74 protein-coding genes, 1 other RNA gene and 2 pseudogenes (1 of these 77 running past the window's edge) are annotated in these 115,343 nt (G+C 47.4%); 38 read left to right on the top strand and 39 right to left on the bottom strand.

Features of this window, described 5'->3' with window-relative positions:
• Together H6H02_RS15375 and H6H02_RS15370 are read right to left on the bottom strand one after the other, a co-directional pair.
• A protein-coding gene (locus H6H02_RS15375; RefSeq protein ID WP_190819215.1) for a tetratricopeptide repeat protein crosses the window boundary here: on the bottom strand, window positions 1–142 show its beginning. Its footprint begins 917 nt before the window's first position; 142 of the gene's 1,059 nt are visible here — the first part of the coding sequence; its start codon is at window positions 140–142; its stop codon lies off the left edge, out of view.
• A gap of 265 nt (window positions 143–407) precedes the next feature.
• Window positions 408–1,286, bottom strand: a complete 879-nt coding sequence (locus H6H02_RS15370) for a 6-carboxytetrahydropterin synthase (protein WP_190819213.1) — start codon at window positions 1,284–1,286, stop codon at window positions 408–410.
• A 175-nt stretch (window positions 1,287–1,461) separates the two neighbouring features.
• Between H6H02_RS15370 and rnpB the strand changes: the two genes are divergently transcribed.
• From rnpB to H6H02_RS15350, 4 genes are all read left to right on the top strand, one after another.
• Window positions 1,462–1,870, top strand: an RNA gene (rnpB, locus tag H6H02_RS15365) — RNase P RNA component class A.
• 437 nt (window positions 1,871–2,307) lie between these two features.
• Window positions 2,308–3,717, top strand: coding sequence for a DICT sensory domain-containing protein (locus H6H02_RS15360; RefSeq protein WP_190819211.1), 1,410 nt, complete (start codon window positions 2,308–2,310; stop codon window positions 3,715–3,717).
• A complete protein-coding gene (gene rnc / locus H6H02_RS15355; protein ID WP_190819268.1) occupies window positions 3,653–4,282 on the top strand; it encodes a ribonuclease III in 630 nt (209 codons plus the stop codon). The genes H6H02_RS15360 and rnc overlap by 65 nt, the downstream gene beginning before the upstream one ends.
• 89 nt (window positions 4,283–4,371) lie before the next feature.
• The gene (locus tag H6H02_RS15350) at window positions 4,372–5,451 is read left to right on the top strand and encodes a Gfo/Idh/MocA family oxidoreductase (RefSeq protein ID WP_190819209.1); all 1,080 of its coding nucleotides are present in this window, start codon (window positions 4,372–4,374) and stop codon (window positions 5,449–5,451) included.
• Between the two features lie 149 nt (window positions 5,452–5,600).
• On the opposite strand, the gene H6H02_RS15345 is transcribed toward H6H02_RS15350, so the two are convergent.
• Window positions 5,601–7,772, bottom strand: a complete 2,172-nt coding sequence (locus H6H02_RS15345; RefSeq protein WP_190819206.1) for an ATP-binding protein — start codon at window positions 7,770–7,772, stop codon at window positions 5,601–5,603.
• 266 nt (window positions 7,773–8,038) lie between these two features.
• On the opposite strand from H6H02_RS15345, the gene H6H02_RS15340 reads away from it, so the two are divergent.
• The 3 genes from H6H02_RS15340 to H6H02_RS15330 all read left to right on the top strand — a co-directional run bounded on the left by H6H02_RS15340 (window position 8,039) and on the right by H6H02_RS15330 (window position 14,446).
• Window positions 8,039–8,731 (top strand): RibD family protein, encoded by a 693-nt coding sequence (locus tag H6H02_RS15340; protein ID WP_190819204.1) that lies wholly within the window; start codon window positions 8,039–8,041, stop codon window positions 8,729–8,731.
• Between the two features lie 537 nt (window positions 8,732–9,268).
• Window positions 9,269–11,437, top strand: coding sequence for an iron uptake porin (locus tag H6H02_RS15335; protein WP_347342616.1), 2,169 nt, complete (start codon window positions 9,269–9,271; stop codon window positions 11,435–11,437).
• A gap of 468 nt (window positions 11,438–11,905) precedes the next feature.
• On the top strand, window positions 11,906–14,446 hold the full coding sequence (locus H6H02_RS15330) for a hypothetical protein (RefSeq protein WP_190819202.1): 2,541 nt from the start codon (window positions 11,906–11,908) through the stop codon (window positions 14,444–14,446).
• A 224-nt stretch (window positions 14,447–14,670) separates the two neighbouring features.
• On the opposite strand, the gene pgeF is transcribed toward H6H02_RS15330, so the two are convergent.
• Entirely contained in the window at window positions 14,671–15,522 is an 852-nt protein-coding gene (gene pgeF, locus H6H02_RS15325; protein WP_347342615.1) for a peptidoglycan editing factor PgeF, read from the bottom strand.
• Window positions 15,523–15,560: 38 nt separating this feature from the next.
• On the opposite strand from pgeF, the gene H6H02_RS15320 reads away from it, so the two are divergent.
• Both H6H02_RS15320 and H6H02_RS15315 read left to right on the top strand, forming a co-directional pair.
• Window positions 15,561–16,388, top strand: coding sequence for a biotin--[acetyl-CoA-carboxylase] ligase (locus tag H6H02_RS15320; protein ID WP_190819200.1), 828 nt, complete (start codon window positions 15,561–15,563; stop codon window positions 16,386–16,388).
• A 119-nt stretch (window positions 16,389–16,507) separates the two neighbouring features.
• Window positions 16,508–18,172, top strand: a complete 1,665-nt coding sequence (locus tag H6H02_RS15315; RefSeq protein ID WP_242040727.1) for a M23 family metallopeptidase — start codon at window positions 16,508–16,510, stop codon at window positions 18,170–18,172.
• A gap of 41 nt (window positions 18,173–18,213) precedes the next feature.
• On the opposite strand, the gene H6H02_RS15310 is transcribed toward H6H02_RS15315, so the two are convergent.
• Complete coding sequence (locus H6H02_RS15310) at window positions 18,214–18,921, bottom strand: riboflavin synthase (RefSeq protein ID WP_190819198.1); 708 nt, start codon at window positions 18,919–18,921, stop codon at window positions 18,214–18,216.
• 392 nt (window positions 18,922–19,313) lie between these two features.
• Here H6H02_RS15310 and H6H02_RS15305 point away from each other — a divergent pair, with 392 nt between their 5' ends.
• From H6H02_RS15305 to H6H02_RS15285, 5 genes are all read left to right on the top strand, one after another.
• Window positions 19,314–19,814 (top strand): bifunctional nuclease family protein, encoded by a 501-nt coding sequence (locus H6H02_RS15305; RefSeq protein WP_190819195.1) that lies wholly within the window; start codon window positions 19,314–19,316, stop codon window positions 19,812–19,814.
• Between the two features lie 100 nt (window positions 19,815–19,914).
• Window positions 19,915–21,042 carry an aldo/keto reductase gene (locus H6H02_RS15300; RefSeq protein ID WP_190819193.1) on the top strand — a complete coding sequence of 376 codons (1,128 nt, stop codon included), beginning with the start codon at window positions 19,915–19,917 and terminating at the stop codon, window positions 21,040–21,042.
• Between the two features lie 300 nt (window positions 21,043–21,342).
• Window positions 21,343–25,575 (top strand): PAS domain S-box protein, encoded by a 4,233-nt coding sequence (locus tag H6H02_RS27195; protein WP_190819191.1) that lies wholly within the window; start codon window positions 21,343–21,345, stop codon window positions 25,573–25,575.
• A 519-nt stretch (window positions 25,576–26,094) separates the two neighbouring features.
• Window positions 26,095–27,894, top strand: coding sequence for a GGDEF domain-containing response regulator (locus H6H02_RS15290; RefSeq protein ID WP_190819189.1), 1,800 nt, complete (start codon window positions 26,095–26,097; stop codon window positions 27,892–27,894).
• 99 nt (window positions 27,895–27,993) lie between these two features.
• Window positions 27,994–28,668: a hypothetical protein gene (locus H6H02_RS15285; RefSeq protein ID WP_242040726.1), complete on the top strand. Its 675-nt coding sequence runs from the start codon at window positions 27,994–27,996 to the stop codon at window positions 28,666–28,668.
• Here H6H02_RS15285 and H6H02_RS15280 read toward each other — a convergent pair.
• Window positions 28,616–29,770: an extracellular solute-binding protein gene (locus tag H6H02_RS15280; protein ID WP_190819187.1), complete on the bottom strand. Its 1,155-nt coding sequence runs from the start codon at window positions 29,768–29,770 to the stop codon at window positions 28,616–28,618. The genes H6H02_RS15285 and H6H02_RS15280 overlap by 53 nt on opposite strands.
• 42 nt (window positions 29,771–29,812) lie before the next feature.
• Window positions 29,813–30,448 carry a phycobiliprotein lyase gene (locus tag H6H02_RS15275; protein ID WP_190819184.1) on the bottom strand — a complete coding sequence of 212 codons (636 nt, stop codon included), beginning with the start codon at window positions 30,446–30,448 and terminating at the stop codon, window positions 29,813–29,815.
• A gap of 475 nt (window positions 30,449–30,923) precedes the next feature.
• Here H6H02_RS15275 and H6H02_RS15270 point away from each other — a divergent pair, with 475 nt between their 5' ends.
• Window positions 30,924–31,301 carry a hypothetical protein gene (locus H6H02_RS15270; protein WP_190819258.1) on the top strand — a complete coding sequence of 126 codons (378 nt, stop codon included), beginning with the start codon at window positions 30,924–30,926 and terminating at the stop codon, window positions 31,299–31,301.
• 106 nt (window positions 31,302–31,407) lie between these two features.
• On the opposite strand, the gene cobT is transcribed toward H6H02_RS15270, so the two are convergent.
• The 5 genes from cobT to H6H02_RS15245 form a co-directional block, all read right to left on the bottom strand.
• On the bottom strand, window positions 31,408–32,520 hold the full coding sequence (gene cobT / locus H6H02_RS15265) for a nicotinate mononucleotide-dependent phosphoribosyltransferase CobT (protein ID WP_190819182.1): 1,113 nt from the start codon (window positions 32,518–32,520) through the stop codon (window positions 31,408–31,410).
• Between the two features lie 88 nt (window positions 32,521–32,608).
• Window positions 32,609–33,364, bottom strand: a complete 756-nt coding sequence (locus tag H6H02_RS15260) for a DUF2232 domain-containing protein (RefSeq protein ID WP_190819180.1) — start codon at window positions 33,362–33,364, stop codon at window positions 32,609–32,611.
• A 114-nt stretch (window positions 33,365–33,478) separates the two neighbouring features.
• Window positions 33,479–34,009, bottom strand: a complete 531-nt coding sequence (locus tag H6H02_RS15255) for a universal stress protein (protein ID WP_242040724.1) — start codon at window positions 34,007–34,009, stop codon at window positions 33,479–33,481.
• 55 nt (window positions 34,010–34,064) lie between these two features.
• Window positions 34,065–34,772 carry a Crp/Fnr family transcriptional regulator gene (locus H6H02_RS15250; protein ID WP_190819178.1) on the bottom strand — a complete coding sequence of 236 codons (708 nt, stop codon included), beginning with the start codon at window positions 34,770–34,772 and terminating at the stop codon, window positions 34,065–34,067.
• Between the two features lie 112 nt (window positions 34,773–34,884).
• A complete protein-coding gene (locus H6H02_RS15245) occupies window positions 34,885–35,052 on the bottom strand; it encodes a hypothetical protein (protein WP_190819176.1) in 168 nt (55 codons plus the stop codon).
• Window positions 35,053–35,305: 253 nt separating this feature from the next.
• Here H6H02_RS15245 and H6H02_RS15240 point away from each other — a divergent pair, with 253 nt between their 5' ends.
• The 4 genes from H6H02_RS15240 (at window position 35,306) to pgsA (ending at window position 42,590) form a co-directional block, all read left to right on the top strand.
• Complete coding sequence (locus H6H02_RS15240; RefSeq protein ID WP_190819174.1) at window positions 35,306–38,995, top strand: hypothetical protein; 3,690 nt, start codon at window positions 35,306–35,308, stop codon at window positions 38,993–38,995.
• A gap of 74 nt (window positions 38,996–39,069) precedes the next feature.
• Window positions 39,070–40,986, top strand: a complete 1,917-nt coding sequence (locus tag H6H02_RS15235; RefSeq protein WP_190819172.1) for a hypothetical protein — start codon at window positions 39,070–39,072, stop codon at window positions 40,984–40,986.
• 310 nt (window positions 40,987–41,296) lie between these two features.
• Complete coding sequence (locus H6H02_RS15230) at window positions 41,297–41,947, top strand: sugar transferase (RefSeq protein ID WP_347342617.1); 651 nt, start codon at window positions 41,297–41,299, stop codon at window positions 41,945–41,947.
• Window positions 41,948–42,059: 112 nt separating this feature from the next.
• The gene (gene pgsA, locus H6H02_RS15225; RefSeq protein WP_190819252.1) at window positions 42,060–42,590 is read left to right on the top strand and encodes a CDP-diacylglycerol--glycerol-3-phosphate 3-phosphatidyltransferase; all 531 of its coding nucleotides are present in this window, start codon (window positions 42,060–42,062) and stop codon (window positions 42,588–42,590) included.
• Between the two features lie 190 nt (window positions 42,591–42,780).
• Here the strand turns inward: pgsA and H6H02_RS15220 are convergent, their stop codons facing one another.
• Genes H6H02_RS15220 through surE form a run of 4 tightly spaced genes read right to left on the bottom strand, consistent with a single transcriptional unit; the run spans window position 42,781 to window position 44,928 of the window.
• Window positions 42,781–43,716: an NAD-dependent epimerase/dehydratase family protein gene (locus tag H6H02_RS15220; RefSeq protein WP_190819170.1), complete on the bottom strand. Its 936-nt coding sequence runs from the start codon at window positions 43,714–43,716 to the stop codon at window positions 42,781–42,783.
• Window positions 43,717–43,749: 33 nt separating this feature from the next.
• Window positions 43,750–44,037 carry a hypothetical protein gene (locus H6H02_RS15215; RefSeq protein WP_190819168.1) on the bottom strand — a complete coding sequence of 96 codons (288 nt, stop codon included), beginning with the start codon at window positions 44,035–44,037 and terminating at the stop codon, window positions 43,750–43,752.
• Window positions 44,034–44,219, bottom strand: a complete 186-nt coding sequence (locus H6H02_RS15210) for a hypothetical protein (RefSeq protein WP_190819166.1) — start codon at window positions 44,217–44,219, stop codon at window positions 44,034–44,036. The genes H6H02_RS15215 and H6H02_RS15210 overlap by 4 nt, the downstream gene beginning before the upstream one ends.
• Window positions 44,220–44,250: 31 nt before the next feature.
• Window positions 44,251–44,928, bottom strand: a complete 678-nt coding sequence (gene surE / locus H6H02_RS15205) for a 5'/3'-nucleotidase SurE (protein ID WP_190819164.1) — start codon at window positions 44,926–44,928, stop codon at window positions 44,251–44,253.
• A 77-nt stretch (window positions 44,929–45,005) separates the two neighbouring features.
• On the opposite strand from surE, the gene H6H02_RS15200 reads away from it, so the two are divergent.
• Window positions 45,006–47,159: a HEAT repeat domain-containing protein gene (locus H6H02_RS15200; protein ID WP_190819162.1), complete on the top strand. Its 2,154-nt coding sequence runs from the start codon at window positions 45,006–45,008 to the stop codon at window positions 47,157–47,159.
• A gap of 37 nt (window positions 47,160–47,196) precedes the next feature.
• On the opposite strand, the gene H6H02_RS15195 is transcribed toward H6H02_RS15200, so the two are convergent.
• Window positions 47,197–47,601 carry an NIL domain-containing protein gene (locus tag H6H02_RS15195; protein ID WP_190819160.1) on the bottom strand — a complete coding sequence of 135 codons (405 nt, stop codon included), beginning with the start codon at window positions 47,599–47,601 and terminating at the stop codon, window positions 47,197–47,199.
• A 72-nt stretch (window positions 47,602–47,673) separates the two neighbouring features.
• Between H6H02_RS15195 and H6H02_RS15190 the strand changes: the two genes are divergently transcribed.
• Window positions 47,674–48,279 (top strand): thioredoxin family protein, encoded by a 606-nt coding sequence (locus tag H6H02_RS15190; RefSeq protein ID WP_190819250.1) that lies wholly within the window; start codon window positions 47,674–47,676, stop codon window positions 48,277–48,279.
• Window positions 48,280–48,489: 210 nt separating this feature from the next.
• On the opposite strand, the gene H6H02_RS15185 is transcribed toward H6H02_RS15190, so the two are convergent.
• The 5 genes from H6H02_RS15185 to topA form a co-directional block, all read right to left on the bottom strand.
• Window positions 48,490–50,145: a PfaD family polyunsaturated fatty acid/polyketide biosynthesis protein gene (locus H6H02_RS15185; protein ID WP_190819158.1), complete on the bottom strand. Its 1,656-nt coding sequence runs from the start codon at window positions 50,143–50,145 to the stop codon at window positions 48,490–48,492.
• Between the two features lie 167 nt (window positions 50,146–50,312).
• Complete coding sequence (locus tag H6H02_RS15180; protein ID WP_190819156.1) at window positions 50,313–57,239, bottom strand: PfaB family protein; 6,927 nt, start codon at window positions 57,237–57,239, stop codon at window positions 50,313–50,315.
• 113 nt (window positions 57,240–57,352) lie between these two features.
• Entirely contained in the window at window positions 57,353–59,764 is a 2,412-nt protein-coding gene (locus H6H02_RS15175; protein ID WP_190819154.1) for an SDR family NAD(P)-dependent oxidoreductase, read from the bottom strand.
• Window positions 59,765–59,859: 95 nt separating this feature from the next.
• Complete coding sequence (locus H6H02_RS15170) at window positions 59,860–64,077, bottom strand: type I polyketide synthase (protein ID WP_190819148.1); 4,218 nt, start codon at window positions 64,075–64,077, stop codon at window positions 59,860–59,862.
• A 1,002-nt stretch (window positions 64,078–65,079) separates the two neighbouring features.
• Window positions 65,080–67,290 (bottom strand): type I DNA topoisomerase, encoded by a 2,211-nt coding sequence (gene topA, locus H6H02_RS15165; RefSeq protein ID WP_190819146.1) that lies wholly within the window; start codon window positions 67,288–67,290, stop codon window positions 65,080–65,082.
• A gap of 96 nt (window positions 67,291–67,386) precedes the next feature.
• Here topA and H6H02_RS15160 point away from each other — a divergent pair, with 96 nt between their 5' ends.
• On the top strand, window positions 67,387–68,433 hold the full coding sequence (locus H6H02_RS15160; protein WP_190819144.1) for an S-layer homology domain-containing protein: 1,047 nt from the start codon (window positions 67,387–67,389) through the stop codon (window positions 68,431–68,433).
• Between the two features lie 58 nt (window positions 68,434–68,491).
• Here the strand turns inward: H6H02_RS15160 and H6H02_RS15155 are convergent, their stop codons facing one another.
• Together H6H02_RS15155 and H6H02_RS15150 are read right to left on the bottom strand one after the other, a co-directional pair.
• Window positions 68,492–68,941: a hypothetical protein gene (locus H6H02_RS15155; protein ID WP_206757287.1), complete on the bottom strand. Its 450-nt coding sequence runs from the start codon at window positions 68,939–68,941 to the stop codon at window positions 68,492–68,494.
• A gap of 173 nt (window positions 68,942–69,114) precedes the next feature.
• Complete coding sequence (locus H6H02_RS15150) at window positions 69,115–70,188, bottom strand: peptidoglycan-binding protein (protein ID WP_190819140.1); 1,074 nt, start codon at window positions 70,186–70,188, stop codon at window positions 69,115–69,117.
• A gap of 569 nt (window positions 70,189–70,757) precedes the next feature.
• On the opposite strand from H6H02_RS15150, the gene H6H02_RS15145 reads away from it, so the two are divergent.
• The 3 genes from H6H02_RS15145 (at window position 70,758) to H6H02_RS15135 (ending at window position 77,380) form a co-directional block, all read left to right on the top strand.
• On the top strand, window positions 70,758–72,392 hold the full coding sequence (locus H6H02_RS15145; RefSeq protein WP_190819138.1) for a hypothetical protein: 1,635 nt from the start codon (window positions 70,758–70,760) through the stop codon (window positions 72,390–72,392).
• An 89-nt stretch (window positions 72,393–72,481) separates the two neighbouring features.
• Window positions 72,482–76,300: a magnesium chelatase subunit H gene (gene bchH / locus H6H02_RS15140; RefSeq protein WP_190819135.1), complete on the top strand. Its 3,819-nt coding sequence runs from the start codon at window positions 72,482–72,484 to the stop codon at window positions 76,298–76,300.
• A 207-nt stretch (window positions 76,301–76,507) separates the two neighbouring features.
• Entirely contained in the window at window positions 76,508–77,380 is an 873-nt protein-coding gene (locus tag H6H02_RS15135; protein ID WP_190819133.1) for a short-chain dehydrogenase, read from the top strand.
• A 191-nt stretch (window positions 77,381–77,571) separates the two neighbouring features.
• Here the strand turns inward: H6H02_RS15135 and H6H02_RS15130 are convergent, their stop codons facing one another.
• Window positions 77,572–78,060 carry a hypothetical protein gene (locus tag H6H02_RS15130; protein ID WP_190819131.1) on the bottom strand — a complete coding sequence of 163 codons (489 nt, stop codon included), beginning with the start codon at window positions 78,058–78,060 and terminating at the stop codon, window positions 77,572–77,574.
• Window positions 78,061–78,413: 353 nt separating this feature from the next.
• On the opposite strand from H6H02_RS15130, the gene H6H02_RS15125 reads away from it, so the two are divergent.
• Window positions 78,414–78,674, top strand: coding sequence for a hypothetical protein (locus tag H6H02_RS15125; RefSeq protein ID WP_190819129.1), 261 nt, complete (start codon window positions 78,414–78,416; stop codon window positions 78,672–78,674).
• 159 nt (window positions 78,675–78,833) lie between these two features.
• Here the strand turns inward: H6H02_RS15125 and H6H02_RS15120 are convergent, their stop codons facing one another.
• Both H6H02_RS15120 and H6H02_RS15115 read right to left on the bottom strand, forming a co-directional pair.
• Window positions 78,834–79,427 carry a hypothetical protein gene (locus tag H6H02_RS15120; RefSeq protein ID WP_190819127.1) on the bottom strand — a complete coding sequence of 198 codons (594 nt, stop codon included), beginning with the start codon at window positions 79,425–79,427 and terminating at the stop codon, window positions 78,834–78,836.
• 63 nt (window positions 79,428–79,490) lie between these two features.
• On the bottom strand, window positions 79,491–80,528 hold the full coding sequence (locus H6H02_RS15115; RefSeq protein WP_190819125.1) for an alcohol dehydrogenase catalytic domain-containing protein: 1,038 nt from the start codon (window positions 80,526–80,528) through the stop codon (window positions 79,491–79,493).
• 192 nt (window positions 80,529–80,720) lie between these two features.
• Here H6H02_RS15115 and H6H02_RS15110 point away from each other — a divergent pair, with 192 nt between their 5' ends.
• A complete protein-coding gene (locus H6H02_RS15110) occupies window positions 80,721–80,906 on the top strand; it encodes a hypothetical protein (protein WP_190819123.1) in 186 nt (61 codons plus the stop codon).
• An 801-nt stretch (window positions 80,907–81,707) separates the two neighbouring features.
• On the opposite strand, the gene H6H02_RS15105 is transcribed toward H6H02_RS15110, so the two are convergent.
• Window positions 81,708–85,847 carry an ATP-binding protein gene (locus H6H02_RS15105; RefSeq protein WP_190819248.1) on the bottom strand — a complete coding sequence of 1,380 codons (4,140 nt, stop codon included), beginning with the start codon at window positions 85,845–85,847 and terminating at the stop codon, window positions 81,708–81,710.
• A gap of 1,252 nt (window positions 85,848–87,099) precedes the next feature.
• On the opposite strand from H6H02_RS15105, the gene H6H02_RS15100 reads away from it, so the two are divergent.
• Entirely contained in the window at window positions 87,100–89,472 is a 2,373-nt protein-coding gene (locus tag H6H02_RS15100; protein WP_242040723.1) for a cache domain-containing protein, read from the top strand.
• A gap of 143 nt (window positions 89,473–89,615) precedes the next feature.
• Here the strand turns inward: H6H02_RS15100 and H6H02_RS15095 are convergent, their stop codons facing one another.
• From H6H02_RS15095 to H6H02_RS15050, 10 genes are all read right to left on the bottom strand, one after another.
• A complete protein-coding gene (locus tag H6H02_RS15095) occupies window positions 89,616–90,185 on the bottom strand; it encodes a general stress protein (RefSeq protein ID WP_190819121.1) in 570 nt (189 codons plus the stop codon).
• 299 nt (window positions 90,186–90,484) lie between these two features.
• The gene (sir, locus tag H6H02_RS15090; RefSeq protein ID WP_190819119.1) at window positions 90,485–92,467 is read right to left on the bottom strand and encodes a sulfite reductase, ferredoxin dependent; all 1,983 of its coding nucleotides are present in this window, start codon (window positions 92,465–92,467) and stop codon (window positions 90,485–90,487) included.
• Between the two features lie 467 nt (window positions 92,468–92,934).
• Window positions 92,935–93,465, bottom strand: coding sequence for an outer membrane beta-barrel protein (locus H6H02_RS15085; RefSeq protein WP_190819117.1), 531 nt, complete (start codon window positions 93,463–93,465; stop codon window positions 92,935–92,937).
• A gap of 574 nt (window positions 93,466–94,039) precedes the next feature.
• Complete coding sequence (locus tag H6H02_RS15080; protein ID WP_190819115.1) at window positions 94,040–95,878, bottom strand: diguanylate cyclase; 1,839 nt, start codon at window positions 95,876–95,878, stop codon at window positions 94,040–94,042.
• On the bottom strand, window positions 95,875–96,225 hold the full coding sequence (locus tag H6H02_RS15075; RefSeq protein WP_190819107.1) for a hypothetical protein: 351 nt from the start codon (window positions 96,223–96,225) through the stop codon (window positions 95,875–95,877). The genes H6H02_RS15080 and H6H02_RS15075 overlap by 4 nt, the downstream gene beginning before the upstream one ends.
• A gap of 251 nt (window positions 96,226–96,476) precedes the next feature.
• Entirely contained in the window at window positions 96,477–97,310 is an 834-nt protein-coding gene (locus tag H6H02_RS15070; RefSeq protein ID WP_190819106.1) for a FecR family protein, read from the bottom strand.
• A gap of 172 nt (window positions 97,311–97,482) precedes the next feature.
• The gene (locus H6H02_RS15065; RefSeq protein ID WP_190819104.1) at window positions 97,483–98,415 is read right to left on the bottom strand and encodes a PleD family two-component system response regulator; all 933 of its coding nucleotides are present in this window, start codon (window positions 98,413–98,415) and stop codon (window positions 97,483–97,485) included.
• Between the two features lie 64 nt (window positions 98,416–98,479).
• Window positions 98,480–103,189: a response regulator gene (locus H6H02_RS15060; protein ID WP_190819102.1), complete on the bottom strand. Its 4,710-nt coding sequence runs from the start codon at window positions 103,187–103,189 to the stop codon at window positions 98,480–98,482.
• Between the two features lie 243 nt (window positions 103,190–103,432).
• Window positions 103,433–104,428: a YegS/Rv2252/BmrU family lipid kinase gene (locus H6H02_RS15055; protein ID WP_190819100.1), complete on the bottom strand. Its 996-nt coding sequence runs from the start codon at window positions 104,426–104,428 to the stop codon at window positions 103,433–103,435.
• 100 nt (window positions 104,429–104,528) lie between these two features.
• A complete protein-coding gene (locus H6H02_RS15050; RefSeq protein ID WP_190819092.1) occupies window positions 104,529–106,838 on the bottom strand; it encodes a bifunctional (p)ppGpp synthetase/guanosine-3',5'-bis(diphosphate) 3'-pyrophosphohydrolase in 2,310 nt (769 codons plus the stop codon).
• 374 nt (window positions 106,839–107,212) lie between these two features.
• On the opposite strand from H6H02_RS15050, the gene patD reads away from it, so the two are divergent.
• The 9 genes and pseudogenes from patD to H6H02_RS15005 all read left to right on the top strand — a co-directional run bounded on the left by patD (window position 107,213) and on the right by H6H02_RS15005 (window position 114,739).
• On the top strand, window positions 107,213–107,602 hold the full coding sequence (patD, locus tag H6H02_RS15045; RefSeq protein WP_206757286.1) for a heterocyst frequency control protein PatD: 390 nt from the start codon (window positions 107,213–107,215) through the stop codon (window positions 107,600–107,602).
• Window positions 107,603–107,780: 178 nt separating this feature from the next.
• Window positions 107,781–108,350 carry a zf-TFIIB domain-containing protein gene (locus H6H02_RS15040; RefSeq protein ID WP_190819088.1) on the top strand — a complete coding sequence of 190 codons (570 nt, stop codon included), beginning with the start codon at window positions 107,781–107,783 and terminating at the stop codon, window positions 108,348–108,350.
• A gap of 64 nt (window positions 108,351–108,414) precedes the next feature.
• Window positions 108,415–110,073 carry an ABC transporter ATP-binding protein gene (locus H6H02_RS15035; protein WP_190819086.1) on the top strand — a complete coding sequence of 553 codons (1,659 nt, stop codon included), beginning with the start codon at window positions 108,415–108,417 and terminating at the stop codon, window positions 110,071–110,073.
• Window positions 110,074–110,269: 196 nt separating this feature from the next.
• Window positions 110,270–110,614 carry an RNA-binding protein gene (locus H6H02_RS15030; RefSeq protein WP_190819084.1) on the top strand — a complete coding sequence of 115 codons (345 nt, stop codon included), beginning with the start codon at window positions 110,270–110,272 and terminating at the stop codon, window positions 110,612–110,614.
• A gap of 33 nt (window positions 110,615–110,647) precedes the next feature.
• A complete protein-coding gene (gene rpsU / locus H6H02_RS15025) occupies window positions 110,648–110,830 on the top strand; it encodes a 30S ribosomal protein S21 (RefSeq protein ID WP_190412664.1) in 183 nt (60 codons plus the stop codon).
• Between the two features lie 228 nt (window positions 110,831–111,058).
• Window positions 111,059–111,640 carry a hypothetical protein gene (locus H6H02_RS15020; RefSeq protein WP_199329205.1) on the top strand — a complete coding sequence of 194 codons (582 nt, stop codon included), beginning with the start codon at window positions 111,059–111,061 and terminating at the stop codon, window positions 111,638–111,640.
• 251 nt (window positions 111,641–111,891) lie between these two features.
• Window positions 111,892–112,347 carry a hypothetical protein gene (locus H6H02_RS15015; RefSeq protein ID WP_190819082.1) on the top strand — a complete coding sequence of 152 codons (456 nt, stop codon included), beginning with the start codon at window positions 111,892–111,894 and terminating at the stop codon, window positions 112,345–112,347.
• Between the two features lie 274 nt (window positions 112,348–112,621).
• Window positions 112,622–114,156, top strand: a pseudogene (locus tag H6H02_RS15010) (serine/threonine-protein kinase).
• Window positions 114,157–114,565: 409 nt separating this feature from the next.
• The gene (locus H6H02_RS15005; protein ID WP_190819080.1) at window positions 114,566–114,739 is read left to right on the top strand and encodes a hypothetical protein; all 174 of its coding nucleotides are present in this window, start codon (window positions 114,566–114,568) and stop codon (window positions 114,737–114,739) included.
• Window positions 114,740–114,784: 45 nt separating this feature from the next.
• Here H6H02_RS15005 and H6H02_RS15000 read toward each other — a convergent pair whose 3' ends face one another.
• Window positions 114,785–114,979 carry an NblA/ycf18 family protein gene (locus H6H02_RS15000; RefSeq protein WP_190412666.1) on the bottom strand — a complete coding sequence of 65 codons (195 nt, stop codon included), beginning with the start codon at window positions 114,977–114,979 and terminating at the stop codon, window positions 114,785–114,787.
• Window positions 114,980–115,256: 277 nt separating this feature from the next.
• Here H6H02_RS15000 and H6H02_RS14995 point away from each other — a divergent pair.
• Window positions 115,257–115,343, top strand: a pseudogene (locus H6H02_RS14995) (IS630 family transposase); the annotation flags it as partial.

Genomic DNA, 115,343 nt, shown 5'->3' with positions numbered 1-115,343 from the left:
CTTCTCCCTTCGTATAATTATCGATTGTTGGCACATATTGGCGATGAGCGCTAATCTCTGTAGGAGGAACCACGGTGATGCGTTCCTCCTCAGGTAGGTCGCCCTCATGCTGGCTGTTGTGATGGTTAACGCGGCGATCCATATATTTTTCTTAACACCTTGATTCGCTTAGCACCGACTTTCGGTATAAAGCTAGGTCATCTCTTTTTAGTGTTCCCGGATCAGCTTGTTAACCTTCTATGCTTTGAATAAATTTTTCAAAAAATTTTACAAGTTATCGAGCCAAGTGTTGGAATGCCACCCCTGCTTGCCACTGGACGAATGCTGCTTAGGACTTCAGTAGACGCAAATTGCTAGCGGGTTTGTTCCCAGCATTCCCTAACAATTTGCGTCTCCCAACTAAAACTTCAAGGAGATACAGGCATTAGAGTGCGATCGCTCTCTTGAATTCCCACTGAGTCTTGAACGGTTTCGGTACAGTACACTTCACACGAATTATTTGGACTTTCAACCAGTTTGACCTTATGCAACTTTGCTCCCAGTTCCCGGATAGGCTCTTGCAAAAGATTTCGGATATGAATGGCAATATTCTCAGCCGTAGGAACAACTTGGGCAAAATAGGCGATATCCTTGTTCAGGAAAGTATGGTCAAACGGCTCAAGTACATAATCTTCCACGACCTTATTTAAGGCTCCTAAATCCACAACCATGCCCGTGCGCGGATCAATTTCGCCTTGAACTGTTACTTCCAAATGGTAGTTGTGCCCGTGACCGTTGGGACGAGCGCATTTGCCATAAATCTCGCAGTTTTCTTCGTAGCTCAGGTTCGGATGAGCCAGTCTGTGAGCGGCGCTAAAGTGGGTACCAATTGTCAGATACGCTTCCATTCCGTTTCCTTGATAGTCAGCCCAGAGTTCGGGATGTTCAAATAATTGAATATTTACCAGCGGTAAGTGGGGTGCCAGACGTTGCCAAATCACCCGCGCGATGTTTTCTGTAGTGGGCAGGGTTTGTTGAAATTCTGACCAAACATCGTTGAGATAACAGAAGTCTAGCTGGCTGGTGACTTCCTGTTTAATCACCCGTTTGACTTCCGACAAGTTTTGCACCATGCCATACTCATCCAGATCCCCGGCAAGAGAGACAAACAAAACGTAGTTGTGTCCGTGTCCGGGCGATTGAGTGCAGCGACCAAACGCTTGTGTATTCTCCGCTTGACTCAGTTCTGGCAGCCAATAACGGTGGCTCGCCGAAAACTGAGCGCGGCGGTTGATGATGCATCTCATAAGTCCAGTAACCAGCAGAATTATTAAGTTACGTAAATCATTCCCTTTATTCAGGATAATCGAAATTTAGGCGGGGGTCTTCAATTTTTCCTGGAAACTCCATCGGCAAAGTGAGAATTCAAACGCGAGAATTCGCTCTCTAAGGCTCTTGAATATGCCACACTGAAGAACGGGAGAGAGTAGGCGCAGGTGGTTGCAGATTTGCCGTTCGTGTGAGTCTGAGGAAAGTCCGGGCTCCCGAAAGACCAGACTTGCTGGGTAACGCCCAGTGCGGGCGACCGTGAGGATAGTGCCACAGAAAGATACCGCCGGGAAAATTAAAAATTAAAAATGCAAAATGAATAATTTTTAATTGTCTCGGTAAGGGTGCAAAGGTGCGGTAAGAGCGCACCAGCAGCGTCGAGAGGCGCTGGCTCGGTAAACCCCGGTTGGGAGCAAGGTAGGGAATCACGGTTGGTCTTTTTCCGATTCCGTTTTAAAACCGCTTGAGGCGTCTGGTAACAGGCGTCCCAGATAGATAACCACCCTTCCAGCAGCAGTGCTGCTGTGGAGAACAGAACCCGGCTTATGACCGACTCTCTCCCTTAATCGCTTAACGGTTATTCACAAGAGCTAGAGAGCCGAGGGTGAGTCTAGGTTGAGAGACTCTCTAGGTCAACTGGCGTCTGAAAGAATCTGAAAGAATTAGGTAAACTGAGCGATCGCCAATCGAGTCTACCCAGCAAATCGATTTCACTACAGTCTCAGCGAAGCGTTGTTGTCAGCGCGATCGCCATCGTCTTGCAGAGAATGGCAGAATGATCGGCTCAAAAAGTAATCACTTTCGCAGGATAAATCAATCTAAATTTATATATTCAGTGACGCAAGTTCATCTAAAAATGAACTCGTTTTTCTCTTGATGCAGGTACAAAAGTCAAGACTTCAAGAAATTTCGCATAGCCACCCGTAACATTTAGCGGTAATCTGTCTGCCAGAAGCGATATTTACACGATTTTGAACTCTTGTTAGTCAGGGTGGCTTAGTGGACATATCATTGTTCCGCTCGATTGCGAACCAATACCAAGAATTGCGGGGTATTCACACGATCGCAACGATGAACGTTATCGGCGATCTGCTTGAAGATCAGTTACTCAACCACAAACTTCCGGTTGATTTGTTTGCTGGCTTCCAGCGTTTCTCTCACTTCCTCGAACATCTCCGTCGATATAGTTACCTAGGTGAGGTATGTCGGCGGGTATTTATCTTTGGTGTTCCCGACGTTCATCCCCCCGAAATTCCGGGAATCGAATTTATTGGGCTTGAGCCTAACTCAGCCTTGTCCAGGGAACGGTTTTGGCTGGTTGATACCCCCGATTTCTGGACAGCGGTATTGACTCAAGCAGTGGAAGGATCAGAACGCAACACTAGTAATCAAAGCTTTGATGGGCTGTGGTCTTACGATGAAGAGGTAGTGGGGCGGGTTTCATTGCTGATGTCCCAAGTCATGGGGACGTTTTACCAGCCGATCCGAAAGCGAAACTACGTTCAGCAAAGTGCCCACATTGCCGAAATTAATGGACGCCTGCTGGGACGGCTCAAAGAATCCGAACTCACGAGTCACCGCCGTTGGGTGCAGCTTTCTACCTTGCATAAATTTGCCACCGCGCTGTCGCAGTATCAACCTTTGCCTTGTATATTGCGAGATGCGGTGCAGATATTATTTACCAATTTTGGTGCCGCCGATGCCGTCATCGCCCTCAACTTGAACAATGACAACTTTATGGTGGTTTCCGCAGCAGGAAACATCAGCACCAATAAACCAATTGTCGGCATTAGCGATGGAGCTAGCGGCAAAGCAATCAGTGAGGGTAGATTGATTTATGTTGAGGATGTGCGCCAGAATGGTTTGATGGAACCCCTGATGCCTACAGCTCAAACGCTAATGGCAGCACCACTGCAAGGCCGTCGTCGCGTTTACGGTGTCGTGACTGTTGGTGGTAGAGAGCCGAAGCAATGGACTGAGGAAGACGGTCAGACTGTGATGGCGATCGCTAAAATGCTGGCGGTACTTATCGAACAGAAGACCCAGCTCAGCGGTGATATCGTGTTACAACTCAGACGTGCCAAACACTTAGAGCAGACAATCTCCAAGTTGCGTCAACCCATCGCTCGCCTGCGTGATTTGCAGCAAAAACTCCGGGAAGAAGTTCACCTCTTACCGATTCAACGAGAACTGATGGCTCAGGTCGAGGCACTGTTTAGTGATGTGGCAACAATGATTGGGGTTCCCCTAAGTCCAACGCATTCTAATGAATCTCAGCTATCCTCCTCGTCAAAAGCAGCTGCAAAGTCTGATCCAAAAGTTAGGGCTTCCACAGCAGGTACCAGTGCAGTGGTCACTCCTCGACTTAGCGCTCACCCACCCCACAATTTCGACAACAGCGAACTATGAGCAATTGGAGTTCCTAGGGGATGCGGTAGTGCGGATGGCGGCGTCTGAATTTTTATGGGAAGTGTATCCTGATTGTTCTGTGGGTGAATTTTCGGCAATTCGGAAAGTGCTGGTGAGCGATCGCACCTTAGCTGGGATTGCAGATAGTTACGGACTGGATCGCTACTTGTTAATTTCTGAAAGTGCAGCAGGTGACAAAGCAGGTCTTACCTCGCGGTTAGCAGACGCCTTTGAAGCGGTGTTGGGTGCCCTTTACCTAAGTACGCATACCTTAGAACTGGTGCGTCCTTGGCTAGATTCTCACTTTAAAAAACTGGCATCCGAAATTCGGACTGACCCAGCCTACCAAAATTACAAAGACGCCCTCCAAGAATGGACGCAAGGTCATCACCAAATGCTGCCAGAATATCGCGTCACGGAAACCAGACGATTTCACGGCGATCCTGAGCGTTTTACCGCCGAGGTTTGGCTGCAAGGGCGTCGATTGGGTCAAGGCAAGGGACATTCTAAAAAAGCTGCTGAACAAGCTGCGGCAAGGGAAGCTTTTTTAGCCATTAGCAATTAGCCTAGTTCATGGCTAATTGAAGACTGGTTAATGGCGAATGACAAAGAACAATTAGCCAGTCTTCAATGAACAACGAACAATAAACGACGATGAAAACTGGAATTGCTGTGTTGGGGGCTGGGCGCTGGGGTGTACATCTAGTGCGGAATTTTCTAGAGCATCCTCAATCCCGCCTGGTCGCGGTCTTGGACCCGAACCTGGAGCGCCTGGAGGCACTTCGAGAGCGGTTTAAGCTAGATGATAGCGTGCTGTTAACAACCGAATGGTCTCAGGTGCAGCAGATGTCGGAAGTCGAGGCAGTTGCGATCGCGACCCCAGCCACGACGCACTACACCTTGATCGCCGATGCTCTCCGGCAAGGCTATCATGTCTTATCAGAAAAACCTCTCACCCTCGATCCGGCTGAATCCTTGGAGCTGTGCCGATTAGCAGAACAACAACACCGGCAACTCTTCGTAGACCACACCTATTTGTTTCACCCAGCAGTTGAACGCGGCAAAACCGCAATCCAATCTGGAATTCTCGGAGATTTGCGCTATGGCTACGCCACCCGTACCCACTTAAGCCCTGTGCGCCAGGATGTTGACGCACTCTGGGACTTAGCCATCCACGACATTAATATTTTCAACAATTGGCTTCAGGCAACGCCAACTCAGGTGCAAGCTAGCGGCACCGTCTTTTTGCACCAAGAAGCCAGAATGAAAGATGAAGTCAATTCTCACACTCCTCCCTCACCCCAGATTCTTCATCCTTTAAGAGACCTTGTTTGGGCGACACTCACCTACCCCAGTGGCTTTCAAGCCTTCATTCATCTGTGCTGGTTGAATCCTGATAAACAGCGTCGCCTGTGCGTCGTCGGGAGTGAGGGAACCTTGATTTTTGATGAGTTACAAGCAGCACCGCTAACCATTCAGCATGGACGCTTTGAAAATACCAGTGCTGGCCCTTATACTCCCGTCAATCAAAGCCAGGAAGTATTGAACATAGAACCAGGCGAACCTTTAGGGCGAGTTTGCGATCGCTTTTTGAGCTGTATCCACCAAAACCAATCTTCAGAGATTTCTTCGGGATGGGTGGGTGCCCAGCTGGTACAGATTCTTAGATGTCTGAGCGAATCTTTACAACAGGGAGGGCTTACGATTACAGTTCCCCAGTCAATAAAAAATTAAAGATTCTTCAATTTTTCCTCTTTCAAGGCGAGGGCGAACTTTTACTTCTCCCGGTCAACGACGCATCGATCCCACATTCCGTAGGTTTTGGGATAGATGCATCGTTGACGGGGAAGGGGTTCTATTTCGTAGTGAACAGAAGCCTAATTTTAATTTTTTGACGCATTAGAAGACTCAAGAGTTGGCAACACCGAACTATCAATCATCGGCACAGCAATCTCCACGGTCGTGCCCAGACCAGCTCCCGCACTCGATAGCGTAATGCTACCTCCCATCAGTCCCATTAAATTCCGAGAAATCGCTAGCCCCAGACCTGTACCGCCAAATTTTCGGGTCGTCGTGCCATCAATCATCACAAAGGGGCGAAAGAGTTTGTGCTGTTGATGCGGGTCAATGCCAATCCCCGTATCGTGAACGGTTACTACAACACGAGCAGAAGGCACGAGACGCTCTTTGAGAGAGTTCCCAGTTCCTGCCAGAAGAGTTTGAGAAAGGTTAGAAGCTCCATTCGAGACGCTAGAGGCAGATTCTTCTCTGACTTCTTGCCCATTGCCCATAGATGCCGCAGCCTGGATTTTTGTTTTTTCTTCATTACTCACTGTCGCGGCTTGAGTGACCCCATTCGATGCATGGGAGCTAGGCGGGATAGAACTACCCACTGCCTGTTCTTTGCCATGACTGGTCTCTATGCGAGTGGTAATCGTGATACTGCCTTTTTCAGTAAATTTAGCCGCGTTGCCAACCACATTTAGCAGCACCTGCTTGAGTTTTGCAGGGTCAGTACGGACACAAATTGATTCTGGCAAATTTGGGGTATTAAACTGCAAACCTTTTTGCTGAATCGAAACAGCCTGTAAATCAATGACTTCCTTAAGCAACTTTCGCAGATCGACTGGCTCTAGGACGACGGAAAGCTTACCGGCTTCAATTTTGGCAATATCCAGAACGTCATTAATGATTCCTAGGAGGTGAATTGCTGCATCATCCGCTCGCTGCAAGAAATCCATCTCTTCTTCGCGGTCATCGCAGCAGTCATCTCGTACTAGGCGAATGCAACCAATGATTGCATTTAAGGGAGTTCTTAATTCGTGGGAAGTATTTGCTAGAAACTCATTTTTCAACTGATTTGCTGCTTGTGCTTCTTTCCAGGCTGTTTCGATTTCTTCTGCCCACGCTTTCAGTCGCTCCACCATATTATCGAGTGCTTCCGATAATTGATTGAATTCCCGAATTTTGAAGTTGTGAGGAACCGGATCTGTAGAGTGAAAGTGTCCTTTTGACCCAGCGTAGTCTCTCAATTTCTCCAATGGCAGCGCCAGTTCGCGAGAGATATACAGCGTTGCCAGTAGGCTAGCGGCGATTAATCCAAATGTCAGATTCACTAGCACCTGTCGAATTTCTTTTAGACCTGATAGGGCACTATCTAAGCGAGTAACCGCGAAAATAACCCATTGGCGATTCGGCTGGTTGCTAATCGGGCTGGGAATCGGGGTATACCCTGCGAGTAATTCCACACCGTTTTTCTCGAAAGAAAATAAGTGCAGAAAATCATTTCTACCCGCGATCGCGTTTTTCATTACCGTTTCGAGTCGTTCTCCATCTGCTTCCTGCTTAATATTTCTTCCAACTCGCTGGGTAATGGGATGCGCCAAAATGGTTCCATCCTGGTCAATCACCACTGGATAGCCAGTTAGAGATCCTGGTTTGGCACGCTCTTGTTTCAAGAGAGCTGATTGGACACTCAGGGCATAACGCAGAGAGCCTGTGCTGTCATAAACAGGCGCACTGAAAATTAATTTGAGTTGGCTTTTCGGGCTGGGTTGATTCTCTTTTACGGGTGAATTGGACGGGGAAGTTCCTGGCAGCAGCGAATTCACCTGCACATTGGAAGTGTCTAACAGGAATTTGTTTTGCTGCTGAGGCCACTGGTTTGCATCTAGCGTACTAATGGGTTCCTCTCCACACGTACTCGCAGCAATCGTTCCCGACTCCACATTGATGAGTTGAATGCATTGGACTTGCGTCGGTAATTGTTGGGCGAGTTGGTTTAAAAATTTTTGATGAGCTTCGGGCGATCCCGATTGCAGCACGACAGCTTCACTTGCGGTCACTAAGTTGCTAGAGAGGGCTTTAATTGACTCGTTCATGCTCTCTCCTTTTCTCACTGCACTTTCGGTGAGATTTTGGCGAGCGGTCTCCAGTATGCTAGATCGTGCTTTTCTGTAGGTTACATACACCCCCATCAGCAGTACCGGGACGCTCAAAAGCAAGATGCGTGACAGCAGGATGCGACGGAAGGAGGATTGACCCGGCTTAGCCATAGGACTTCTCTAATTTGAGGTGTAAAACCCAATAGCAAGAATTATCAATGAATCACCCCATTACGGTGGGGGTATTGATTAGCCTACTTTTTTCTGGGTTAATCGTGCTTGGTAGACCGATACTGTTTGACAGATCCATTCCATCCTAGAACGGTTCCAGATCCTCGTATACTCAGGAAAGGTTGACTTTGTGCAATCTCTACACTATTTCCTGTAATATAAGCAATTCTTAAACTTTAATTAAATGTTTTGAGCGACCAGCAGCAATGACGGGATTTGTCTGGAGACGACCTTCTACAACCGTTGTTTTGGCGATGAGTGCCGATGGCAAGATTGCCGATACTCGTCGCGATCGCGCTCGATTCTCGTCTCCAGGGGATCTGGCGCACCTAGAGAAACAAATTGCCCAAGCGGATGGAGTTTTATTTGGTGCGGGGACTCTCCGCGCCTACGGTACGACGCTGAGCGTCACGAATCCCGATTTACTGCGCTGGCGACAACAGGCAGGGCGATCGCTCCAACCCGTCCATATTGTTTGCTCTCAATCCGCCAATCTCGATCTGCAATGGCGCTTTTTTCGTCAACCTGTACCTCGATGGTTACTGACAGGAGAGGCGGGTGACAAGCGCTGGCAAGGATGCTCAGAATTTGAGCGGGTTCTAAAAGTGGAGGCGACGACACAGGGAATTAGCTGGATTGCTGCGTTTCAACAATTCTATGAGCTAGGTTTAGAACATCTAGCTGTCTTGGGGGGCGGAGAACTCGTAGGTGCTTTGATGGCGGCTGATTTGATCGATGAATTCTGGCTCACGGTTTGTCCGCTAATTTTAGGAGGAGCGACCGCACCAACGCCAGTAGAAGGGTCTGGATTTTTGGCAGATTTTGCACCTCGGCTGGAACTGTTGTCAGTTGAGTCGATTGAGCAAGAAGTTTTTTTACACTACCGGCGGCAACGTTAGTTGAATGTGGCAATTGTAGATGGAAGTTAAGAATTATTTGCACTATCTTCTGTTGCCCTTCCAAAACAACAATGACGTTGGAAACCGACCGGATACTAATTGTTAGGATTTATAAACTAAGTTGAAGCAACAAGAAGCGATTGCTCCGGTTTTGGCTCTGCTCAAGCGTGCGATCGCTTATCTCAGATGACCTTGAGTAATTAGACTCACAGTATCCAGCCTCTGTGTAGGTCTGACACAGAAATCTCCTGGAATCGACCCATTTAAGGGGATTTCAAGGGATCTAGGCTTCAATCTTTCAGTGCATAAGTCCTCTGTGGAGAAAAATCGCTTCTCGGTTAATATCTGGGAGCGTTTTTTTAGTCAGTGATTCTAAACAAGAAAGAAACTTAGCCGGGAACTTTCCTTCTGGGTAAACGTCCTCTGGCAACCTCAATCCCTAGCGAATGAAAAGCGATCTAAAGCATTAGTAGCGACTGGCACAATATTGTTGTAGAATTTCAGCAAATATGGTGTGTTTTGAGGAGTTTTAGACCCGTGAAATCCCAGTGGAGAATAGAGAAAACAGCATCCTCAGCGCTAGTGTTTACAGCCTTTGGCTTGCTAGCAGTTAGCCTCTCCCCGGCGATGGCAGCCACCGATATCGACCCGACCACAGCTGCTGAGGCAGTCCAGTCTTCAACCCAGGGATTCTCGACATCTACAGATTTAGCAACGGGAACGGATGTAACCGAGGCAAAACCAACAGCAAATTCGCTGGCGGTAGCTGCATCCGAGGGAACACTCGCATCGGCGAATGTGTTGCCAGAAATAAAAGCATCGCTTTCCGAACCAGCAGCAAGTTCGCCCACCGTAGCGGCAACTCAAGAATCTGCCACTGCGGCAAATTTAACGCCCCTAACTGAAACAAGCCAGTTGCAACCGGCAGCTAGCTTACCAAAATTTTCGACATCTACTTCGACATCCACAAAGTCTCCCATTTTATCTGCTAGCCGTCGCAGCTTGGATGCCTCTTCCGCTGCATCTGCGGAAACAAAAGAGGTTCGCACTCTTGTAGACGCAGCAACTGTTAGCAATCCCAACACCCTGCAAGCTCAAGCGCTGCCCTCTGAAGAGTCTAGCGAACAAGTGCTACCAGCGGGCGATCCTTTGGAAATGGGAAATCCAGAGGACATGGAAGCCAACCCATTGGATCAAGTCACCAATGTTTCCCAGCTCAGCGATGTGGAACCGAGCGATTGGGCTTATGAAGCATTGCGAAGTCTTGTAGAGCGTTACGGCTGTATCGCAGGGTATCCCGATGGTACTTTTCGCGGCAACCGGGCACTCAGCCGCTATGAATTTGCCGCAGGCGTGAATGCCTGTCTCCAGCAAATTGAGAAATTAATTGCCGCTAGTTCGGCTGATGCCGCTACCGAAGCAGATTTAGAAACCCTGCGACGACTCGTTGATGAGTTTGGTCCGGAACTGGCGACTCTGCGGACGCGGGTAGATAACCTGGAAGGTCGGACTGCCTTCTTGGAAAGCCATCAGTTCTCCACTACGACGAAGCTATTCGGGCAGGCAGTCGTCGGCGTTCAGGGACGCAATGAGAATGAATTTGAGTTATTCCTGAACCGAAAATCAACTGGGAACCGATTGGAAGACCCGAATACAAATCCCAATGTCATTAGCAACGTCCAGTTGAGTTTGTTCACCCAGTTCAGTCCTCGCAGCCTGCTGCTGACTGGATTGCAAGCGGGTTCTGGAAATACGGGACCTCGTTTGCTCAACAACGACATGGTCTTCTTGGGATATGAAGGAGACACTGGGAACGACATTGTACTGAGCGACCTAACTTATCGTCAGTTAATCGGTAATAACTTTGCCTTCATCATCGGACCGGAAGGGGTTAACCCAGTGAACGTTTTCCGGGGAGCAAACCGCGTAGAAAGTGCTGGTCAAGGGCCGCTTTCCCGCTTTGCTCAACGCAACCCGATTATTAACACCGGGGGGCGCGGAGGCTTAGGCTTTGACTGGCAAGTCAATCCACGCATTAGCTTACAAGGCGTCTATTCTGCCAGCAGACCCGCAGATGCTTTTCGTGGAGGTATCGGCGGTGGACAAGATGGAGAAACCGCCGCTGGTTTGCAGTTAGTCGTATCGCCCCTAGATACGCTTGATATTGGTCTGCAATATGTCAACTCCTACTCTCCGTTTGGAAGATTGGGGACTGGCGTTGGCGATGATTTGGTTCTCCTCCCGACTCCGGCAGGCAGAGGGCCAATTAATACGAATGCTTTTGGTGCCAGTTTAGAATTCCGAGCAACGCCCAACATTACAATTGGCGGTTGGGGCGGCTACACAACTTCTGACGCGCAAGGAATATCAGGCAATGTAGAGACATTCAACTGGATGGCTTACCTCAATTTCCCCGATCTGCTTGGTGAAGGCAACCTCGGCGGTATTTATGTCGGTCAGCCGCCCAAAATTACCAGTAGTGACCTGCCAATTGGAAGGAACTACCCTAACTTTATTAGTGAGGGTGGCTTTGGAGAAGAAGGCGGTCAGCCAGGAAGTACAACTCACGTAGAAGCTTTCTACCGCTTCCGGGTTTCTGACAATATTACGGTCACACCAGGGGTGATGGTATTGTTTAATCCGCTTCACAACCAGGACAACGACACAATCACAATTGGTGCTATCCGAACCACTTTTACTTTCTAAAAGTGGGCTGAAAAATAGCGATCGCTTTATCAGGGAGATTCCTTCGGGGATCTCCCTGACTACTTTATAAAAACATTACAAATAACTTCGTAAGTAATTTCAACGCAAACCTCGCAGCAGCCGAAAATAAAACGATTTTTTAAGTGTATTTACGTATATAAAACTAGTAAATAAGTTTACAAAAACTTTGCAAAACCCTGGGAACTTGCTAAGAAACCAGACAGTCATTTAGACAAACAAGGGCACAAGCAAAGCCAAGCAAGTATGACCCAGTTCTACTTAATGCTGGTCACACTTGCCCTAATGCTTATTCAATCAGGATGCTGTTATTACTCTCTTCTAATACTTCTAGTTCTGAGCATGCTCAGGATGAATGCTGAAGAAACTTATGATCCCCTGTTGACTATCGAATTGAGCTAGATTCTGTTACTTACCCTGTCCTCTTTTACTCACTGATGGAGTCCTAACATGATTGCGAAATCAACCAAGTATGCTGTTTGTTTCGGTATCGCTGGAGGCTTAGCGATCGCTCTGGCTCCCACAGCTCACGCCCAGACGACGACTGCTGCTCCTACGACTTCCACTACAAGCACTCAATCTCAGTCGATCTCGATCACAGGCGGTATGTTAGGAGGGCAAGCTGCCTTCTTTTCACCTTTACAGTCACAGACCACTACCGGAACTACTGGTGGTACAAGTAGCCCGGTTTTGTTTGACGCTGCCGTTACCACACTGCAACTGCAAACGACTTCCGGAAACACCAGCGCAGCTCGCTTCGTACCGCAGGCAGCAGACTTCAAAGATGTCGGTACTGGAAATGTTGGTCGTCCTGGAAAAGATGACAAAGGTACCTTCATCGGTACCCTATCAGGTCTAGCCTTCACTTCTCAAGGCGCGGCTGTTCCCTTCTCGAACATCCCCACGAAACTAGAATTTACTCTGAATTCCTTTGCAAGCAGCGCCTTTTTAGGCGGTTCGCTGATTGCTCCTAAGGATACGGGTTCGGCTCCGCTACTTTTCCTGCCGGTTGCAAACGTCAAACTATCTACTCAGTCTGAAGCTAACTACACCGCCAAATCTGGGGTTTTAGAAGTTGGTAATTTTGAGGGCAAACTCACTGCGGGCAATATTGGTTTGCCGACATCCCTGAAGTTCAATGGAGGCGGCGCTGTTACTCTTCCTCCGTCTACTAGCTTGGGGCAAAAGACAAAATTTGAGCTGGAAGGGGCAGGATTCGGAACCTTAAGCAGCACTTTTTCCGATCAACCCACAACTCAAAGCTCCACAACTGGCGGCACCGGCACAACCGGCGGCACCGGCACAACCGGCGGCACCGGCACATCTGGCGGCACCGGCACAACCGGCGGAACTACTACAAACGCAACCGCTCCCACTTCAACGGGTGACACTACAACCACAACTGCAACCGGCGGCACGACGGGTGACACCACAACCACAACTGCAACCGGCGGCACGACGGGTGACACCACAACCACAACTGCAACCGGCGGCACGACGGGTGACACCACAACCACAACCGATAGCGACGACTCAACAAGCAGCCAAATTACAAGCGCTAGTGGCACTGCCGACGCACAAACCTTTAGCAGCACTAACAAAGTAGCCTTCAGCAGCAATAATGCTCAAACCAAATTCAAGATTGAAGGTGATAGCAGCCAGGGCGGTCAAAAATTCAAGATTGAGGGTACCGGGGTTGGCACAGATATTAAACTCGGTGGTACCACTAAGCTTGAGCTGACAAATCCTAGCTCTTTTAGTAATTCTGCAATCAAGTTCAAAGTTAAAGGCGAAGGGAACGGCATCACCACGATAAATGGCAACACCACGGTTGGCTATTTGAGCGATAACAGCAAAACCCAGTTTGAATTTGGGCAAGAAGGATCGAATGCTTTCAAACTCAAAGGTGAAAGTCAAGGTCGTACCCAATTCACTGTTGGTGCAGTTGCCAGCCAATTAGGTGGAACGAGTGGAGGTGGATACGATGTTTCCAGTAACGCTGGCTCCTACTACAGCAGCAGCACCTACTACTCGAGTGGCGCAGGCGCAAATGCTAGCCAAAACACAGGCTTTGGTTCTAAAACAAGCTTGAGCTACAACGCCACCTTCCAAAATGGTAGTAACTTCGACAGCGTTATCAACAACTCTAGCGGCAGCTTCAGCGGTGGCAGCGGCGGCACCAGCGGCGGCACTAGCGGCGGAGGTAGCTTCGGCGGTAGCACAGGTGGCAGCACAGGTGGCAGCACAGGTGGCAGCACAGGTGGCAGCACAGGTGGCAGCACAGGTGGCAGCACAGGTGGCAGCACAGGTGGTAGCGCTAACACAACCGTCACCATTTACAGCAACACAACCTTCAACCTAATCTCCCTGTCTAATTCCTTCATCCAGAGTTCTAATACGGTCTACAACGTTGCTTCCACGTCTAGTGGCCCTGTTGGCGTCTTTGTGGAGAAAGGTCGTAGCAAGGAAAGATTGCTGGTTGTGCGCCAAAATAGCCGAGGTCTAGCTCGCGGTACCTACAAACAGAAGAAAGGTCGGGCAGTCGCAGCCTATAAGCAAGTAGGACCAGAAAGCCGTTTGTTTGGCGGTATGATGGGTCTCCGTCAGATTTCGACCGAGCAGGTTTCTAATGTCGAAGGTGACGCTGGCGCTGAAGAAACTTCTACCACAACGGAAACTCAAGGCACGACTCAGACTGCTCCCTCAACTGTTGCACCGGGTGAGCCAGCTCCTACAAACACCTCTGAGGATGACGACACCAACACATCGACTCCTGAAGCCGATGATGATGGTGATGATGATGGTGATGATGATGGTGATGATGATGCCGAAACATCAGCTCCTGAAGCCGATGACGATGGCGATGATGAAGGCGATGACGATGGCGATGATGATGACGCCAGCACATCGACTACTTCTCCAACCACAGGTGGTACAGAGGGCTTAAATGGTATCCCATCCGATACAACAGCCCCTGCTACTCAACAATAGTTACAGCTCAAACAGATGGCGATCGCTATCTGTTTGAAGACAAACGTTTAACTCACTCCTGAAAACAGGGAAATAGACCAACACAAGGATCTCTAGTTTGAGTTAAACAAATCGTTTAGCGATCGCCTCCAATTCATGACTTGGAGGCGATTTTTTTGTAGATATCCACAAACAACAAAGAGGCGCACGTTGAAAGTGCGCCCCTCCTGAAGTGATAAAGCAGCTTATCTACTCACAATCCCTGACCACTGGACTTTTTTCAGTTTGTCCCGCCGGTAAGAGAAGAAATAGTCTGGTTCTTGGTAGGTGCAGTGAGGCGCGATCGCTATCTGTTCGTTAGAAATTCCTAGTTGTTCGAGTTGCAACTGATTGACTCGCCGCACATCCAGTCGTACCCGTCCTGGTTGCGAATCTTCTAATAACGGTGAATGTGGTAACTGTTGCAAGGCATCAATAATGGATTCTGTATCTTGCTGTGGATCTTTATCTGGTACGATGCTAGCCCCAACTTCAGATGCCACATTCACAGACACCTGATAGACATCACCCGCGATCGCGGGACCCATCGCAATCAGTAGATTTTGGATTTGACTCCCAGAAGCGAGGAAACGAGCGATCGCTTGGGGAACAATCCGGGTAGCCGTGCCGCGCCAACCCGCATGAATCGCTGCCACCTGTCCCGTCTGCTGGTCGGCAATTAAAACTGGAGTGCAATCCGCACTGCACACCCACACTGCCTGCTGAGCCTGCTGGCTCACAATCCCATCAGCAGGGGGTAGGGAATCGCCCGCCTCTGGTACCTCGTTGATTGCCGCTTCTATTTCTGATGGCGTTATTACAGTATTGCCATGCACCTGTTTCACGCGATACACCTTAGCATCCGGGTGTAAAACACTGACTAATTCTGCCGGAGAACGGGGCGAAGATTGTTGGGTGAAAAATCCGTGAGACCAGCGTTCGAGCAAACTACAAGTTAGATAGGGCAATCCTTCCCAAGTCCGCCAGTGCCAGGTATTTATCGAAGTTTGTGATTCTCCTGCGCCCAGGTTCAAATTGGTGCGGGAAAGCATCGCCATTCGGAACTCCTGAAATATCGGTGACATTATGCTAACTTATGCTACGAATTAATTTGTTAGCAACCGTGGCATTCGATCGGCATTGTCTGGAAGCCTTCTTAGGGGATGTTTCTCTACCGCTTTCTTTCCATATCTTTGAGACTTTACCTTCCACCAATCAAACCCTTTGGGAACTGCTCGACCAAGGAGCAACACCGGGAACTGTTGTCATTGCCCTTCAACAAACTGCTGGGCGGGGTCAGTGGGGACGCCAGTGGCAATCCAGCACAGGTGGACTTTACCTATCTATCGCCCTAGCTCCCGATTTAGTCGCAACTAATAGCGCCCATTTGACTCTATGCAGCGCCTGGGGAATTACTACCGCATTGCGGAGTTACGGCATTCCAGCGTTGATTAAATGGCCGAATGACCTAATCTTGTGCAAACGCAAATTAGGAGGCATTCTCACCGAAACGAGAGTGCAACAAGGACGGATTACCAAAGCAGTCGTAGGTGTGGGAATCAATTGGGCGAATCTAGTCCCGGAAACTGGCATCAATCTGGAATCCTTTTTGGAGCAGCAGCCAATCGAAGCGAATGCCCTAGGCACAGCGATCGCTAACGCCTTGGAAAGATTAGCGGCAATAACGTTGCAGGGCATTTTATCCGGATATCGACACGTTTCCCTAGAAGGAATAGACGCCCTACTTCCCGCTTACGTGGAGCTTCTCAGTTGCAGAGGGCGTTCTGTCATCGTAGATGGACGTTCTGGAGTTATTGTGGGTGTCGCATCCACCGGCGAACTTCAAGTCCGCTTGAACTCTTTAGGAGCTGCCGAGGAAATCTGCCTCCAGCCCGGTACAATCAGTCTTGGCTACGATCAGTAATTTTACATAAGCTCTGGAAGTGAAAATGGATGGGGTAAACGACAATAAGCATGTCTTTACACCAAAAACACTAGCCAGAATGACTTTATAGAGTGAGTGAGATGAGGAGTGATTCGGAAATGAGCCAGCGAAACCACCCTAGTTGTACTCCGTTTGGTCTGTTTTGCCGCCGTCCCCTGGTGCAGGGACTCAGTTGGATTGGAGGTCTCGGTGTCCTCAGCAGCGGCTTAGTTTGGGCACAAAGCGATCCAAGCATAGACACAGTAGGCGGTGCCACTCAAGAGGCACCGCCTACTGTAAAAATGGAGACGAACTCCCGAAAAGGAATTGAGCCGACGGTTGTTCGTCGCCGTTCAGCTTCAGCACCAGAACCAGAGAAAAATGTTGTACCCCGTCGCTCGACTCCAGCAGCAGAGAACGCTTCATCGGGTGTCCGTCGCCGCCGCTTGGCGCGTCAGCGTGCGTTAGAGGCAACATCTGTCCGCCGCCGTTCACGTTCAGCTCCAGAACCCGCTGTTGTCCGTCGTCGCTCGCTTCCAGTATCAGCACCAGAAACCTCGGTCGCCGTTCCCAGAAAAGCAAAACTTGCTGCTCCCAGGTTGGTGGAGCCAAACACAATTTCTTATGTGAAGCCTCCCAAGCTTAGACCGAGCAAAGCTGAAAAGAGTGGGATGAATTCCCGCGACTACAACAATAGCTATATCGATCCGACTGACTATAATCTTGGTGCCACGGGTAGAGCCAAGGAACCGATTCGTGATTACGATGAACGACCTGCCGTTGTCCTGTCGGAACGGTCAACAGGATGTCAAAGAGTCTTGCAGAGCGGACAGGGTTTGTCTGGCGGAGGCTGTGGTGTTGCACGGATACCCTCTAGGAACACCAACCGTCTGAGGGAAACGGCTAGATTAACCTACCCGACTAGAGGTAGTAGGGAGTACGCAAGTGACACAGACGTACCAGAAGTATTCCGGACTTCTGGGGACGCGAATCGTAGACTCAGCCGCGCTCGTTTGGGGGTAAACCAGCCAGAACGGGAGATCCGTCAGCAAATCTTGATTGCCTCTGCTAATCCTGTGGCAATTGGCTCAAGAAGAGATCGCTCTCAGGGCATTCGCTCAGTTAACCGTCGTCGAGCCAGGTCTTTGGGTTCCTCTACCGCTACTCACTCGACTGCGATCGCTTCTAATAACGTCGGAACCAGCCAAAGCTCTATTCCGTTCAATGTGCCCGAATACAAAGCTCCGATTCCGACCATTTTCCGGGGCTTGGCTAACGGCAATACCAGCTTAATTTTCCCACTGGCGATTCCTGCGCCAATTACCTCGCTTTTCGGTTGGCGGACGCATCCGATTTCTGGTACTCGCCGGTTCCATGCGGGTACTGACTTGGGGGCACCTCTGGGTACACCTGTTTTGGCAGCTTTTGCAGGGAAGGTTGCGATCGCTGACTGGATGGGCGGCTATGGTCAAGCCGTTGTCCTCAAACACAACGGAACCGAAGAAACTCTCTATGCTCACCTGTCGGAAATTTTGGTTCAACCTGGTCAACAGATCGAACAAGGAACCGTGATTGGGCGGGTTGGGAGTACCGGCAATTCCACAGGTCCCCACCTGCACTTTGAAATCCGCCAGCTAACGCAAGAAGGCTGGATAGCAATAGACTCAGATGCCTACTTGGAATATGGTCTGGCGCAAATGATCAAAGCCTTGCAAACAGCCCATTCCGCTCCCGCAGCTCCGTCAACATCATCAGCTCCGTTAGCTCCTCAACCAGGTAGCTAAGAATTAAAAATTAAAAAAGATGAATTTTTAATTTTTGATTGTTAAAGATACCCGTGTTCTACCAAGAAAGCGGGTGTAATTCCATCCATCCCGATCGTAGCGGGTGCATCCTGCCCAGCAGTTCGTGCTGGATAACGCAGAAATTTTTCTACGTACTTGCCCAGAATATCTCCTTCCAAATTCACCAAGCTGCCAGTCTGTAAATAAGGTAGGTTTGTCTCCGCATAAGTATGAGGAATTACCGCCACCTTAAACCAACTGCCATCAGGGTCGCACTCTGCCACCGTTAGACTCACGCCATTGACGGCAATACTGCCTTTGGGGATGATGTACCGAGCAATCTGGCGCTGCCCCGCATCCTCTGCTGCCGGTACCTCAAACCGCATTTCCCAGGAAGTCGCGGTTTGTACCGACTCTTGCAGACAGCCGATTCCGTCTATGTGACCTGTCACGAAATGCCCCCCTAGCTTGCTGCCAACCCGGAGAGAGGTTTCTAAATTCACGTAGGCGGCGGCTTGTTCTCGTTGTCCTAAGGTGGTGCGACTGAGAGTTTCCGGAGAAGCGGTTGCCACAAAGCCTTGAGGCGAAATTTCCTCTACCGTCAGACAAACGCCATCTACCGCCACACTATCGCCGATGGCTAAATCTGCCAGCATCCGCTGACAAGTATCCCCCAGGCAGGAAAGCCCAAAACGGTCTTCTCCGAGAGAATTAATAGTTCCTAGAGCTTGAATTAATCCGGTAAACACTGTTTTTAAGTGAAATTAACTAAATAACGGTCATTGGCAAACACTCATCGGTCATGATTTCAGTGGAAAAACGGAAAAACAACTCGATTTTCGATGTAATTAACCCAATTTCGACCCACTGATAACTGATAGCGAACAACAAGCTGAGGGATGAAGGCAATCGGTCTATATTTTTTAGTAAAATCTCCAGCGAATCGTTCTAAGACTGAGGCATACTGGGAGATACAGCTTTGTTGATCCCAACTTAACCGAGTCTTCATAGCTGGTTGTACCGTCGCTTGGTAAGGTGATTAGAACCGCAAGCGTGTTTGTTAGAACCCACTACCTCCAGTACCAGTTTATAGCTTTGCTTTATCCCCCCCGACGCCTACCGTGTTCTAGAGGCCAAGCTGATGATTGAAATGAAAGTCGCTGGAATTGCATTAGATGCTGTGACGCGCAGTCCGATAGTGTTGCTCAAAGATGCCTCGGAGCGACGAGCCTTGCCAATTTATATTGGACAAGATCAGGCAAAGGCAATTATCAGCGCTTTGGAAAAACAAACCCCTCCCCGTCCCCTAACTCATGACCTCCTGGTTAATATCCTGGACGTTTGGAATATGACCTTAGAGCGGATCATCATTCACTCGCTTCAGGACAATACCTTTTATGCGATCCTGAGTGTCCGGCAGGGTGAGGTAAAAAAGGAGATTGATGCTCGGCCTAGTGATGCGATCGCGATCGCCATCCGCACTGGCAGCCCGATTTGGGTGATGGAAGAAGTCATTGCCGATGCTTCTATCCCCGTTGACCGGGATGCCGATGAGGCAGAACGCCGAGCTTTCCGTGATTTTGTCTCGAGGCTGCGACCGGAAGATTTGATCCAGCGAGGAGGCTCCAGCACGGAATCGTAGCACACCTAAGGTAAAAGTAAAAGGCAAAAGCCAAAAGCAAGAAAATGGACTTTTTACTTGGGCGAGCGCAGCTTTCTCTTGCTCTTTCTTTTTACTTTTTATGCGTTATCGGCGGTTTGGAAAAACGAATTTACCGCTTTCAGTGTTTTCCTGCGGGACGATGCGCTGTCTGGCTTCCTTTGAAGATGCCTACCAGACGGTGCATCAAGCCGTTGCTTTGGGAATTAATCACTTAGAAACTGCGAGGGGTTACGGCAAAAGCGAAGAGTATCTCGGTGCCGCTTTAGCCGCGGGATTGCCCCAGTCGCGAGAACAGCTTTACATCACTACCAAACTTCCCCCAAGCAGTGACGCTGATACGATGCGTCGGTGGATTGATGAGTCGCTATTGAACCTACGGACTGACTTTGTGGATTGTCTGGCGATTCATGGTCTCAACACCTGGGAACATTTAAACTGGGTGCAAGCGGATGGAGGCTGTATGCAGGCGGTACAGGAATCCGTGGCAGATGGCAGAGTTCGACACGTTGGCTTCTCCACCCACGGGTCGCTGGAGGTGATTCTAGCGGCGATTAAAACAGATTTGTTTGAATTCATCAACCTGCATTATTATTACTTCTTCCAGCGCCATGCTCCGGCGGTTGAGTTAGCCAACCAAAAGGATATGGGAATTTTTATTATTTCGCCAGCGGATAAGGGGGGGTTACTCTACACGCCACCGGAAACGCTTCAACATCTGTGCCATCCTTTCTCCCCTCTAGAACTAACTTATCGGTTTCTGTTGAGCGATCGCCGCATTACTACCCTCAGCCTTGGTCCTGCGAACCCCAAGGAGTTAAAGGAATGTTTGGCGGTCGCTGAGTGCGATAAACCCCTGACACCGCAGGAAATTACCGTTTTTGACCGCTTACAAGCTCATTTAGGCGGAATCTCCCCAGATTTATGTAGTCAATGCTACGCTTGTTTGCCTTGCCCAGAAAACATCAATATTCCAGAAATATTGCGTCTGCGTAATTTAGCGGTTGCCTATGACATGACGGACTATGGTCAATACCGCTACCGAATGTTTGAAAATGCCGGTCACTGGTTTCCGGGGATGAAAGGCGATCGCTGCACTGACTGTGGTGACTGTCTACCTCGATGCCCTGAACAGTTGGACATTCCAGCACTTTTGCGAGATTCTCACCAGCGTCTGAATGGGCAACCTAGGCGTCGGCTTTGGGAATAAGCGTCAAGAGATTTTTAGGAAAATCAGAAATTTTTAGTTTAGGGGCAGAGCATTTTCTCTGCCCTTGTCTGATGTTGCTGTCATCGCGCTGACGATGAACAATAGCTATAATTTGTTGAGTTAATTTTTACATCTATCTAAAGATGTGTAGCTGTTAAGATGTTTCGTGATCTAGATTACCGACAAGTTAATTTCGTTAAAATAGCTTGAAAAAAGAATTTTGCCAACGCAGTCGTTAAGGTTAGGTTAAGGCTTGAATTTTGGAAGGTGATGAATATTACATAGAGATATCTGGTAGTCATGAAAAGTCAGCTTGCCTCAACAGAAAATCCAGTTTATAAACTTGTATTTATCTATACTTTACTTAGCAGCATTTCTATTATTTTTGCTGATATAATTTTCAATCTTTTTACAAATAAATTAGCTTTTTCCATCCAGGTAGAGATACTAAAAGATTGGGGGTTTATTCTATCTACTAGCGGTTTGCTGTATGTTCTAATTCGCACTAGCTTACAATTGCAACAATCCGAGCAGAATTACCACCGGCTCTTTGAGAACGCCGCTGAGGGGATTTATCAAGTTACAAACGATGGACGCTATATCAGTGCAAATCCAGCACTGGCACGCATTTATGGTTACAACTCACCGAGTGACCTAATTAGCAATTTTCATTGGCACGCTAGCAACTTGGAGTTGTACCAGTTACTTCAAAAATCTGATGTCGTAACGGGATTTGAATCTCAAGTCAATCGTCCTGACAGCAGTTGCATTTGGACTTCTTCTAATGTCCGTGCTGTGCGCGATCGCAATGGCAAGCTACTTTACTACGAAGGCACCGTTGAAGACATTACCAGTCGTAGGCGAACAGAGCAAGCACTGTTCGACAGTAAGGAACAATATCGCGTTATCTCAGAACTGACCTCTGATGCTTATTGCATCAGAGTTGCCCCTGACGGTCAAATAATAACCGAATGGGTATCAGAAGCCTTTTTGCAAGTTAGCGGTTACACTTTCGCCGAAATTAGCACTCCTGAAGGCTGGCGGCAGCTCATTCATCCGGATGATTGGTTAAAAGTCCAGCAAAACTTGCTTAACCTGGTTTCTGGTCACTCTGGGATTACCGAATACCGGATCGTGACCCGAAGTGGTGAGATTCGATGGTTGCGAGATTCTGCGCGATCGCAGTGGGATGAACCACAACAAAGAGTTATTCGGATTTTGGGAACATTGGAAGATATTACAGAGCGCAAAGCCGCTGAAGCGTTAATCCAGCGAAGTAGTGGCGAGATTAATCAAATCTTCAATATGCTGCCCAGTTTTGTCTGGAAGTTTTGCCCTGCCACCACCCAGTTTATCCATGCCAGTGAGATCCTGACCGAACTTAGTGGCATTTCTACAGAGGCATTTTTTGAGAATTATCAAGTTTGGGATGATCGAGTCGATTTGGGACATGAATCCCAAGAAGCAATTCGGATAGCTTGGGAAGCGATTACTAAAGGCGAACCCTATCAGGTTGTTTATCTTTTTCACACTCTTCATAGAGGCGATCGCTGGTTTGAAATTACAGCTCGACCTGTTATAGAAGACGGTATCCTCTATTACTACGGCAGCACCGCAGATATCAGCGAAAGGCAGCAGCAGACGATGTTATGCAAGCAGGCAGAAACAGCCTTAAGACAAGCAAATGAAGCGTTAGAAATCCGAGTTCAAGAGCGTACTGCTGAGTTAGAAGAAGTTGTCCAAGCACTCCAAGGGGAGATTGCCGAACGCAAGCTTGCCCAAGAAACCCTAAAGCATTATCAATTGCTGTCGGAACACGCTCGTGACATTGTTTTGTTTATTGGTCATCAAGGGCAAATTATCGAAGCGAATCAAGCAGCAATTCAGGCATACGGTTACGAACGCGAAGAGATTTTAACCTTAAACATTCAGGACTTACGAGATCCTCCAACGCAAATAGCGATCGCCCAAGCACTGGAGCAAGCAGAAGATCGGGGCATCTTATTTACCACCACTCACCGCCGCAAAGATGGCAGCACTTTTCCAGTAGAAGTTAGTTGCCAAAGCTGGGTAATTGATAATCAAAGAGTTTTATTAAGTATTATTCGGGATATCAGCGAAAGCCTCCGGCACGCCACGCTACGCAAACTGGCAGAGGAGGCATTGCAAAAAAGCGAGGAACGGTTCCGCAATTTGCTGGAAACCACCAGTGATTGGGTGTGGGAACTGGATGAAAACGCTATTTACACTTACTCAAGTCCCAAAGTGCGCGACATCTTAGGTTACGAACCTGAAGAAGTGTTGGGAAAAACTCCCTTTGACTTCATGCCGCCGGAAGAGGCCTTTCGGATTGCGAACACTTTTGGGCCAATTGCTGCCCAAGCAATTCCATTCTCTTGCCTAGAAAATATCAACATCCCTAAAAACGGTCATCGAGTTGTTCTCGAAACCAGTGGCGTCCCAATTTTTGATGCCTCTGGAAAGTTTCGTGGCTATCGCGGTATCGATCGGGACATTACCGAACGTAAACAAGCTGAAGAGGCGCTGAGGGAAAGCGAAGAGCGATTCCGAACAATTTTTGAAAGAGAAGCGATGGGTGTTGTCCTGACCACCTTAGAGGGGCGGCTGTTGGCGAGTAATCCTAAGTTTCAGGAAATTTTAGGTTACAGCGAACAAGAACTACAAGGGATGCTTTTCACTGAGTTGACGCATCCAGATGATGTGATGACAGACTGGGAACTTTACCAAGCGTTAATTGCTGGAAACCGGGATTCTTACCAATTGGAAAAGCGCTATATCTGCAAAGATGGTCATGTGGCTTGGGGCTATTTGACCGTTTCTTTGATTCGCACTGCCAATGGTGCCCCGCAATTTAGTACTGCTACCATTCAAGACATTACCGAACGCAAGCAGATAGAAGCAGCGCTACGGGAATCGGAAGAGCGCTTCCGCCAACTAGCGGAAAATATTCCGCAAGTTTTCTGGATGACGACTCCCGATGAGAAACAGATGCTCTATATCAGTCCCGCTTACGAGCAAGTATGGGGACAAACTTGCGAAAGCCTTTATCAGCAGCCTGAATCTTGGCTGGATTCGATTTATCCAGAAGATCGGCAGTCGGTGATAGATGGGTTTGAAAAACGCCAGCAAGAAGTGGACGACTACGAATATCGGATTATCCGCCCGGATGGGACGATTCGATGGATACGCGATCGCTCCTTTCCAGTTCGAGACGAGGTAGGGCAAGTCTATCGAATTGCTGGGATTGCAGAAGATATCACCGAGCGCAAGCGAACGGAGGAGGAGGTTCGTTTCCTGCAAACCATGACCCACGCTATTTTTGAGTCTCAAGACTTTCACTCTGCGCTATTCATAGCACTCCAGAAAGTCTGTGAAGCAACTGGCTGGGATTTTGGGGAAGCCTGGATTCCACGTTCCGATGGCAGTGTTCTCGAATGCAGTCCCGCTTGGTATAGCCGTGCCGATAGTCTAGAGGAATTCCGAAAATCTAGCCAAGTGTATACATTTCCCCCAGGTACTGGGTTGCCTGGGCGCGTCTGGGTCTCGAAACAACCAGAGTGGCGACGAGATGTTTCAATTGAGTCCAATCAAGTTTATCTGCGTGGTCAGCAGGCGATGAAAGCTGGACTGAAAGCCGCGCTAGGAATTCCAATTGTGAATCATGATAGTGTCCTAACCGTCCTCGTCTTTTATATGTTTGAATCTCGTGAGGAGGACGAACGACTCATCGAGCTAATTTCCGCTTCAACTGAATTGGGATTATTCATGCAACGCAAGCGGGCAGAAGAAGAAATTCATAGCGCACTGGAAAAAGAAAAGGAACTCCACGAACTCAAATCCCGTTTTGTTTCTATGACTTCCCACGAATTTCGCACCCCATTAGCAACGATTTTATTTTCTGCTGGATTGCTTGAAAATTACGGCTTTAAATGGACAGAAGACAAGAAAAAGATTCATCTGCATCGGATTCAGACTGCTGTTCAACGGATGAACGGGATGCTAGATGAAGTGCTGCTGATTGGCAAAACCGAAGCTGGCAAGACAGAGTTTAATCCTGCCCCGATAGAGCTAGAAACATTCTGCCAAGACCTTGTAGCAGAAATGCAACTGACAGCGGGCGATCGCCATTCCCTGATTTTTACAAGTAAGGGAGCCTGTCCCGCCGCTTCGATCGATGAGAAACTGCTGCGCCACATCCTCAGTAATTTACTTTCAAATGGTATTAAATATACCCCTGGGGGGGGCATTATAAAATGCGAGCTTACCTGCCACAATGGGGAAGCTACCTTCCAGATTAAAGATCAAGGTATTGGCATTCCTCCACAAGATCGCCAACGATTATTTGAAACCTTCCATAGAGCTTCTAATGTTGGCAATATTCCGGGTACGGGCTTAGGATTAGCGATTATTAAAAAGTTCGTAGACTTACACAAAGGTCAAATTACCGTAGAAAGTGAAGTCGGAGTAGGTACAACCTTTACGATTAAGTTACCGTTGAATGAGGATTGTTAAGCTTCAGGGGTTGGTTTTTACCCGTTATTGCAGGGATCTTAATAACGGTATCTTTATATACCAGGCTGGGAAAGAATCTCCCTCTACATTGTTTTCCTGTCTTCGCTGATTTTTTCATTCTAGGTGGCTTGACAGCTACCTAGGTTTAATTAATAAGGTTAGTTATCATAGGCAGGCAAGAACTTCTTATATTTAATTTTGATAAGTATTAGATATAAAATTTTTAAATCTAATAATTTTAATTTTTTGAGAGTAAAATTATAATAAATTAACGTGTAATGCTTATAAAACTTTTCATAAATTATACTGGTAAATTTTGCTTTAAAGGAACAGATAAATAGATTTTTATTTAGTGAAGGGGTACATATTCTAAATCAAAACAGATATTATTACAGATTAACAAAATTCAAATACAAGAAGCAGAATTAACTTTGTAAATTAAACAATTTGCATAATGATGAGGGAAATAAACCGCTTGTTTTTGTAAGATAAACAATAAATTAAAGGAAAATGCGAGAAATGGTAAAAATTCTAGTTATTGAAGATGAAGAAGCAATCCGCGAAAACTTATTAGAACTCTTGGAGGCAGAAGAGTTCGAGGCGGCAGGGGCAGGAAATGGTCTCGCTGGGGTGCAGATGGCAAGGACGATTGGCCCAGATTTAATTATTTGCGATGTCATGATGCCCGATTTGAACGGTTTTGGTGTTTTGACGGCACTGCGTCAAGATCCTGTCACCGCAACAATTCCCTTTATTTTTCTGACTGCCAAAGCTGAAAAAGCTGATTTGCGTCAAGCAATGGAATTAGGGGCAGACGACTTTTTAACCAAGCCTTGTACGCCCGGTGAAATACTCAAAGCGATCGCAGCCCGGCTCGAAAGACAAAGAGCGATTACTCAACCCTATACCTTAGCGCTGAGACAAGCAGCAGAAAGACTCAATCACTTAGTTCATTACGATAGCGTGACAAACCTTCCCAATCGCCTGCTATTGCGAGAACGGTTTAATCAAGTTATCAGCAAGCGGCAAGATGAACACAAAAGCGATGCCAAAAGCCAGGCGAATGAATCGCCCCTCGCCTCTGCCCAGAAGCCATTCAGCGCTCAACCTGTCCCACTGCTGTTTCTGGGAATCGACCGATTTCAACGGATTAGTGACAGTTTGGGAAATCCAGGGAGTGACAGGTTAATCCAACAAATTGTCGAACGAATCACCTCCTGTCTCAGCCGACAGGACACGATTGCGCGATTGAATTTAGATCAATTTGCAATTATTCTGGCAACCTTAAGTCAAAGACAAACGGTTGCCAGTGTCGCCCAAGCTATTTTGTCATCGTTGAATGAACCCTTCTCCCTAGAAGGCGGTCAAATTTTCCTCACTGCCAGCATTGGCATTACCTTCTATCCCAACGACGGGCAAGATTTAGACATCCTGATGAAGATGACAGCGGCGGCGATGTCCTACACCCAAAAGCTGGGAGGAAATCACTATCAGTTTTATGCGACGGATATTAAGACTGATTACGGCGAAGCACTGGTATTAGAGGCGAGTTTGCGTCGTGCCTTAGAACAAAGTGAATTTCAAGTGTACTATCAGCCCCAAGTAAATCTTCAAACCGGAGAAATTAGCGGTGCAGAAGCCTTGGTGCGTTGGCAGCACCCGACGCGGGGACTGGTTTCACCCGCTGAATTTATTCCTCTGGCAGAAGAAACGGGTTTAATTGTCCCGTTGGGTGAATGGGTGTTGCAAACTGCCAGTGCCCAAACGCAAAAATGGCGAGAAGCTGGATTTACATCGTTTCGGGTGTCAGTGAATCTGTCGGGGCGTCAATTTAGCCAAGCTGATTTAAGCCAGCGAATTGTCCAAGTATTGGAAACTACAGGTTTGAACCCAGATGCTTTGGAATTAGAGCTGACTGAAAGTATCCTCGTGCAAAATGCTTCGATGGCGATCGCTACTTTAAATGAATTGAAACAGTTGGGGATTCATATTGCAATTGATGATTTTGGCACTGGCTATGCTTCCTTAAGCTATCTCAAACAATTTCCCTTTGACACTTTGAAAATTGACCGATGCTTTGTTCAGGATGTTACGAGCGATACCCAAAACCGAGCGATTATGACCGCCGTGATTCAACTCGCTCACAATCTCAATCTGAAAGTTACGGCTGAGGGGGTAGAAACTCGCGCTGAATTGGCTTTCTTAAGCCAGCAGCATTGCGATGCCATGCAAGGCTATCTGTTTAGCCGTCCCGTACCCGCAGCAGAATTGGAAACATTGTTGATTGCAGGTAAACGGTTGCCAATGCAAGTTGTATGAAGTAATCTACGTTTATTCATAAACCATTGACTGAATCAATTGCCGGAACCATTAGCAATTCTTACCAGACAATAACTGCATGAATTAGCGTGAGTAAAAATGGAACCTCTACAGGAACCAAGCAAATCTGGAGCGAAACTTAAACAATTTAGGCAGATGTATCTGGCAGATAACAAAGCTGCTAAATGTCAGATCCACCAAACAGGGAAAAAGATTGCTTCTTCCTTCCTGCTATCCGCTTTGACAATTCTTGCATCGGGTCTTGTCCCTTTGTTAACGCAGGCACAAACACCACCCACACTGCTGCCTTCTGCCGAACCCTTAGACTTAAAACTACTTGATCCAGAGTCTCGCCCACCGAGAAGTCAAGTCATTAGAGCCGATAGTATGTCTCAAGCTAAACCGACGGTTCCCAGCCTTTGGTGGGCTGAGGAACAGTTTGGCGGCAAATTATTAGAAAACTGGCTAGCGTACCCGGATCGCCAGCGGGTGGATTTGGTGGTAAACCGACAACTCTGGAGCCTTCTGAACTATATAGGACGCTATAGCTTTGTCAACAGCTTTGGGACGGTTGCGAGAGATTATGGCTATAACACCAGGGTGTTTATTGCCAATCAACCACAAGAACCGCTAGCAACCTACACTTGTAATTTCACTACCAGTCCATCTGTCTGCGATCTGGATATTGTCTCCTCTGGTCAAGATAGTCTGCGAGTTCGTTCTAAACCGTTGGGCGGATCTGCTGCCACAGGGAACGATACGCAAGCGCCGTAGATTCGGGAAGCGGAAACAGAAATTCGCTCTTATCCAGTACCTGAGCATCTGGTAGCAAGACGGAGTTTGTTTTTAAAAATTCAGGTAACTCTGCTGGCTTCATGTCAACAACAATCGGTGAGGCGGCACGGCTGAACAGAGAAATTTCTGTAGCCGGTTTGGATTCCCAACAAAAATTAATCCAATCTTGCAACAGAGGATTCGCAGCAGCACCAGCAGGTTGCACCCATAAGTCTGACCACAAGGCGGTTCCAGACGAAGGAACCACCGCCGCAATGTTGCGATCGCGCTTAATCACCGACAATACATCCGTTGACCAACCCACCGCCAGCCAAGTGTCCCCTATCAATAGTGGTTGCAGATAGGTATCGGAACTGTAAAATTTCGCCTGCTGGTGCAACTTTTGCAGGGTATTTTCCAACTCTGGAACTCTATCGATCCGTTCCGTGTTGTAAGAATAACCCAACCGTTTTAAGGTTAGACCAATCACTTCTCGCGGTTGATCTAAAAGAGAAATGCGATCGCGCAGTTCTTCTCGCCACAAATCTTGCCAATCCGTCGGTGTCCATCCCAAGGATTTGAATTTGTCGCGGCGATAGATAATTACCGTGCTTCCCCAGCGATAGGGCGCACCCCAAATTTGTCCAGCAGGGTCAAATTGACCTTGAGTATTGCGTTTCACCAGTTCTTGCCATCGGCTCGGCAACTGATTCCACCCTCCCTCCTGTGTAAGTTTGAGGGGTTGAATGAGTTTCTGCTCAATTGCCTGTGCTAACCAGAAATCCCCCAAAGTCACCAGATCGGCAATGACGGGTTTTTTGGGTGTAATCAGGGGTAAGTTGCGACCCCACCCCTGGTTCGCTTTACCGGGATTCTGCCAAGTTTCTAGACTCGCAAATAAATCTTTTAACTGTGTTGCTGGCGTAAAATCTAGAGTCGCCGATTGCTTGAGGCTCCGGCGAAATGTAGTTAATAGCTGAGCGGGAATGGAATTTTTTAGAAGTCTAACTCTTAGTGTGGGGTTTTGGGAACTTCCACACCCTGCAAGCATCTGACTCAAGGTCAGCGTTCCAGCACCCAGCAGAAAAGACCGTCTCTTCATAGTTGTAGCAACTAGCAATCCTTCTGATTAGCAATTCGCTATTCATAGCGCTTGTCGGCGCTCGACACCAAAGCCGACCAAATCGATTACCGTTGGTTGTTCTCCGGGTTCGGGTCGTTGGTAAGTAATAATCGTTCTGAGTCGGGTATCGGGCGCTACAATCCTCATTTGATCGACTGCAACAGAACGTCGATAGTAGGTGATCATTTCCAGGGTTTGGCGAGTCGGCTGATAGGTAAAGCGTCCTGCGATCGCTCCCGCTTCTGAGTATCCCTCATCCCGCAGATAAAAACCTTTAATCGCTTCCCCATCTACAACTTCCGCCACGGTGGGTGGAGGGGGGATTTCGGCGGGCGATTCCCCCGGCACCACGTAGGCATCCGGCACAAATAAAGCCTTCAAACTCATCGATACTCGTTCGCCCGTTTCCGAGACGGTATCAAAGGCGATCGCAAACCCAGGACAGGCATTTTCTTCTTCCATTGCTTGGGCAAGATTTACCTTTATGCCATTTAATGAAGAAGATGACAAAATTTGCTGCTTTTGTTCCAGTGTCAGGGCTTTTACCGAATATTCCGTATGAGACCGTTCAATCTGACCGCTGAGGACAGAATGATACATTCTTTCTGTTGTCCATACCCCTGTGCAAGCGGTAAAAAACTCTCTGATGCTGAGCATTTTTTTCAAAAAAGCAAAATTTAACGCAAGTGAAAGGTAATTGGCTTGCTTGATTAACTTAACATACGCCCGTGTTCTTGGGTACTGATAAAGGTTCTAGCCATTGCTACCGTTTTTTAACTGCGATCGCCGTTGCCATCTTCTTTTTCTACTGAGTAAGTAGATTTTCCGTTCCTCCTTTTGACAGAGGAACTTCTCATTGATGAAAATCAAAATAGGCTGAATATAGGGCTAGATCGCGGAAATTCTCAATAAATCTTCAGAATCCATAATTTAAAATTCCTACATCACAAATCCTGCCAGAAAAACTGCTATTCGTGTCTATGCAGCCCTGACATAAAAAGACTTTATCGATCCCAACTCCAGCTTCATAAATTCAGTTTGCTCAATCGTTAAATAATTTGTAAATAAACCCGAATTTTAAAGGTTTTTTTATAATATGAAGGAAACCAAGTTAACGCCTAGTGGGAATTGCATGGATTCACTTCAAAAGCAAGTCATCACTTTAAATCATAAAGTTGATGTCCTTTACGAAATGATTGACCAGTTGAGTGAAAAAGTCTCTGAAGCTTTATCTAAAAGCAAAGCAGCGCCTATCCAAGGAGGTACTCCCCCGCCCTTAGGGATGAGTAATAGCCGCTATGCCTATAAAAGTTACAGTAATCAATCTCCAGTAATGGAGCACAAAGATGTCTTAGTTGATACAAACTGTGTAGATAGTAACTCTCATAGCAGTGAGAAAGATTTGTCTCCGACAATTCAAATCCAACGGCTAACGGCACAGCTCACCGCCGCCTATAATCGCATTGCTGCTTTAGAAGAACAGTTACTCTCTCAGAGAATCCACTCTTAAACATTCGGCAGGCGGGATAAAGCTAGAAAGAATGAAGGCTTGCAGATAGAGAGAAAGAATAAAGACGGACTTGATACTTTATACTTCACACTTCATATTTCAGACTTCAACAACGCTCGATTAACATTTCAATGGCCTGGAGTAATTGCTCCTGCTGCCAACCCTGAGTTAAATGAGCCGCGATCGCACATCCGCCCGCACCCATGCCTTCTTTAACATATCCCTGCTCATAAGCCCGCAGTTGAGGATAACGAGAGGGTGCAAAACTTAGCCCAGTTCCCAGTAGAGGGACTGGGCTAATTGTTTTTGCTAAGCCGACCGTATCGCCAGTCGGATCTTCTGCCACCCAGCGAGTCGTTCCCACCACAACTTGTTCGGGTTCCCAGGATAGGGAATATTGACGCCCCAGCGCTTGCATCAAGGCATAGACAGCCAGCATTTGCGTTCCACCAGCCAGCATGACGCCGCAAGTGCGACTCGCAGCGATCGCCATCCCCGCTACTGCAATTTGCATCGGATCGCCAATTGCCGCAACCAGATGTAAAGGGTCTTGTGTATGAACGTTACTCTTGTGCCCCTGAGCCTCTCTGCTCCTCAGGGCTTGCAGCCCAGCTTCCACCACAGCCCACTTTTGCGCGTGATTGCAGCTAGGATGGCTGCTGTTGACCTTACCGGCAGCAGGGACACCTAAGCCCGTTAAAATCGCTAAAGCCGTTGTGGTTCCCCCCACCACGCACTCGCCCAGAATTAAATATCCATCAGGGAGACTTGCGGCGAGTTTTTCCCCCCAAATCAATCCTTGTTCCCACAGATGTTTCACAGTCGCGACAGGTAAAGCATTTCCGCCGCTGAGACATTGAGCAGGGGCACCTCCCAAATCAATCACTGGGACAGTTGGCGGCTGGGGCAATCCGGCATTGAACAGATAAACGGGAATACCAAGTGCTTCAACCACCGCGCGGGAAATTAGCACTGGAGAGGCACCCGCTTGCAGAGGAGGCAGGGGATATTGGGGCTGAGGCTGAGGACCTTTATACAAAAATTCCGCATCTGCGATCGCTGTATATCGTCGATCCTCTGGCGTTGCTCCAGCCGCTGAAATACCGGGGATCAGCCCGGTGGCGGTAAAGCCTAAAACACAAGCAAACACCGATGAGCGTCCCCGATATCGCTGGAGCCATCGATGTCCCTGTTCTATCTGAGTGTAGACATGAATCATCGAGTTTTGGATTGAGGGTTGAGTCGTGGCGAGGCGCAAAGCAACTGGAAAAAGGCGAAATCAACCTTCAACCTTTAACCTTTAACCCTTATTCTTCATAATCCAGCAGGACTTGTACCCAATGAGGGGGGCGGGGAATCGGGTTGCCCAAACGATCGAGTAGCAGCAAAGCTACCAGATGCACGACAAACAGATAGATAACATTATTAAGAACGATCATGCCGAATGCGATCGCCTGAATCAAAGATAGACTAGGCTCTTGCAGTAGGCCTATCTTGACAAATGCCCACTCTGCCAATCCCGTCACCTGGCTAGTCATGTAAACCCAGAGGTCTTCCCCCAGTAAAATCGACAGCAGCCAAAACCGAAAAAAGAATCCAAACGTACCAATAATTGTCCCCGTCCCAATCGAGAACAGCCAGCTGCTCCTGCGCCGCCACAAAGCCCCCAGTTGGACACCCATGAGACCGTAGGGGATCAGAAACAGAATGCTGCGAGTTGGCCCCATCAGGACGGACAACAGCAACCCAGAAACCAACGCTGCCATCCAAGCCGCCCGGTATCCCCACCGCAGGTAAACGAGGGCAATCGGGATTGGGAAAAACATCCGCAGCAGCGGTCCCATTGGAAAATAATAATTAATCAGCCAAATCAGGCTACAGGTACTCGCTAGAAACGCAGTTTCCACCATGATCAGGGGCGCAACTGCCTTCACCTGGGGTTCGGAATAATTGTCGCCTTGGGCACTGGTTGCCGGGGGCATTTCGCTTAGATCCGCCTTCTCTTCGATTTTCTGAGAATTACCCAGACCGGAAGCTTGACTGTCTTCAAAAGGATCTCTCATGCAGATTAAAAAACAAAGCCAGATCCTAAATTTAACCTCTATTCCACTTTTGAGCCGAACGTCAGCAGCTTCAGGAGAAAATCGGAAGACCCATTACCAATTCCCAGTATCCCTTTATCCATCCGCTATTTCTTCCGTTGCCAGTAACTCAGGATGCTCCGTATCCATGCCCTGAATTACCAACACAGAACAAGGAGCATGGTGCAGTACATAGTTACTCGCACTCCCTAGTAACGCTTCTGTCAATCCCTTGTGCCCCCGGCGTCCCATCACAATCAAATCGGCACCCCAATTCTCAGCCGCTTGACAGAGCATTTGCCCAGCCTCGCCCACTTTATAATCAAACTCCGTCGGCACTTTCTGACTGGTGGATTTTTCGCAGTAACTTCGTAGCAAATCTTGCACCTCCTGGATTCGCCTTTCCATGAGTAGGTGGTGATTTTCATAGGTTGTCACCATTGGGGGATAAAAACCCATCTCACCAGAGAGGCGTGGCGTTATTTCACCCAGTATCTCGCTATTGAGGCAATGCAGCAGCATCATTGCCCCGCGATTCGCCTGCGCCAATTCCAGCGCTTGAGCGAAGACAGCTTGACATCCAGAAGAGTCGTCGATAGCAACCAATATTTTCTGAAAACCCATCATTAGGCACCCAGATAAATTGCAGTTGGGCACTCAAGGTGCCACTGCTGTACATTAACTAGACGATTAGCCGTTCCAAAGCCGCCAAATCGGGAATGCACAGGATCTCGTGGTCGCGCATAATCAGCGCCTTTTTTTCCAGCTTTGTTAACACCCGCGTCACCGTTTCTCTCGCCAGACCGCTCAGGCTACTTAACTCACGATGAGGTAAATTCGGAATCATCGTTCCTTTTTGGGCAGTTTTTCCCTGTCCTTCTGCCAAAAATAATAACGTGTCGGCAACACGGGACATACTATCTGATTCTCGCAATCGGAGACGACGGTTGACTTGACGCAGGCGTTTTGCCATCAGCTGAGCCAAGCGAACGCCTGCGAGTGGTTCGTTATGAATTAACTGAACAAAATCTTGAGCAGGCATACTGCCAATCGTCGTAGGAGTTAGCGTTATCACATCGGTTGAACGAGGGACTTCATCCAACGCTGCCATTTCGCCAAAAAGTTCTCCTTTCCCAAGAATATTCAGCGTTACTTCTTTACCATCGAGGTTGTAGGTGCGAATTTTCGCCCAACCCTCCAAAATAAAGTAGACAGAGCCGCCCCAGTCATTTTCCAGCAAAATCACCTGATTTGCCGGATGGGTACGAGTGACGACATGAGAAATGGCTTTCTCCACAACGGCATCGGGTAAGCCGGTAAATAAAGGTGTGGAGCGAATCAACGCATTCATGTTAGAGTTCGGTTCGCGGGGGGTGTATCGGTCTTCCATTGGGCCAACACAAATGAAAAAGCTAAGAACTGATAAAGAGTGGCCCACTGGAGTGGGGCTGGCTGGTAGCGTTTGAATCAAGAGCAACCGTTAAGCTGGAAACTTTTAGCAATCAGGTCGGCATCACCAGAATAGGGTGTTCGTTTACACTCTCGAAGATAATTAGGCTGAACAGGAGGCTCTTGGCAGTGTACCAACCAAAGCTGGAAGGCACCCATTGGCGAGTGACCCTATCTTTATTATCCTCATAGAGGAAACCCGCGACTCGCTGCTGGCGCATCTAGCAAAACTCACATCTTAATCCAAAACGCTTTGATTTTGGGCGATCGCTTTCTTTGTCCCCTTTTGGTGACAAAATGCTACAGCCCAGAAATCTATCTACATTTAGAATTACCAGTCTTGAAATAATTCACCCGGTAGATGTAACACCCTGTTTAATATAAGTTGTTCTTGTTGGGCAGTCTAACATTATAGGCAGTGGCAGTATAGTAACTTCTCATAACTGTGCAATCGTTCTAGCCAGGGATTCCATTGTGACTCACGAGACGGATGCGATTTCTACACTAATCGCCGACATCGACAGCATCCTCCACAAGGCCAACTCCCGTCGGCCTTGGCTCAGGTCAGTTGATGTCCAAGAGCAGCGTCGGCTTCTGGAGCAGGTTCGTACCTATTTAGTCTCACGGCAACAATCAGGTGCTGGAGATGAAGCTCGGCATCAGGAAAATTACCAACCGCAGGCAACAGCACGACAGATTGTGCAAGCGGTTGAACAAGATATGGAAGCTGTGCGAACCAGCTTGATGCACTCCTTGCAGCGCGATCTGGAGAATCTTCGCCAACAGCGGGAGTCTCTGGTTCTAGAGATTCGGCAGATGGAGAGTTATCGGCTGCACCATCGAACCCTTGCCCAGCAACAAGCGGCACAGCAGCAACTGATTTCCGAATTCTTGCAGGTACTTTCTAGCCGTTTGCAGGAAAGCCTCACGCAACAGATGGCTCAAACCCTGAAAAATCTAGAAACTCAGTTTTTGAGTGCTGAGATACTCCCTTCAGAAAGTCAGAAACAACTCTATAATTCCTCGCCTAGCTATTCAGACGCGATATCCAGCAATTCTTTGCCTTTACATCCGCGAGAGCGTCTGGAACAACTGCAAACTTTACAGGCAAAATCCGATCAACTGCTAGCAACGCTGGATTCAACCATTCGTACAGTCTTCGAGGCACTACAACGCAATCTTTTTAGCTATCAAGAATCTTTGGCCCAAGGACTTGATAAAATGCACAACTTGGGGCACCAGAGCGAGGTGATGTTTACAGATTTGGTGAATCAGCTCACCGAGCAGTTACAACAAGAAGCCTCAGCAATTTTGCAATCATCGCGGCAGATTTCACAAGGAGATGCCAGCAGCGCGAGTACGGCTGCAACAACGCCAGGAAGAGGCAATCCGCAACTTTCCTATCCCCAGCGAGAACCCCGAACTCCTCTGGATCAACCCCCCTCAGCACCCTCTAATCGCAACGAACTCAACTTGGCGAATGATGTTCCTGTCTCCAGAGAACCATTGCCTTATCCGGGTGTTGAATTGCCCCTCCGCTCGGTGGAACAGGTACAGCCGCAAAGTCCCCCGTTCAATCTACCAGGAGACAGCTTAGGGGAGTCGGTTCAAGGGCAACTCTCTCAACGGGACAATTTCTTCGGGACAATATTGCCTAGCACTTCATCGAACCCAGGTGCTGGTTCCGGGAGTAGCGCTCTAGAAGACTTTAACCTGGAGAACCTGGGCAATCTGGATGTGGCATCGCTTGATGACGATGATATGAAAACTATCTTCCAGACGGAGCCTATCCTTCCAGACACTCCCGAAAGGAAGCGCGACGAAATCGACGATTTTTTTGAAAGCTTGTTTGGGACACCGCCGCTCCCACAGAGTTCCGAACCACCAGAGCAAAGTGCTGAGAAACCGGGGGCTGCTCCTGCTGGAGATACCCAAGTTCAGGCGGAAAGTAAAGAGCCAATTATCCCTCAAGACTCAGCAGGGGAAAGAAAACCCCGTTCCTATGGTAGTCAGGACTCTTTAGAGGATGCCCTGTTTGCAGGCTTGGGAGACCCCGCTGAAGATGCCGCGATCGCGCAACCATCTGCTAGAGGAGAGGAAGTCGAGGAGTCTTGGGAAGATGTTTTATTTCCAGAAGATTGGGATATTACTGTTGTCCAAGCTGGGAATTGGGCAAGCGATCCGACAATTGCCAGAGACGATCAAAATGTCGAAACGAATGAAGCCTTCATTACGGAAACCGTGGAAGAAGGGGATCTGGTCATTTCGGCACTAACTGATCTATTGCAAGAGGATCTGTTGCAGGAGCCGGAAATACTAGCAGAGGAATCTCCCTTAGCAATCGCTACACTTCCTAGTCTGGAGGAAATCACTCAAATCCAGAATACTCAGATCCAGAATACTCAGATCCAGGACATTCAAACCCAGGACACGGAGCAACCTGCGACCGAGGAATCTGCCAGTCTGGACGAAGATATCTACATTCCAGCTTCTCCAGACGAGAATCTGCTGGCGATGGATACTTTCTCAGTTGACCAAGACGAATTTTTTTGGCTGGATCGAGATACACTGCAACTGCTGAGTGAAGACCTGTCTAGCTTTGAGGCACCGCAGGGGGGCGTGTTCCCGCAATCAAGGGAGCAGGAAAACCATGTAGAAGCATTTAATAATAACGGTACAGAAAACCAGACTCAAGCTGACTGGTTCGCAGAGGGGGAAGAGCTTTTTGGGACGGAGATAGAAGGGGAGAGGGTTGACGCTGTTGAAACACAAGCGGAACAAGCGTCAGAAACAACCCAGAGGACGAGACACCCACAAGTTGAAATTCAATTTTTCCAGGAAGCGCCAGTGACAGAACTGGATGAGTTGTTGATGGAAGATTGGGACGATCTCGCCTTAGATAGCTTTGTGGAGGAGGATTTGCTTCCCCAGACAGATGAGGAGTCGGAACGATTGCCGTCTGAGGAATTCAGCCTAGCAGAAACCGAAACCGCGATCGCTCACCAGCCACAAACCTCGAACCATCAGGAGCCGGATACAGCGAACACGGCAGCAGTATCCGATGAAAGACCAGATTGGAATTTGGCTTCTTTGTTTCCTGTAGAACCCTTAGATCCACCTCCAGACAAAGCGATCGCTTTCCTTCCCCCCGCGAACCCTGATGAAGCGTCGGAAGTATCGCTCTCGCTAGGTTCGATAACAGAAGCAGAATTAGGAACACCGGAGGAGCCAGAATATATAGAAGAATATATAGGCGACTCGCAGCAACAGACGTTAGGAATCACTTCAACCGAGACACTAGAAGAGACGCCAGAAACCATCGATTTTGATGAATCGTTGGGATTGTTCCCCGAAGTAGAACTCAATCTAGAGATACCGACAGAAACGGCGGCGCTGGAGCAAGAATACGTTGCTGACTGGGAGTGGGAAGAGCCAGCCAATCCGCGAAGGGAGGCACCCGCCGCCATCGATTTTGATGAATCGTTGGCATTCTTCCCTGAAGAAGAACTCAATCTAGAGCTACCCACTGAAACAGAAACAGAAACAGCGGCGCTGGAGCAAGAATACGTTGCTGACTGGGAGTGGGAAGAGTCAGCCACTCCCTCAAGAGAGGCACCAGCCGCCATCGATTTTGATGAATCGTTGGCATTGTTTACTGAAGAAGAACTCAATCTAGAGCTACCCACTGAAACAGAAACAGAAACGGCGGCGCTAGAGCCAGAATACATCGCTGACTCGCAAGAACAACAGACGCCAGAAATTACTGACGGGGAGACAACCGTATCGATTGAGTTCGATGAATCGTGGGAATTATTTGCCGATGAGGAACAGAGTCTAGAATTCCCCAGAGAAAGGGCGATCGCTGCCGACATTGATGCGCTAACAGCGTTGCAGGAAGAAGACTTAGGCGACTGGGAATTTGAGGAAATGCCAGAAAATTCTCAAGTGGAAATAACACAGCTAGGGGAAGCGGATTGGGAGGAAGAATTATTGCGCTTGGAAGAACTCATCACTCCACCAGATGACGCGATCGCTCAGTTCCCCAACAATTCGTCTGTCGAACCGCAGGAAGAAGCCGTTTCCGAGCCGATGCTGCCTCAAACTGACGATTCCGATCTGGATCTATTCTCAGAGTCATCCAACCCGGAAAAAAAAACTCCGTAGGGATACCCAATCAGGGAATTACCCTTGAATCTCCATTTGTTTTAGAGAGTATAAAAGCGCTTCCAATCGGGATAATGAATCCAAATTCAATTCCTTCTTCTACTATCCTTCCGTCTGCAAAACGCTCTCCTGCGGAAAATGTCAGCAAGTATGCCTGGTACTTAGGAATTGACTTTGGGACAACTGGCGTTTCCGCTGTTTTGTTAAATGGTTCGACGGGTGAACGATATCCCATCTATTGGATAACCCAAGGACAGACAGAATCTACCAAAACCAGCTTCCGTTTACCAGCGGTGACTTACACGGGGCCAGCCTGGGGAAGTTCCGTGCCGTCATCGGAGGTTGCCAGTAGCGATTCCGCCGATATGCCAGCCGCGAGTAGCGCTTCCTCGCATACGCCAGCAGCGATCGCTGTGGGTGTCCTGGCGTCTTCTCTTGCCAATCGCCAAGAAGGAATCTTTATCCAAGGTTTTAAACCCTATTTGAAGGTGGGAATTCCTTACTATTCATCTGCCAAAAAATGGGAGCCGATATTGCAGTGGTCTCTCGACCAGCCAATTTCTCTTTACTGGCTGGGGCGCTCCTTGCAAGCATTATTTGCCACTCTCAGACCCCTAGCAGGTCAGAGAAACCCCCTATCACCCCCAGAACAACCTAGAGCTAATTTGGTGGGTGCCGCTGGTTTAAAGCCCTCGACGCTGAATGCAGCGATGAGTTGCTTGAGTGGTGTGATTGTCGGTTGTCCTGCTAAATGGGGAGATACCTACCGCTTTAACATCCGCGAAGCCGTACTGGGTGCCCATCTGGTGGAAAATCCAGAGGAAATCTTCTTTCTTGAGGATGCGATCGCTACTTTGTTGGCAGGGATTGAAGGTGCAACCCTACCGGGAGTACCCTGGCAAGGCGGGACTCTGGTGATTAATGCGGGTGCTACGACGATTGAACTCGCTTTGGTGAATTTGCCCGAAAATCTTAAAGACTTAACTTATTCTCAGTTTGCTTGTCGGAGTCTTGCCTATGCAGGTAACGCTATCGATCAAGACATCATCGGGCAATTACTGTTGAACGATGAAGAGGGCAAGATGAAAGATGAATTCGAGTCATCCTTCATCCTGCATTCTTCATCCTTGATCCTTCCCAAAGCCGGAGAACCCGATTTAGCAACGCGCGATCGCTTAGCATCGTTATTGCAAAGTTCTCCCCTCGGACAAGCGCTTCTAGAAGCTGCCAATTCTCTCAAACGAATTCTGCAACAGCAAGACAGCTATACCGTGGAAGTAGGCGGAAAGTCCTGTTTGGTGACACGCCAAGACTTAGAAAACCGCGTGTTCAAACCGTTTATTGAAAAACTGAATCAAGAATTGAATGCGCTGGTAACTCAGGCAGGGATACCCGCGTCGGGAATTCATCAAATTATCTGTACTGGCGGAACCGCCGCCGTCGGGGAAATCGCTCAATGGCTGCGACAAAAACTCCCAAAAGCCGTCTTGATTCGGGACACAGGCTCAAACGACTCAACCCTAAACTGTAGTCCAGTCGCTTACGGTTTGGCTACAGTACCGCTGTATCCTCAAATGTTGGAGCAACAAACACAGCAGTACAGTGATTATTTTCTGCTTTTGGAACTTTTACGCGCGTTACCCGAAGAACCGCTGCCGCTTCAGGAAATTATGCAGTTATTAGAGTATCGCGGCATCAATACGCGGGTTTGTTATTCTCGCATCATGGCGCTTTTGGAAGGCAAGCTGCCTGCGGGTATCGTGCCATCGGAAGCCGAGTTTGGACTGCTGAGTTCCAGCTCTGAGCAAAATCCTGACTATCAAGCGATCGCATCGGCTCCACTTTTTGAGAAAGAAGCGACGCAGATGTATCGATTGAATGCTCAGCAGGGCGATCGCTATCTTCGCTATTTAAACACCATCCTGACAAGCACTTACCAAAAACTAGAGGAACCATTAGTTTTTGACTTGTTAGTACCGGCAACGGTTTAGCAAATATATACCTTTGTTGCCCAAGGGCTAGGGAGAGATAATTCCAGGTAAAAAGAATTACTCTTCTCTATCCCTCCACAGGCAGAGGATTAAATCCTAAGAGTATGTAGCCTGTCAACCGTAAATTTAACAGAATTTTAAGAAACTCCGATCCCCTTAAAGATTCAGTAAAGTCAGGGCTTTCAACGATTCATCTGTAGGAGACGTTGCCTATATTGACATAAGAGCAGCCTGATTATAGTTAGCCAACTAAAAAACAGTGATTACGACTTCCCACCTCCCCGAATCCCTCGACGTTGCTTCGTCGGCGATTGATGAAATCTATCGGGTTGATGTTGCAAAACAGCCCACCTGTCACCCATCTGTCACCAGCAAAGAGAAGCGCCTGATTGATATCTTGGGAGCTGTCGCGGGGTTAGCGATCGCAGCAACAATTACAATTCCAATTGCGATCGCCATGCAATTGGATAACCCAGGGCCTATCTTTTACAGCCAGACTCGCTGTGGTTTGAATGGACGCAAGTTTCGCATCTGGAAATTCCGCTCAATGGTGGTTGGTGCGGAGAAGCTCAAGCATCTGGTCAACAACCAAGCGAAAGGGCATATTTTTAAAAACGAAAATGACCCTCGGATCACCCGCGTCGGTAAGTTTTTACGTCGCACTAGCTTAGATGAATTCCCACAGTTTTGGAACGTTCTGATCGGGGATATGAGCTTAGTGGGAACCCGTCCGCCGACCGTTGATGAAGTCATGCGCTACGAGGATCATCACTGGGAACGATTGAATGTTAAGCCGGGAATTACAGGCGAGTGGCAGGCGAATGGTCGTTCCAGCGTCCAAGACTTTGAAGATATCGTTCGCATGGATATTAACTACCAGCACAAGTGGTCTGTGATGTACGACCTCAGCTTGATTGTCAAGACTGTGATGGCAGTTGTGAATAAAAAGGGCGCTTGTTAAAAAGCGAATGGCGAATCGCTAACTGTAAATTTAGAATTTCAGACTGTAGGCTCTGGACGCGAAACCGTTCGGAGTCTACAGTCTTTTTAACTTAATAAAATCGATGCTTGTTATGACGCTGCCCAATTGGATTACTTTATCTCGTTTACTGGCGTTGCCAGTTCTGCTTTATTGCCTAGATAACCCAACGACTGAAACTCGCACGGTGGGGCTGGTAATTTTTCTGATTGCGGCTGCTACAGATTGGTTGGATGGTTACTTGGCTCGTAAACTTAATCAAGTTACAGATTTGGGTAAATTTCTTGACCCGCTAGTTGATAAATTACTGGTGTTGGCTCCGCTACTGCCACTCATTCAACTTGGTCAAGTACCGGCATGGGGCGTATTTCTAATTTTGGCAAGAGAGTTAGCGATCGCTGGTTGGCGCGTTAACAAAACGACGATTACTGGAGCAAATATTTGGGGCAAGTTAAAGACAGTCAGTCAAATTATTGCGATCGCGCTTTTGATCGCACCCCTGCCGGTTTCTTGGCAAATTCCTGCCATTATTGCTTTCTGGATTTCCGTTGCCTTCACTTTGATTTCTGGAGTTATTTACCTTCTACCCCAAAAAAGCGAGCAACCCTCCGCGGTTAGCCAGTAGAGACACGATGAATCGTATCTCTACCACGTGATATAGCAATCCGTGCAGGAGTTGAGAACTCTCTTTCTCTCTTTTCTTCGTGTTCTTTGCGTCTAAAGCGGAAACCCTAACTCGGTTCGTTTAAAAAGCGATATTCCCACAAGCTAGGATTACTATCGTTTTTTTGTATCTTCGTGTCTTTGTGGCTCATTTAGCCTGCTTCTAGAATTTCGTTATCAACTGAGAAATCTATCTCGGCTTTGTCACGACCAGAGGCAAGATAATCTTTCTGGAACGAGTCTTTTAGCCCAGAAATTAAGTCATATTCTGGTTGCCATTCTAGTTCAGCCTTAGCTTTATTTACTGAGGCGAAGAAGTGCTGAAGTCGGAAAGGGAAAGCTTTGCGTTTGCCAAAGTCAAATTTTTTGGGATCGTAGTGGAGAATTTGTAAATTCTCTGGTGACTTCCCGACAGCAACAGCACAAGCACGCGCTAGACCATCAAAAGTAACATAGCGATCGCCCGACACATTATAAATCTGTCCCACTGCCTGAGAATTGCCCAAAACTGCTGCCATTGCCACTGCTAAGTCTTTTACATGACCGAGTTGGGTGAGATGGAAGCCGTGTCCGGGCATCAGAATTGGGCGATCGCGCACAATCCGGTCGAAAAACCAAGCTTCCAGATCGTTATAATTTTGTGGGCCGTAAATATACGTTGGGCGAATCGCTGTAAAAGGCACTTTCTGCTGTGCCAGGTAAGCTTCCGTTTCATGCTTACCCTTGTGACGGCTTTTCGGATCGACGGCATCCCCTTCTACATGGGGCATCTGATCTGACTTTTGATACACACCAGCAGAACTCATGTAAATAAAATGCTGCACCCCATCCTTAAAAATTTCTACTAAAGGTTGGGTATCGCTCAATTCCCGACCATTGTTATCGAAAATCGCATCAAATTTTTCTTGAGATAACTTTTCTTTTAGTTGCGAAGCATCCGTGCGATCGCCGTGAATTTGTTTAACTCCCTCTACGGGTGCTGGTTTATTTCCGCGATTAAACAGCACCACTTCATGCCCTTGCGCCACCAAAGTTTTTGTTAAATCAACCCCGATAAACCGGGTGCCACCCATGATTAATATTCGCATTTTCACCTTCATTCAAATCAGCTAATTTTACAATTATGCTTGAAATTTAGTTTGATTTTTGAGTAAAGGTGAATTTTCAGGTAATTTCCAGGTTCGCCCGTGAGTATGAATGTAACCATCAACGATTTTAACGTCTCCCAGTTCCCTTCCCAGAGCGAACAATTCCTTTCGTTCTTCCTCTGTCAAGTAGTCATTCCCATGAAGACTACCTGATGAACGCCGAGGATCGCCTCCTGCATCTAAGTAACGCTGTCGAGATAGGGCAAAAAGCTCTTTAAATCTTTCATACTTTTGTTTCCGTAGTTCAGTAGACTCTGTCATAGTTCTGACTCCGGTTCAATAGGAACAATATCGCCGCTTTGCAATAAGCGGGAAATTAGCAAGATAGGGCTAGGTGTTTCAATTAACCAAATACCAGTAGCTCCATCATAAATTGTATTTCCTAGCAGCTCCAAGGTATCTAAAGCGTTGAGAATTAAATATTGCTCTTCTGTCGGTTCCACAAGTTAATTTGCATTTTCGCCAAAGCTTATCTTACAGCCTCAGTTGAGTGACAGCGATTTTGCCGGAAAAGCAGACATCAACATCGCTACCGGGAGTGCGATCGCGTTTGGCATATTCTCCGACATAGTAAAAATTATCGCCTTCAATGCGATAGTTCACTGGCAAAGGTTGCCGGCAGGGTTCGCAAAACACCACTTCCGGATCGGGATCTCCCGGTAACAAATGGGGCAAATTTACATTCCAATACGTTCCCGGTTCGATGGTACGGTTGAGGAGATCGGCTAAAAGTCCAGCCGTCCACCTCGCCGCCACATCCCAATCAACATTTTGTTTGCCTTTGCGATAGTGGGAAACGGCAATCCCCGGAACGCCATGAAAGGCTGCTTCGCGCACGGCGGCGACGGTGCCGGAAATGTAAACATCGGCTCCCATATTACCACCGGCGTTGATGCCAGAAAGGACAAAATTGACAGCGGGGCAGATATGTGTCAGCGCAATACGAACACAATCAGCGGGAGTGCCCGCGATCGCATATTCAAAATCCGAGCGTCGCCGGACATGAATCCCTTGAGTTGTCGTCACCTGATGACCGCATCCCGATAAATGGTCTCTAGGAGCCACAATCACCCCCTTGCCATTCATCGCCTTGTGCAGCGCTCGGATTCCAGGAGCGTCTATTCCGTCGTCGTTCGTTAAAATCAAAGTCATATATTTTTTTGCTGAGTCGGACGTAGCCTAGGCGATTTGCTCAAGCACCCATTGATTCAAATGTGAGAAGGCACTAGATGGAATTGCATCACCAACCGATTCAGGAATCTTACACCGCCGAAAACCCCCTCCAACACCTACTCCTACTGAGTGATAACCTGCTCAAACAGGAGTATTTAAATTATCTGAAATGGACAGACTCCATAATGCAGATGTTACAGGGCTTGGAGGAAAAAGCTCAGGTAGTGCGAGTCGTGAAGTTAGCCTTAGAAGTGGATTTAAGGTTAGGCGCACAGCTGGCAGGAGCCGTTAAACCGGAGTTTCAAGCCGCAACCGTTGATTTAGTTGCGTCTCTAGAAGTTCCTCAAGAGTTGAAGTTTCAACTTTTAGGCATCACTGGCTCTGATAGTGCAATTCCCAGCCTACTCCCAGCGCTTCACCACTCAGATGCGAAGGTGCGTGAAAGTGCCGCTTATGGGTTGGGTTCTATCGGCACCGATGCCGTTGTGACAGCACTACTGGAAGTATTGAACGATGAGGACTCTGGAGTTCGGTTGAGTGCAGCCTATGGATTAGGTTCTAGCGGCACCAATGCGGCAGTGCTGGGACTACGGCAAGCCTTGAACGATGAAGACTTTCAGGTACGCGAGAGTGCAGCTTATGCTCTGGGTTCGATTGGCACTCAGGCAGCCGTAGAGGTGCTACGGCAAGCATTGAACGATGAGGACTTTGATGTGCGTGGGAGAGCTGCTTATGCTTTAGGTCAAATCCCCACCCAGCAGGCGGTATCGGCGCTGCTAGAAGCATTGAACGATGCAGATTTTCGGGTGCGTTACAATGCTGCCTATGCCTTAGGTCAAATTCCCACCCACCAGGCGATATCGGCACTACTACAAGCGTTAAATGATGAAAGCTATCGGGTACGTCAAAAAGCCGCCGAAGCGTTAGGTTCGATTGGCACCCAAGAGACGGTGATAGTCCTAGGGAAAGCGTTGAACGATGATGACTTTGATGTTCGCCGAAGAGCTGCCTATGCTTTAGGGAAAATTGGCAGCGAGGAGGCGGTGGCGACGCTGCTGGATGTTTTGAAAGATCGAGACTATCGGGTGCGCGAGAGGGCTGCATTCGGTTTAGGCGTTACCGGCAGCTCGTTGGCAGTGTCGGGGCTGCTGGAGGCTCTGAAAGATGAAGATTATGAGGTTCGCAGTTGTGCTGCCTATGGGTTGGGTTTAATCGGCTCTCCGGCAGCAATGTCAGGGTTACTAGAAGCTTTAAAGGATCAAGATTTTTATGTTCGGAGGGGTGCTGCCTATGCTTTACGGAAAATCGGCAGAAGGGGCATCGCGGCTGCACATGCCCAAGCAGTGGTAGCTGGGCTTTTAGAAGCTTTGGATGATGACGATTCCTGGGTGGGTTGGATGGCTGCTTATGCTCTGGGTTCTATGGGCAAAGCGGAAGGCGTAGCGGCGCTGCTGCAAGCTTTAAACCATCCAAACTTTGATGTTCGAGAGAAAGCGGCTGAGGCTTTAGGGAAAATCGGCAGTGAAGAGAGCGTCGTGGGGCTGCGACAAGCGTTACAGGATGAAGATTTTGGGGTTCGTCAAAGTGCTGCGGCTGCGTTAGAAAAAATTGGCTCCCCGGCAGCTGTTGCCGGACTTCTGGAGGCTTTGCACGATCGAGACTATCGGGTGCGTGAAAATGCTGCTTCTGCTTTAGGGAGCATTCGCTGCCAGATTGCTGTTGCCGGACTTCTGGAAGCTTTGCACGATCGAGACTATCGGGTGCGCGAGAAGGCTGCGGAGGCTTTAGGCGAAATTGGCTCTCCGGCTGCGGTGGTGGGGCTGTTGGAGGCGTTGAACGATGAGGATGCAACTGTGGGTGGCAGTGCAGCTTGGGCGTTAGGTCAAATCGGCACTCCGGCGGCGGTAGCGGCACTGCGACAAGCTCTCAATCACCCAGATGCTAGCGTTCGGGGGAGTGTTGCCTGGGCATTAGGTCAAATCCGTAGCCCGTCGGCAGTAGGGGCGCTCAGGCAAGCTGTTAACCACGAAGACGTTAGCGTTCGGGAGAAGGCTGCCTATAGTCTAGGGAAAATCGGCAGCGCTGGAGCATTGCCTTATCTGCGCCAGATGCTATTTAAACCGGAGAATAGCGTTGCTCTTAGCACGATACTGGACGCGATCGCTGCCATTCAAGAGCGATGCGGTTACTACAATTATGCGATCGCCTAGTCTTGGACTCAATTCGCCAAAAAGAAGCATTTTCAATTCAAAAATTGGTAGAAATTGCCTCTACAGGACAGGTGGGAATGCACTGTTCGCAGACAATACAGCGCGATCGCGTAAAATTAAGCCGAAATGTCTGCGGTTCTAATGTCAGAGCTTCTGTGGGACAAACGCCAGTGCATAACCCACAGTGAACGCAAACGTCTTCATCAATCACGATCTCGCGGCTGGCAAAAGAAACGCTGATGTCTTGCGATCGCATCCACTCGATTGCCGCATCTATTGCATCAATATCGCCCAAAAGTTCCACCACTAGCTTCCCTATTTGATTGGGTGCTACTTGGGCGCGAATAATATTCGCCGCGACATTAAAATCCTTTGCCAGTCGATAAGTCACTGGCATCTGAATAGCTCGTTTGGGAAACGTCAGCGTTACTCGTTTTTTCACAGCAAAGGTAGCTCTGGAGGGAGTTGGTACACTAAAGGTAGCTCATCTATAACAATCGTGAAAAAATCTTCGATGGCTGTGAATTCACCTGAATCAACTACAAGCTCCCAGCCGCCGTCGCCAGGAACCGGCGCGAAACGGGTCACAAACTTCTTGATTGCCATAGTAGCGATTGTCCTCAGCGTTCTCCTATTCTTGGGACTGCAAACTGAGACAAGTTCAGTTTCCCTCGACACCCAAGCTGAGCAATCTACACCGTTAGAAGTGGCTTTGAGTAATGGCAAGCCGACGTTGATGGAATTTTATGCGAACTGGTGTACCAGCTGTCAGGCGATGGCAAAGGATCTGGGCGAACTAAAAGAGCAGTATGCTGATTCGATGAATTTTGTGATGCTGAATGTAGATAACAATAAATGGTTGCCAGAGATGACGCGCTACCGCGTTGATGGAATTCCCCATTTTGTCTATTTCGGCAACAACGGAGACGCGATCGCTCAAACGATTGGCGAGGTGCCTCGTCCCGTCATGCAGGCAAACATTGACGCCCTAGTTGCCTCTGTACCTCTGCCTTACGCCCAAGCTGGGGGACAGGTTTCTGCCTTCCAATCACCCGTTACACCCGCCAAAGCCAGTCAAGATGACCCTCGCAGCCACGGTAGCCAAGTCAAAAGCAATTAAAAATGATTAGGACAGTGGGGGCTAGAGGATCTTTGCGGTTGCACTGGTCAATCAGAAATCCATCAAGGTGATATCTGATTGCTGAATATGACGATAGAAATCACCCCCACTGAAGGGTTTTAGATTGCGTCTCTAAAGACAGTCCAGAGGCTTTTTTCAGCAAAGTTCTTTACAATGCCAGCCCCTGGTACTAAGGATTTTAGATTATCTCTAAAAAAGAGGTTTTGGACAGTAGTTCCAGTATTGTGCAGGCATCGATAACCCCTGTAGTTTCAAGTTTTGCAGCCGATACAAAAAGGCACTACCAATCATTATGTGCTCTGCAACATCAACTACGCGACGATTATTTGCTTGAGCCAGATAAGAACCCTTCACCCATTCATTAAACGAGCCCATCGAGGGGCCACACCAGATTTGATAATCCATTTCGCGCCCTTTCTCGCCTGCATTAGACCAGCGGGAAGATAATCCCAAATACGAGCGAAAAATTAGAGCCATTTTACGTTTGGGATTGTTATCTGCTCTGGTTATTTGATCAGGGTCGCGTTGAGAAAAATAAGCAACCGTATCTTGCCAAACTGACTCTAGACTCTTCCTGAAGATTTCTTTTTCTAATTTCTCTCTTTCCCCAAGCGGAATTTCTTCAATGGAGTCATAGTTCTTGTAGAAATCAAAAAGTTTTTGCGCCCGCATTGGAAAGAGACTGCCACGTTTGAGAACTTGTAATTTCACGCCCATTTCAAACATATCCGCCGCTGGTGCCATACTGACATCAGCCATAGCCGCTTGAGCTAGTAAGTTTTTGGTATGAGTAGAAGCTCCAGCTTCGAGACAGGATTGGTTAATGGAGCCAGTCACCACATAAGCGGCTCCCATCATAAATGCCCCTAATGCTGACTGTGGTGTACCAATTCCTCCAGCAGCTCCAACTCTAACAGGTTGTTCGTAACCATATTTTTCCTGAATTTCATCTCTGAGAGCCAGAATCGAAGGCAGGAGACAAACCAGCGGACGATTATCTGTATGACCGCCAGAATCGGCTTCTACAGTGATATCATCAGCCATTGGAATTTTTTCGGCTAAGGAAGCTTGCAACTCAGTAATTAGCCCTTGAGCGACCAATTGCTTGAGCATTCTAGTGGGTGCTGGTTGCAAAAACTTAGTTGCAACTTCTGTTCTAGAAACTTTGGCAATGATTTTGTTTTTAATCTCGATTTGATTTGCCGAATTGACGCTAAGTCCAGCCGCCCGATAATAAACAATGTTGGGTGTCAAATCGAGAAATGCGGAAGCTTCTACTGTTGTTACGCCATGTTGGAGATATAAAGCGATCGCGCCTCGCTCGATTGCAGCTTCACTAGGACTGTGGATCAAATTAAATGCATAAGGTCCTTCGGGAAGTGCTTGCTGAATGCGATGGATAGCAGTTTCAATGCGAGAAGGAACTAAGCCAGCAGCACCAAAGGCACTGAGAATTTTCTCTTTACCAAGGGCAATCACCATTTCTTCTGAGGAAATGCCATTCGCCATTGACCCGGTACTATAGGCATACTTTACGCCGTGAAAAGTCAGAAAACTGGGGTCTCCCAACTGTTGAGGAAGTAGCGGTGGCACCGCCGTCAAAGTTTCTACTGATTCAGCTTTGCCGTTATTAGCATCGCCTAAATAACCTTCGTTAGTAATACCAATTTGACCTTGCTTGCTAACGATGTAACAGGGTTTCTCTAAATTCAGCAGTTTAGTCTTGATACCTTCTTCATCAAAAGCCACAGAATTTAAAGAACCCTGCCATACTGGATTTTGGTTGTTTGGGTTTCCTGAGAAACGAAGACCATTTTTGTTTTGGGTTAAAGGTACTGCCAACATCGTTTATTCCTTCTATTCAGATCAATAACGCATTTTAGATTGTAGGTTGGGTTGAGGTACGAAACCCAGAAAAAATAAGTATTTGTTGGGTTTCGTACTTCAACCAGACCTACGGAGGGAGAGGATTTTCTAGCCCTAACTGAACCGTAGAGTGAGCTTGGTAGATTTTAATCAGACTCCACTAAACAAAGAGCAATGTCTTTAACTTCATAGATTCTCAAATTAGGTTTCCACAAACTGGCATCACCGATTAGGGTGACTTTGTTTGGGGTAATATCCACCTTGGAAATATGAACCTCTAAATACATCTCAGTATGACCATGAGGAATCTGTCCGCGATATTTCCAAACGATTGGATGGTCGATGGCTTGGACAAAACGGGGAGATTTGAATTGTTTTCCTAAATCAAACTGCAAGGCATAGACTTGCATCGCTTGCAAAATCCCCTCAATTCCCAATGAACCAGGCATGACTGGGTCAAGGTAAAAATGGCATCTGAAATACCAGTCATTCGGCTTTACCTCTTTTCTGGCATAGATGTAGCCTTGCTGATAGTTTCCTCCTCCTTCAATAATGCGTACTTCATTCAGGAGGTCTAACTGATACTGAGCAAGACGATAATAGGGTCGAGCCTCATTAATGTGATAAAACTTGGCTCTAGTTTCTTGGCTCCTTAAATCGATTTTTGCTTTAAGGAGTCCAGTTGTATTTTCAGTTTCGTACCAGGGTGGAACATCCTTACCACGATCCAGTCCTACCTGATTTGCCAAAGATTGGGGGCTAAAATGACCAAATGCGGCAGTTCCTTCATAAAATGGTTCGCCATCACAAACCATTTGAAAATCAAAGCTTTGAATAATCACTCCCTGGATATTAGATGAAGAAAGTAATCTTGCCGTATTCGTAATCGTCTTTCCTCGGACATCTATATCCTTGAGAAGGCGACCCTGCCCATCAAGATTGCGGAAGTACAAGTCTTGATTTGGATACAACAAAGTGGTTCCTAAATAAGCCGAAAGAAAACCACAGGGTTGCAGAGCTATCTCCATTAAAATTGAGTACGGTATCGTCGGAGATGAGTTTTGGCGGCAATACCAAGGCTCTGGGGGAACGTCATATTCAGTAACAATACTGGAATTTTTTGTTAGTTCATGGCGTTTACCATTCACTGCCAAAACGCGATGCACCAAATTGAGGTGAGTATTGGGCATCCGCGAAGCTTTGACGCTACCGTTGTCATAAATTGCGAATTCTGGCCCAAAACACTTAGCAACCGAACCCAGACAAAATTCGTTGACTTGATCTTCATTTAATAAGGCTGGTTTCCGGGGTAATCCTGCCTTTTGTTGAGAGTTGTTTATCGCTTGTTCAGCAGAAATTGAATGATTAGGGTTCTTTTCAGATAACTGCAAGCCCAAATCTTTGAAGTGAACAACGATTTTGCCGTTCAGGATGACTTCAACATTACATTTTGCATAAGGTTTTGGTGTAATGCCGATTTCAGTAATTTCCATCCGATAGATTAGTTTGCCAGAAATGGGAGTCACCTGTCCTCGGCAACGGACTACCTGTGGCAAACCTGGAATTGGTTGAAATCGAGCATCGGTTGTGTAGGTTTGCAATCCTAAATAGAGGAGATAGAATTGCAAGAGTTGACCACAGCCTTCTGCCATCAAGGAACCAGCCATCACCTGATCGTCTTTGAAGTGGCAGGGGAAATACCAATGATCTGGGTCGAGAAATTTTTCGCCGATAATTAGACCTAGACCCCAAGCCCCTCCAGTGGGTTCTACTGATGTAACCCGATCGATCATGAGCATTGCCTTCGGGGGCAAGCGCAAGGAGGGATTTAAGCCGTCTTGCCAATAATGGTCTCCTAAACAGGCAGCAATATTACCCTCGGTAAGGCGTAACATATCTGACTCATCAAGGCTTGTTTTCTGGCAGATTAGCAGAGGCTCAAACTTTTGCTTTGGAATCTTACTTCGCTCTTCAAGCTCTTTATCGGAAACAATAATTCCCTTTCCATTTTCGAGTTGTTCATCGGAGAAGAATCCAGCACATCCTCCGTCCATTTTGAGGATCATTTTATCCCCAACAAAGCACTCGTAGCTAAAGAAAAATAGTAGGTTATCTCCGCTTCGCACAAAAGAATTTATGCTAATGTCATAACGTAGGGTTTGTCCTTCTTTGGGTAAATCATCTAGAAACGTCAGGGTGCAATCAAGCAAGCGATAAACCAGTTCGCCTTTATTTTCAAAATCGATTCCTAGGTAGCTGATTAATAATAAATCGCATTGACCTGATTCTACGCTGATTGCCCAAGGCGCTTGACCATCAACAGCGTACCAGGCATTCTGGGGAATATCGTATTCGGTTGTGATTGAAGAGGGTTTAAAGCTATTTATTTCACCATCGAGTTTAGTAACTCTGCTCACCAAGAGATAGGGAGGAACTGGCAGCCGCACTCGCCGGGAATAAGAATCGATAATGTCATAGTCTTGACCGAAGACACGGGATATTTTCCCTTCAGCAAATTCCAGTAAATCTGCTTCATCCCAAACAATATTAGAAGGCTTTGTGTAACTATTTCGCTGCGAATCTGAAGTTGCAGGGGCTATCTGACCCTTGTCTTTAACGGATATATTTTGATTCAATAATTGTTCGGCTACAGCGATTTGTAGCTGAAATATCTTCATCATTTGCTCTTGATGGTTAGTTGTCTGTTGTGGATCTTTGGCTATTGTCATGATTTTTGATTTGTTCCCCGTGTTTGCTATCTCTTTTTGGAAAGTTTCACAATTTTCAGCGGTCAATATTTTAGAATAAATTCGGCTTCCACCCAAAGTAACTTTTTTGACAATTGATTGACGTTGGATGGATTTTTCTGGTGGTTGACTATAAAGCGGTGACAAGTCCACGGAGACACCGTGACTCACGAGTTTTGCTAAAACCCTGACCACCCCAGTATGGTCATCAACGCCTTTTGTATTGATGGACATGGCAACATACTCTTGTTGCTTAAGCGTTTCGCTAATACATCGGGAACAGTTGTTTCCTGCGCCTAGCTCAATGAAGATTCTGGCACCATCTTCGTAGACACGATGAATAATTCTAGGAAAATCAACTGTTGTACAGCAGATTTTGGCGGCATTATGAGCCAGAGAATTCGTGTCTAGCTTAATCGGAGCGTAATCTACTCCAGAATAAAATTGAATATCGGGTACATTCTGAATAGGAATTGTTAATAGTTCAACCAATCCGTCATATTCAGTATTTGTTGGTTCGCAGTGCAATACACTGTCAAAATTCATGGGAAAATATTTGCATTGGAGAGTTTCAATAACTCTTAAGCAAGCTTGCGGCTCGCCACCAATGACTACTTCATCGGGAGTATTGATGAATGACAGATAAACACGTTTTTCATGCTTCAGGACTTCCTTAACTGCCGATACTGGTGCTTTGAGAACATAGGAAATCCAGAATTTTTCCGAGCGATCGCTTTCCGGCAAATCCCAAAACCTACGTCCCGCTAAACAGGGACCGCATAAATCAGTTTTAAATAGAGGAGATGCGACTAAAGCATCGTTTATTTTCCCATCATCGCGCCAAATGTCAAGTGCAAACAGCATAGTGATAGCTGCACCCAAGCTATACCCAAATGCAACTTGGGGTTGGACATGGAAATACTGTCTGAGAATGAGACTATATAGCACTGCCAAACTGATTCCGGTTTGGCACATTACTACTCCGTCACCCAGAAATTCTGCCTGTTTCTCTGCTTGTGCTTGACTGGAAAGTTTTTCTAAACTTCTGGGATAATGAAGTTTCTCGTGCATGACCTGACCTGGAGAGTGAGTCAGAGTTGAGAAGCTATCGTAAACCTTAGGAAATAGCTGGAAAATGTCCCGTCCTAGTCCGAGAGCAGAACTAGCCATACCTGGGTAAACGAAGGCAACTTTACCCTCTTTTCCTAAAGGTTTCGGTGTGAAATAACTGCCAAGCGGTGTTTTCCATTCTCCGCCAGTTTCAAAGCTTTTTTTAATCCCTGCGATCGCTAAGCGGATTTCCCGCAGTATTTCCTGTTTATTAGAACCGACAATCGCTAGGGTATAAGTTGCCTGGGGGGATTGCCCAAAAGCAGTAAAGGTCTGTGTCGCTGCAACTGATAAATCGTCAGCGGTTTCAATCAGATTCTGGAGCGAATTCAGCCGTTCGAGCAAAGCAGATTGATGATTAGCGGTGAGGGGAAATAGATAGAACGGTGTTTGTTCGAGATACTTGCTGGGACGCTCTTTTTGACTCAATTCTTCCGAGAGGATGATGTGAGAATAAGTGCCATCTATTCCTAAACCGTTGATGGCAGCGACTCTCTTAGATGCTTCGGGTTCTAAAAACCAAGTTCTCGATTCGGTGGCGACGTAGAAGGGACTGCCTTGCCAAAGCTGAGGCATTTTCGGCCTAGACCACTGGGGAGTCGCAGGAATGTACCGATGATATAAGCAGAGGACAGTTTTGATTAAACTTGCCATCCCGGAAGCAGCATAGGTATGACCAATGTTGGCTTTGACACTGCCCAGGCAACAACTCAAGCTTGCTTGGGACGTCTGATAGGCAGAGAGTAAACCTTTGATTTCGGCTTCATCTTCTGGTGCAACGCCACTGCCAAAAACTTCCAGATACCCAATGTCTGTAGGTTGAACACCTGCTAAATCGAACGCCTGCTGACAAGCTTGTGTGAGGGTGCGATCGCTCGTCGATTGATGATTAGCATTATCCTGAATTAAGCTGATGGCATCAATAACAGCATAAATTCGGTCTTGCTCTTGTTTGGCTGCTTCGTGTCGCTTTAAAACTACGGCACCTGAGCCTTCACCGACCATCCAGCCATTCGCATTTTCATCAAAGCTTAAGGTAGGAATCCCTTGATTAATCGGTGCTAACTGCTGGCGGAATAATACATTTTCCAATCCCCCAGAGAGATCGACCGCACCGACGACAACAGCATCGATTTCTCCATTAGACAGAAGTAATTGAGCGACTTCTAAAGCTTTAAAAACCGAATTTTCTTCGGCAGAAATGGTGAAAGAGGGACCCGTGAAATCCCATTGGGCGGAAATGCGACTAGCCATCACATTACCGATGAAGCTGGTGTATCGGTTGACTTGCGCCGGAGGATGCAAGCTATCTTTGGTAATGGCTTCCAGTTCGGCAAGTTTTTCGGGAGACAAAGAAATATTCGCTTGTTCCAAGCTTTCTTTGATTTGCCAAGATAAATCGCATCGACCCCGATACTGGTGTAGGGAGAGTTCTGTCCCCATCGCCACAATCACGGCGACATTTCCCCCTTGAGCGAGTTTTGCATCTTTGATGGCGTTGTCCGCCACCTTTAGCATTAATAGCTGTTGAGGAATGAGTTGATCTTCATCGCGGGGCGGGATTTTGAAATTTAAGAAATCGAGTTCAAAATCTTGGATGTAGGCTCCTAGAGGCGCTTCGCCAGTCGCCAAGCCATATTCTTTGAGTAATTGGGGTTGCTCTTCGATACCTTGCCAACGCTGAGGCGGAAGGGGGATAAAATGCTGCGTTCCTTCATAAATTGTGCGCTCGAAGGCATCTAAACTTTTACAGGAGCCAAAAAAGGCATCCATGCCGACGATCGCGAGTCGATTTTGGGTTTGAGATTTTGGATTTTGGATCGAGGTATTTGTCGCTGCCTTTGCCCTTTCTTTCCCACTTCCGATGTCTTCTGATGACTCCAAAATCAAATGAGCATTGGTGCCACCAAAACCAAAAGCATTGATAGCGGCACGTTTGGTAGGTAATTTTTGAGGCCAAGGTGTCGGGGAAGTGACCATCTGCTCAGCAGCGATCGCGCCTTTTTCCGAACTGAGGGGGTCAATTACGTCGATTGTCGCCGGGATGACCTCTTCGCTCATGCTCAAAATCACTTTGATGAGACCCGCGATCCCCGCAGCCGTCAACAAGTGACCAAAATTGGATTTGACAGAACCAATCAGAGGTACCGTTTGATGCTGACCGAAGAAGGTTTCCATCGAGTTGAGTTCGGTGATATCTCCGACCGGAGTACCCGTGGCATGACACTCGATGTAATCGATACTGTTGGGATGTATTCCGGCTTCGATATATGCCCGTTCAAAGGCTAAGATTTGCCCTTTGGGATTAGGACTGAGGACGAATTTCCCTTTCCCGTCATTCGATAAGCCAACACCGCAGATTGTGGCGTAGATGCGATCGCCATCTCGCAGCGCATCGCTATATCGTTTCAGGACAACCATTCCGGCTCCTTCCCCAGCCACGAGTCCTCCGGATGACTTATCAAAAGGACGCGATATCCCATCTTCTGGATAAGCGTGGAAAATAGAAAATCCCATATTGATGAAGAACGGATCGGCGCAACTCACCGCACCCGCTAACATCAGGTCAGCTTTGCCGGATAACAGATAGTGACAAGCTAATTTAACTGCATACAGCGATGTTGCACAGGCTGCATCCAGAGATAAATTGATACCGGATAAAGACAGCGCTTGAGCAATAACTGCTGCCGGATACCCGGATAACATTCCATTTAAAAGAGAGACATCAGAAGATGGTTTTTTTAGTTGGAAAGATTCTTCTTTTAAAAGTTGCTGAAGGGCTGAATCGAGAAATTTTTGATAGATTGGTGCAAAAAAGCGATGGGAAAAGCGGGTAGGAAAAGAAAGATTTCCCAGGATCACGCCGCATTTTTCCAGAACTGATTGATTGCCTAAATAACCGCTATCTTTTAAAGCTTGTTTTGAGACGTATAAAGACCATTGATAAATTTCATCTAAGTTTTTCAGTAACTCCGGAGCCATCTGATACTCGCTGGTATCTAACTGAAAATCTCGAATATAGCCTCCTTTCAAACAATAGTATTTATCCAGCTTCCCTTTTTCTGTAGAATAAAATTTTTGGGGATCTACTCCCATTTGTTCGGCTGTTGCCAAGCTTTTAAAATCTTTTTTAGCAATTAAATTCTGCCAGTATTGCTCAGGACTTTCTGCGCCTGGAAACAAGCTAGATAAACCAATGATTGCAATTTTTTCCATTCAATATTCCTAAAAAATTTAATCAAAAACTACTTTATTTTAAATAGGCTCTAACCATCGTGCTGTAGCAGCGATCGCTACTACAGCACGCTGAATGGTTTTTTAACTCGACATTACTTAACTCCTGCTTTTTCTGAGTTAAAGAATAGACGATTCAGTTGTTTGCTAATCGTCACTTCTGCCCCAAATACCCGTGAGTAAACTTTTCCTTGAATATCATGGGAAGTGATGTTTGCCACCAACTTATTCTCATTGCTGGATATCACTTCCATCGACACGTAAAATGGTTTACCCAAGGGAATCGATTGGAAATGCTCTCCTTTCTGGCAGCGTAATGGTAGACTAGCCGCCTGATAAAAATGCCTTACCCAAATCAACATGCACTGAAATTGCACATCTTTGGCGACAAAATCGAATGCTTGTGCCGGAAACTGTCCCCGCTGTTCTTCATTGAGCTGGGGTAAAACACATTCCATCGTCAGGGTTTCTGGCGTGATATTTAAAACTTGTTTGACCCCTTTAAAACTAGGGCCATGAAACAAGGTGCCATCCTGATAAGGTGACAGAGACGCAAACTCTTGATTTTGGGTTCTGTCGAATTCATAAGTAGGAGCTTCCGGAATTTTCTTCAGGAGTTTGACCTGACCGTTGTAATGATAGCGGCGTTTTCCGGGTTCCGCTTCACTCCATATCGTCGCTGCGAGTTCGAGTTGCTCGTTCTGGGATTTATTGACTTCCTTCACTTCCAAGATGTATCCGCTTGCCAATGTTTCATCGAAAACAATGCCTTTTAAGACTTTGAAGTTTTCACAGCTAAAAAACTTGTAGCCAGGATATAGCTGTTCGCTAACATTAGCAAGCCATACCGAACCACAAACGGTTGGTAATACCGCTTGACCACCGATTGCATGATCTTGCAAAAAGGAATTCGCTTTCAGGTTTAATTTTCGATGAATTTGGTAAGTACGCAGTTCTGAATCCAACTCTCCAGACACGACTACCAGGGGGCTACCCACTAAGACTTGTACCGTTTCCCGTTCGCCAAAATCCAGTTCGTCAACTAGCATCTGAGTTCCCACTTCAACGGGAATCACCTCAACGTTGCGTTCGGCAAAAATCTGTTTCAACTCAGGCGTAACCATCCCGCCATCCCACGGTCCCCAATTGAAGGAAGCTACATGACATTCGGAATGGAGGCGCTTGAAGTGATGGGCAAATTTATTGAGAATCTCATTAGCGATCGCATAATCCGATTGACCAATATTCCCGTAAAACCCAGCGGCTGAAGCGAACAACACCAAATGCTTGATTTGATTCGCGTTGACACAACTCAGCAGATTTTCCAACCCTTTGACTTTGGCAGTATAAACGGCTTCAAAATCTTGTTCGGATTTATTCTCAATCAATTTATCTGCTAAATTGCCAGCGCCATGAAGAATTCCTGAGATCGCTCCGAAACGCCGAACCGCATCTGCTAGTTTTTCCTTTAAAGCGATCGCATCGGTAATGTCTGCGCTGAGATATTCTGCTTTCCCACCCGCTTGCTCAATGGCTTCCAGCGTTTGGGCGATTTCTCGTTGGGCTAAAATCGCCTTCAGTGTCTTTTGGACTTTGACTGGGGTAGGTTTCTCTCCTCGTGCAGTAATATCTGCCATAATCCGCTTTTTAAAATTAAATTCATCAACACAGCCTTTTGCCCATGCTGGTTCGGGATTGATGGCTGAGCGACCGAGGAGGATAAATTTGCATCGGTAGCGTTGCGCTAACTTAATGACGCACTGGGAAGTAATCCCGCGTCCACCGCCGCTGACGAGAAACACCGAGGATGGAGTAATTTGATTTTTTGTGCCGCGAACATTCTTCGTAACCCTACACAGCTCGCAAACCAGGGTGGTTCTACCCTGGGAACTGTACCCGACTTCGGTAATCAACCGATTGGGGTCATGAATTTCCGCGACAATCGATTGGGCGACAAATTCTGCATCGAAAGCGGGACTCAAATCGATAGCGCGACAAAATACCCGTTCCCATTCCAGGTTGAGGGTTTTTGTCAAGCCGAACAGCCCCCCACCGATGGCGCTAAACTCTGTTTTGCGACTTAAACCGAATTGCCCATCCAGGCGGCTCACGGTGAGGAAACAACTGCGTCCTTGACGTGCTGCTTCATTCAGGGATTTTTTGAGGTGCTTAGCAATCAGAAAGATATGCTTGAGGATAGCTTTCTCCGATTCCTGCCCAAGACTTTCTTGAATTGAGGGATGCAGATGAACGAACGCGCCAATCGAGCCGTAGTTTTGCGCGATCGCCATTAGCTGTTGTTTCAAATGCTCCTCGCTCAAATCTGCCAGCACCACACGGCTAATTCCTTCCGGTAACGGTAGCCGTTGGGCAATAACAGATTCGGGGAAACTTAATACAACCACTTTCCACCCTCGGTCTGAAAGAGACTTGACCAATCTGATACTGGCAGGGCTACCGTCATCGGTCAGCAAACAAATGTGATGGTCGGGCAAGGTGAAATCCAAATAATCTGCCTCACTCAGAGGTTGGAGCCTCGCCCGACCGCGTTTAATCTTGTGTTCAGCTTCAGCTTCAGCTTCAGCTTGCTGCGATTCTGGGGTTAAGTTTTTTTTTCAGCCACCCGCGACTCCTGGCTCATATATTCAACAATTTGAGCAAGGGTGCGGAGTTCGGCTAACTGTTCTGGATTCACCGGCGGCAAATCAGGGAATAACTCCTGCATTGCTCCCAAGATTTCCACCCGCTTGATCGAGTCAATCCCCAAATCCGCTTCCATGTCCATCGAAAGCTCTAGCATTTCCGTGGGGTAGCCCGTCTTCTCACTGACCACTTCTAACAAGGATTGAATCAGAGCAGTTGCCTTCTCCTGGGAGGCAAATCCGTTTTCTGCCTTCGCTGAAACTGCTGCCATTGGAGAGGAAACCTCGACCTCTGTTGATGGAGCTTTGTTGCCCATATATTCAACAATTTGAGCGAGGGTGCGGAGTTCGGCTAACTGTTCTGGATTCACCGGCGGCAAATCAGGGAAAAGCTCCTGCATTGCTCCTAAGATTTCCACCCGCTTGATCGAGTCAATCCCCAAATCCGCTTCCATATCCATCGAAAGCTCTAGCATTTCCGTGGGGTAGCCCGTCTTCTCACTGACTACTTCTAACAGGGATTCGATCAGGGGGGTCAAATCCACCGCTGGCGCTGTTACAGACGGACTTACGGACGGACTAGAGGTTGTTTCAATGATTGATGGCGCAACTTCTACCTGCTCTGCTTGAGCAATTTGATTTTGCAGGCTTGTCTCTACTTGGCGAGCCTGAGCTGGCTGCGAACCATTGCTGGAAACGGGTTGGGACACTGGCACCGAGGCAAAGACGGCATCTGGCACAGGCGTCGGCGCAACAGCCGGGGTAGTGGGGGCAACAACCGAATACTGTGGTTTTTCAGATGTCGCTTGTCCGTTTTGCCCTTGTTCCAAGCTCCGAACGGGCGCGATTGACACCTGACCATTCACAACTGACCCATTGGCACCATTACCAGCACCCAAAAGGGAATAATGTTGCTGCATGAGCTGGAAAAATCTTTGGGAATATTCCAACTGATTTTTCAGGTATTGTTCGTGAACTTGCTGGCTGGCAGCTTGATGCTCGTGAAAGCGCATCATGTTGCGCTCTAAACTTTCTAGAAGACCCTGATTATTTCCAGAAGATTGTGGCATTGGTTGCGCCTCTGATTTGGTTGCGGGTGGAACTGGTATCGGCTCTGGCATTTTGACTACGGGAATTGCGGCTACGGGAATTACGGGTTGAGGACTAGGGATTGGGGCGATTTGTGGTGTTGGTTTCGGGGCTAAAGATTTCTTCGGCTCCTGTGTCGATTTCCCATTCCGGTTTTCCCTTTCTGGATTTCCCTTAACTTGGTGTCCGTTTTGCAAAGCTTGTTCAAAAGCAGCTTTGGTTTTTTCACTAACATAGTTAGCGCCGTTTAAAGGCACATTCAATCTCTTCTTTTGCTGAGAATTGGATGCTTTTGGTTTAACTAGGTAAGGATCGAGGTTTTGTAAAGACAAGCCAGCCACGCGCAACTGAACAAAGGCTTCGCACAACTGGCGCTGGCTATCCCCTTTGCTACTAGCATTCAAAGCGATCGCCAAATGGGGTCGATTTTCGAGGATATTCTTCACCAGATTGGTCAGGATATTCCTAGGGCCAAATTCGACAAAGAAATATCCCCCGGCTGCGTAAATATTTTCAACTTCCTGCTTAAAATGCACAGGATTGACAATATGTGCAGCTAAGGTTTGTCCGATGGTATGGGAATTGTCTGGATAAAGATTTCCGGTTGTATTGGAGTATACCGGGATCTTCGGCTGATTGAAAGTAACTCGATCCAGCACCTCCGCAAACCGTTTTTGAGCGTGAGCGACAAACGGTGAATGGAAAGCTGCGGAAACGGGTAGTAAAACAACCGAATACCCAAGCTGCTCCAATTTCTGCTGGACTTTGGCGATTTCTCCCTTCGCTCCCGCTAATACCACCTGATTGTTAGAGTTCCAGTTGGCAATGGTGATTTTGGGGAAATTCTCGACAACTTCTTTGACTTTATAAATATCCCCTTTCACCGCCAGCATCATGCCGGTATCGACTTTTGGATCGTCGGGAGATGCCATTGCTTGACCTCTGGCTTTGACGAGGAAAAAGTAATCTTCGTCATTCAGAACGCCCGCCGCCCATAGTGCCGTCAGTTCCCCAAAGCTGTGCCCTGCCACAAAATCAGGCTTGAACCCTGCCTCTTCTAGAATTTTGTAGAGACCAAAACTCAAGGCACCAATTGCGGGTTGGGCATTTTCGGTTTGTTGCAATGCCGCAATTTGGGCATCCTTTTGGGCGTTGTCAAAAACAGGACACGGGAAAACGACTTGGGAAATGGGTGGCAACCCATTTTTACCCAGGTATTTGTCCATATCGCTGTAAGCTTGGCGAAGCTGAGGGAAGTTAAGGACAAGTTCCTTACCCATCTCCAAATACTGCGAACCTTGCCCCGAAAACAGCGCTACTACTTTCCCTTGGGGGTTCAGGCTAGTTTTGCGGTAATAGATTCCTTTGGGATGCTCCCACGATTGGGCTGTTGCCTTGTTTTTCAGTAAGTCAATCGTAATCTGCAATAATTCACGCGCTTCTGCGGCAGAGGTGGCGACAAATCCCACTCTGGCTGAGGCAACGGGAATTTTCAAACTCGCAGCGGTGACAAGTTCTGTGTAATGTTGTGTACCGCGATCGCTTGCTAATTGCGACTCTAGGGTTTCACACTTCGCTAATAATTCTCCTACTGTTGGAGCGTCCAGCAGAATGGTCGCTGGCGTACTGTGTAAACGATAAGCCTGCTGATGTTCCCTTTGATATTCTTCGAGGACGACATGATAATTTGTGCCTCCAAAGCCAAACGCACTGACCCCTGCTCTTCTTGGCGTTTCAGCATCAATGCCAATCCAGGGTCGGGTTTCGGTATTCAAATAGAAGGGTGATTCTTCAATTTTAAGTCTAGGGTTGGGTTGGGTGATATTAATCGTGGGGGGTAATATCTTGTGGTGCAAAGCCAAAGCCGTTTTGATCAGGCTGGCTGCACCTGCTGTTGCTTTTGTATGTCCAATCTGAGACTTAACACTCCCCAAAGCAATATGTTGTTTTTGGGGGTTGTTTTGGCTAAAAACTTCATTTAAGCCTGCAAACTCTGTCGGATCGCCAGCGACGGTTCCTGTACCATGAGCTTCAATCAGACCGACGGTTGAGGGTGAAAATCCAGCATCTTCATAAGCTCGACGCAACGCTACGGCTTGCCCTTCCGAACGAGGGGCATAAATGCTCTTAGATTTGCCATCGCTGGAGGTGCCCATTCCCTTGATGACGGCATAAATGCGATCGCCATCTCGTTCGGCATCTTCAAGACGCTTGAGTACCATCATCCCCATGCCTTCACCCAACAGCATCCCGTCGGAATTTATATCGAAGGGACGAGAATTCCCTTCTTTAGAAAAGGCAGGCGTTTTACTAAAGCACATATACATGAAGATCGAATTGTCGGCATCCACACCGCCCGCGATCATCATGTCGCTACGATACTCGGTCAATTCACTCAAAGCCATACGCAGGGCGCTTAATGACCCGGCACAGGCTGCATCCACAACACAGTTAATTCCCCCTAAATCTAGGCGGTTGGCAATTCGTCCGGCAATCACGTTCCCCAGCATGCCCGGAAAAGAATTTTCTTCCCAGCCGATATAGGCAAGTTTTATCTTCTCAATAATCTTTTGGGTATCTTCGTCAGATACACCACTGTTTTTGAGAACCTTCTCCCAAACGGGATATTGCAAACGGGTAGTTAGCGGCGTAATTAGTTTCTGCCCGCCCCCGACGCCCAGAATGACGCCTGTGCCTTTTCGATTAAAATCTCTGGATTCACCGTAACCAGCGTCTTCCATTGCCTGTTTGGCAACTACCAACGAGAGCATTTGGGCGACATCTGTCACCTCTAGAATATTGGGAGGCAACCCAAATTCCATCGGATCAAAATCAATATCCGGGATGAATCCACCGCGTTTGCAATAGGTCTTATCTGGTGCCTTGGGATCTGGATCGTAGTAGTCCTCAATCCGCCAGCGTGAGGGAGGAACATCAGAGATACAATCGGTTTTTGTAACGATATTTTCCCAATACTCTTCTAGAGTCCTGGCTTGCGGAAAAATGCAACCCATTCCGATAATCGCCACAGGTGTTTGTTGCAGTTGCCGCTTAATTTTGTTGTTTATCAATGATTTATCAGACTTCATTCCTCAACCTGACGCTAGTGACGTTCCTGGTTCAAAGGGTTATGATACCAAGTTATTCCGCTTTAGTGTAGTTGTATATTCACTCAAATTAACCCGGTGGAAGTTTGTTGTTTATTTTCACACGGGTGGGTACACCCAGCTCAATATTCTCAGCATGGGTGAAAGCTTTGTAACCTGCACAGAGATAGGCAAAACAGGAATTTAAATAATAGCAATTTCAGCCCCTTGAAGCAAGTTAATTATTTTAACAAATTCTGTTATAACTGCATTTTTATGGTACAATAGGCACTTTTTTAAAAATTCTTTACTAAGTCTTGCTTACAGGGTGTAAAGCCACGGGATCGAGTTTAAAAAATTTTTTAGGGGTCAAAACCCAGACACAGCAAAAGTTAGAGTATTTAAAGTTGCTGATTTAGAATCGCAAGTAGGCTAGAGCTATAGGTTGCATTTTTTTAAAATTTAAATTTGAAAACGTAAAAAAATGTATTTTTTATGGGTTTTGATTGTAAAATTTATAAAAAACAGGAATATTTCGCTTGGATTTTCCTTTCTATAAATAAACGGTAAAAAACAGAAAATTACCTTTTTTATTGAGTAAGCATTACGGCAAAAAAGGTTGGTTATCCTTTTGGATTTAGCTGCATTGATGACCATGCAAGAGGGAATAATTGGGGAAACCTGTAGTTTCATACCTGCTACGCCAAATAAAGCGTGCTTACACATTGCTATTTCATCTCCAGCTATGTGTAAGGGCAATTAAAAAGTGTTAAAATGCCCCCATCCCCATAAAAAAATTGTGCTTTAGCTTAGAATATCTCTTCAAAAAATGTGATTTAATTAAAGGAATTGAGGGACTAAATTGGCGTTTTTTCTAGTGCAAGCTTGAGTTTACTGATTGCTTACAATCCAGACTCTTAAACCATCAGCAGATAATTTTTTAAATCAATGCAGTCTGTAAAGTAATCAATCAAACCACAGTTATGCCGAAGAATCATGGCTGGATTACCCGGCTCCAATCTCGCCAAATTTCGGCGACCACCAGTTACCTTTTTTACTCTCAAAAAATGCGACCTCTTTACATTTATTTTGTTTAGTTTTAGAGTTGGAGCAGCGCAACATTACCTTATTTTGACCATTTTTGGTGTATTTGTAACGCTCTAAGGGCGAGCCACAAATCGGACAAGAATGCTGAGAAGGCGTGTCAGAACGCGGTGGATTTTTCCGTTTAGCGTCAGGCAATTCATACTCTAGGGTAGACACGTTAAAAAACATCACAGCACCGCAGCCATTATTGCGCTCATCACAGCTCAAAAAATGGTCTGTTTGAAGTTTTTTAGACTTGGAGTAAACCCTCGTCATCGGATGTTTGCATTTCGGACACCGAATATTAGTAAGTTCAGACCGACTCTCAGTGCGAGTATCGGTGTGAGCATCCGGGGGTTCATGAACAGATTGAGTGACCTTAACGCGGCTTGGGTTCGTTGCAGTCGGCATAGAAGCGGGAATTCTTGCCCCGGCCTTCTTGAGCGCTGGGGCAAAATAATCGCGGTTCCAGCTAGTCAAATACTTTTGCCAGTCCAGCTTACCGTGAGCGATCGCATCCAATTCCCGCTCCATCTTTGCCGTAAAATCTGCACGAATTAGCTCAGGTAACACTCGACCCAAAAACTCATCAACTTCCATCCCCAGCTGGGTCGGAACAAGCAGCGCCTTCTTCAGAACCACATATTCCCGCTCTTTCAAAGTCTTTACAGTCGGAGCATAGGTGCTAGGACGCCCAATCCCCTGTTTCTCCATCACCTGAATCAACTTAGACTCAGAATAACGGGGAGGTGGCATTGTCTGCTTCTTATCGGCACCCGCATGGGTACAGGTAAGCGATTGCCCCTCTTTCAGCGTCGGCAACACTTGGTCTGAACCAATATCTCGCCAGTAGCGCAGATAGCCCTCAAACTGTAGCACCTGACCCAAAGCTTGCCAAGTTACGCTACCAGATTTCGTGATAATTCTCGTCTTCAAGAGTCGCGCTGATTGACAGAGAGAAGCGATCGCGCGTCGCCATATCAAGTCATACAATCCAGCTTCTTCGGGTGTTAACTCTGCTTTAATGACGGATGGTAGCCGGGTAATCTCTGTTGGTCGAATTGCCTCATGCGCTTCTTGGGAAAGTGCTGCACTTTTCCGAACAGCCGCCTTTTCAGGGACATTCTCTGGGTCATTTTGCTCCAGATACTTCCGCACCGAAGCACAAAACTCCTCAGATAAAGTTGGGCTATCTGTACGCATATAAGTGATGTATCCTTGCTCGTACAGCTTCTGCGCCACTTGCATCGTTTTCTCTGGATTCAGCTTTAAACGCGCTCCTGCTGCCTGCTGAAGGGAACTGGTGGTAAATGCGGCGGGTGGTTTTTTAAAACTCACTTTACCTTGGGTGCTGACTACCTGATGAGGATGACTCTTTGCCGTCGCCACCAGTTGATCCGCCTGAGTTTGTGTTGTCACTCTGGTTCCTTCAGCAGCTTTTTTGCTATCAGGAGACTCAGAATCATCGGTTTCCTCTACTTCAGACTCCTCGGAACGATTCACTTGTCCTGCATAAAAGGCTCGAAAACCCTCGGCGTAGTCAACGTAAACAGACCAGTAATCTTCAGGGACAAAGGCTGTAATCGCTCTCTCGCGATCGCATAATAGGTGCAAGGTCGCGCTTTGAACCCGACCGACTGACTTGGCTCCGTTTTTGAGCGACCAAACGAGAGGGGAGCCTCTGAAACCAACCAGCTTGTCGAGACACGTCCTCAAAAGCGCTGCATCTACGAGATTCTGGTCGAGGGGACGGGGTTTGCTCACTGCTTTTTTAATCGCAGTTTCTGTAATCTCGCTCGTCACTACTCGCCGGGGATTTTTCACCTTGAGTTCTCGTGCGAGATGCCAAGAAATCACCTCACCTTCCCGGTCTGGGTCAGTTGCAAATATGACTTCGGTTGCTGATTTGACAGCTTGTTTCAGTTCGGTGAGAACCTTTTTGCCTCGGTCGCCACGGGGGACAAACCGACAAGTAACGCGATCGCCTGATAGGTCAAATCCCAGTGCATCTTCCCCATCTTTAGCCAATTCAACGACATGACCCATGCTTGCCATCACGCGATAGCCAGAACCAAGGCTTTTCTGCCATTTCTGCCGTTTCCCAGGACTTTCTATCAAAACAAGTTTCATGTTCTGTCCTCCAAAAATTTTTAATTCTTGCTTTAAGAAGGATGACTTAGCTTGGCATTTTAGGGTATAAGCTACTTGCTGCATGAACTCAGGTAAATGACAAATTCACCTCCGCCCGATCCACGTTCCTCTCGGCTTGGCTTTGATGAGTTGATTGGCATTGTTGTTGCCTTCAGCGTGATTGGCACGATTTTCTTCTGGTCGATAGGTAGAAGGGAGCCAGGAGTGAATTTGGGCGGATTGCCGACTCCTGACGCCACGGCAAGTCCAACGCCAGCAGCGCCGCTACCAGCAGTGATACCCGGAGAATCGCGCCCCCAGCAAACGCTTCCGACACCTTCTGCTTCACCGAACGACCCAAACCGAACGCTAGTCATCCCGAACGATCCAGACACAGTATCGAGAAGCATCCCGATTATTCCCGTACCCGTCGTACCCGCACCTTCCCCAGCGCCGTCAGCCGCCCCCGCTACAGTACCCGCGCCTGCACCTTCCGCCCCAGTGGCGGTTGTTCCCGTACCAGCCCCCACGGCTTCTGCCCCAGCTAAACCGATCAACTTTTCCGATATTCCCGATAATTACTGGGCGCGTCCTTACATTCAAGCGCTGGTTGAGCGCAACATCCTTGCGGGTTTCACCGATGGGACTTTTCGCCCCGATCAACCGATCACGAGAGCAGAATTTACGGCTCCGTTGCGGAAAGCTTTTGGTCAAAAACCCGCTCAGAATGCTGTGAATTTTCAAGATGTTCCCGCTGGGTACTGGGCTGAAGCAGGGATCAAGCAAGCTGTGGCAACGGGTTTTTTAAAAGGATATCCGAGAAATCGGTTTCTACCCAACCAAGAGATTCCGAGAGCGCAAGTTTTGGTTGCGCTTGCCAGCGGCTTAGGGCTTAAACCGCCGTCCAATCCGGCTCAAGCTTTACAGACTTATCAAGACGCCAGTGAGATTCCTAAGTACGCAATACAAGGTGTAGCAGCGTCTACAGCCGCCGGTCTTGTAATCAACTACCCGTATCCAAACTTGCTCAAACCGAATCAGGCTGCGACTCGCGCTGAGGTGGCTGCTGCCATTTATCAAGCTCTAGTACAAGCCGGACAAGCAGAACCAATTCCCTCTCCTACCGTTGTGCCGCAACAATGAGAGAACCCTCGTAGGGGCATGGCATGGTTCATTTGAGCGCAGCGTTGGGTAAGCCTTATCAAATTCGGTTTTGAAAGTTGCGATCGCCTTTATACCCGGATAACTCGGCGAGTTCTTCTAAAGAAAGCAGACCTGAGTAACGCCGCCCCTGAATCTCCCAGGTGGGAAAGCTTTTGATTTTTGCCTTCGTGCAAAGGTCTGGACGGGGATTTTGACCGCCAGCATCGCACTCAATGTAGTTGATATAGCCAAGTGCCTCTTTTGGAAACAGTTCTTTCTGTTTTGTGCAGAAAGGGCACCAATATGCACCGTAAAATTTGGCTTTGATGCGTTTCAAGTGACGTGCTAAACCCACTTCTGCTGTAGTTGCGGTGCGATTCGAGGATATATTTGGCTCAAGTGCTGATTCTGCATAGGGATCGGATGAACAGCCAGCGATTAATGCCAACAAAGCGATCGCGGTTGTGCGGATGATGACCGCGCTGAGGTCAAATCTTTGAAGTTGCATCGGTGTCAGTTGGTAGAGGTTCGGCAATCAGCAAAGTTTACCTTTTGTTTTCATACTATTTTGCTTTACCATTGCCCGATTTAATTGCCCGATTTCAATTTCTGTAACTACCGATGAAGAGAGACGCAATTAATTGCGTCTCTACAATCTAAACTCAAAAATGAGTGCAAGCCTTAGCGACCATCAACTGACCAGTGGGGCGGGTCATTTGCTAGCTTAAAGACACCATAAGATGCACCCACACTATAGAGAACCGTATTATTGGCACCATTCGTGGGAGCGCCAATATTAACCAGCGTGCCATCCCTCTTTTTAATTTTCAGAACTCCTGCCCAGGTAATGTTCCAATCGATGGCTAGCCTTTCAGTATGTCGAGATTTGAGAGCAACCGGATTCCCACCAATCCCGAATTCATTCACCATCCGTTGTGCGGCTTGCACGGATACAGCGTTCGTATAATGTACCCATTGAATGTCAACTCCCGCCATCCTTGGCACATTTTCTGCTCTAATTTCTCCTCGGCTAATTCTAGCCGAATAGTGCATCATGTAGGCTCGTTGCGGAGGTCGATAGGTAGCAGCAATAATAGTTTGGGCACCCGCATCAATTAAAGCTTTTTGAAAAGCTGTTACTTTTTCTCGAAAAGGTGAAGCTAAATCAGAAATCGAGCGGCTAGTCGGAAAGTTGTCATACCAATGCGGGCCACTCAGGCGAAATCTAATTCTTTTGGCATAGGCGTTGAGGATATCCATTGCAGGAATAAAATCTGCGCCTAATTTCTGCTTAGTCGTTGCAGAAAGTAAATCCTCTAATTCACTACGCAAGCGTACATCTCTTTGCAGATAAGCTTGGGCTAACCCTTGGCTACTTCTCGCTCCAAAGTCTCCATCTACTACCAAATCCGGAACCAATATTGTATTCAAAGACTTTTGTAAATCTTTAGCCTCTGCCTCACCAAAGCGCAGATAAGCAAGCAACATTGCCGCCGTAAGATTCGGAACTTTATAAATAAAACCGTCACTTAAAGCTTTGGTGTAGGTGGTATTATCCACCACTCCATTGACGGGCAAGTTATTTCTTTGCTGATAACTGCGGGTAGCTGTATCGCTAATCTTGCCAAAGTCTCCATCAACGGTTCCTATCGGATAACCAGCTTCTTTTAAAAAGCTTTGCCAAGCGCTGACTGCTGCTCCATCAGAGCCGATTTTGAGTGTGGGTAATTTCAGCGCACTAATATTAAAAGCCATAGATTTCACCTGAATTGAATATTGCTAACTTTTTTCGTAAGTTAGCCAAGAAAAAGCCATTGGTCAAGTCTAGCTTTTGTGTTATTTTACCACTACCCAAAACCGCAGCAACTGAGAGTTACACTGCTTGCGCGATACGCTTGCATTTTATAACTGAATGCTTAATAAATTTCGATAGTATAACTTCAGTTATAACTTCCCTCCTCTGTAGATTTTCCTATTTTATCTCCGTCGATTCCAGTATTGGGGAATACATTCTATCTAATATCAATTCTCTGGCTTATGATAATTAATGGTGAATTAAGTATCTGGCTTTTAATTAAACTAAAATTTTTGAAATTCGAGGTAACTTTCCTAGTAAAACCTCTATATAATCTCCTGCCCAGTTTTCAGATAAAAATTTTAAATGTTATTACAGATTGCTACAATATTTAATTAAATCTTATTTTTTATAAGATTCTACCGGCTAATTTGAAACCGCTGCTGATTTAACATAAATTCCGGATTTGATCTCATCGGTTGTGGAGCATCTGGTAACTAATGTTCGCTTTTTTTAATCAGGAGACTTTATGACCAACTCTGGAAATCGAATGCGCGATCGCACGCCAGACGATGTAATTATTCAGGCACAGGCGCGGAAACCCATTACAGATCCCAGCTTGGGCATTTCCGTTGAAGTGAATAGACAAGGCACTCCCCAGCATCGGCTGGTCACGATTGGGGACTCTCTCTCTCACGGCTTTCAAAGTGGGGCAATTTTTAATACTAGCCTCTCCTATCCGATGATGATTGCCAAGGAAATGGGCTGGTCTAACCAGATGCGTTATCCCACCTATGAGGGGCCAGGAGATGGGTTTCCGATCAACCTAGAACATCTGGCTCGACAACTCGATCGGGAGTTTGGTGACATCAACTGGTTGGATTTCGCCCCAGCGCTGTTGTTTATACGCCGCTACATGGACGATATAGAGGATTATTGGGAACGTGACGCAGGTTCCCGCTTCCCAATTCAACGAGGGATTAATCACAACCTGGCAGTCTATGGGTGGGATTTGCGGAATACCCTGTCGCGCACTGCGGACATTTGCCTAGACATCATTCGGAAAAATCCGCCTAAAGACGATTATCTCCGGCAGGTTGTCGAGTACCATAACGAACGCGCTGCTATCCGAGTTTTGAATTCGGCACGAGATGCACGAGGCAACGCGCTGACACCACTACAAGCGGCAGCAGCACTAGGTGCTGAGGGGATGCAAGAAACTGGCGATGGAGACGGCATTGAAACGCTGATTGTGGTTATCGGTGGCAATAATGCGCTGGGTAGTATTCTGACATTCAAGGCGGCTTGGAGCGCTGATGGCTATGACGATATGGCGGTCAACGATCGCTATACCGTCTGGCGTCCGATTCACTTTAAGGCGGAACTGGACAAGCTAGTTAAGGAAGTGAAGCAAATCCGCGCTCGCCATGTAATCTTGGCAACGGTTCCTCACGTCACGATCGTTCCTTTTGCCCGTGGTATCAATAAAAATGAGCAGGGAAATAAAGCTGAGCCGGGATCTCGATACTTCCCTTACTACTCCTTGCCTTGGCTTACCGAAGAAGACTTCGATCCCGATAAGCACCCCTACTTGCTAGAGGAAGAGGCACGAGCAATCGATAGTGCCATTGACCAGTACAACGACTTTATAACCGAGGCGGTGCGTCAGGCTCGACAAGAAGGCAGAGATTGGTATCTGTTTGAAATGGCTGGCTTGTTGGATCGTTTGGCATCCAGGCGCTATATTCAAGACCCGGAAGCCAGACCGAGTTGGTGGGATGAAGTGGGTGGTCAGTACGAGTTGCCGCCTGAGCTTCAGGCACTTTCACCCGTACCGGACTCCCGCTTTTTTAAATCTGATGCAACGGGTCGCACCCAAGGCGGCTTATTCTCTCTCGATGGCATTCATCCCACAACGATTGGCTATGGCATCATGGCGCAGGAGTTGATCGAGATTATGCAAAAGAAGGTGGGGGTCAAGTTTTATGAAAGCGACGGGAAAACCGAGCGGACTGGTGACATCAAAATTGATTTTAATCGCTTGATTGCCTTAGATACGCTGGTTTCTAACCCACCGCGATCGCTCTCTAATGCTCAGAGTTTAATCGGTTTGATTGATAAGAACTTTAATATCTTCAGCGGGATGCTCAGGGCGAGTTACTAAAAGCAATCTGAGGGTCGGGGTGGGCTTCGGCGTCCCATCCTAAGGTTCCTGCTTAAGATCGAAAGTAGGAACCTTTAGGATCTCTGGGCATGAAACGCATTGTTCTAATTGCTGGGTTTGAATCATTCAACGCTGACTTGTACCGGAAGGCAGCTCATTTGGCTCAGGCTAGCTGTCCGGAGTTGGATATTCGGGTGTTTAGCGATCGCGCCCTCACAACGGAACCAGACGCCGTAGAAGCCGCACTCCAAGGGGCAGATGTCTTTTTCGGTAGTCTGCTATTTGATTACGACCAAGTGATGTGGTTGCGCCAAAGGGTGCAAAATATCCCCATTCGCCTCGTCTTCGAGTCAGCCTTGGAATTGATGAGCCTCACTCAGATAGGCGCGTTCAAAATTGGCGACAAACCCAAGGGAATGCCCAAACCTGTTAAATTCATCCTCGACAAATTCAGCAACGGGCGAGAAGAAGACAAACTTGCGGGTTATATTAGCTTTTTAAAAGTTGGGCCAAAGTTATTAAAATTTGTGCCAGTGCAGAAAGTGCAAGACTTACGCAACTGGCTGATTATTTACGGTTATTGGAACGCTGGTGGAACCGAAAATGTCGCGTCCATGTTCTGGACGCTGGCAGAAAAATATTTGCAGTTGAAGGCGGGAGAAATTCCGCCGCCCGTTGAAACTCCAAATATGGGATTACTGCATCCCGATTATCAAGGCTTTTTTGAATCACCAAAGGCATATTTGGAATGGTATCAAAGTAGGGATACGGCAGTACCGTGTCCCCACTCAACTGTTGGAATTCTGCTTTATCGCAAGCACGTTATCACCAAACAGCCTTACATTCCCCAACTCATTCGCCACTTTGAGAAAGCTGGGTTAATACCCTTGCCAATTTTTATCAACGGCGTTGAAGGTCATGTGGCGGTGCGGGATTGGATGACCACAGACTACGAAATGCAACAGCGACAACTCGGTCATCTTGAGACTCCATCCCTGTCTGAAGATGCGATTCCAGTAGATGCAATTGTCTCTACGATTGGCTTTCCCCTCGTCGGTGGCCCTGCGGGGTCGATGGAGGCAGGACGACAAGTAGAAGTAGCCAAGCGCATTCTCACCGCCAAGAATGTACCCTATATCGTCGCTGCACCGCTACTAATTCAAGATATTCATTCTTGGACGCGGCAGGGTGTTGGCGGATTGCAAAGTGTCGTTTTATATGCTTTGCCAGAACTGGATGGGGCAATCGATCCAGTTCCTCTCGGTGGGTTGGTCGGAGAAGATATTTACTTAATTCCAGAACGAGTTCAGCGTTTAACAGGAAGGTTGAAAAAATGGATTTCCCTGCGGCAAAAGCCAACAGATGAACGTAAAATTGCCGTAATTTTATATGGTTTTCCGCCTGGATATGGTGCGACGGGTACAGCGGCTTTATTGAATGTACCGCGAAGTCTAATTAAATTTCTCCAAGGTCTCAAAGACCAAGGCTACAACGTAGGCGAATTACCAGAAGATGGGGAAGAATTAATTCGCATAGTGAAAGAGGCGGATGAGAACCCCACCCCAACCCTCCCCGTTCACGGGGAGGGGGCAAGAGAAGCCTCCCACTCCCAGTTGGCAGAGGGGTTTGGGGGAGTAAATACCGTCAACGCCCGAACTTTAGAAAAATGGCTGGGATATTTGCTAACGACTCGCATCGAAAAACAGTGGAAATCCCTTACTGGAACTGGCATTAAAACTTATGGAGATGAATTTCAAATTGGTGGGATACAACTAGGAAATATTTGGATAGGCGTACAGCCACCATTGGGCATTTCCGGCGACCCGATGCGGCTAATGTTTGAGCGCGATTTGACACCTCATCCTCAGTATGCTGCCTTCTATAAGTGGTTGCAAAATGACTTTCAATCTGATGCAGTGGTTCACTTCGGAATGCACGGAACAGTTGAATGGTTGCCTGGATCTCCGCTCGGTAATACGGGCTATTCTTGGTCAGATATTCTGCTAGGAAATATACCCAATTTATATATCTATGCGGCAAACAACCCTTCTGAATCAATGTTGGCAAAGCGTCGCGGCTACGGAGTGTTGATTTCCCATAATGTGCCGCCTTATGGTCGTGCTGGATTGTACAAAGAATTGGTGTCGCTGCGCGATTTAATCTCGGAGTATCGGGAAGATCCAGAGAAGAATTATGCCCTTAAGGAAGCAATTTGCAAAAAGATTGTCGATACTGGAGTCGATGCAGATTGTCCCTTTGAGGATGCCAAACGGTTAGGAATTTTCTTCACTCCTGAGAATGCCCGAATGTTTAGTGCAGATATTTTTAATTCTTACTTAGTAAAGTTGTACGAATATCTGCAAGTTCTAGAAAATCGTCTTTTCTCCTCTGGCTTGCATACGCTGGGAGAACCTCCAACTCCAGAAGGACTAATTAGCTATTTAGATGCTTACTTTGAATTACCAAAAGACATTATTGAGGCAGTTGCTAAAGGTGGAGACAAACAGGCAGCATTGTCAGCGCACTGGGACTCCCTAACCAAAAGCGATCCGAACGTTAAATTCCGCATTAATTCTAATCTTCCAGAGTTAGATGAAGCGATAAAAATTCGGGATTTGTTACAACAAAATAGTGACGAACTCACTAATTTGTTGCGAGGACTGAATGGCGAATATATTCTGCCTGCACCGGGTGGTGATTTGTTACGAGATGGTGCTGGTGTATTGCCGACTGGTCGCAATATTCATGCTTTAGATCCTTATCGAATGCCTTCACCAGCAGCTTATGAAAGGGGTCGAGAAGTTGCTAGAAAGATTATCGCCCAACATCTTAAGGAACAGGGTTCTTATCCGGAAACTGTGGCGGTGATGTTATGGGGATTGGATGCGATTAAAACGAAGGGCGAATCTTTGGGAATTTTGCTGGAATTAGTGGGTGCTGAACCTGTTAAGGAAGGTACGGGAAGAATTGTCCGTTATGAATTGAAACCTTTAGCAGAAGTTGGTCATCCGCGTATTGATGTGTTGGGGAATCTTTCGGGAATTTTCCGCGATACCTTTATCAACATTATTGAATTGTTGGATGATTTGTTTCAACGCGCCGCAAATGCTGAGGAACCGGAAGACCAAAACTTTATCCGCAAACACACCTTAGCTTTGAAATCTCAAGGTGTAGACAATGCTTCAGCGCGATTATTTTCTAATCCTGCTGGTGATTTTGGTTCTCTAGTGAACGATCGCGTCACTGATGGTAACTGGGAATCTGGCGATGAATTGGGCGATACTTGGCGCGATCGCAATGTCTTCAGCTACGGTAGACAAGACAAAGGACAAGCTAGACCGGAAGTGCTGACGCAGTTGTTGCAAACAAGCGATCGCATTGTCCAAGAAATCGACTCGGTTGAATACGGTCTCACCGATATTCAAGAATATTACGCTAACACGGGTGGCTTGAAAAAGGCAGCGGAAAAACAACGTGGCAAAAAAGTTAGCGCCAGCTTTGTCGAAAGTTTCTCCAAAGACACCACTCCCCGCAACTTAGATGATTTACTTCGTATTGAGTATCGGACTAAATTGCTAAACCCCAAATGGGCAGAGGCAATGGCGAATCAAGGTTCCGGTGGTGCTTATGAAATCTCCCAACGCATGACAGCGTTAATTGGTTGGGGCGGTACAGTTGATTTCACCGATGATTGGGTTTACGACCAAGCAGCAGATACCTATGCTTTAGATGCAGAAATGGCAAAAAAATTGCGAGAGGCAAATCCCGAAGCTTTCCGCAATATTGTCGCCAGAATGATAGAAGCAAATGGTCGCGGTTTTTGGCAACCAGATGAGGAGAAATTAGAAAAACTACGGATGCTCTATGAGGAATCAGATGCAAAAATTGAAGGTGTGACTGTAGGCTAATCAGGTGATATGGTAGTTATTATGTAACACATAAGCTTTCACCTAACCATACTAGAGCAGTCCTAAATGATTCATGAAAGCGAGATACCTGACTTCTCCAAAAAGTTGGGTATATAAACGGCTATCCATTCAAAACTCAAATAGGATTGCTATAGCTTAGGAGCCTACTGTTTTTCTTTAAGTTTTATTACTAAGGAGATATCGAAGGTGGCAATTTTAAACAATAAATTTCCTTCTCCCATAGAGTTTTTTTTAGAAATTCCACTTTATGCTTCTTTTGAAGCTGATTCTAATTCGGAACTAATTAAGGAAATTGAAAGTTTTAAAGATTCAATTGATGCATTCTGCCCAAAGTGTGAAAAACACAGCACTTTCAAAAAGTTGCTTGGCATTAAGGAGCCTGTATTAGGGTATTTACAAAAAGCGATTAAAGATAAAACAAATCCTGCTATTAATAAATCCCAAAATTCTAAATTAAACCCTTTACAAGAATTGAAAATGAATAATAGAATATTTAATTTAAATTTTTGTTGTGCTAGAAATGGTAGCCACAAAATGCACTTTTGTTTTAAAATAGATAACGGTACAATTCAAAAAATTGGTCAGTATCCTTCAATCGCAGATTTGAACATGACCGAGATAGGAAAATATAGAAAAGTATTAGGTGAAAAGAATTATAAAGAATTTAGTAGGGCTATTGGCCTTGTTAGTCATAAAATCGGTATTGGGTCTTTTGTTTATTTAAGAAGAATATTTGAAAACTTAGTTGAAGAAGCTCATCAAGAAGCTAAAAAGACAGATGCATGGGACGAAGAAATTTACAATAGTAGTCGAGTTAATGAAAAAATAGGTTTGTTGAAAGATATTTTGCCTGAATCATTAGTTAAAAATACAATCATTTATTCAATTTTAAGCAAAGGAATTCATGAATTAAGTGAAGAAGATTGCTTGAATCATTTTAATAGTCTAAAGAAGGGGATAGAAATTATTCTGGATGAGAAATTAGAAAAAGTTAAAAAAGAAGCAAAAGTAAAAGAAACTGAAAAGGCTCTTTCTGAAATCAAAAGTAAACTTAAGTAAATGAATATCCTCTATTAGGTTACTTGATGAGAGGTGAAATCGGTTGCATAAATCTAAACGCTGCTTGCACAGTGTAACTAAAAGACATTACTGTGAAGAGTGTATAGGAAATGCAGATGAGACTTGACACTTATTAAATATATTTGTAAAAACGGCAGTAAAAATTTAGAAAATATGCAACTAAAATAAAGCTAAGTTTGCTCACAACGGGGTGCGCGATCTCTTGCTGCTACGCTAACCACTTCAATCCCATCTATCTGAGCCTTGACTTGCGCGATCGCTTCCTGTAAATCTGCTTGTCGCTTCAGTGAAACTTCAGTTTTCCCGATGACTGGATTAAGGGCATAAAGATTCCAGTTATTATCACAGTCTTCGTAAGATTTAACGTGCCACTCTTTATAAATGAAGTCGTCGCATTCGACGCAAACTAGCTGTTGCATCATTCGGTCAAAGGTAAGACTGTCCTCGCTGTTAGGAACCCAATTGCTTTCGTTATTACTCAAGGCAATTAAGGATTCAGCAAATGCTACAGCGTCTTCGTATTGCCCAAAAGCTTTTAAGCTGCGATATGGGTTGCCTTGGGGGTTCCAAATCTCCAGACGATGCCCATAATGCCCTGGTACGATTTGGTAAATCCATCCGTCAAGTATTTGTGCAGTGTAGTCTTGTTTGCTGATCATGAATACACCTTCTATCAGAACCCAAAAATATCAGGTCTTCTCGTTGGTTAGCGATTCCTAGTCTTGTCGCTTTATCCTGATTTAGCTGTGTTGGGATACCATCTACTCTAGCGACCCTCAGAGAGAGTTTCACCCCCACTGTTGCCACTAGCCGCGAAGAACCAGAAAACAAAATCAAGTTTTGGCGTGTCTTTCCCTAATTTGAAGGTGGGGTAGGAAAACGATAGATAGCACTGAATCTGGTATATTTCCCGTTTGCCGGACGCGATCGCATTTGTTATACTCGCATCGTTTATTCGGAAATTCGAGTAATTAGCCGTATTAAATTAACAGGAAATTCTAGAAATTCACCGATGTCTGAAGAACCAAAATCACAGGGATGGTTTCATACCGTTCCGGGCATTATGACCGCAACTGCTGCCATTCTCACCGCTGTAACCGGCTTGGTTATAGCGCTAAAGCCAGCAGAAGTTCCAAAGCCATCACCAGCCGCATCCACTGCGCCATCGATAGAGGCACCAAGCCAACAGGTATCAACTCCTGAAAACACTGGCAATACACAATTTGATGGCAGAGGAAAAGGAAAGAGCAAAGATAAGGATAAAAATAAGTAGTCCGTGTAAGCGACCAATATCGCTACGGATTGCACTCATTACGTAGGAGAGACACGATTAATCGCGTCTCTTTTTTTAAAGTCCGGTGCAACTAAATTAAAATGGCAAATTCTAATTTTTGAATCTAGTTAATAATTAGCAATTTGCCATTTCTGTAATTTAGCGATCGCGCAGTTCCGTCTCCAACTTGTCTAAATCTTCTCTCAAAAAAATGACCATTTGACCGTTATAGGCCTTCCCTTCCTTGGTTTGGGCAATTTCCATCCAGTAGCCAAATCGCTCTCCTAAACGCAGTTCACCCTGCTGTGCTGCTAAAAGTGGAAGCCGCTGCCGACGAGCTAAGTCTACAGTTTGTGGTGTGGGATATTCGTAGACGATTCGGGAGCGGTCGTAGTCTTGATAGACATCTGGCCCATAAATTACCCGCAGCGATTCTTTTAGACGTTGTGGAGTAACGCCATTAATCATGTCAAAAAAAGAAAAGCGTTCGCTGCGAATCGTGCCCCGATCTTTAAGAAAAGTGACTCTGCCGGGAGGAAGGACAGTTGCGAGAAAAGTAAATCGCTGGGCGGCTGTATTGGTCTTTTGCACTAATAGCCCATCGCCTGTAGAAGGTCGAAGGGTAGGATTAGAATTAATCCAGGCAATCACTTCTTCTGTTTTCTGTCCGGGTAGGGCGTCGGCACTTTTAGTGGTCGAGAGTGCTAGTAAAATTCCCAGTGACAGAATTGACCAAAATTTAACGCTTTTCATTTAGACCTTAAACCTGCAAACAAACTTCACTAATCAGCACCCTGTTCTTAGCTATCCCTATTCTTAAGATGCCATGCTAGGGTCGATAGCAACCTTTATCACCTTACGATTCTTCATATCTTGGAACACTTGCTCTAAATGCTTTAAAGGCTGATGTTCGCTGATAAGCAATTCTAAGGGGATGGCGCGACTCGCCAACAGAGATAAGGCATCTCGTACATATTTTGGGGTGTTGTGAAAAACGCCTTTTAGAGTGAGTTCGCTGTAGTGGAGTTGTTCGGTATTGACGGTAATAGTGGTGTCGCGCGGACATCCCCCGAATAAGTTGACGGTAGCACCCGGACGGGCACACGCGATCGCACTCTCCCAAACTGCGGGTACACCCGTCGCTTCTATCACCACATCTGCACCCCAGCCATCGGTTCGCTCTTTCACCGCACTCGGTATATCTGTCAGATGATGATAATTAAACGTTTCCACCGCGCCTAGCTTTTTCCCAATTTCCAGCCGTTGGTCATTTCCCCCAAATAGCAACACCGACGCTGATTGATGCGCCAGTACCGCCACAAACATCAACCCAATTGCCCCATCTCCCAGCACCACAACGCGATCGCCCGACTTCACATTAGAACGTGCTACCCCATGCAGCACGCAGGCTAACGGTTCAGTCATCGACGCCAAGGCATCGGGCAAGTCATCTGGGATGGGCAACAGGTTATGTTGCACAATCGGGGCGGGAATTTTCAGATACTCTGCGAAGGTGCCGTTATTCCACGTCAAGTTAGGGCAAAGAGAATATTCTTGACGTTGACAAAAAAAGCAATTCATGCAAGGAGCAGAATTATTTGCAACGACGCGAACTCCTTCTTGCCAACCTTGGACTCCGCTTCCCACCGCCACTATCCGCCCCGCTGCCTCATGACCAAACAAAGTAGGAGGCTTCAGCATCTTTGCATGACCGCCGCGCCGCCAAACCTTTAGGTCGGTGCCACAAGTCGTTGCCGCTGCCACTTGAATTACTACCTCACCAGCCGAGGGAGTAGGGTCAGCAACCTGTTCCAGGCGTAGATCCGTTTGTCCGTAAAGTACCGCTGCCAGCATGATCCACTGCCCCTAACCGTGTCCAAGCTGATTTTATCAGGGCAGATGAATTCTAACGCCTGACCTAAGGGTGAATAGGTTTCCAGGTTCAGGCTGGGAACAGTAGCACCAGGCAAACAATAGACTTTTCAGTTTTTCTTTAGCTGAAATTTGGTAATTTTTCGTGCCCAAAAAAGCACTGGGAACCTTTTTATGGTTTCACCAGTTTCAGAGAAAGCGATCGCTCGCCCAAAACCGCTTGATGAAGTTTTTGATCCAAGGCTACAGGCAGCATCTCTTGTCGGCATGAAGTACAAAACCAATAAACCCCATTCTGGCGCGCATGACGCAGAAGAGGACTGCCGCAACAATGACAAGTATTCATTCGCATTTTATTAAACTCCTTATTCACAAAAAGTACACCCCTGAAGCCTTGGTCACTCAAGCGAATGTATAGGCGGACACAATCTGAAAAAATAAATTAACTTTGAGCTTCCCGAACCTTAAAAAAAGATGTGGTTAATGAAACTTTTTGGTTGCGAGATGCTAATGCCCTAAGACCGAATATTAAGCGTGTTGACCGCTCTGATAAATAAAGATAGAACTGAACATAGGTTTTGTTCATCTATCCTGGGGATCATCTCCTGGCGGGGTATCCGGGCTTCAGGGATCACAGCATTTCAGCAGGGGTTCGACCTGGATAAACTAGATTAAGCTCGTGGCAAGAGGTTCCTAAGACACTTGCGATCGCCACACGGAAAAGGAAAATTCAAAGAGTGCGAACTAGCAACTATATCAAAATAAAAATAGAAAAACTTTTAGCTTTCTCCCCCTGCGTTGAATCGGCATTCAATACACCAGCGTTCTTAGAAAAACTCTAGCAACCAACTTTACTGGCATATAATATCCACAATCCGTTGCTAGCCCTTTCCAGAGAAAAGAAAATCTATAGCGGTTCTTGCTAGAGGTTAAAAAGTACGAATTGTCATCGTTCAATTGCAGCTAATTTCAGACTACCGTTACATTCGGGGCTATTGAGATGAATGATGGTTGGTGTTATTGCTCATATCATCGGGAGCAATGACAGAGTATTGCGGCGATTGATAGAACTTTTAGACCTAGAGATGACAGTTAAGTTTCCGTGCTAAGGGTAGTTCACCGAAAAGCGCAGCAGGGGCAGTATCGAACCAGTAAGCAGTATTAATTTGCCTTTTGGATCAGATCGACGATCGCTGCAATTAACGTGGTTGGCTCGATCGGTTTGGAAAGGTGCCGTTGAAATCCGGCAGCGATCGCTTGTTGTTGATTCAGTTCCCCCACATACGCCGTAAGCGCGATCGCTGGAATCTGCCCGCCTAGCGCTGACGGCAAAGCTCTCACTTGCCGCATTAACATATAGCCATCTATATCGGGCATCCCAATGTCACTCACCAGAACCGTTGGCTGAAACTGAGCTAACGTGGCAAGAGCTTCCGCTGCTGAAGCGACAGCCACCACCTCTGCCCCTTCCTGTTCTAGGACAAAGGTGACATACTCTCGCATATCCGTCGTGTCATCTACTACTAACACTTTGATGCCTTGCAAGCTGGAGAGAGATTTTGACTCGCCAACCGCTTGAGGAAGGGCTGAGTGCTGTGACATCAACGGGAATTTCACCGTAAAGGTGGCTCCCTGCCCTTCACCAGAGCTATCTACACAAACAGTGCCACCATGTAATTCAACGATTTGACGGACGATCGCTAAGCCCAATCCTAATCCACCAAATTGTCGAGTCGTGGCGCTATCCGCTTGTCGAAAGTATTCAAAGACATAAGGCAGAAATTGGGGGAGAATCCCTTTACCTGTATCGCTGACCGTAATTTGAGCTTCAGCCCCAATCTGCTGTAAGCGAATTTCAACTCGTCCTTGTGGCGGGGTAAACTTGACGGCGTTGGATAACAAGTTCCAGATGACTTGCTGCAACCGACCTGAATCACCTAAAACTTGCCCAACCTCTGGTTCCAGGATTGTCTGAACTTGAATCGATTTGGCGGCGGCGGCTAACTGCACTGTTTCTAGTGCAGCAGTGATGGTGGTTACAAGATTGACTGGATCGACATTGAGACTGAGTTTGCCTTGGAGAATTCGAGAAACATCGAGCAAATCATCAATGAGCTGCACTTGCAGTTTTGCATTGCGTTCGATTATCTGTAGGGCATAAGTCGTTCGCACTTGATCCATCTTGCGGCTTTGAAGTAGCTGAGACCAGCCCAAGATCGGGTTGAGAGGCGATCTCAACTCGTGAGACAGTACTGCGAGAAACTCATCTTTAATACGATTTGCCCGTTCGGCGGTTTCCCGTGCGGCTTGTTCTCGTTGCAGAATTTGTTCTCGTTCGGCTTCACTGCGCTTGCGATCGCTAATGTCCTTGAACAGGATAGCAACTTTGTGGCTCTCCGGCTGCCCAATGCGGAACGCATAAACATCGAACCAACGGTTCAGTGCTTCGGAGTGATTCTCGAAGCGAAGCGGTTCGCCCGTAATGGCGATTTTGCCGTAAATTTCAAACCAATGCTTTTCAAGCGTCGGTGCGAGTTGAAGCGCTGTTTTGCCGCTCGCTTGTTCGAGTCCCGTTTGTTCCTCGAACACTGGATTGGTTTCCAAAAAACGGTAATCGATCGGCGTGCCATTTTCATCAAACAGCATTTCGATGACGCAAAAGCCTTCGTCAATGGACTCAAACAGCATTCGATAGCGTTCCTCTGAGGCGCGCAAAGCCACTTCTATTTGTTTGTGTTCGGTAATGTCACGGCTGGTTCCTGCTACCGCTTCTACTGCACCATCTGCATCGAAGAGCGGCACGAAAATGTACTCGTAAGCTCTTGTCCCAAAGGCACTGGTGTAGGGCGTTTCATCTTTGAGCGGTTGGCGCGTGGCGATCACTTGTTGAATCTGTTGCTGAAGTCGGGCGGCTAACTCTGGGGGGTAATCCAATTCAAAAAAGTTTTTGCCCATTGCTTCAGCAAACGTTTTCTGCAAAAGGTCGAGCAGCGGTTTGTTGATGTAAGTGAATCGTCCTGCCAAATCGAAGGTGTAAATAAAATCGGGTACAGAAGACACAACCGCATCAATGCGACGACGCGCAGCCGCTTGGCGCGATCGCCCCAGTTCTAAATTGGCAGCAACGCGGGCAAGTAATTCGCCGGAGCTAAAGGGTTTCACCAGATAATCATCGGCTCCAGCTTCCAATCCTTCGATTGCTGATGCTTCTCCGGCGCGAGCAGAAAGCAGCAAAAATGGAAGTTCGCGAGTTTTAGAATCAGCTCGCAACTGCCTGAGCAACTCAAACCCATCCATTCCTGGCATCATCACATCGCTGAGTATCAGGTCAGGCGCATGGTTGTATATGGAAGCTAGAGCGGTTTCGCCATCTTTCGCCATTTCCACCTGATAAAACTGGCTAAGGAGACGGTACAGATAGTCGCGCATATCGGCGTTATCATCGACCAACAGAATGCGGGCAGCCGCCGGGGGAGCCTTGGAGGTTGAGCGTTGAGCGTTTTCTTCCGTCTGTATTCTCAGCGCTGTATGTTCTTCGGGCAGCCAACCTAATGCTTCCTTAACATAAGAAGTTGCACCGGAGGCGGTGGAGGCTTGGGCGTGGCTGGCGTGAATGTCATGGCTCGCTAAATGAGCCGTTCCCATTGGCAATCGAACAGTGAAGGTACTGCCCTGACCCAGCGTACTGTCAACGGCGATCGCCCCACCCTGCAAATGTACGAGTTCCTGCACCAGCGATAGCCCGATTCCTGTACCCTCAAAGGTGCGTCCCCGTGCGCCCTCAACGCGATGAAACCGCTCAAACAGTTTGGGAAGCTCGGCGGCTGGGATACCTGTACCTGTGTCGCGCACCATCAGTTCAACATGGTCTCCGACCGGACGCAGAACAACCGCAATTTCTCCTTCAAACGTGAACTTAAAGGCATTCGAGAGCAGATTCAACACAATCTTCTCCCACATATCCCGATCTATGTAAATCGGTTCTGACAAGGGAGGACAATCAACCGTGAGTTGCAGTCCCGCTTGCTCAACGGTAGAACGAAATAGACTGGCTAATTCAGCCGTATAGGTTGCTAAATCGGTTGGCTCGTAGTTTGCCTGAGTGCGTCCGGCTTCAATGCGCGAGAAATCGAGCAGCGTATTGACGAGCTTCAGCAGGCGCTTCCCATTGCGCTGCACCAGTTCGAGTTGCGATCGCGCTTTGGTCGGAATGCTTTCATTAAATTCGGCTAGCGTCTGCTCTAACGGGGACAGCATCAACGTTAGGGGAGTGCGGAATTCGTGGCTGATGTTGCTGAAGAAGGACGTTTTAGCGCGATCCAGTTCTGCCAGTGCTTCTACTCGCTGGCGTTCTCCTTCAAACGCACGGGCATTTGCGATCGCTGTCGCAACATTGCCTGCCACCAAATCAAAAAATTCTCGATACTCATTCTCAAAGGCTCGATGGGGATTGATTCCCAACACTAAAAACCCAGCAATCTGAGGTTGTCCCGATTGGGTCAGCGGCACAACCCAGGCAGCAATAGGCGACTTTTCCCAGGCTCCCTTTGGTAACGCCCCGAATCGAGTTGCTACATCAACAATGACTGCTTGCCCAGTTTGATAAATCTGTCCCAATCCCCAGTTGTCATTGGCTTGAGTCAGGTCTACGCTCGTGGGCGTTGCTGAGGTTTTCGCCTCGAATCCAGCCGTTTCAACTAGAGTAGCTTGCTTGCCATCTACTTCCACTCGATAGAGCAGGGCAAACGGAATATCGTACTTATTGGTGGCTAAAGCCTGAATTGCAGTTCGACAGGCAGCTTCAACCGTCTTGGCTTGAGCCGTTTCGTTCGCCAGCCGTCCCAAAGTTTGTAAGCGGCGATCGCCCAGAACTCGCCCAGTTGTCTCGCTGACGATGCAAAAAATGCCGCCGACTTCCCCGCTCTCATCCCGCACGGGGTCATACGAGACATCAAAGTAAGTTTCCTCGCTGTACCCGTAGCGATTGAGAAAGAACAAATAATCTCGCGCCCAGAAGGCTTCTCCAGTGGTGACAACTCCCTCTAGCAAGGGTTTGAGCGCGTCCCAAACTTCGCTGCACACCTCATGGGCGGGGCGACCCAGTGCCCAAGGATGCTTCGATACTATAGCAGGGCGATAGGCATCGTTGTAGAGCGCGATTAATTCAGGCCCCCAGAACAGGCAAATTTGAGCTTTTGAAGGCAGCAAAATGCTGACAGCGCTTCGCAAACTTTGGGGCCAGTGGGTCACGTCTCCTAAGGGAGTCTGCGACCAATCGAGCGATCGCATCAGATTCCCCATTTCGCCACCTGCAACAAAAATGTTGTCGGCAGCCCTTCCTTTGTCTACAAATGTCACTGCCGCAACTCCCGCTTCTTGAAATACCAGGCTAGTAGGTCTTTGCCCTATTCCCCCATTTTATGCAGCAGTGTTTCCATCTGCTTCAAAGCAAGTGGTAAGAGGTACCTTGGTTTGTTGCCCCATCGATTTACCCTGTGGTAACGATACCCTAAGTAGCGTTGCGAATTTTTTCTGTGAAAGTTCAAGTTGCTAGCGAGTCTCACAGACTAACACTGCTACCTTTACCTCTTGAATTGTCGTGATTGGATACAAATCCCTTTATTTTAATGCGAACTTAATGCGAAAAATTGAACGATAGCAAGTGTGATATCTCTCTATCCAGTAACAAAAATGGGGTTATTTTTTCTTCATTATCTTCCGCTCTTACTAATTTAGAGAAAGCGTTATCATCACTACGTAGCTGTCTTTGAACAGGTCAATTTTCATCGGCATCGCTTCCAGTCCTATCTAGTGCAAGCGACCTTAGGGCATGAGAGCGTTGACACAACCAGCCGCTATTTGCACGCCGATTTCACCCCAATTTCGCACCCTAAAGTAGCACATTCCGTATTTTCGCTATTTGAAAATTTGGACTGGCAATAGCAAATCAGGTTTACTGATTTGTATAACAAACTACTTTTTTTGGAAAAAAACCAAAATAACCGATTGTGATAGTAGGGTGTGCAGAATAGGAAGTATATCCGTAAAGCTGGATATAGAAATCTTTTCCCGATGCCCTGCCTGGAAAGGTAAAAAATATGACCTTAATCAGGGAATCCATTGTTAGCACTAAGCCGTACTGAGCTAAAGTCACCTCTATACGCTCATTGGTCGCTACTTAAGGAAGTAATCGAGGTGCTTTCATTGACCTCTCAACTCTGGATTTTGACAGGATGAAAATTCCGTAGTTATCCCAATGCTGGTTCAATCAGCAGGTGATAATATCTAAATTTGTAAGTAAAAAAGTTGGAAGAATAGAAAATCTCAAAATTATTCTTAGAGGGAACGACCTAATAACCGAGAGTAAAATAGAACACTTTCAACTTTCGCAATATTAAGTTCCTTGGAAATCTCCTATTTCTCAAGTCGATAACAAGTAGCACTAAGAATGTCGTCCCTAAATAATAAGGCTGACTCAGTTAGGCAAAAAAGTAGCCAGGAAGCATTTTCCAGATTGGAAAAATTCAATTTTTCTAAAGCGTTCTGGCTAAGGATGCCAAGAAAGCAGCATCGCTACAAGCAAAGATGGCAACCTCGTAACCTGATTGTTCTGTCGATACTAGCAGGGTCAACGTTGGGAGTGAGTGCGATCGCTGTAGTTAGCTATCAGGTTGTGCGGGGACTGATTCTTGCGAACCTCCAACAACAAGCCTTACTAAAAGTCCAACAGGGGCGGGATGAGATTGACCAGTGGCTATCTAATCGGAAGACTGAAGTAGAGATGCTGGCTAACAGCCCCATCGTGCGCTCGATGGATTGGTCAGTCGCCCAGCCTTATCTAAAGTCCGAATCGCAACGGTTTAAAGAAATTCACCAGCTGTCAATTGTCAACTCTCAAGGCAGGGGTGCGAATACCAGCGTCGGTCCTCATCGCAACAATATGAAAGACCGTGAATGGTTTATCAAGGCAATGGCAGGGCAAGTTAGTGCAGCAAATCCTGTAGTCAGCCGCACCACAGGACTCTTACAAATTAATATCAGCGCTCCCATTAAGGGGCTTCCAGGTACTAAAGTGCTGGGAGTAATGGCTGGAGCGATCGAAGTTGACCGAGTGATTCAGGTAGTGAGCAGTCTCCAGCAGGGAGTTGGCAGCTATGCGTTTGCACTCAACTCACAAGGGGTAGCGATCGCCCATCCTGACTCCAAGATGATTGGCTCCGCAGAGCGTCAGGCACCCAGCTTTTTACAATCTTCCAATCCGAATCTGGCAGCGATCGCCCAGCACATGGTTGCCAAACAAGCAGGGATTGAACTATTACGAGTCAATGACAGATGGAACTACGTTGCCTACGTGCCCTTAAAGGAAGCGGATTGGTCAATTGCGCTGGTTATTCCTCGCCAGAACATTGAATCTCACTTAGGCGCACTCAACCTCTTGGCGACCGTTTTAGGCGGATTGTTGCTGATTGCCCTGATTGGTGCATGGCGACAGGTGCAGCTGTTTGAGCAAACCCGCACTCGTGCCGAGCAGGAAGCTCTACTGAATCGTTTGGTGTGTCGTATCCGAGAATCTTTAGAGCTACAAACCATTGTTCAGACGACGGTAACAGAACTGGCAACCTTAACACAGCTTGATAGAGTACTGTTTGGCTGGTACGATCCCAAATCCCAAACTCTTGAGCTGGTTGGTGACTCTCACGCCCAAACATTGACGATTCAGCCAAGAAAGTTTCAGTCCAATTCGTGTACAGACATAGCAGCTTGTCTACAGCAGACAGAGGCACTTCAGCTGTTGTTTGTTGATGCTGAGTTAGAGCAAACACCTCTAGAGTTGAAAGCTCACGCCTACCTTGCACTCCCTATCCCGCTTCTAGATGGCTGCTGCGGCTATCTTATTGGTTTGCACGCTCATTATCTGAGTCAACTAGATCGAGAATTACTCAAAGCGGTGGTAGATCAGCTAGCAGTTGCCATTACTCAGGCTCAACTGTATAACCAAACGCAACAACAGATTACACTGCTCAACCAAACGCTGACCAAACTTAACCACACCCAACTCCAGCTAGTACAGAGTGAGAAAATGTCTAGTTTGGGTCAGATGGTGGCAGGCATTGCCCACGAAATCAATAATCCAGTCAACTTCATCTACGGCAATCTTACTCATGCCAGCTCTTACATCCAAGATTTACTGGAGTTGATTCAGCTGTACCAAGAGCAGTATCCTCAGCCCACGCCCCAGATTCAAGACAAAGCGGAGGAGATGGAGGTGGAATTTCTTAAAGAAGATTTATCCAAACTCCTTGTCTCAATGCAAGTTGGCGCTCAGCGCATTCGTGATATTGTTCAGTCGCTGCGCGTGTTTTCCCGTCTTGATGAATCAGAAGTTAAGGATGTGGATATTCACCAAGGCATTGATAGCACGCTGATGCTCTTGCAAAACCGTCTCAAGGCGAAGCCAGAGCATCCCGGCATTGAAGTTGTCAAAGAGTATGGTCAATTACCCAACATTGAGTGCCATGCTGGACAACTTAACCAAGTATTTATGAACCTCCTCAGCAATGCGATTGATGCCATAGAGGAGTTCAACGCCAAGCGTAGCTATCAAGATAGGCAAGCTTCGCCCAGCCGAATTACAATTCGCACGCAAGTTTTGGCATCAAAACAAATTGCGATTCGGATTGCAGATAATGGCGCAGGTATTGCTGAAGAGATTCAACAACGATTATTTGACCCGTTTTTCACTACCAAGCCGGTTGGTAAGGGAACCGGAATGGGATTAGCGATTAGCTATCAGATAGTGACAGAGACACATCGGGGACAGCTACGATGCATTTCGTCACCCGGACAAGGAGCAGAATTTGCGATTGAGATTCCGATCCAGCAATCACAGCAACCATCGTCGGAATTGCTTAAGCAATCAGTTTAGGGGGCAATTTAGGGCACAAATTCCCACTACTGATGAACAAAAAAAGTAAGGACAAAATAGATTTGAGAAAGTTGCACTAAAACTTTCTCAAATCTATTTTCAGCTAGCTTGGTGAGAATTGGGAGTTTAGTATTCTAGGAAATTTAGGACAAGACAGGTGAATCGTTTGGTCGGTTATAAACAGCCCAATCCTGAATTCCCTGATTGCGAAAAACTCCTTCAACTTTGGCGATTTCCTCGTCTGTACCATCCACAATTACCAAATAGTAATTGTAAAACAAGCGATCGCTATAAACTTTAGCGTCATCTTTGTGAATGCCGAGATCGGTTAATGCCTCAATCAAACGATTCGTTGCCGCTGTTCCGATCCCAACACCCGCAATCGTACCAGCTAGAGTCAAGCCAAGAGTACCCGCTGCCATTACAGCCCCCACGCCAGGAACTGCTAAAGTGCTAAGACCCGTGAATATGCCGCCAAACAGCCCGACGTTCGTATTTGCGTTTGCTTTTGTGGCAGCAGTGACGCTAGCTTCATCACCAATGCGATCGCTCATATTCGCACCGGCAAGTTGATCGTCCTGCTTTGCCTGTGTGGTAATTACCGAAACTCTATCCATCGGGAAGCCAGTTTTGTTAACTTCATCGAGTGCAGTTTCTGCATCTTGACGATTAGAAAATACCCCCACAGCACGCTTATTTTCAGCTACAGTCATTTTTCCCTCCGATTGCCATATCTGCATCGCGAATACACAAATGCAGAATTGATTTTTTAATCCTTGATGTTGAAATTTTGGTACTTTACACTACTAGATCCATCAATCCCTAGATGTAACTCGGAGGGCGAGTATCTCCGGGGGTTTTGTTACGGCTGAGTGAATCATTGAAGACTCATCTCAAATCCGTCTACTTGCCCATAGTATAAAGAACCCCTCCCCGCAAGCGGGAAAGGGTTGGGATTCTGGGCAACTAGGGGGAATCAACCAGACTTGAAATTACTGGGTAGCCAGTCGCATTACTCGTTAGGCTTTTGATTCGCCTGCAAGAAAGCTTCGATTGCCTCAGTTGCCAATTGAGTCATGGGCTTACCCTGTCGGGTTGCTTCTGCTTTCAAGCGGCTGTAAACATCATCCCGGACATTGATCCGACGGCGTATTTTAGCCGCAACCTCTATTTCTGATTCTTCTGGCAGCACCACCTCATTAATCAACCCGGTGTCTGACTGAGGAGATACGGCTTCCGACTCATAGTCAACTGTAAATTGACGAATCGCATCAAAACCGACGCGATCGCAGAAATCCCCAAAATCTTCTTGGGGTTGCCGCGACTGCTTAAAGTAAACGAAAATCGGCTCTAATTCAGCTTCTAGCTCGTTGATGTGCAGCCGATCCATATAAGCTCTAGAGAGTCGCGTTTGGTCGCGTGAAGCCCCCAGCCAAATCTGATAAGATTCAACCGCACTCCCGACAAATCCTAATTCTGCCAGATAGGGACGAGCGCAACCATTCGGGCAACCCGTCATCCGCACGATAAAGTGTTCGTTTTCCAATCCTACTTTTTTCAGCAGCGCCCGAACCCGATTCAGGAGATCCGGCATGATCCGTTCCGATTCGGTGATTGCCAAGCCGCAAGTCGGCATTGCAGGGCAAGCCATCGAATAACGCACCAACGGGTCAAGTTGATTGGGGTCTGCCTGAACGCCACAGCGGTCCAGAATCTGCTGAATTTCGGTTTTTTGCGCTGGGTCAATTTCGTAAAACAGCAAGTTTTGGTTGGGTGTCAGGCGAATCGGTAGCGAGAACTTCTGCACGATTTCCCGCAGTGCAGTTCTGAGCTTAAAGTTCCCTTCGTCCTTCACCCGACCATTTTCAATCGGAATCCCTAGAAACAGCTTGCCATCGCCTTGTTCGTTCCAACCCAAGAAATCTTTGTATTTAAACGGCGGTAACTCTTTAAAAGCGGCCAGCGGTTTGCCAAAATATTCTTCGACTTTGGCGCGGAACTTCTCGACGCCCCAATCTTCGATTAGGTATTTCATCCGCGCATGACGGCGGTTAGTGCGATCGCCATAATCTCTTTGAGTGGAGACAATCGCTTTGATGAGATCGTAGATATCTTGTTTGTCTACATACCCGATGGGATCTGCCATCCGGGGAAATGTCTCTTCTTTGTTGTGGGTGCGTCCCAAACCACCACCCGCAAAGACATTAAATCCCTCTAGTTCTCCCTCGGCGTTGGTCATCACCACCAAGCTGACATCTTGGGAATAGAGGTCAACCGAATTATCCCCTGGTACCGTTACGGCACACTTGAATTTCCGGGGCATATAGCGATCGCCATAGAGCGGTTCTTCTTTCCCGTGGACGACGGTGCCGTTACCGTTGCGTTGCCGCGCCGCCTTTACCTCTGGGTTTTCTTCCCCGCTAATGGACTTTTCGCCATCCAGCCAAATTTCATAATATGCGCCTGTTTGCGGTGCCAGCAGGTCAGCAATATTGTTGGCATACTCCCAGGTATATTCGTAGTCCCGGCGATTTTTGTAAGGCGCTGGGGGCGTCATCACATTGCGGTTGAGGTCGCCGCAGGCTCCCAGCGTTGACCCCATGTTTTTAATGATGGCAGCGATGGATGCTTTGAGATTTTTCTTTAAAATTCCATGCAGCTGAAAACCCTGGCGGGTCGTAGCGCGTAGCGTTCCATTGCCATATTCCTCAGCCAGTCGGTCTAAGGTCAGATACAGTTGCGGTGGAATGAAGCCCCCCGGATTACGGGTACGCAGCATGAACTGGTAATCTTTTTCCTGACCCTTCACCCGGTTGTCCCGGTTATCCTGCTGGTACGATCCGTGAAACTTGAGAATCTGGGTGGCATCTTCTGTGAAGCTGTTGGTGTCTTCCAGTAGCTCAGTTGCCACAGGTTCGCGTAAAAAGTTGCTGCGTTCTTTGAGTCCTTCTACTTTAGAAAGCTTTTGGACTGGGGAAATCGGAGATTTAACCATCGGAAACTAAGGGGCTGAACGGTTGAACTGGATCACCGGAAAATCTATCGGGATTACGGCGTATACATTCATGGTACTATCACCATTCTTAATCTTTAGCGATAGGTGAGAAAATCCCTAGATTTTAACAATTCTTGCAGAAAGGGATATCCCCAGAGGACGCCCTTCGGTTCGCCACACCAGTGATGCAGTGATGCAGTGATGCAGTGATGCAAGTAAGCGTGTAAAGTCTTTCGTCCCTAACCCGATTTTTGAGCCTCGCAATCTTAAGCCGCTCTCAATTAAATCAGATCCATCGGTAGATTAGCATAGCTACCCTACTGTGCAGTGGATTAAACCTAAGTGAGAACCGCTATAAAAACAAAAGTGGGACAGGCTTTATCAACCTGTCCCACTTTGTTAGAAGTCAGTTAAGTCAAAATATCTCAAACCAAACACCGCCAAGAACGCTAGAGAGAGCGTTAATCCTAGAAGCCGTAGCCGATTCCCAGATTGACGCTAACAGAGGAAGCGGGGCTGTTTTCGTAAGGCTTGATTCCTAGTTTGGCATCGCTGAAGACTACAACGTTCTTAGCAACTTCTGCTTCAACGCCAGCCGTCACTACAGGCGCATTGCGGTTGCCGAAGGTAGATGGTTTACCTTCGGTTTCATGCAAACCGTAGCCACCACCAACGTAGAAGTTGGCTTTATTGGTAACAGGCACATCATAAGTAACCATCGGAATGATAGTGCTGGTTTCGTTGGTGAACTGTACGGAACCTCTAATAGAAACTGGCGTCTTGGGAACCGCATAGCGGCCTTGAATCACACCGCCGACTGCGGCAGCATCGCCATCTTGTCCACCATTTGTAACGCTAGCAGAACCACCAACCCCGACATAATTTGCTCGTGTTCCTAGGGGTTTTGCAGAAGCGTCCAAACTAGACATTAAAACAGGAGCGATCGCTAGTGCAGATAGTACGGAAATCTTAGCTACGGATTTGAGAGCGCGATTCATAATTGATTCCTTCAATTCTCTGGTTTTCAGTTGCTTTGTTACATTCAAAGTCGTTAGCCAAAGCAAAAGGTTCCAGAAAATCTCTAAAAAAATTTCTCGTCCGCTCAAACCAAGGATTGCTAAAGCTTTTAAGTCTCAGTATTCTCCTACAGGTAATAGCTTTAAGCTCTTTAAATTTCAAAATACCAGTAAATATTTTAGTCCCTGAATAATGTTTCTACCTCTGACGATGGGTTGAATTAGCATTTTCGCAAATAGAGGCTTCCTGGCAGTGGACTGTTTGGGAAGTGGCACAAATTTATGAAGGATTTTAGGAACCTTTTTGTTGTCTCGGCAGTCTAAACTTCAAGGAAAATTTGTATCTAAAAGACTAATTACAAAGTTTTATGGCTTGATAAAATTCCTTTAGAAAGCTGAGGAATTGGAAGCTGACTGAATTAAGGAAACAGCTTTAAAAAGTTAAAATTGTAACGATATTTTCAAAAATAGACTAAACTTCACTCATCACAGGTAATCGGAAAAGTGCAGGATGGTTATAGCCGCTAAGAGGCGCAGACACTCACCCGAAGAGTGGCTAAGAGCAGCATCGGCTAACGCGATCGCGTCCCAGAGCTTTTGCCTGATAAAGCGCCTCATCCGTTGCCTTTAACAATATTTCCGGTGAAGTATCGCTGTGGGGAACCGTAGTCGCAACGCCCAAACTCAGCGTTACATACTGACTAACTAAAGAATGGCTATGGACAATTTTTAAGTCTTGCACTGCCACTCGAATTGCTTCTGCTACTTGCAATGCGCCGGTTTGGGCAGTATTGGGCAAAATTACGGCAAATTCTTCGCCCCCGTATCGAGCGACTAAATCCGCCGGTCGCTTGACAGCTTGAGCGATCGCATTAGCGACGGTAATTAAACAAGTATCCCCGGCTTGATGACCATAGGTGTCATTGTAGAGTTTGAAAAAGTCAATATCGCACAAGATCAGAGACAGGGGGACTTTTTCTCGTCTGAGACGCCGCCACTCCTGATCCAGGTATTCGTCAAACCGGCGTCGGTTCGGCAGGCCTGTTAAACCATCCAAAGTCGCAAGGCGCTGCAACTTTTGGTTAGCTGCCTCCAATTGTTCATAGAGTTGTCCTTGTTGAATCGCAATTCCCACCTGCATCGCCAAAGAAGAGAGCAGATCGATTTCCCACGGTTGCCAGTGTCGGGGTTGCGAACAATGATGAGCAATCAGCAACCCCCACAACTGTTGTCCTTGCAGAATCGGAACGACTAAATTCGCTTTCACCTGAAACCGCTCTAGCAAACCGATGTGGCACTGACCCAGTCCTGAGTTGTAAATATCGGCGACTGCTTGAACCCGACCCTGCTGATACAGTTGGGCGTACTTTTCCTTAAAACAGGGATCGTAGACGGGAGTTCCCAGCATTGAAATCCAATGGGGTTCTACAGACTCCACCGCCACAACCCCGCGCCAACCAGCCTCGAAACGGTAAATAATCACCCGGTCGCAGGCAAGAAATTGCCGCACTTCTGCCACCGTTGTGTTGAGAATCTCACTGAGATTGAGAGACTGACGGATGCGCTCTAGCATCGCCCCCATCAGACGCTCCCTGAGAACTTGCAGTCGCAGTGCCTCTTCCGCCTGTTTGCGTTCAGTAATATCGGTGAGCGTGCCAATAAAGCCAACAGTCCCACCGCCTACTCCTTGTTCCGCCACCGCCTGACCAAACACCCAGGTGACGACTCCATCCGCACGCCCAAACCGATACTCCGACGCAAATCGCCGGTTTTCTAGGATTCCCTGCTTCCATTCGCTGATAACGCGATCGCGATCGTCGGGATGCAGCGCTTTCGTCCAACCTTCTCCGAGTGCTTCCGCCAGGGTCAATCCTGCCAGTTCGCGCCAGCGCTCGTTGACATACAAACAGTTCCCTTCTACATCTGTGTGGAAAATCCCTACCGGCGACATTTTAGCTAAGGTGTAATACCGATACTCGCTTTCCTGAAGGGCTTCCTCGGTTCGCTTGCGCTCGGTAATATCAGTAATTGACCCTGCCATGCGATAAGGTTTGCCTTGCTCATCTCGAAATGCAATCCCCCGACAGAGAAACCACCGGATATTGCCATTTTTGTGGATCATCCGATGTTCGATTTCATACTGAGGCGTCAACCCTTCGAGATAAATACTTGCAGCCGTCATCACCCATTCCCGCTGCTCCGGATGTACCAGATGGAGCCAAGCCTCTATGCGGTTGTCAATTTCGTCTTCGCGATAACCCAGCATCGCTTTCCAGCTTGCGGTGAGATACATTTCACCTGTTTGGAGATCCCAGTCCCAGAGTCCTACCTGACCGGCATTAACGGCTAGGACATAGCGTTCCTCTGCTTGGTGGATAGGAATCATGTCCTTCATAAAGTAACCATGCCTGTAGATGGAGAGGCAAAAACTTTTAAAAACTTGTCCCAATGCAGCCCGCACGCTTTGTTGGTATCAGTGAGGAATGCTTGATTTTGCTGGTCTCCGGCGGCGAGTACACCTGTATTCCCAACTCGCGGTTGTGTACCTACCGGGATTCGGATGAAGGAGATCGAGGCAGGCTTTTTGGAGAGGGTGCTATAACATCGCTTCAATTTCCCGACCTCTTGACGCAGCGCTTCCTCTAGTTGGGGACGTTCTAGATGGGAGTAGGGTTGCTGGATCGCAAGCACGGAGGCTTCATTTTGAAAATCATGCCAGCAAGCTGGACAATCAAAGCGCATTTGAGTTTGTTTTTTAAGGGGGGTGTTTGAAAGAGTGTCAATCTTCAAGGGTTGAAATCAAAACGACACTCCACGGTCACACAAGAAAGTTAAGTAGAGATGCCCCGATGTTCTAAATTCTATTATTGTCGAAAGATTTGAGCGATCGCGTAGTTCGCTTTTGCGAACATAAAATGCAAAGACAAAAGCGAGGCGATTTTAGGGAGAGCGGGTTGCCGATAAAATTCACTCACCGAGCCTGACAAGCCACCTCATGGAACCAGCAGTTCATATGCCTGTCGCCTTCCCAAAGGAGTTACCACAACTGCTTGAATTTTCCGTTCCTTAGACAGCGGTACAGTAATATCAAATTCACCCGTGCGCTCCACATTCTGTAAAGCAGACGCCACGATCAACAGATTGAACGGATCGATTAGCCCGCGAATGCGTGCGCGATCGCCCTCCATCGCCGCAAGGACGCGAATCTCTAATTCAGCCTCTTCTTTTAAAGGAATTGGCTGTGAAGGGGGTTCACCAGGAATCACTAAAGTCCGAAACCCAGCATTGACTTCTACCGATTGCCCCTGCGCTTCCTCGACCACGCTCCCTTCCAGGGTGGCAACGCTCGTCTTACCATTGGGTTTGACGCTCACACCAAATTGCGTCCCGCGAACGCCACTCAAACCGGCAGGTGTTTCAATTTCAAAGCGCGAATCAGGATTCGTAAACGGTCGCACTTCCAGGCGAGCTTGTCCCCCCGTCACTTGAAGCCGCGTAATTCGTCCGCCGTCAGGCGTTGTCTGCAATTGTTGTATTTGCAGAGTGGTATTTTCTGAGACATTCACGAAGCCAATGCCGGTATCGACCGCTAGGACGGCATTAGACTGATCGCCTGTTCTGATAGTATCGCCCACGTCCTCAAGGCGTAAGCCGACCCTAACCGACCCGGCGGCTTCTCTACGTTTATAGGTGACTTTCCCTACATAAGACACGACTTCCAACCGTCTGTTGAGTCGAACCTGCAAAGGTTTTGCCACTGAGTCTGTACCGATGCTCAAGAGAGCTACCAATACCAGGAGAGACACGAATGCTCTACGACTTTTCACTGCTCACCTCTTAGGGAAATTAAAAATTAAAAATTACTAATTTGATTTTGTAGTTTTAATTTTTTTTGCTGATTTGTGCATATTAACTTGATTGAGCGATCGCCTTTTATGTCGCGCTTTATATCTGCGTGGCTGATTGTATTCACAGATGCATCGTCGCCAGAAGCTGCGTCTAGGAGCATACGCGATCGCGTCCTCCTGCTTTTGCCCGATACAGCGCCTCATCCGCTTCCTTAAGTAATGCTTCTGGTGAGGTGTCATGCAAAGGAATTACGCCAGCAACACCCAAACTCAGCGTCACAAACTGGCTAACCGCAGACTTGGCATGAACAATTTCTAAAGATTTAACAGCCCGTCGAATTTCCGTTGCTACTTGCAACCCACCCGCCGCAAAGGTATTGGGTAAAATCACAGCAAACTCTTCGCCACCATAGCGAGCGACTAAATCTGTCGAGCGCTTGACAACCCGATACAGGGCACCCGCGACAGTTTGTAAACAAATATCTCCAGCTTGGTGCCCGTAAGTATCGTTGTAGGTTTTGAAAAAATCGATATCGCAGAAGATGAGAGACAGGGGCAGTTGTTCGCGTAACATTCGCCGCCACTCTTGAGCAAGATACTCATCAAATCGACGACGGTTTGCCAGTCCCGTCAGGCTGTCGAAGGTCGCCAGTCGCTGCAAGTCTCGGTTTGCTACCTCCAGTTGTTGATAAAGTTGAAATTGTTGGATTATACGCCGCACCCGCTGACGCAGTACGGGCCAGTGAATGGGTTTGGTAACGAAATCAATGGCTCCGACCTCAAAAGCTCGGTCAACGGATTCTTTGTCGTCAAGACCTGTAATCATCAATACGGGAGTGCGATCGCATGAAGCAATTTCTTGCAGCCTGGAGCAGCAAGTGAAGCCATCCATTATCGGCATCATGGCATCGAGCAAGACAATATGCGGCTGAAAGCGAATGTAAGCACTCAAGCATTCCTCTCCATTGCTTGCTTCAACAACCTGGTATCCTTCCTGTTGCATTGCTTGACGCAGTAGCTGACGCATGATTTTGTCGTCGTCTACCACGAGGACGATAGAGGGTTCTTGGGGAAGGGAAAGCATTTTTAATTAGACCTATTCCGTAAATTGGTATAGGATGTACCCTGCGCGGAGGTTTCAATCTCGATCAAAGAGGGAACTCTTGCAACGCACAGCGCACGCGCTCATACTCCGCCTCCAGCTGCGATGCGATTTCCGGTGCCCCTGCTAGAGTATCGTCTTTCGCGATCGCTTCGAGTTGCTTACACAAATTGGAGAGTGTCATGGCACCCAGCGTTGCACTGGTTGACTTGAGCGTGTGAGTCGCTTGTCGCAGCGCCACTGCATCTCCAGCATCCACTGAATTCCGGATGACTTGCAAGATGTGGGGTGTATCTTCCAAGAAGCTATCAATGACTTCCACCAGAACGGATGCAGCATTCTCCCCAAACATCTCGCAAAGTGCTTGGATTGCCTGGGGATCGACAGCCGCGGTGGAGATGGGGAGACGGGGAAGCGGCTGCAAAGTCGCTAACGCCTTCAGCAGCGCCTCCATCTGGATCGGTTTACTGACGTAATTATCCATGCCCGCGCTCAAACACTCCTCGCGATCGCTCTGCATCGCATTCGCGGTCATGGCGATAATCCAGGGACGTTGCTCGTAGGGCCATTCTTCACAGATTCGGCGCGTGGCGCTCAATCCGTCCATTTCTGGCATTTGCACGTCCATCAGAACGACATCATAGGGCTGGCGTTGTAGCGCTTGCAGCACTTCCCAACCGTTGCTGGCGATATCGGCTCGATACCCCAAACGCCCCAATAGATGCAGCGCCACCTTTTGGTTGACGACATTGTCTTCGGCTAACAGAATTCGCAGCGGTAGCCGTTGCGCTAGATTCGGGTCAATCGGTTCGGGATGGGGACGTGGGCTTGGCAGCGCAGCAGGTTCGCCCAGGAGACCGCTCAAGACATTGTAGAGCTGAGATTGTTTAATCGGTTTATTCAGGAAGGCGGCAAAATTTGTTTGCTGTGCTTGTAGCTCTATCTCCGGCTTGCCCAGAGAAGTTAACATCACCAATGGCAACGTCTGAGTATGGGGTCGAGAGCGAATTTCTGCGGCTAAGTTCAAGCCATCCATCTGGGGCAATTGCATATCCAGAATGGCAATATCAAAGGTCTCTTGATTGCTCAGCCAGCTCAGAGCCTCTTCCCCAGAGGTAGCGGCGCGGGAGGTCATTCCCCAAGCGATCGCCTGCAAAGTCAAAATTTGCCGAGTGGTTGCGTTATCATCCACAATCAACAACCGTTTTCCAGCCAGTCGTTGTTGGGAGTGGCTGCTGTCAGCAAACGTTGACGTGGGAACGGAGGTGGCGACAACGGCGAAATAAAATGTGGAACCCTGACCCCCTTCACTTTCCACCCAAATTCTACCGCCCATCATTTCTGTCAATTGTCGGCTAATCGCTAATCCCAACCCCGTACCGCCATAGTTGCGAGTAGTAGAGGAATCAACCTGGCTGAAGGGTTTAAATAGACGGTCTATACGGTCAGAAGGAATCCCAATTCCGGTATCTTTAACGGCAAAGCGAATTGCATATTTGAGATTTTTAATTTTGGGTTTTCGATGTTGGATTGCCGCTTTTTCGTCGGGTTTTCCAATACAAATCGATTGTTTTATGTCCTCTAGTTTCGTCTCATCTGGTTTCGTGCCCTCCATCAAATAAGCAGATTCCTGTCTTAAATTCGCTCCCCAGCTCCCCAGCTCCCCAGCCCCTCTGCCTCGTTCTCCCAATTGACGAGCTTTTACCGAGATTACAACTTCTCCTTCGGGTGTAAATTTAACTGCATTCGCAATTAGATTCACCAAAATTTGGCGGAGCCGCGTTACATCCCCCACAATCATCTTTGGCACAAAAGGGTCGATTAGATACGCTAGTTCCAAGTTTTTTTCCGCCGCCTTATGAGCCAGCAAATCAAGCGATTCTTCTATACAATCTCGTAGATTGAAAGGTTGCTGTTCCAGTTCCAACTTGCCAGACTCGATTTTAGAAAAGTCAAGAATGTCATTAATAATCGTGAGTAACCCATCGCCACTGTTGCGAATTGTTTCTACAAAGTCTCGCTGTTGTGGCTTGAGTTCGGTATCTAGTAGCAACCCAGTCATCCCAATTACCGCATTCATGGGAGTGCGGATTTCGTGGCTCATCGTTGCTAAAAATTCACTTTTGGCACGGTTAGCTGCTTCTGCCTCTTGTTTTGCTTTTTCCAAGGCAACATTTTGCTGAGCTAATTGTTCGCGTTGGCGGGTTTCTTGTTCTAATAGGCAAGCCTGAGCCAGGGCAATACCGACTTGATCCGCTACGGCTTCTAGTAGCTCGATTTCCTCTTTTGTCCACTGACGGAAGGTGTTGCATTGATGTAACCCAATCACCCCATTAGGTTCTCCCTGATAGGAAGTGCGAATCGCCAGCATCGATTTGAGTTGAATTTGCTGACAGAGGGAGACAGATGCTTTTAGGAGCGGATCGGCATAGACATTTGAGGAAGCGATCGCGCGATCTTGAGCAATTGTTTGTCCGGCATGGGGATTGCCAATAATCGGGATTTGTATATCCATTATCGAATCATATCCAGGCTCCAAATACTCCGCTACTAGGGGAATTTGGGGTTTAGGGTTGGCAATGTATGAGTAAATCAAACAGCGATTTACCGCGAATGTTTTGCCCAACAAATTACAAGTTGTTTGAAAAATTTCTTGGGTTTCTAACTTGGCACGAATCTCTTGGGTAATCCGTTTGAGCAGCAAAGCCCTGGTAACTTGCTGTTGCAGGGCATCTTGGGCTTTTGCACGCTCAATTTCACCCCCCGCCCACTGTGCCATGAGCTTCACTAGCTCTTTATCGACTGCTGTGAACTGCTGCGATCGCACTTTTAAACTGGAGAAGCTGAGGGTGCCGTAAACAATACCGCCTGCGACTACCCTAGTTCCAATATATGCCTCGATTTTGAAAGGAGTATTCGCCGGGTACTGGTACCATTGCGATCGCTCAACTGACTCAAAGCAAATCGGTTCGTCGCAGCGCAGTGCCTCCCCACAATAAGTTTGTTTGACATCGAAAATACTTCCTTTAACCAGTTGAACGGGTGAATTTTCGGGCACCTGGGCAGCAATGAGGTAATATTTCTCCCCCTGAATCTTCGCCAGCGTTCCGATTTCTAAGCCAAACCGCCAGCATCCCATCTTCAGCATCCGCTGGATGCGTTGATCGAAGTTTAGAGGCGTTCCTTGTTCGCCTTGAGCCGCCGTCACTTCATACAGCGCCCGTAATCCTGCCTCGCTTTCTCGCAGTTCTTGTTCTGCCTGCTGGCGCTGGGTAATATCGCTGCCAATTTCGAGAAACCCGGTAATGTTCCCCTCAGTATCCCGTAACGCTGTCACCGACACCAGCACTGGAAAATGGCTACCATCTTTGCGGATGAAAGTCCATTCGCGCTCGTCTACCTCCCCACGACGTGCCTTGGCAACAAAAACTTCAAACCCTGGCTCAATGGGAACTCCCAGCTCTTGCGACAATTTTTGGGCACGTCGGAATACTTCGTGTAAATCGTGAAATCGTAGGGGTGTTGTTTTGCCCACGACTTCAGCCGCAGTGTATCCTAAATATCTTTCGGCGGCGGCATTGAAGGTGCAAATTGTGCCGTCTGGTGTGGTGGCAACAATCGTGTAGTTGGCGCTATCTAAAATTGCCCGCTGTAAGCTGGTTGTCTTTTGCAGTGCCTGTTCAGTTTGCTTGCGATCCGTAATGTCATTCAAGGTGCCGGAAGTACCCACGATAGTACCGCTAGCGTCCAGTGTCGCGCTGGCATAAACGTCAAGCCAGCGACATCTGCCATCAGCGGTGAGGATGCGGATTTCCTGCCGGTAAAATTTTGTTTGGCATTGAATCAGCGCTTGAAACAGTTTTAAATTGCGTAGACGCTCTTCCGGATGAATGTAGTTTAGAACATGAGTGCCAAGACTTTGCTCAATCGAGAATTTAGTGATTTCTGTCCAAGCCGGATTCAGAAATGTCCACGAACCTGTTACGTCTGTTTGAAAAATTACTTCTTTGACGTTATCGACGACAGAGCGATATCTTTTATCGCTTTCTCGTAGCGCTTCCACGACCTGTTGATGCACAGAAACTGTGCTTTCTAATTGATGGAGATGTATTCGGAGTTCCATTTGCGCGATCGCTTGCCGCCCCAATGCTTTGAGCGCTTCAATCTGCTGGTTCGTGAGCTTTCGGGGAATTTGGTCAATCACGCATAAGGTGCCCAAAACAAAGCCATCAGGCGTTACTAAGGGAACTCCAGCATAAAACCGAATATACGGGTCAGATGTTACTAAAGAATTCTTGGCAAACCGCTCATCTGCTAACGTATCAAGGACAATTAACGGCTGATCCGGTTTAAAAATCGTATGGGCGCAAAACGCTAAATATTTTGGTGTTTCTGTGACTTCTAGACCAACTTTTGACTTAAACCACTGCCGATTGCCATCGATGAAGCTGATGAGAGCAATCGGAGTATTGCAAATATGGGAAGCCAGCGCCGTCAGATCGTCAAATGCTGGTTCTGGAGGCGTATCGAGAATTTCATAGCGATGAAGAGCCTTGAGCCGATTTGCTTCAGCCTCAAGGCTCTCTGCTTCGCTGTTCTTGGACAAGGGGTGTTGCAGCTCCAAAGAAGCATCAAGGTTCTCGTCTTGAGCCATAAGAGTTGGGCTTTTTTTAGGTTGCTGAAACAGGCAATCCCGTAGAGACGGCTGGCTAAAGTATTTGGAGAGCGATCGCAGGAGAGGACGGAGGATTTTCATAACTCATCTGTCTGGCTTTTGCGATCGGTTATTCGGCTACCAGGTTAACTTTCTGGGCAGAAAACTTCCACTTTAACCCTTGCCAATGATGAGTTCCGTCCCTCAAAAGCCTCGCCCTTCAATATTTTTAAGACATCTGCTCTTTAAGACATCTGCACGGGGGTAACTCTCCAACCGATAAGATGACAAGGTTTCATTGTGTTCTCCTACTTAATGATGACTTAATGATGAATGACTTCCAAATCAAACCTCTTCAGGCGGAATTGAATTCTCCTTGGATTCAATGATTACACTGGGTAAACCTTCAAGTTTTTCCATCGGCAGGGATTCTTCCATCAGAGGCACCAAAAGCCTTAAGCCGCCAGGAATGCACTCGACATCAATCGGAGTAGTGCCGATAATTTCCCCATCTACGACGACTTTTTGCTCTGGATTAGTTCGGACTTGAATCCGTCTAGCTCGCAGATAGCCGATGTCGTCTCGTTCTGCCGCACTGCCACTTAACGCCGTTTGAAGTAAATGATAAGAGGCAGCGATCGCTCCGGCAACGTTACTCGGTGCGACGACGGTTAAATCTAGCAACCCATCATCAAAAAGGATACCCGCTGGACCTTGAGCCAAAATGGATGTGGGGGGTGCAGCATTGGCAATCGTTACGGCAGCAGCGGTGAGTTTCACGATTTTGTCTTCCGTCTCAATCTCAACCTCGAATGTGTTGAACTGCCGCAACTGTTGAATTCCTGCCAAGATGTATGCCAGCATCCCCAAGCGGTTCTTCGTCTCTCTGTCCGCCCGTTCAACGGCTTCTGCCTCAAAACCGATCCCCGCGAGTAATATCATCGGTTTGCCGTTGCAGTAGGCGGCATCCACTACCCGCGTGACACCTCCCAAAATTGTCTCGCAGGCGGCGTCTATCGTATCCGGTAGCCCTAAAGCAGAGGCCAGGGCATTTGCGGTTCCTCTTGAAATCACGCCCATTGGAATGTTCGTCCCCACCAAGGCATCGGCGGCGGCTGAGAGGGTACCGTCACCACCAGAGGCAATGATGGTAGTGGCACCGCGTTCCACTGCTTCTCTTGCCAGTTGAGCGGCATCAACTTCTGGCGTCGTCAGATAAATATCTAGGTCAAACTCCGGCTCTAAAAGTGCCCGAATTTTTGCCAAATCTTGATCGGCATCGCTTTGACCGGCAACTGGATTAAAAATGAGACACGCAGAGCGTTTTACGTCATTAGTCATTAGTCATTCGTCCAATGTCATCAGCCGTGAGTTATGGTCATTCGTCCAGACAAGGAGTCTATATATTGTCAGTAGCGAAGGACAAATGACCGCAGGATTTCTATTCACATCCTTGACCAAAGCGACGTAAATTGAGAACGTCACTGATTTGGCGAATTTGGGTGAAACAACGCTCTAGTTGTTGGAGATCGCGGATATCAATACAGAGGTCGATAATTGCCGGTCGCCCATCGGATGTTTTCACCCCTGCACCCCGCACATTGATATTGTCATCGCTTAAACGGGACAAGATATCGTTAAAGACTCCGACGCGGTCAAGCACTTCAATTTGAATGCTAATTTGGTAGGTTTGGGGACGTCCACTGGAGTCGGTGGGGTTCCAGCTAACGGGGACTAAGCGATCGCCTGGGACAGTCGCCACATTATTGCACCCTTGGCGGTGAATAGAAATTCCGCGATCGCGGGTCACTACACCAATAATCGCTTCACCGGGGAGCGGCCCGCAACATCCAGCGCGATGATACAGTAACCCTTCCACACCCGCGATGGGAGTTTTACTGGTGTTGGGAGTTGGGATCGGGCTTTTCGAGGTTGGGAGTGCGACAGACGCTGCAAAATCTTTGATCGAGTCGGGAGCAGCGGCAATCGTTTGAGTCCCTTTCACGGCTTCTCGGATGCGATTGACGACCAGATTTAGAGTGACTTCCCCGTAACCAAGGGCAGCCAATAAATCATCGACGCTGTGGTAATTACATCGTTCGGCGACCGACTGCATGGGAGTTGACTTCAGCAGCGATTCAAAGCCACTTTTGCCCAATTCTTTTTCGAGCAGTTCCCGACCGCGAGCAATATTTTCTTCGCGGTGCGATCGCTTGTACCATTGGCGAATCCGGTTTTTCGCCCCGGTTGTCACCACAAAATTCAGCCAATCCAAACTCGGACGGCTATTTTTCTGGGTGATAATCTCAACAATGTCTCCATTTCTCAGGAGCGTGTCCAGTGTCACCATCCGACCATTGACCCGCGCCCCTGCACAGCGATTCCCCACTTCTGTATGAATCCGGTAAGCGAAATCAACAGGAGTGCTACCCCCAGTCAGAGGTACCACGTCTCCTTGGGGCGTAAACACATAAACATCATCGTCAAATAAGTTGTCTTTGACGTTTTCCAGGTATTCCTGAGCATCCTTGAGATCGCTTTGCCATTCCAACAGCTGCCGCAGCCAGGTAAACTTCTCATCGGTTGCTGTCATTTGGGTACGGCTAGAATTCCCCGTTTCCTTATATTTCCAATGAGCTGCGATTCCGTACTCGGCAATGTGATGCATTTCCAAAGTCCGAATTTGCACCTCTAAGGGACGACCCGTAATTCCGAGAACTACCGTATGCAGAGACTGATAGCGGTTAGGCTTAGGTAAACCAATGTAATCTTTAAACCGACCGGGGATCGGTCGAAAGGCATCATGAACGACAGCTAAGGCGCGGTAGCATTCTTCATTCGTCTCGACAATCATCCGAATCGCTGCCAAGTCGTAGATTTCGTGAAATTCCTTCTGCTGCCGCTGCATTTTCTGGTAAATCCCATACAAATGCTTGGGACGTCCGCTGATGTCAAGGCACGTAACCCCAGATGAGGTCAGTCCTTGCCGGAGAATTTCTTTAACGTTTGCCAATCGAATCTCTCTGTCTGCCCGTTTTTCTGCCACCAACTCTTGTATTTTCCGGTAAGCTTCGGGTTCGAGATACTTAAACGTCAAATCTTCCAGTTCCCACTTAAATCGTCCGATCCCCAGTCGATTTGCCAGGGGTGCGAAGATTTCTCGCGTTTCCTGGGCAATCCGCCGCCGTTTTGCATCAGGCAGGTGTTCTAGGGTTCGCATATTGTGCAGCCGGTCGGCTAGCTTCACCACAATCACCCGGATATCTTGAGCCATTGCCAGAAACATTCGGCGGAAGTTCTCGGCTTGGCGTTCGGTCTTGCTGGAAAAGGTTTCTGAAAATTTAGAAAGTTTGGTGACGCCGTCTACTAGCAGCCGCACTTCTGCGCCGAAGCGCTGTTCGATTTCGTCGAGGGTGACGGGCGTATCTTCTACCACATCGTGCAGAAAGCCAGCCGCAATCATGGCAGCACCACCGCCCAACTCTCGCAAAAGACCAGCAACGGCGACCGGGTGACAGATGTAAGCTTCCCCTGATTTGCGAGTCTGACCTTCGTGTAGCTGGTAAGCAAATTCAAAGGCGCGACCGATTAAATCAGCTTCCGCAGGGGTTGGGAAAACTTTGGCAGTTGCACCTTCGGTCGGGGTGGGCTGTTTGGGTGTTTGATTGTCCTCGTGGCGTGCCTTCAAACATTCCTGTAGCCAGTCAGGAATAGCACAACTAATTGTAGAAGTTGGGGCTTGTGTGTTCATAGTGTTGAGCAGGTCGATCATAAAGAGTAAAAATAGCGAGGAGCTGTGTGACGGGGAAAATGACTTTGTCTAGAGGCTAAAGGGATAGCTCCTAGGGTCTGCATTGAAGAGTCCCTAGGTTTCGTGAATTTTGGATTTTCAATTGTCAAGGGTCGATGGTAAGAATATTGTCAGAAATAGAGCGATGCACCAAGATACCGCTTGGCTAATGCCTACGCTTACTGTGCGTCGCGCTTCTGGTGCGACGGATCGCTCTTATCCTGACCTAAAGCTTGCTTGAAGATTGCAAGCCTACACCAGTTAGCTGGTGCTTAGCAGTTGCCTTGTTGAATAGACAAAATTCTTTACATTGATTCTAGCGGAACAACGTGCCAATGTTGCCACAGTCTTACCAACAACGTTATCAGGAACTTCTGACAGCCTTAGAACAGCTGCTGCATACAATCACAGCCACCCATCAAGAACGAGAAGCGATCGCTGAAAAATTTCAACACGTCAAACAAGTTTTTGAACAGCAAATTACCACTTTGACGGGTGATGAATTAGATCCAGAGATTGAGCCTCGGTGGAGGTCTTTCCAGACGGAAATCTATCGGGCGCTGCGACTTTTAGAGATGGATATGACATTTTTGCAGGCATCTCGCCGTTCGGCAACCGCCAATCCCCGGCAAGCTGCGATCGGCGATCGCTTATCAACCCTGATGAGCTACTGTCAAGCTCTCCTACAAGCAGACGGAGATCGGGAAAGCACGGGAGAAATATAAGGGCGGTTTTCCTTGGTTTTCTCTAGCATCTCTCTGGCATCTCACACAGAGAAACTGGATAAACCCGCCCGCTCTGGCTGCAAGGGATCGCAAGAGTCCCTGTCCGGTGCAAGTGCAAGATGTCCGAAAAAACAGAGTAAATTAATAAAAAATTCAAATGGGAGAGGAAGAAAAACTGGTGAACTGTCCAAAATGTAAGAGTGTATCTCTACTCGATGGCACCCTAGCGGGAAATTTAGCTGTAAAGCACTGTACCGAGTGCAAGGGAACCTGGATTCCCGCTGCGGAATATGAGGCATGGCAAGCGCAGCAACCGGAACTGAATCCTGTAGATCCGGAATCTATCGCTCAAATCCTGAATGTAGATTTTGTACAGTCTCCCTTTGATACCAAAGCGGCGCTGTGTCCGGAGTGCGGTCGTTATCTTTCTCGTGCCAAGGTAAGGCTGAAAACGCCGTTTTATGTAGAGCGTTGCCTGAATTGTAGTGGGATTTGGTGCGATCGCGGTGAATGGGAGGTGCTATCGCAATTAGGACTGCACACGACGATTGAGCAGCTGTTTTCCAGTGAATGGCAGATCAAGGTAGAAAAACAGCAACAATCAGAGAAAGAACGTGAAGCCACAACGGAAAAACTCGGTCCCGAATTAGCAGCGCGGGTGTTTGAGCTGGCGGAACAGTTAGCAAAACATCCGAATGGAGATTTTGGTGTCGCCTATCTGATGCGCCAAGTAGGCGTCACAAAATAGCGGAAATTGCTATCGTGTTGGATTGCTAATTGTTCATCATCCATTATTTATTCCCCCTTACCGAATGACTGAGAGCCTGTTTTGTGTAGAAAATCTCCGGGTTGCTTATCCCAGCCGTCGGTCTACTTCCATGCCTTCCTGGGCAGTGGATGATGTTTCTTTCACGTTAGAACCTGGAGAGAAACTGGGATTAGTAGGAGAATCAGGCTGCGGTAAATCAACTCTGGGAAGGGCAGCAATGCGCTTGTTACCAGCCTCGTCTCGCATTGAGGGGCGGGTGACGTTTGCTGGGAAGTCGGTTTTCGATCTGACACCGGCACAGTTACGGCGGTTTCGGGGGGAAGCGGTGGCGCTGGTGTTTCAAGATCCGATGACGCGCCTCGATCCCCTGATGACGATCGGAAAGCACTGTCTGGAAACTATCGGGAGTCATCAACCTCATCTGTCACGACAACAGAGGAAGGAAAAGGTACTGGAAACACTGGATGCAGTAAAGATCCCGGCAAGTCGATGGTCGCAGTATCCTCACGAGTTTAGTGGAGGGATGCGGCAACGGGTCGCGATCGCGCTGGCTTTGCTTCTCAACCCAAAGCTAATTGTGGCAGATGAGCCTACGACCAGTTTAGACGTGACCGTAGCCGCGCAGATTTTACAAGAATTGACGCGACTGTGCCGGGAACGGGAGATGGCATTGTTGCTGATTTCTCACGATTTGGCAATGGTGGGAGAGTATTGCGATCGCATTGCGGTGATGTATGCCGGGAAAATGGTAGAAACGGGTTCGCCCCAGTCTATTTTTCGGCAACCGCAGCACGAATATACGCGATCGCTTCTGGAAGCGGCTTTTCACATCCGGAGATATGACACCGGAGCCGAGGAGCCGCAGAGCAATGAACCCTTACCAACCCCCCTACTGCGAATCAAAAATTTGCAGCAATACTACACCTTAGAGAGCAATTTCCTGGGACAGTTTTTTTCCAAAGATGTCCCCGTTATTAAAGCAGTAGATGATATCAACTTGGAACTTTATCCGGGGGAAATTTTAGGCTTAGTCGGGGAATCTGGATGCGGGAAGAGTACCTTGTCCCGGACGATCTTGCAGTTAATTCGTCCCACGAAGGGAAGCGTTGAGTTTCTGGGACAGGATTTAACTCAGATGTCTACTAAAGCTGTGCGAGCATCGCGGCGGCAAATCCAAATGGTGTTTCAAGATCCCCATGCTTGCCTCAATCCGCTGATGACGGTGGGTGAAAGTATTGCCGATCCCCTGTTTATTCACAAACTGGCTAGCGCTGATGAGGCGAAAGCGCAGGTAATGCAGATGCTTGAGCGAGTGGGCTTAACGCCTACAACCGAGTATTATGAGCGGTATCCCTCAGATTTATCGGGAGGACAGCAGCAACGGGTCGCGATCGCCCGGGCTTTGATTACTCGCCCCAAACTGCTCATCTGCGATGAGCCGGTGAGTATGCTGGATGCCAGCGTCCAGACACAGGTACTGGAGTTAATGTTAGAGTTAAAGCGAGACTTCGAGTTAACGTATTTGTTTATTACTCACGACCTCTCTGTGGCGAGATTTTTATGCGATCGCATTGCAGTCATGAATGCTGGTCGCATTGTCGAACTCGGCTCAACCCACGAGATTTTTACCAATCCCCAGCACCCCTATACCCAGACATTACTACAGGCCGCCCCCTTATTGGTCTCACAGCCGCCAAAATAGAATTTGTTTTGAATGACCAGCTTTGAATGGTCAGCACAACATGGCTCTACGAGCGGCTTCAGAGTCAGGGACTAAATCGTATGTTAAAATCCTTTAATATAGACTTAAATTCGGCTGTAGTGTTTGTTATTTCTACTGACAGGCGTTTCTCCGGATATAACTCTCCACACCACTTTTTTGATTCTGGAGACATTCCATGTCAATCTATGTAGGCAACCTATCCTACGACGTTACGCAAGAGGATCTCAGCAGTGTCTTTGCTGAGTATGGAACTGTTAAACGGGTTCAGTTACCAACTGATCGCGAAACGGGTCGCATGCGTGGGTTTGCTTTCGTGGAAATGGATACAGAAACGGAAGAAACTGCTGCCATAGAAGCTCTCAACGGCGCTGAGTGGATGGGGCGAGAGCTAAAAGTGAACAAAGCCAAGCCTCGTGAGGATAGAGGAGGCGGAGGTCGTCCTGGTGGTAGCTGGGGCGGTAACAATAGAGGCGATGGCGGCGGTGCTGGCGGCGGTGCTGGCGGTTATCGACGCTACTAATCATGCAATTAATTTAGTTTAGGAGGACACCGGATGACCCAAGTAGTTGTAGGCGAAAATGAAGGCATTGAGTCAGCCCTGCGCCGATTTAAGCGTCAAGTCTCTAAAGCAGGGATTTTTCCAGACATAAGACGGCAACGTCACTTTGAGACTCCTTTGGAAAAACGCAAGCGCAAAGCGATCGCGAGAAGGCGTAAGAAGCGTTTCCGCTACTAAGTATTACTGTCCGAAAATCAAGTTTAAGACAGATTAATCACTTCATCTGTAACATTCTTCAGCACAGCGCAGCCTCAAGAGCGTTTTACAGCTTGCTATCAAGCGATCATTTGCTTAGGCTCTATTTCAAAAGCTGGTGAGGCCTTAAAGCAAAATTTGAAGGCATCACCGTCACAAGTTTTGAAATAGAGCCATTTCTTGTATTTTTCTCTACAAATTTTAGCAAGCATGACCCCAGAAGCAATACGTATTATCGCTGACCTAAGGCGTGAGTTTTATTCTCTCTTTGCTACTGCTATGAATGTGCCAGTGAGAGTTACTGGAAGTTCTTATAGTAGTAATTTTCCGATTGCATCTTGGATAGACAATCGGAGCCAAGTGAACTACATAAGTATTTACGCATACACTGCACCGGACAAGTTAATCCCTCAACGCCCGTTTCTTCTGCGAGTGGCGATTAATAAGAGCGCTGGTAGAGTTACAACGGCACAATGGGGAAGAGAATGTCGAGGACTGAATCAGGGTTGGTACTTCGAGTTAACCGTACTGCCTGAAGAAATCTTAGACTTTCTACCTTGGGTTGTTAGCTTAGTGAAAGCGCACGATCGAGGTTCCTTGTCCCTTGTTCAAGAACCCCCTCATCCATTTGAATTTAAAGTGTCTGAAGGGCCGGTGTCTAATGATGCTTGGACTCATTCTGCTTTAAAGGTTGCAGACTCTTCAAAGTCTGAATCTTTCGTTCCCGCAGTGCTTCCGGAGCCGAAGAACCGAGGTGCAGCGGTGTCTCGGAGTAGAAGAGCCGGACTGTAAGAGCGGATTTTTTCTAAACATTTGGCGATGTCTTCGATGTCACACATAACATTGATAAACTGTCCTGGGGATCGAGGCAGTAGAATTATAAAAGATTCCTTAGTTTGATTTTGGGATAAAGCCGCACAAGTGTATTGCACTTTACGTCCCAAGACTCCGGTTATACTAAACTTACTTGTCGCCTTGAATATTCATCCTACAAGGGAAGAATATTCAAGGCGGCGTTTCAAGCAGGCAGCAAGGTGACAACCGTGGGTCACACTTTTTTAATGGAGGCAGGACGATGGACGCTCCAAGGAAATTGGCTGGAGCGTCACGAGATGCCAATCACCGTGAGTGGCAGAACATTAGTCGCCTGGGGTCGAGAAAACTGGTTCACAATGGTGACGAAGCTGAGCTTTCCCGGCAGTGCCCGCGAAGAAATTTCTTTACAATATCGTGGGCGATTTGATGCTGGGGAACGCCAATATACCTTTGTACTACAACACAATCTTTTAGGTCGTGTTGAGGGCGAGGGCTGGGTTACGCCAGATTCGATCGTACAGCGTTATTGGGTATTGGGCGATCGCCAACGGCGCACTGGTTTTGATACTTTGCACCGCCTCAATGAAAATACCTACTATTTTTCTAGTGGCATCATGGCGGGTCATTATTTGACTAGCACGATGGAAGCAACCGTGGAGCGTCAGCCACAATCATATTCTTGATCGCTCTGGAATTTCAGCTTCAGGCTCTAGGTGATCGGTAAGAAGTATAAAGTGTGAAATATGAAGTCGAATTTGGGAAATATAAAGTAAGAGGTAGGAAGTAGGAAAGGGCGGTATCTCGTCTTTTTGGTTTCTTGCCTGGAACTTAATCTCTGTTTTCACCCGAAGGCTTAAAACTTCATCCTGAAGACATCAGACTTCATCCTTTGAGATCAAGTTAATAGCTCCCTATAGGTAAATTTTACTAAATGCTCCGTATTTTAGGAGCCGAATTATGATTACAGACCCCAACACCGATCGCTTACTCGCCAATCGCTATCAACTCTTGAAGTTGGTAGGCAAAGGCGCAATGGGTCGAGTGTATCAAGCCAGGGATATGTTACTGGGAGGCGTTACCGTCGCGGTTAAGTTCCTCTCTCAGACACTGCTGAACCAAAAAATGCGCGATCGCTTTGAGCGAGAAGCGACCATCTGTGCTGTTTTGGGAGAAAACAGTATTCACATTGTCCGAGTCAGGGATTATGGCGTGGACGAGAACGAAATCCCGTTCTACGTCATGGAATTTCTCCAAGGGGAGAGCCTGAGCGAGGTTCTTAAGGATCGTCCCCTCTCCTTGCCTCGGTTTTTGAATATCACTCGCCAAATTTGTTTAGGGCTACAATGCGCTCACCAGGGCATCCTCATTGAGGGTGAAGTCTGCCCGATTATTCATCGGGATATTAAGCCTAGTAATATTACAGTTGTTCAAGATACGACTTTAGGTGAGTTAGTCAAGATTCTAGATTTTGGCATCGCCAAGCTGCTCCAGTCTGACAGCGCTCAGACTAACTCGTTTATGGGCACTTTAGCCTATTGTTCTCCAGAACAAATGGAGGGGAGAGAACTGGATAAACGCTCTGACATTTATAGTCTGGGCGTCATGATGTTTGAGATGCTGACGGCTGAGATGCCTTTAATGGCAGAGACTCACTCGTTTGGGGGTTGGTATAAAGCTCATCACTTTATCCCTCCGAGAACTTTTGAGTCGGTTAACCCCGATCTAAAATTGCCGAAATCTTTAGAAAGCTTAGTGATGAGCTGTTTGGCAAAAGTACCTAGCGATCGCCCTCAAAATGCAGCTCAAGTGCTACAAGCATTAGAGCCATTGGAGCAACGTTTTGGTCAAGGTCGGCAACTAGGTCAGCGGATTGGCGAAGTTTTATCCAAACTGCCTGTCGTGGCTGACCCCACGCCCAAAAACGCCCCGACAGCGGAGGAAGTCTGTCGCTTAACTTCCTGGCCTAAAAACAAACCGATTGCAGAGATTGTATTTCCCCATCTGCTTCGCACTAGCCGGGAAGTTTTGCCTACCTTGTGGGTGATGCTCCACAAACCGGAAATTCAGAATCGCTTGGTCAGCACCCGCTACAATCAGTTTCTGTTTTTGATGTCTCCCCATCCCATGCTGCTGTGGATTACCGCCCTGCATAACCGCGAATATGGCGCTGGCTTAGTTGCTACCTGGATCTAAAAACTTCTATGGGTCAAGAAATTGTACGACATCTGGGAGAAAGCGGGATTTACCGGATTTTGTTCTTTGCTTTGGAAGAACCGCATCGGTGTGCAAATATGATGACCTCCACGATTGCCCCTGTCCAACGCCAAATGCTGCAAGAGTGGGCAAATACAAGTCAGACGCTACCCTCAGTGGCTCAGCCCCAAATGAGTAAAAGTCTGCTCAAGCAGGAGTTTGAGAAGCTAAAACCCAAGATTTTGATGAAGCTGGAATCTATTCAGACCGGAGATTATTCTTCGGATATCTCAGGCTAGTCTGGTTTCTGATTTAGGGAACGAGAGTCAGGAGTTTGTTGAGAATTCCATAGACTCGCGCTTAATGGTTTCTAGTTTGCGCTTTGCATTTTGCGCTTTAGCTCTTTGCTTGCGCGATCGCCTAGTGTCTGCCCGATAGTGTCTGCCCGAAAGGCTGCTTGCAAACCGTCTATTCGCTAGCGGTACTCGCTTCCACCGATGCCTGTACACGATGTCTGCATAGCGATAAAGCGATCGCAATTACTTTGGTATTCCAAAAATCTTTTGTAGTACAGAGAATATAAAATCAAAAAACTAATCTTGCTTATGCCAGTACTGCCAGACCTGGCATCAACAGTACAACTTCATGTCAAAATTCTGAAAAATCGGTACCCACTCAGTAACCCTGACACGCAAGCCGAGAAATTTTTTGCCTACGCTAATCTACTTAAACACGCTTTCTGACGAAAAGATACTATCTTTTCCAGCTTATATTCAAACAGACAACGCTTCCGACCGTAAGCAATTTTCTAAAACTCAACGTTCTGAAAATGTTCTGGAAACTGAAGTTGACGCCCCAGCACCCCCAGCTTCTTTCCCCTGAGGAACAAAGCAAGAGACGGAGGTCGCCCACTGCGACACGGATGCTCTATTCCTGAGGATTTGGCTCTAAGCCCCATTGGTGCTTCAGAAGATGCTTATATGTAGCTTCGCGCATCACCATTTGTTCATAGAGCTTGACCAAGAAGTGCTGAGCTTGTTCGCGGCTCATATTCTCCACTTGGCTTTCAAAGGAACGGATGCTGAATTGTTGTTCGAGAGACAGTTCGATAGGTTGGTTCATGGTAAGCTCCGACTTTAGAGAAAGTGTATATTTATCGATCGCTGAAGCACTCACAGGGTAAGGGCTGAACATCGGTGAACCGTCTAACCATTTCCCTGTTATTACGAAAGATAACAATAATTTGACAAAATGCCCATCTTTCTTTGTATATACTTCAGTTAATCCCAAAGATGGAATATGCACCCAGAAAGTTTCATCTAGGGTTGCGGTAGTTTTATAGCTGTCGCCAGTTCAGTTAGGACGTAGAGTGGTGATAGAAGTGACTGGAAACTCTGTGATGGCAAAAGCTTACAGTTATGACTTACGCCGGAAGGTCATCCAAGCAATCGAGTTAGATGGACTCAACAAGAGTGAAGTGAGCGAG

It is taken from the genome of Coleofasciculus sp. FACHB-1120, from assembly GCF_014698845.1.
Classification (GTDB): Bacteria; Cyanobacteriota; Cyanobacteriia; order Cyanobacteriales; family FACHB-T130; genus FACHB-T130.
This window is presented reverse-complemented; position numbering and strand designations above follow the sequence as displayed.

What these genes read in the sequence shown, in the direction of transcription:
- H6H02_RS15030 (WP_190819084.1), top strand. Translation starts at nt 110,270, where the DNA reads ATGTCAATCTATGTAGGCAACCTATCCTACGACGTTACGCAAGAGGAT.
- surE (WP_190819164.1), bottom strand. Translation starts at nt 44,928, where the DNA reads ATGACTTTGATTTTAACGAACGACGACGGAATAGACGCTCCTGGAATC.
- H6H02_RS15305 (WP_190819195.1), top strand. Translation starts at nt 19,314, where the DNA reads ATGATTGAAATGAAAGTCGCTGGAATTGCATTAGATGCTGTGACGCGC.
- H6H02_RS15245 (WP_190819176.1), bottom strand. Translation starts at nt 35,052, where the DNA reads ATGCGCCAGCAGCGAGTCGCGGGTTTCCTCTATGAGGATAATAAAGAT.
- patD (WP_206757286.1), top strand. Translation starts at nt 107,213, where the DNA reads ATGTTGCCACAGTCTTACCAACAACGTTATCAGGAACTTCTGACAGCC.
- H6H02_RS15275 (WP_190819184.1), bottom strand. Translation starts at nt 30,448, where the DNA reads ATGCTCAGCATCAGAGAGTTTTTTACCGCTTGCACAGGGGTATGGACA.
- pgeF (WP_347342615.1), bottom strand. Translation starts at nt 15,522, where the DNA reads ATGGCGATGCTTTCCCGCACCAATTTGAACCTGGGCGCAGGAGAATCA.
- H6H02_RS15000 (WP_190412666.1), bottom strand. Translation starts at nt 114,979, where the DNA reads ATGAACCAACCTATCGAACTGTCTCTCGAACAACAATTCAGCATCCGT.
- H6H02_RS15160 (WP_190819144.1), top strand. Translation starts at nt 67,387, where the DNA reads ATGACAAATTCACCTCCGCCCGATCCACGTTCCTCTCGGCTTGGCTTT.
- H6H02_RS15345 (WP_190819206.1), bottom strand. Translation starts at nt 7,772, where the DNA reads ATGGCTAAGCCGGGTCAATCCTCCTTCCGTCGCATCCTGCTGTCACGC.
- H6H02_RS27195 (WP_190819191.1), top strand. Translation starts at nt 21,343, where the DNA reads ATGAAAAGTCAGCTTGCCTCAACAGAAAATCCAGTTTATAAACTTGTA.
- H6H02_RS15085 (WP_190819117.1), bottom strand. Translation starts at nt 93,465, where the DNA reads ATGAATCGCGCTCTCAAATCCGTAGCTAAGATTTCCGTACTATCTGCA.
- H6H02_RS15075 (WP_190819107.1), bottom strand. Translation starts at nt 96,225, where the DNA reads ATGCGCTTTGATTGTCCAGCTTGCTGGCATGATTTTCAAAATGAAGCC.
- H6H02_RS15155 (WP_206757287.1), bottom strand. Translation starts at nt 68,941, where the DNA reads ATGCAACTTCAAAGATTTGACCTCAGCGCGGTCATCATCCGCACAACC.
- pgsA (WP_190819252.1), top strand. Translation starts at nt 42,060, where the DNA reads ATGACGCTGCCCAATTGGATTACTTTATCTCGTTTACTGGCGTTGCCA.
- H6H02_RS15340 (WP_190819204.1), top strand. Translation starts at nt 8,039, where the DNA reads ATGACGGGATTTGTCTGGAGACGACCTTCTACAACCGTTGTTTTGGCG.
- H6H02_RS15285 (WP_242040726.1), top strand. Translation starts at nt 27,994, where the DNA reads ATGGAACCTCTACAGGAACCAAGCAAATCTGGAGCGAAACTTAAACAA.
- H6H02_RS15185 (WP_190819158.1), bottom strand. Translation starts at nt 50,145, where the DNA reads ATGTTGGCAGTACCTTTAACCCAAAACAAAAATGGTCTTCGTTTCTCA.
- H6H02_RS15125 (WP_190819129.1), top strand. Translation starts at nt 78,414, where the DNA reads ATGTCTGAAGAACCAAAATCACAGGGATGGTTTCATACCGTTCCGGGC.
- H6H02_RS15065 (WP_190819104.1), bottom strand. Translation starts at nt 98,415, where the DNA reads ATGCTTTCCCTTCCCCAAGAACCCTCTATCGTCCTCGTGGTAGACGAC.
- H6H02_RS15250 (WP_190819178.1), bottom strand. Translation starts at nt 34,772, where the DNA reads ATGGAAGACCGATACACCCCCCGCGAACCGAACTCTAACATGAATGCG.
- topA (WP_190819146.1), bottom strand. Translation starts at nt 67,290, where the DNA reads ATGAAACTTGTTTTGATAGAAAGTCCTGGGAAACGGCAGAAATGGCAG.
- H6H02_RS15280 (WP_190819187.1), bottom strand. Translation starts at nt 29,770, where the DNA reads ATGAAGAGACGGTCTTTTCTGCTGGGTGCTGGAACGCTGACCTTGAGT.
- rpsU (WP_190412664.1), top strand. Translation starts at nt 110,648, where the DNA reads ATGACCCAAGTAGTTGTAGGCGAAAATGAAGGCATTGAGTCAGCCCTG.
- H6H02_RS15105 (WP_190819248.1), bottom strand. Translation starts at nt 85,847, where the DNA reads ATGGGGAATCTGATGCGATCGCTCGATTGGTCGCAGACTCCCTTAGGA.
- H6H02_RS15130 (WP_190819131.1), bottom strand. Translation starts at nt 78,060, where the DNA reads ATGATCAGCAAACAAGACTACACTGCACAAATACTTGACGGATGGATT.
- H6H02_RS15320 (WP_190819200.1), top strand. Translation starts at nt 15,561, where the DNA reads ATGCTACGAATTAATTTGTTAGCAACCGTGGCATTCGATCGGCATTGT.
- sir (WP_190819119.1), bottom strand. Translation starts at nt 92,467, where the DNA reads ATGGTTAAATCTCCGATTTCCCCAGTCCAAAAGCTTTCTAAAGTAGAA.
- H6H02_RS15060 (WP_190819102.1), bottom strand. Translation starts at nt 103,189, where the DNA reads ATGAAAATCCTCCGTCCTCTCCTGCGATCGCTCTCCAAATACTTTAGC.
- H6H02_RS15220 (WP_190819170.1), bottom strand. Translation starts at nt 43,716, where the DNA reads ATGCGAATATTAATCATGGGTGGCACCCGGTTTATCGGGGTTGATTTA.
- H6H02_RS15315 (WP_242040727.1), top strand. Translation starts at nt 16,508, where the DNA reads ATGAGCCAGCGAAACCACCCTAGTTGTACTCCGTTTGGTCTGTTTTGC.
- H6H02_RS15150 (WP_190819140.1), bottom strand. Translation starts at nt 70,188, where the DNA reads ATGGCTTTTAATATTAGTGCGCTGAAATTACCCACACTCAAAATCGGC.
- H6H02_RS15120 (WP_190819127.1), bottom strand. Translation starts at nt 79,427, where the DNA reads ATGAAAAGCGTTAAATTTTGGTCAATTCTGTCACTGGGAATTTTACTA.
- H6H02_RS15350 (WP_190819209.1), top strand. Translation starts at nt 4,372, where the DNA reads ATGAAAACTGGAATTGCTGTGTTGGGGGCTGGGCGCTGGGGTGTACAT.
- H6H02_RS15110 (WP_190819123.1), top strand. Translation starts at nt 80,721, where the DNA reads ATGGTTTCACCAGTTTCAGAGAAAGCGATCGCTCGCCCAAAACCGCTT.
- cobT (WP_190819182.1), bottom strand. Translation starts at nt 32,520, where the DNA reads ATGATTCATGTCTACACTCAGATAGAACAGGGACATCGATGGCTCCAG.
- H6H02_RS15020 (WP_199329205.1), top strand. Translation starts at nt 111,059, where the DNA reads ATGACCCCAGAAGCAATACGTATTATCGCTGACCTAAGGCGTGAGTTT.
- H6H02_RS15095 (WP_190819121.1), bottom strand. Translation starts at nt 90,185, where the DNA reads ATGACTGTAGCTGAAAATAAGCGTGCTGTGGGGGTATTTTCTAATCGT.
- H6H02_RS15290 (WP_190819189.1), top strand. Translation starts at nt 26,095, where the DNA reads ATGGTAAAAATTCTAGTTATTGAAGATGAAGAAGCAATCCGCGAAAAC.
- H6H02_RS15270 (WP_190819258.1), top strand. Translation starts at nt 30,924, where the DNA reads ATGGATTCACTTCAAAAGCAAGTCATCACTTTAAATCATAAAGTTGAT.
- bchH (WP_190819135.1), top strand. Translation starts at nt 72,482, where the DNA reads ATGAAACGCATTGTTCTAATTGCTGGGTTTGAATCATTCAACGCTGAC.
- H6H02_RS15215 (WP_190819168.1), bottom strand. Translation starts at nt 44,037, where the DNA reads ATGACAGAGTCTACTGAACTACGGAAACAAAAGTATGAAAGATTTAAA.
- H6H02_RS15170 (WP_190819148.1), bottom strand. Translation starts at nt 64,077, where the DNA reads ATGAAGTCTGATAAATCATTGATAAACAACAAAATTAAGCGGCAACTG.
- H6H02_RS15035 (WP_190819086.1), top strand. Translation starts at nt 108,415, where the DNA reads ATGACTGAGAGCCTGTTTTGTGTAGAAAATCTCCGGGTTGCTTATCCC.
- H6H02_RS15370 (WP_190819213.1), bottom strand. Translation starts at nt 1,286, where the DNA reads ATGAGATGCATCATCAACCGCCGCGCTCAGTTTTCGGCGAGCCACCGT.
- H6H02_RS15055 (WP_190819100.1), bottom strand. Translation starts at nt 104,428, where the DNA reads ATGACTAATGACGTAAAACGCTCTGCGTGTCTCATTTTTAATCCAGTT.
- H6H02_RS15200 (WP_190819162.1), top strand. Translation starts at nt 45,006, where the DNA reads ATGGAATTGCATCACCAACCGATTCAGGAATCTTACACCGCCGAAAAC.
- H6H02_RS15330 (WP_190819202.1), top strand. Translation starts at nt 11,906, where the DNA reads ATGATTGCGAAATCAACCAAGTATGCTGTTTGTTTCGGTATCGCTGGA.
- H6H02_RS15100 (WP_242040723.1), top strand. Translation starts at nt 87,100, where the DNA reads ATGCCAAGAAAGCAGCATCGCTACAAGCAAAGATGGCAACCTCGTAAC.
- H6H02_RS15255 (WP_242040724.1), bottom strand. Translation starts at nt 34,009, where the DNA reads ATGATGGGTTTTCAGAAAATATTGGTTGCTATCGACGACTCTTCTGGA.
- H6H02_RS15180 (WP_190819156.1), bottom strand. Translation starts at nt 57,239, where the DNA reads ATGGAAAAAATTGCAATCATTGGTTTATCTAGCTTGTTTCCAGGCGCA.
- H6H02_RS15190 (WP_190819250.1), top strand. Translation starts at nt 47,674, where the DNA reads ATGGCTGTGAATTCACCTGAATCAACTACAAGCTCCCAGCCGCCGTCG.
- H6H02_RS15080 (WP_190819115.1), bottom strand. Translation starts at nt 95,878, where the DNA reads ATGAAGGACATGATTCCTATCCACCAAGCAGAGGAACGCTATGTCCTA.
- H6H02_RS15235 (WP_190819172.1), top strand. Translation starts at nt 39,070, where the DNA reads ATGAATCCAAATTCAATTCCTTCTTCTACTATCCTTCCGTCTGCAAAA.
- H6H02_RS15300 (WP_190819193.1), top strand. Translation starts at nt 19,915, where the DNA reads ATGCGTTATCGGCGGTTTGGAAAAACGAATTTACCGCTTTCAGTGTTT.
- H6H02_RS15050 (WP_190819092.1), bottom strand. Translation starts at nt 106,838, where the DNA reads ATGAACACACAAGCCCCAACTTCTACAATTAGTTGTGCTATTCCTGAC.
- H6H02_RS15115 (WP_190819125.1), bottom strand. Translation starts at nt 80,528, where the DNA reads ATGCTGGCAGCGGTACTTTACGGACAAACGGATCTACGCCTGGAACAG.
- H6H02_RS15145 (WP_190819138.1), top strand. Translation starts at nt 70,758, where the DNA reads ATGACCAACTCTGGAAATCGAATGCGCGATCGCACGCCAGACGATGTA.
- H6H02_RS15260 (WP_190819180.1), bottom strand. Translation starts at nt 33,364, where the DNA reads ATGAGAGATCCTTTTGAAGACAGTCAAGCTTCCGGTCTGGGTAATTCT.